The 84835-nt window shown below is 71.1% G+C and carries 62 protein-coding genes and 1 riboswitch (1 of these 63 only partly in view); of the genes, 30 read left to right on the top strand and 32 right to left on the bottom strand.

The features are described from left to right. Positions 1-190: 190 nt before the first annotated feature. Positions 191-1036, bottom strand: coding sequence for a helix-turn-helix domain-containing protein (locus QFW81_RS00550; protein ID WP_280576597.1), 846 nt, complete (start codon positions 1034-1036; stop codon positions 191-193). A gap of 91 nt (positions 1037-1127) precedes the next feature. On the opposite strand from QFW81_RS00550, the gene QFW81_RS00545 reads away from it, so the two are divergent. The 4 genes from QFW81_RS00545 to QFW81_RS00530 all read left to right on the top strand — a co-directional run bounded on the left by QFW81_RS00545 (position 1128) and on the right by QFW81_RS00530 (position 4048). Beyond that, positions 1128-1958: an NAD-dependent epimerase/dehydratase family protein gene (locus QFW81_RS00545; protein WP_280576596.1), complete on the top strand. Its 831-nt coding sequence runs from the start codon at positions 1128-1130 to the stop codon at positions 1956-1958. Positions 1959-2522: 564 nt separating this feature from the next. Beyond that, positions 2523-2702 (top strand): hypothetical protein, encoded by a 180-nt coding sequence (locus QFW81_RS00540; protein ID WP_280576595.1) that lies wholly within the window; start codon positions 2523-2525, stop codon positions 2700-2702. 338 nt (positions 2703-3040) lie between these two features. Next, positions 3041-3346: a hypothetical protein gene (locus QFW81_RS00535; protein ID WP_280576594.1), complete on the top strand. Its 306-nt coding sequence runs from the start codon at positions 3041-3043 to the stop codon at positions 3344-3346. Between the two features lie 132 nt (positions 3347-3478). After that, positions 3479-4048 carry a hypothetical protein gene (locus QFW81_RS00530; RefSeq protein WP_280576593.1) on the top strand — a complete coding sequence of 190 codons (570 nt, stop codon included), beginning with the start codon at positions 3479-3481 and terminating at the stop codon, positions 4046-4048. A 180-nt stretch (positions 4049-4228) separates the two neighbouring features. Here the strand turns inward: QFW81_RS00530 and QFW81_RS00525 are convergent, their stop codons facing one another. The 3 genes from QFW81_RS00525 to QFW81_RS00515 all read right to left on the bottom strand — a co-directional run bounded on the left by QFW81_RS00525 (position 4229) and on the right by QFW81_RS00515 (position 6940). Continuing rightward, positions 4229-5125, bottom strand: coding sequence for a bifunctional helix-turn-helix transcriptional regulator/GNAT family N-acetyltransferase (locus QFW81_RS00525; protein WP_280576592.1), 897 nt, complete (start codon positions 5123-5125; stop codon positions 4229-4231). Between the two features lie 340 nt (positions 5126-5465). Further along, positions 5466-5861 carry an EF-hand domain-containing protein gene (locus tag QFW81_RS00520; RefSeq protein WP_280576591.1) on the bottom strand — a complete coding sequence of 132 codons (396 nt, stop codon included), beginning with the start codon at positions 5859-5861 and terminating at the stop codon, positions 5466-5468. Between the two features lie 290 nt (positions 5862-6151). Beyond that, entirely contained in the window at positions 6152-6940 is a 789-nt protein-coding gene (locus tag QFW81_RS00515) for a glutaredoxin family protein (RefSeq protein WP_280576590.1), read from the bottom strand. Positions 6941-7014: 74 nt separating this feature from the next. Between QFW81_RS00515 and QFW81_RS00510 the strand changes: the two genes are divergently transcribed. Further along, positions 7015-7398, top strand: a complete 384-nt coding sequence (locus QFW81_RS00510; RefSeq protein ID WP_280576589.1) for a MerR family DNA-binding protein — start codon at positions 7015-7017, stop codon at positions 7396-7398. Positions 7399-7458: 60 nt separating this feature from the next. On the opposite strand, the gene QFW81_RS00505 is transcribed toward QFW81_RS00510, so the two are convergent. The 7 genes from QFW81_RS00505 to QFW81_RS00475 all read right to left on the bottom strand — a co-directional run bounded on the left by QFW81_RS00505 (position 7459) and on the right by QFW81_RS00475 (position 14927). After that, positions 7459-7830, bottom strand: a complete 372-nt coding sequence (locus QFW81_RS00505; RefSeq protein ID WP_280576588.1) for a YciI family protein — start codon at positions 7828-7830, stop codon at positions 7459-7461. Further along, complete coding sequence (locus QFW81_RS00500; protein WP_280576587.1) at positions 7763-8086, bottom strand: hypothetical protein; 324 nt, start codon at positions 8084-8086, stop codon at positions 7763-7765. The genes QFW81_RS00505 and QFW81_RS00500 overlap by 68 nt, the downstream gene beginning before the upstream one ends. A gap of 8 nt (positions 8087-8094) precedes the next feature. Beyond that, positions 8095-11241 (bottom strand): efflux RND transporter permease subunit, encoded by a 3147-nt coding sequence (locus QFW81_RS00495; protein ID WP_280576586.1) that lies wholly within the window; start codon positions 11239-11241, stop codon positions 8095-8097. A 10-nt stretch (positions 11242-11251) separates the two neighbouring features. Next, positions 11252-12802 (bottom strand): efflux RND transporter periplasmic adaptor subunit, encoded by a 1551-nt coding sequence (locus QFW81_RS00490; RefSeq protein WP_280576585.1) that lies wholly within the window; start codon positions 12800-12802, stop codon positions 11252-11254. 81 nt (positions 12803-12883) lie between these two features. Next, positions 12884-13195 carry a hypothetical protein gene (locus QFW81_RS00485; RefSeq protein ID WP_280576584.1) on the bottom strand — a complete coding sequence of 104 codons (312 nt, stop codon included), beginning with the start codon at positions 13193-13195 and terminating at the stop codon, positions 12884-12886. Next, a complete protein-coding gene (locus QFW81_RS00480; protein WP_280576583.1) occupies positions 13192-14454 on the bottom strand; it encodes a TolC family protein in 1263 nt (420 codons plus the stop codon). Before QFW81_RS00480 ends, QFW81_RS00485 begins: the two co-directional genes overlap by 4 nt. A gap of 71 nt (positions 14455-14525) precedes the next feature. Continuing rightward, on the bottom strand, positions 14526-14927 hold the full coding sequence (locus QFW81_RS00475) for a hypothetical protein (RefSeq protein ID WP_280576582.1): 402 nt from the start codon (positions 14925-14927) through the stop codon (positions 14526-14528). A 274-nt stretch (positions 14928-15201) separates the two neighbouring features. Between QFW81_RS00475 and QFW81_RS00470 the strand changes: the two genes are divergently transcribed. After that, positions 15202-16335: a 3'-5' exonuclease gene (locus QFW81_RS00470; RefSeq protein WP_280576581.1), complete on the top strand. Its 1134-nt coding sequence runs from the start codon at positions 15202-15204 to the stop codon at positions 16333-16335. 44 nt (positions 16336-16379) lie between these two features. Here QFW81_RS00470 and QFW81_RS00465 read toward each other — a convergent pair whose 3' ends face one another. From QFW81_RS00465 to recC, 9 genes are all read right to left on the bottom strand, one after another. Beyond that, complete coding sequence (locus tag QFW81_RS00465; RefSeq protein WP_280576579.1) at positions 16380-17285, bottom strand: RHS repeat-associated core domain-containing protein; 906 nt, start codon at positions 17283-17285, stop codon at positions 16380-16382. Positions 17286-17356: 71 nt separating this feature from the next. Beyond that, positions 17357-23116, bottom strand: coding sequence for an RHS repeat protein (locus QFW81_RS00460; RefSeq protein ID WP_425603941.1), 5760 nt, complete (start codon positions 23114-23116; stop codon positions 17357-17359). A gap of 849 nt (positions 23117-23965) precedes the next feature. After that, entirely contained in the window at positions 23966-25204 is a 1239-nt protein-coding gene (locus QFW81_RS00455; protein WP_280576578.1) for a sensor histidine kinase, read from the bottom strand. Continuing rightward, entirely contained in the window at positions 25204-25881 is a 678-nt protein-coding gene (locus QFW81_RS00450; protein ID WP_280576601.1) for a response regulator transcription factor, read from the bottom strand. Before QFW81_RS00450 ends, QFW81_RS00455 begins: the two co-directional genes overlap by 1 nt. Before the next feature lie 41 nt (positions 25882-25922). Then, a complete protein-coding gene (locus QFW81_RS00445) occupies positions 25923-28307 on the bottom strand; it encodes a TonB-dependent receptor (RefSeq protein WP_280576577.1) in 2385 nt (794 codons plus the stop codon). Positions 28308-28584: 277 nt separating this feature from the next. Continuing rightward, positions 28585-30000 (bottom strand): MFS transporter, encoded by a 1416-nt coding sequence (locus tag QFW81_RS00440; protein ID WP_280576576.1) that lies wholly within the window; start codon positions 29998-30000, stop codon positions 28585-28587. Beyond that, positions 29997-32159: an exodeoxyribonuclease V subunit alpha gene (gene recD / locus QFW81_RS00435; RefSeq protein ID WP_280576575.1), complete on the bottom strand. Its 2163-nt coding sequence runs from the start codon at positions 32157-32159 to the stop codon at positions 29997-29999. Before recD ends, QFW81_RS00440 begins: the two co-directional genes overlap by 4 nt. Next, positions 32156-36079, bottom strand: coding sequence for a UvrD-helicase domain-containing protein (locus QFW81_RS00430; protein ID WP_425603940.1), 3924 nt, complete (start codon positions 36077-36079; stop codon positions 32156-32158). Before QFW81_RS00430 ends, recD begins: the two co-directional genes overlap by 4 nt. Next, a complete protein-coding gene (gene recC / locus QFW81_RS00425; RefSeq protein WP_280576574.1) occupies positions 36076-39606 on the bottom strand; it encodes an exodeoxyribonuclease V subunit gamma in 3531 nt (1176 codons plus the stop codon). Before recC ends, QFW81_RS00430 begins: the two co-directional genes overlap by 4 nt. Before the next feature lie 163 nt (positions 39607-39769). On the opposite strand from recC, the gene QFW81_RS00420 reads away from it, so the two are divergent. Next, entirely contained in the window at positions 39770-40285 is a 516-nt protein-coding gene (locus QFW81_RS00420) for a c-type cytochrome (protein ID WP_280576573.1), read from the top strand. Between the two features lie 105 nt (positions 40286-40390). Beyond that, positions 40391-42136, top strand: coding sequence for an ExeM/NucH family extracellular endonuclease (locus QFW81_RS00415; protein ID WP_425603942.1), 1746 nt, complete (start codon positions 40391-40393; stop codon positions 42134-42136). A gap of 164 nt (positions 42137-42300) precedes the next feature. Here QFW81_RS00415 and QFW81_RS00410 read toward each other — a convergent pair whose 3' ends face one another. After that, positions 42301-42690 carry a MerC domain-containing protein gene (locus tag QFW81_RS00410; RefSeq protein WP_280576571.1) on the bottom strand — a complete coding sequence of 130 codons (390 nt, stop codon included), beginning with the start codon at positions 42688-42690 and terminating at the stop codon, positions 42301-42303. Positions 42691-43032: 342 nt separating this feature from the next. Between QFW81_RS00410 and QFW81_RS00405 the strand changes: the two genes are divergently transcribed. After that, positions 43033-43707 (top strand): alpha/beta hydrolase, encoded by a 675-nt coding sequence (locus tag QFW81_RS00405; RefSeq protein WP_280576570.1) that lies wholly within the window; start codon positions 43033-43035, stop codon positions 43705-43707. Next, a complete protein-coding gene (gene zapE, locus QFW81_RS00400) occupies positions 43700-44860 on the top strand; it encodes a cell division protein ZapE (protein WP_280576569.1) in 1161 nt (386 codons plus the stop codon). The genes QFW81_RS00405 and zapE overlap by 8 nt, the downstream gene beginning before the upstream one ends. 289 nt (positions 44861-45149) lie before the next feature. Here the strand turns inward: zapE and QFW81_RS00395 are convergent, their stop codons facing one another. The 3 genes from QFW81_RS00395 to QFW81_RS00385 form a co-directional block, all read right to left on the bottom strand. Continuing rightward, entirely contained in the window at positions 45150-46682 is a 1533-nt protein-coding gene (locus QFW81_RS00395) for a hypothetical protein (RefSeq protein ID WP_280576568.1), read from the bottom strand. A gap of 134 nt (positions 46683-46816) precedes the next feature. Next, a complete protein-coding gene (locus QFW81_RS00390; RefSeq protein WP_280576567.1) occupies positions 46817-49351 on the bottom strand; it encodes a winged helix-turn-helix domain-containing protein in 2535 nt (844 codons plus the stop codon). 320 nt (positions 49352-49671) lie between these two features. After that, complete coding sequence (locus QFW81_RS00385; protein ID WP_280576566.1) at positions 49672-50430, bottom strand: AraC family transcriptional regulator; 759 nt, start codon at positions 50428-50430, stop codon at positions 49672-49674. Positions 50431-50603: 173 nt separating this feature from the next. On the opposite strand from QFW81_RS00385, the gene QFW81_RS00380 reads away from it, so the two are divergent. Continuing rightward, entirely contained in the window at positions 50604-51566 is a 963-nt protein-coding gene (locus tag QFW81_RS00380) for an alpha/beta hydrolase fold domain-containing protein (RefSeq protein ID WP_280576565.1), read from the top strand. Then, positions 51563-52162: an FMN-binding negative transcriptional regulator gene (locus tag QFW81_RS00375; protein WP_280576564.1), complete on the top strand. Its 600-nt coding sequence runs from the start codon at positions 51563-51565 to the stop codon at positions 52160-52162. The genes QFW81_RS00380 and QFW81_RS00375 overlap by 4 nt, the downstream gene beginning before the upstream one ends. 51 nt (positions 52163-52213) lie before the next feature. On the opposite strand, the gene QFW81_RS00370 is transcribed toward QFW81_RS00375, so the two are convergent. From QFW81_RS00370 to QFW81_RS00360, 3 genes are read right to left on the bottom strand one after another with little or no spacing between them, the layout of a single operon-like run. Continuing rightward, the gene (locus QFW81_RS00370) at positions 52214-54421 is read right to left on the bottom strand and encodes a prolyl oligopeptidase family serine peptidase (protein ID WP_280576563.1); all 2208 of its coding nucleotides are present in this window, start codon (positions 54419-54421) and stop codon (positions 52214-52216) included. A gap of 16 nt (positions 54422-54437) precedes the next feature. Then, a complete protein-coding gene (locus QFW81_RS00365; RefSeq protein WP_280576562.1) occupies positions 54438-55871 on the bottom strand; it encodes an amidase family protein in 1434 nt (477 codons plus the stop codon). A 45-nt stretch (positions 55872-55916) separates the two neighbouring features. Beyond that, positions 55917-58196, bottom strand: coding sequence for a TonB-dependent receptor (locus QFW81_RS00360; RefSeq protein WP_280576561.1), 2280 nt, complete (start codon positions 58194-58196; stop codon positions 55917-55919). 429 nt (positions 58197-58625) lie between these two features. Then, positions 58626-58859, top strand: a riboswitch (cobalamin riboswitch). A gap of 177 nt (positions 58860-59036) precedes the next feature. Here QFW81_RS00360 and QFW81_RS00355 point away from each other — a divergent pair. The 6 genes from QFW81_RS00355 to purU all read left to right on the top strand — a co-directional run bounded on the left by QFW81_RS00355 (position 59037) and on the right by purU (position 65410). Then, positions 59037-61544 (top strand): ribonucleoside-diphosphate reductase subunit alpha, encoded by a 2508-nt coding sequence (locus QFW81_RS00355; protein ID WP_280576560.1) that lies wholly within the window; start codon positions 59037-59039, stop codon positions 61542-61544. Positions 61545-61706: 162 nt separating this feature from the next. Next, positions 61707-62768, top strand: a complete 1062-nt coding sequence (locus QFW81_RS00350) for a ribonucleotide-diphosphate reductase subunit beta (RefSeq protein ID WP_280576559.1) — start codon at positions 61707-61709, stop codon at positions 62766-62768. A 463-nt stretch (positions 62769-63231) separates the two neighbouring features. After that, positions 63232-63726: a flavodoxin gene (locus tag QFW81_RS00345; protein WP_280576558.1), complete on the top strand. Its 495-nt coding sequence runs from the start codon at positions 63232-63234 to the stop codon at positions 63724-63726. Further along, entirely contained in the window at positions 63698-64045 is a 348-nt protein-coding gene (locus QFW81_RS00340) for a thioredoxin family protein (protein ID WP_280576557.1), read from the top strand. The genes QFW81_RS00345 and QFW81_RS00340 overlap by 29 nt, the downstream gene beginning before the upstream one ends. Next, positions 64042-64446, top strand: a complete 405-nt coding sequence (locus QFW81_RS00335) for an acyl-CoA thioesterase (RefSeq protein WP_280576556.1) — start codon at positions 64042-64044, stop codon at positions 64444-64446. Before QFW81_RS00340 ends, QFW81_RS00335 begins: the two co-directional genes overlap by 4 nt. A 112-nt stretch (positions 64447-64558) precedes the next feature. Then, a complete protein-coding gene (purU, locus tag QFW81_RS00330; protein WP_280576555.1) occupies positions 64559-65410 on the top strand; it encodes a formyltetrahydrofolate deformylase in 852 nt (283 codons plus the stop codon). 58 nt (positions 65411-65468) lie between these two features. Here purU and pncA read toward each other — a convergent pair whose 3' ends face one another. Beyond that, entirely contained in the window at positions 65469-66098 is a 630-nt protein-coding gene (gene pncA, locus QFW81_RS00325; protein ID WP_280576554.1) for a bifunctional nicotinamidase/pyrazinamidase, read from the bottom strand. A 122-nt stretch (positions 66099-66220) separates the two neighbouring features. Beyond that, positions 66221-67114 carry a fructose bisphosphate aldolase gene (locus tag QFW81_RS00320; RefSeq protein WP_280576553.1) on the bottom strand — a complete coding sequence of 298 codons (894 nt, stop codon included), beginning with the start codon at positions 67112-67114 and terminating at the stop codon, positions 66221-66223. Positions 67115-67339: 225 nt separating this feature from the next. Between QFW81_RS00320 and QFW81_RS00315 the strand changes: the two genes are divergently transcribed. The 7 genes from QFW81_RS00315 (at position 67340) to QFW81_RS00285 (ending at position 73508) form a co-directional block, all read left to right on the top strand. After that, positions 67340-67990 carry a mechanosensitive ion channel domain-containing protein gene (locus tag QFW81_RS00315; RefSeq protein WP_280576552.1) on the top strand — a complete coding sequence of 217 codons (651 nt, stop codon included), beginning with the start codon at positions 67340-67342 and terminating at the stop codon, positions 67988-67990. 130 nt (positions 67991-68120) lie between these two features. Next, complete coding sequence (locus tag QFW81_RS00310) at positions 68121-69458, top strand: amidohydrolase (RefSeq protein WP_280576550.1); 1338 nt, start codon at positions 68121-68123, stop codon at positions 69456-69458. A 168-nt stretch (positions 69459-69626) separates the two neighbouring features. After that, entirely contained in the window at positions 69627-70958 is a 1332-nt protein-coding gene (locus tag QFW81_RS00305) for an amidohydrolase (RefSeq protein ID WP_280576549.1), read from the top strand. 58 nt (positions 70959-71016) lie between these two features. Then, a complete protein-coding gene (locus QFW81_RS00300; protein WP_280576548.1) occupies positions 71017-71580 on the top strand; it encodes a DinB family protein in 564 nt (187 codons plus the stop codon). A gap of 117 nt (positions 71581-71697) precedes the next feature. Continuing rightward, positions 71698-72516, top strand: a complete 819-nt coding sequence (queF, locus tag QFW81_RS00295) for an NADPH-dependent 7-cyano-7-deazaguanine reductase QueF (RefSeq protein WP_280576547.1) — start codon at positions 71698-71700, stop codon at positions 72514-72516. A gap of 86 nt (positions 72517-72602) precedes the next feature. Then, positions 72603-72980 carry a LysM peptidoglycan-binding domain-containing protein gene (locus QFW81_RS00290; RefSeq protein ID WP_280576546.1) on the top strand — a complete coding sequence of 126 codons (378 nt, stop codon included), beginning with the start codon at positions 72603-72605 and terminating at the stop codon, positions 72978-72980. Between the two features lie 42 nt (positions 72981-73022). Then, positions 73023-73508, top strand: coding sequence for a hypothetical protein (locus QFW81_RS00285; protein ID WP_280576545.1), 486 nt, complete (start codon positions 73023-73025; stop codon positions 73506-73508). Between the two features lie 180 nt (positions 73509-73688). Here QFW81_RS00285 and QFW81_RS00280 read toward each other — a convergent pair whose 3' ends face one another. Together QFW81_RS00280 and QFW81_RS00275 are read right to left on the bottom strand one after the other, a co-directional pair. Continuing rightward, complete coding sequence (locus QFW81_RS00280; protein ID WP_280576544.1) at positions 73689-75863, bottom strand: metallophosphoesterase; 2175 nt, start codon at positions 75861-75863, stop codon at positions 73689-73691. A gap of 28 nt (positions 75864-75891) precedes the next feature. Continuing rightward, positions 75892-78690, bottom strand: a complete 2799-nt coding sequence (locus tag QFW81_RS00275) for a TonB-dependent receptor (protein ID WP_280576543.1) — start codon at positions 78688-78690, stop codon at positions 75892-75894. Positions 78691-78987: 297 nt separating this feature from the next. Here QFW81_RS00275 and QFW81_RS00270 point away from each other — a divergent pair, with 297 nt between their 5' ends. Next, the gene (locus QFW81_RS00270) at positions 78988-81222 is read left to right on the top strand and encodes an NADP-dependent isocitrate dehydrogenase (protein ID WP_280576542.1); all 2235 of its coding nucleotides are present in this window, start codon (positions 78988-78990) and stop codon (positions 81220-81222) included. 119 nt (positions 81223-81341) lie between these two features. Here the strand turns inward: QFW81_RS00270 and QFW81_RS00265 are convergent, their stop codons facing one another. Beyond that, positions 81342-81566 carry a hypothetical protein gene (locus QFW81_RS00265; protein ID WP_280576541.1) on the bottom strand — a complete coding sequence of 75 codons (225 nt, stop codon included), beginning with the start codon at positions 81564-81566 and terminating at the stop codon, positions 81342-81344. Between the two features lie 100 nt (positions 81567-81666). On the opposite strand from QFW81_RS00265, the gene QFW81_RS00260 reads away from it, so the two are divergent. The 4 genes from QFW81_RS00260 to QFW81_RS00245 form a co-directional block, all read left to right on the top strand. Beyond that, positions 81667-82566 carry a LysR substrate-binding domain-containing protein gene (locus tag QFW81_RS00260; protein ID WP_280576540.1) on the top strand — a complete coding sequence of 300 codons (900 nt, stop codon included), beginning with the start codon at positions 81667-81669 and terminating at the stop codon, positions 82564-82566. 58 nt (positions 82567-82624) lie between these two features. After that, positions 82625-83506 (top strand): class I SAM-dependent methyltransferase, encoded by an 882-nt coding sequence (locus tag QFW81_RS00255; RefSeq protein WP_280576539.1) that lies wholly within the window; start codon positions 82625-82627, stop codon positions 83504-83506. A 354-nt stretch (positions 83507-83860) separates the two neighbouring features. Further along, positions 83861-84451: a pseudouridine synthase gene (locus QFW81_RS00250; protein ID WP_280576538.1), complete on the top strand. Its 591-nt coding sequence runs from the start codon at positions 83861-83863 to the stop codon at positions 84449-84451. A gap of 71 nt (positions 84452-84522) precedes the next feature. After that, positions 84523-84835: the start of a hybrid sensor histidine kinase/response regulator gene (locus QFW81_RS00245; protein ID WP_280576537.1), read on the top strand. Its footprint extends 830 nt past the window's final position; the window shows 313 of its 1143 coding nt (coding positions 1-313); it begins with the start codon at positions 84523-84525; the stop codon falls past the right edge of the window.

Here is an 84835-nt window from a genome sequence, read left to right as displayed (position 1 = left end):
GCCGCGACACACAGCGCCGTAGCCCGGGTAAGGCAACGCCGCACCCGGGGCGTTGGCCGGGCGGCCTGCCATCCGACCCTGCGCGTCCCTGACGCGGGAGACGACGCGGGGTCTGGGATGCGGGGATCCCCGGATGCGCCCTACGGGCTTATCCGGGCTACGTGGCTACGTGACTACGTGCCGCCGCGGATCAACGTTGCGGTGTTCTGCGCGCTGGTGATTTCGGCGTGGCTGTCGCGGCCGGGGGCGATGGCGGGCTGAGCCGGCTCCAGCCGACCGGCGTCGCGACGCGCAGCTCCGCGAGCAGCGCGCGCGGCGCCACGCCGGCGATGGCGTTGAACTCGGCGATCAGATGGGCCTGGTCGTAGTAACCCGCATCGGCCGCGATCGCGGCCCATGAGGGCAACGCGGCCGACTGCGCGGCACGCAACGCGCGCGCGAACCGCTCCAGCCGCGCGACCGCCTTCGGCGACAGGCCGAGCGTGTCGTGGAATTCCCGCCGCAGCTGGCGTTCGCTGATGCCCGTGGCGCGCGCGGCGTCGGCGACGCCTTCCATCTGCATGCGCTCGATGGCGAACGCGAGCCGGGGCGACGCGACGCGCGCGTCCCGTGAGGTCCGCGCGCGTTCGACGACTGCCGCCTGGAGCAGGGCGGCCGCCTCGTCGGCATCGGCCGCGTCCGCGAGACGCTCACGCAACCGCGTGCCGGCTTCCGCGCCCCACAGATCCTCGATCGCGACCACCCGTCCGGTCAGTGCCGCCGGCGCCGCGCCTGCGACCGCACGCTGCATGCCCGGCTCAAGCCGCAGCAGGATCGCGCGATGCCCCGCGCCCACGCGCTTGCGCCGCACCGTCTGCTGCGCCCCGAGCAGGTGCACGTCGACGCCCCCGGGCACCGTGGGACCGAAGCGCGCGACCAGCTGCGTGCAGTGCGACGGCGTGGCGATGCGCGCCAGCGCCTGCGGGCTGTCGTCCACCAGCAGCGCGGAGACCAGGTGCGCCGCGTCGTCGCGGACCGGCATGTGGACACTGTGCATGGCGTGGATCTGGGGCCGGCCTGCCTGGTGGACAAGCGCGATGGCCGTTTTCTCCAATGCACGCGCCTTCGCATCCGCCACGATGGCGCCCATGGACATCCTCATCACCGGCGCAACGGGAAAGGTGGGCAGCCGGCTCGCCATTCGACTCAAAGACCGCGGACAGACCGTCCGTGCCCTGGTGCGCGACCCCGCGCGCGCCGCCACCCTCGAAGCCGCGGGGGTCACGCTCGCGCGTGGCGACCTGCTGGTGCCCGACACGCTCGCGGCCGCCGTCCGCGGCGTCGATGCGGTCGTGCACTGCGCGGCGTTCTTCCGCGGCGCGACGCCCGAACAGGCGCATGCGGTCAACGACGTCGGTACCCGCCGGCTCGCGGAGGCCGCGCACGATGCGGGCGTCGCGCGTTTCGTGTTCACCAGTACCGGGCTCTGCTACGGCCCCACCGGCGGCCGGCCGGCAACGGAGGACGACGCTTCCGCACCGGTCGATGCCTATCCGCTGAGCAAGCTCGCCGCGGAGCGCATGCTGCTGGCCACCGACGGACTGGACGTGCGCATCCTGCGCCTGCCCTTCGTCTACGGCGACGGCGATCCGCACATCGCCGACGTGGTGCCCATGCTGCGCGCCTTTCCGCCCGGCATGCGCATGTCGATCGGCCATCATGCCGACGTCGCCCAGGCGGTGATGCGCGTGCTGGAAGCGCCTTCGCCGGCGCATCGCCTCTACAACGTCGCCGACGACGAGGCGCCGGACCTGGCCACGCTGTTCGCATCGGTCGGCGCGCCGCCACCCGACGGCTCGGACGCCGCGCGCGCGGCCGCGTTCGAGGTGGTGATGGACACACGCCGGATTCGCGAGGACCTCGGCTTCGCGCCGCAGTATCCGCGGCTGGCGGATGCGGTGGCGGTGGGGGCGATGTAGCCGCCTGCTCCCTCGATGCCGCTTGCAGCACCCGTAGCCCGGGTCAGGCAACGCCGCACCCGGGGCCTTGACCGGCGCAGGGCGTCCGATGCGGGCGCGGGCAACGCCTTCCCGGATGCGCCCTGCGGGCTTATCCGGGCTACGCAGGCTGTTGTAGGGTAGGCATCTCATCGGGAGGGACCCTGGATGCGTTCACTAGGGATGGTGGGTCTGCTGGCGGTGGCGGCGTGCGCGGCGGCGGGTGGCGGCCGCGAGGACGCGGGTACCGCGCACGGAGACGCGGATTCGCGCCAGTCGGCGCCTTGGATGACGCAAGCGCCGACGACATCGGCGCCCCAAGGGGCCTTTTCCGGTGCCTGGCAGGCATGTGCAGGTGCGTCGTCGCCGGAGGAGTGCAGTCGCTACCTGCTGGTGCAGCGGGGTGACCGCATCTGTGGAACCTGGTCCTACGTCGCGTCCGGCCAGGCCTATGAGGGCAGGGTCGTGGCTCGCGCCATGTCCGCGACGCGAGCGCGACGCACGCATGTGTGCGGCCGCCCGGGGTCCGAGACCGATACAGAGTGCGTGGATAGCTGGCAGCGCATCGACAGGCCGCTGTTGCTGTGCGACGGCAAGCTCGGCGAAATCGTCGGCGTGGACGGCGCGTGTATCGCCGACTATCGCCCGACGCCCGCCTTGCAGGACGCGCTCGCTGCGTTGCAGGCAGCGCCGTGGATGGGCGGGTGCCTGTCGAACAGCCCGTAGCGGGCGACTCGCGGGGCTGCAATCGATCGAAACCGAGAGATGCGTCGCGAGTTGTCAGCGCCATGGCGACAGCAGTACGCTGGTTGCACGGCCGGAACTCGGCCGGAAGCCAGGGAGGGCACATGGGCAGTCGCGTCTTGCCGGATTGGTCGAGGAACGGACTTCGGGTTTCCGGAACCACTGTTGGCTCGTTGCGCGCGGAGCGCGATGCGTGTGGCTGCCTGGGCCCGAAGCGCCCGCGAGCAGGTGGTGAATCCGCCAAGTACAGAAGCGGCACCCTGCGCGCAGTCGTGTGCATCGCGCTCGCACTCTCGTCCGCCGCGTGCACAGGAGGCAGCATGGAAGGAAGCTATCCGCAGGCTGCGGTGCAGCCGGTGACCGTGGAACGGGACGGGGGCGAAGCCGTGATCACGTTCACCGTGCCACTCGAGAGCGCCTACTACGTGGCCGGGGTGAGCTATCGCCGGGAAGGGACGGATCTGCGGGTCGCGATCGACCGCTGCGCGATCCGCACCGAATGCGCCACCATGGCGAAGGCCAGCCGCCCGCTCGGCGATGGCCGTCGCACGCAGGTGCGCGTGCCGTTCGAAAGCGGCCGGATCCTGCTGGTGCACGCTGACGGCGAGCAGCAGATCCATCCCTGACCCGAATGGCATGGCGGCGTTCAGGAGGGACAATGCGATGAACGACACGGTGGTGCTGGGGATCCACAGCCATGTGTATCCCGGCACGCGAGGCTCGGTCGACCGTTCCTCGACGGCCATGCGTGGATCAGCGTGACCAGAGATGGCCGCACGGAGACCTACGGGCTCTGGCCCGACGCTCATCCCGATGTGGCCGACAATGGCGCCGGCTCCGACATCCGCAGGAACCTGGAGGCGGGGCAACGGGCAATGGCGAACCGGTATTTCGAGCTGGATGACGCGCAGGCAAAGCGGCTCGAAGCGGCGCTGCGGGAGAACGTCGAATGGCGCTATACGAACACGTGCGCGTCGTGGGCGAGGGACACGGTGCATGCCGTGACCGGCCGGCATCTGGATGCAGACGATGTGCTCGGGTTCCAGACGCCTCGCGAGCTGGTCGACAGCATCCTCGAGCTGGAGCACCGGCAGCCCACCGCGCCCCACGCGCCTCTGCCCGTGCAGGACGAACCACGTTCAATCGACTCACTGTCGACCGCTTCGCTCCCGCGGGAGGCGCGGCAGATGCTCGCCGGCCTGCTCGATGACCCGCAGCGGCGTCAGGCATGGCACGAGCGCGTCGACAGCCACCGGCAGGCACTCGACGCGGCAAATCGGAACGAGGTCGATGCGGCCAGGCTCGGATCGATCGCCGCGGAACGATGAATCCGGCGGGAGGGCGCTGTAAATCCGCGCAGTCCGCGCCGCACTCACGACATCGCCGGCATCGTCCTCGTTCCATCGGGCTGCACCGATATGGCGCGGCCAGCATCACCGCCGGCGCACTGCGCTTCCGGAGCGCCAGTCGATGCCCCATCAGACACCCGTCGACCGGTACGCCGCCCCTCAGTTTCCTCCCGCAACGCCATCCTTCTGGAACCAGTGGTCGGCATACGGGTTGTCGTTGTAGGGCGCGACCTCGCGGTAGCCGTTGCGCAGGTAGAGGGCGCGGGCTTCGGACAGGCTGCGGTTGGTGTCCAGGCGCAGGGTGTCCAGGCCCATCGCGGCGGCGTGCGCTTCCAGGGTGGCCAGCAGCCGCTGCGCCAGACCCAGGCCGCGCGCATCGGGCGCGATCCACATGCGCTTGATCTCGCCCTCGCCGGGCGCCGTCACCTTCAGGCCGCCGCAACCGATGGCGCGGCCGTCCAGGCGCGCGAGCACGAACACCCCGGCGGGCGGCACCAGTTCGCCGGGCTCGGCCGAGACGCTGCGCGCCGGGTCGAACCCGTGCGCGAAACGCGCCTGCAGTTCCTGCACGTAGGCGGCGATGCACGCTTGGGCCTCGGGGCTGGCGGGATCCGCCACCTCCGTCGTCACGTCGGACGCGCGTAGCAGCCGCTCGACTTCGGTCATCGCCTTGACCAGCCGCTCGCGCTGCGACGTGCCCAGCGGATCGAGCAGCCGCGTGGCCAGTGCGCGCGAGCCGCGATCGAGCGCGGCGAATTCTGTGCGGCCCTTGCGGGTCAGCCGCGCCCGCCGCACACGGGCGTCGTCCGAGCCGCGCCGCACCTCGACCAGGCCCTGCGCTTCCAGCGCGCGCAGCAGGCGGCTCAGGTAGCCCGAATCCAGCGCCAGGCGCGCCCGCAGGCTGCGCACGTCGGCGCCATCGGACCCGATCTCGAACAGCAGCCGCGATTCGGCGAGCGAGCGGCCGCGCCGCAGGTAGTCGTCGCTCAGCGCGCCGATGCGCCGGGTGACCTCCCGGTTGAAGCGGCGGACGCGTTCGATCGTGTCCTCGTTCATTGCCTGACTTTAGTCAGGTAAATGTCCGAAATCAAGCGCTGGTGTGGTGACGTGGGGGTTTGACGGCCGGCTCTCCGTCCATCCGCGCATCCGCACTGCCCACCGACCCACCGCAACCCCGATAGACGCGCAGTGGATCTCCCGCATCTCCCACCCTGTCAGACCGCACCGTAGAGTCGCGGATGCGCCACGAAGCGGACCCGCGTTCGCTGGGCCGCGCCTCGCTCCTTCACGCCCGGTGCCCCAGGCTGGACGCGCGCGGACGTCGACCCCCCGGAAGACGTGAGCGCCCTTTTCGGGGCGCTCCATGGGTGCGGTTGTCCGGGACCTTGGGACGCGGTCAGGGTTGCGGCTGCTCGCCGTCGCGGGCCTTGTCCTGCTTCCGCGCGTTCCAGGCGTCGTACTCACTGCGGGACAACGTGCCGTCGCCTCCGGCGTCGATGTCCGCGAACTTCTCCTGCAACTCCGGATGCGCCGCCAGATCGTCGCGTGTCACCCGTCCGTCGCCCCGGGTGTCGAGTTCGGCGTAACTCGTCTGTACCTTCATCCGGTGCTCGGAACCATCCGTCGCTCCGGTGGCGTCGTGCCGGGTCGGCGGCATCGCCGCCTCTTCGTTGGGCGGCGGCTGGGTCACGGGGGTCTGGCTGGTGGGTGGCGTGGTGTCCTGCGCGAGCGCGGTGCCGAACGCCATGGCCGTGGCCAACGCGGTCAGGGCAAGCGTGCCTGTCGTCTTCATGGGTGCTCCTCCCAGGCTGTAAAACGAGTGGAAAATGGGCGACGGCCAAGCAGCCCGGCGCCGGCCCAGCACACCACGGGCGGTCTTTGCCGGGCGTGGTGACGCCAAACGTTCGCCATCACGCCCGCGTTACGAATCCACTGTCGTGCGCTTGTGCCGGCAGCTTCGCGGCAAGGGGCGACGCAGCCACGGGAATGATCGCGTTTCGCAGTCGCGGCCGCCGCCTTGTGATCGCCCGTGTCCACCCGCGGACCCAGCGCCCGCACTCGTGGATGACGCGGGACGCGCACCTACATCCCGTGCGCCCAGGCCGGCAGCACGCCGAAGGCGCCGAGCGCCATCCACACCGCCATTGCGATCATCATCAGGTTCTCGGTCAGCGACACGAAGCCGAGCGGCACGTTGCTCGACCCGCCCACGCAGGCGCACTTCAGTTCGCGGCGGTCGACATACACCGCCTTGAACACCGACACCGCGCCCACGGTGCCGATGAACAGCGCGACCGGGACCGACAGCCAGGTCAGCACGCCGGCGATCATCAGGATGCCCGCCAGCCCCTCGGCGAACGGATAGACGTAGGCATACGGCACCCAGCGCTTGGCGAGCAGGTCGTAGTTGAGGAACATCGTCGAGAAGGACTCGACGTCCTGCAGCTTGAGCAGCGCCAGCACGGCCATGCTGAAGGCGATGAACCATTCGCCGGCGCGGACGGTGAACGGCGTGCCGTAGACCGCAATGCTGGCGGCGAGCGCCATGAGCAGGGTCATGCCGAACAGCGCGGCCACGGGTCGGTAGCTGGTCGCTTTGGGATCCGCCACTGGCTTGCCGAGATGGCGGCGCAGGTCGTCGTAACCGCCGATCCGTTCGCCATCGATGAAGACCTGCGGAGTGGTCTCCACGTCGTGCTCGGCCTTGAAGGCATCCGTTTCCGCGCGCGTGGTCAGCCAGTGGTCTTCGACGGCGAACCCCTGGCTGCGCAGCAGGTGCCGGGCCTTCAGGCCGTAGGGGCAGACATGCTGGTCCATCACCATGCGATACAGGGTTGCGCGCGTGCGCTGTGTCTGGAGCTGGGCGTTCATGCGGTCCTCCCGTGAGGCGCTTGTTCCAGGTCGGCGAGCATCCTAAGCTCCGTACCATGGTACGGAGTCAAGCCATGGGTCTGTCGGTCAAGCAGTACGCGGAAGCAGGTGGTGTCGGCGTCGAGACGATCCGTTTCTACCAGCGCAAGGGGCTGCTCGAGACGCCGGGAAAAGCGGAGGGCATCCGCCGCTACGGCGAGGCGGATATTCGCCGTCTACGGTTCATCCGCATGGCACAGCGGGCGGGGTTCACGCTCGAAGAAATCAGGGAACTGCTGGCGCTCGACTCCGGGCAGGACCGGCAGCGGGCGCGCGAACTGGCCGAAGCGAGGATCGCCAGGCTGGACGCGCAGATCGCGGAAATGGAGCGTGCGCGGGACTACCTGCGGACGCTCGCCCGCCAATGCAGCGCGAAGGCATCCGGGCCCTGCCCGATCCTGGCGTCGTTCGACGGGTAGGCCGCGCCTTCGGACCGCCTGCTCCACGCGGCGCGTACCAGTTGCCGCACCTGGTGCGTCTCAGCTGCCCAGATAGAAGTCGATCGGGATCAGCTCGACCGCCCAGCCCCCTTCCTCGCCCAGCGTGGCGGCCGGATGCATGGAGGCCAGGCGCACCGCCTCGTCGTGGTTCTCGGCCTCGATGACGAACAGGCCGCCCACCAGTTCCTTGGACTCGGTGTAGGGGCCATCGCTGACCTGCACCTTGCCCGCGCGCGGCCGCAGCGTCGTCCATGCGTCCGGCTCGCCGAGCGACGCGGACACCAGCACCTTGCCGGTGGCGCGCATCTTCTCGTCCAGCGCGGGGCACTGGCTGACCAGGGCATCAACGGCGTCCGGCGCCATCGCGGCGAATTTTTCGGGGCTGTAGTAGGCGAGGCCCAGGTACTTCATGAGAGATCTCCAGCATGGTGTCGTGCGGACGACGAAGTGGGTTGATGGATATCGACACGGCCCTGACGCTTGCACTTGCACCTTCGCCGTACCCGCGGCCATGGACCAGCACCGTCGCGTACTGCGTCATGACGGGACGGCGAGCTTGGATCAGCGACAGCGATCGCGCCACCACGGGCAGGCGCGTGCCCGGCAGCGCCACCAGCTGCGCGGCCAACCGGCGCCGGAAATCGCGATGGCGCAGCACCGCGAACATCGTGGCCCTCAGGCGCTACCTGCATTCGCCAGTGGCGCTGACGCCTCGTGGCCGGCCGCGCGCGGCGCACGCTGCCCGAACTGGCCATAGCGCAGGTAAAGCGCCGGCAGCACCAGCATGTTGAGCACGGTCGAGCTGAGCAGGCCGGCCAGGATCACGATCGCCATCGGCGCCTGGATCTCGCTGCCCGGCTCGCCCGCCGACAGCGCCAGCGGCACCAGCGCCAGCGCGGTGGCCAGCGCGGTCATCGCGATCGGCACCAGCCGCTCCTCGGCGCCGCGGCGCACGCGCTCCAGCGGATTGGCCACGCCTTCCGCCTGCGCCAGGTGGTGGATGTGCGAGATCAGCATCACCCCGTTGCGGGTGGCGATGCCGAACAGGGTGATGAAGCCGATGATCGAGGCCACGGTGAGGATGCCGCCCGACAGCCACACGCCGGCCACGCCGCCGAGCAGCGCCAGCGGCAGGTTGAGCATCACAAGCAGCGCGTCGCGAGTGCTGGAGAACGCGAGGTACAGCAGCAGGAAGATGCCCACCACCACACCGGCCCCGAGCAGCAGCAGGGTGCGCGAGGCGGCCGCGGCGCTTTCGAACTGGCCGCCATATTCGACGTGGTAGCCGGCGGGCAGTTCGACGTTGCGCTCGATCCGCTCGCGCGCATCCCCGACCACGCCGGCGAGGTCGCGCCCGGCCACGTTCGCCATCACGATGATGCGTCGCTGCACGTTCTCGCGGCCGATCTGGTTGGGGCCGCGGCTGCGCTCGACACGCGCGATCGCCGACAACGGCACGCTGGCGCCATCGGGCGTCGCCACCTGCAGCGCCTGCATGGTCTCCACACTGGCACGCGCGGCGTCGGGCAGGCGCACCACCACGTCCACGCTGGCATCGCCCTCGAGCACGCGCGAGACGGTGCTGCCGAAGAACGCGGTCTCGATCACGTGGCTGGCCTGGCGCACGCCCATGCCGTGGCGGGCCAGCGCGGCGCGGTCGAAGGCGACGGTGACGAACGGCAGCTCGGCCTGCTGCTCGAGGTTCACGTCGACCGCGCCGGGTACCGCCGCCACCTGGTCCTCGATCTGCTGGCCGAGGCGGCGCAGTTCGTACAGGTCCTCGCCGAACAGCTTGATCGCGATGTTGGCGCGGGTGCCGGAGAGCATGTGGTCGATGCGGTGGGAGATCGGCTGGCCGATCACCACCTGGGCGCCGGCGATGCCGGAAAACTCGCCGCGCAGGTGCGACAGCAGCGCGGCCTTGCTGCGCTCGGCCATCGCCAGGGTCACCTCGATCTCGGAGGCATAGATCTCCTGCGCGTGCGGATCGAGCTCGGCGCGCCCGGTGCGGCGGCCGGTGGCCACCACCTCGGGCTGCGCCAGCAGGATCGCCTCGACCCGCCCGGCCAGCGCATCGGACTGCGCCAGCGCGGTGCCCGGCAGCGTGGTCACGTTGACCGTCAGGCTGCCCTCGTTGAAATCGGGCAGGAACGCGCGGCCGGCGGCGAACAGCGCCAGCAGGGTGAGCGCGGTGCCTGCCAGCGAGGCGATGCCGATGAGGCGCCAGCGGCCCACGGTGGCGTCGAACACCGGCCGGTAGCGCGCCTTGCACCAGCGCGCCAGCCGCGACTCGCGCGCCTCGCGCACGATCCGCGCGCGCGGCAGCAGCAGGCTGCACAGCACCGGCGTCACCGTCACCGCCACCGCCAGCGAGGCCAGCAGCGAGACCACATAGGCGAAGCCCAGCGGCTGCATCAGCCGACCTTCCACGCCCGACAGGAAGAAGATCGGCACGAACACCAGCACGATCACCAGGGTGGCGAACACCACCGAGCCCTGGATCTCGCGGGTGGCGGCGAACACCAGGTCGATGGTGCCGCGGCGCTCGGACTCGGGCAGCAGCGCGTTCTCGCGCAGGCGGCGCACGGTGTTCTCGACCACGATGATGGCATCGTCCACCAGCGCGCCCAGCGCGATCGCCATGCCGCCCAGGGTCATGGTGTTGATGCCGATGCCGGCGGCCTTCATCGCCAGCACCGCCACCACCAGCGACAGCGGGATCGCCAGCAGGGTGATGCCGGTGGCGCGCGCGCTGAGCAGGAACGCGAACACGATCGCGACCACGAGCAGCATGCCTTCCATGATGGCGCGGCCGAGGTTGCCGATGCCGACCTCGATGAAGTCCGATTGCCGGAACAGGTTGGCGCTGATGGTCATGCCCTCGGGCAGCGTGGACTGCACGTCGGCCAGCACCCGGTCGAGTTCGCGCGTCAGCGCCAGGGTGTTGGCGCCCGGCTGCTTCTGGATGCCCAGCACCACCGCAGGCTCGCCATTGAAGGCAGCGGTGCCGCGCGTGGGCGCCGCGCCGACCACCACCTCGGCCACGTCGCGCACCAGCACCGGGCGGTCGCCGCGGCGCACGACGAAGACCTCACCGATGTCGGCCGGCTCGCGCACGCGGCCGCGGCCGTGGATCAGGAATTCCTGCGCGTTCTCGACGTAGAAGCCGGCCGAGCTGTTCTCGTTGCCGCCCGCCACCGCCTCCATCAGCTGGTCGAGGGTGACGCCGAACGAGGCCATGCGCACGGGGTCGGCGATCACCTGGAACTGGCGGGTGTCGCCGCCGTTGGGGATCACCTGGGCCACGCCCGGCACCGCGAGCAGGCGCCGGCGCAGCACCCAGTCGGCGCTGGTCTTGAGTTCCATCGGCGTGTGCCGTTCGGAGTGCAGGGCGATGAACATGATCTCGCCCATGATCGAGGCGATCGGCGCGAGCGTGGGCTCGGGCAGTTCCGGCGGCAGCTGGCCGCGCACGGTGGCGATGCGTTCGGCAACCACCTGGCGCGCCTGGTAGACGTCGGTGCCCCAGTCGAACTCCACCGTCACCACGGCGATGCCGATGCTGCTGTTGGAGCGCACCCGGCGCACGCCCGGCGCGCCGTTGAGCGCGGTCTCGAGCGGGAACACGATCAGCGTCTCCACCTCCTCCGGCGCCATGCCGTGGGCCTCGGCGACCACCGTCACCGAGGGCGCCGTGAGGTCGGGGAACACGTCCACCGGCATGCGCCGCGCCTCGATCGCACCCCATGCGAGCAGCAGCAGGGCCGCGAACAGCACGAACACGCGGTTGCGCAGCGACCATCCGATGAGTTTTTCGATCATCCCGATGTCCTCAGTGCGCGTGGCCGTGGCCCATGGCCTCCGGCGTGGCCGCGGCAAGCCGCACCTGCATCGCGCCGCGGCCGACCACGCGGTCGCCGGCCGCGAGGCCTTCGAGCACCTCGTAGCGGTCGCCGTCGCGCAGCCCCAGCCGCACCGGCACCCGCGAGAACGACTCGCCGCTGCGCATCACGTACACCACCCGCTGGCCGCCGTCGTCGATCACCGCCTCGGCCGGCACGCTCAGGCCGGTGCGGGTGCGGCCGGTGAATACCTGCGCCTGCACGTCCTGGCCCAGGGCGATGCGCGCGGGCGGATCGTCCAGCGCGAACACCACCGGCAGGCTGCGGCTGTCGGGATCGATCATCGAACCCACGCCCACCAGGCGGCCGTTGTCGCCGGCGCGGATCTCCACCGGCGCGTCGAGGCCCGGCAGTTCGAACGCGGCGCCGGTAGGCGCGTCGAGCTTCGCCGCGTCGGCCTCGGCGACGTGGACATGCAGCCACAGCGTGCTGCGGTCGACGATGTGGAACAGCACGTCGCCGGCTTCCACGGCGGCGCCGTTGGCCACCGGGACGCGCGCGAGCGTGCCGCCCACCGGCGCCCTGAGCGCGATGCCGCCGCCACCGCCGCCCAGCTGCGAGGCGCGATCCTGCGCGGCCTGCAGCTGGGCGCCGGCCACCTGCCGCGCGGCCTGGGCTTCCTGCAGGCGCCGCTGCGACACCGCCTGCTGCGCGTGCAGGCGCTGCATGCGCGCGGCATCGGCCTCGGCCAGCGCGGCCTGGCTGCGCGCGGCGGCAAGCTCGGCCTGCAGCGAAGCCGCGTCGGTGTCGCCGCCCAGGCGCGGCACCAGCATGGCCAGCGTCTGGCCGCGCACGACGGCCTCGCCCAGCACGGGGAACCGGCCGGCTGCGCGCACCGTGCCGGCGCTGGTGGCGACGACCTCGGCCGCGCCGTCGGCGGAGGGGCGGATCGTGGCCGGGGCGCGCACCGATTCGCGCAGCGCGCGCGGCTGCACCGCCTCGATCGCGAAGTCGCTGTTCCACTGCTGTTCCTTGAGCAGGCCGATCTCGCCTTCGACCTGGCCCGCTGCGGGGCCGGCGTCGCGCGCGGCGGCGGCATCGGCATGCACCATCACCTGCCCCAGGTCGTGGCGCGCCTCCAGGCCGGGCGTGGTGAGAACGAGGCTGAGTTCGCGCATGCCCGTGGCGCGCGGCAGCACGGTGGGCGCGAAGATGCCGGGCGCACGCGGCGCGCGCACGCGGAAGCGTTCGCTGGGCGCGTCGCTGCCGGAGAGAATCACGTCGACGGTGCCGGACGCGACCGGCTTGTAGTCGGCCAGCCGGGTGAAGTGGACGGCGAAGGTCGACTTTTCGCCTGCGACCAGCGGATCGAACTCGACGAACAGTTCGGTCCGGTCGGTGGCATGGGTGTGCACCTGCGCCTGCGGCGCAGCCGGTGCGGCGTCGCCGTGGCGGTCGCAGCCGGCCAGCGCGAGCGCGAGCAGCGCGGCGGGCAGCAGGCAGGTGCGGAGCGAAACGAACGGGGCCGGGGGCATGCGCATGGGGAATCCGTCGACGATCGGCTGCGATCGGTAGCGATGAGAAAAGGCGTCCCGCCCGGTGGGCGGGCGGGACGGGATGGATCAATGGGTGTGGTCGCCGTCTTCACCGTGGGCGTGGTCGGCGTCTTCTTCGGCGTGGTCGTCGGCGTGCTCCACGCCGGGCGGATGGCTGCCGTCGGCGTTGTGCGCGTGGTCGTCCGCGGCAGCGGGCTCGGCCTCGATGGCCACGGGGGCCTCGTCGCCGTAGACGGCTTCGGTCTGCGAGGCGGCATCGGCATCGGCGGGGGTCGCGGCTTCCGTCGGCGTGACGGCAGGGGCGGCGGGCTCGTCGTTGCAGGCCGACAGCAGCAGGCAGGCGGCGAGCGACGCGGTGAGGGCGATGGCGTTGTTCATGGGGTTTCCTCCAGTGGGTGGGTTGGATCGTGGGGGTTGGACGGATCGAGCAGTTGCAGTTCCAGCACGGCCTCGAGCGCGCGCGCCTGCTGGTCGAGTGCCTGTTCGACCATGGCGGTCTCGGCCTCGTGCGCGTCGAGCAGGCCGACCAGGTCGAGTTCGCCCTCGGCGAAGCTTGCGCGAGCGATTTCGGTCAGGGCCGCGGCCTCGGGTACCGCGGATTCGAACAGGGTGCGGGCGGAGGCCGACAGCTGCGTGGCTTCGGCCAGCGCCGCGGCGCGGCGGCTGCGGGTCTGCAGCAGTGCGCGCTGGTACTCCGCGTCGGCGCGCGCGGCCTCGGCCTCGGCGCGCGCGCGCCCGGCCTGGTTGCGGTCGAACAGCGGCAGCGGCACGCCGAGCTCGACCACCATCAGGGTGTCGCGGATGCCGGCGTCCTCGACGCGCTTCGTGCCGACGCCGACGTCGACCGGCACGGCCAGGCGGCGTTCGGCCTTCGCCTGCGCCTGCGCGTGCTCTCGCCGGGCCTGCAGCAGGTCGAGCTCGGCCGAGCGCAGGTCGTCGGTCGTCGCGGGGACGGAGGGCAGCGGGGGCGTGTCGTCGAGCCGCGCGTCCAGCGCCACGTCCCCGATCCAGCCGGCCAGGCGTGCGCGTGCGGAACGGGCCGAGGCCTCGGCCTGCGCGGCATTCGCCTGCGCCCGGGCACTGGCCTGCGCGATCCGGCGGCTTTCGTAGCCGGACAGGTCGCCGGCCCGGGTGCGCCGGTCCGCGACGTCGGCCAATGCCTGCAGCCCGGCCGATGCCCGCGCATGCGCGGCGCCGACGCGCTCGGCCGCGACCACCTGCGAATACGCACGCAGCACCTCGCCGCGCAGCCGCGCGCGCTCGTATTGCGCGGACAGCTGCGCCGCGCGCACGCCCAGTTCCGCAGCATCGACCCGCAGCCCGCGGCGACCGCCCAGCTCGATCTCCTGCGACAGGAGCGCGCTGCGCTCGCTGGCGCCGCCGGCGGCGGTGCCGTCACCGCGTTCGCGGGACAGCTCGAGCCGCGGATTGGCCCAGGTGCGCGCGGCGAGCACGTCGCTGCGGGCGCTGTCCACGCCGGCGGCGAGTTCCTGCCGCACATGCGGCTGCGACAGCGCCAGCGACACCGCTTCTTCCGCGGACACGCGCTGCTGCGCATGGCTGGAGGCCGCGCAGCACGCGAGCGCGAACGCGGACGCCAGCAGGCGTCGCGCCTTGCAACGATGGAAACACAACACGGGTGACCCTCCGTCCGGATCGGGCTGTCAGACACGCGGGTGCGGCCGCCCAGGGCGGCCAGCTGCAGCGGTCAGGCGATCGGCGGACGGAACGGCAGGCTGGGACAATCGCCGGGCAGGGCACGCCGCCGGAATTCGGGCAGCAGTGGACCGCACGGCGACGCATCCGACACCACCACGTCGGCTTCGGGCAACCCGAACGACACGGTGCCGCCCTGGTGCATCAGCCCGTGCGCGCCGGTGGCGTGGTCAGGATCCGGCTGGCCGCCGGGATGCCCGTGATGATGATCGTGGGTGTCCGTGGAATGGGCGTGGCCACCCCGGTCGTGATCCCACGCCGCCGCGGCATGGTCGATCGCGTGCACCTCGCCCACCGCAGCGAGCGTCGGATTGACCACCATTCCCAGCACCAGCAGCGCCAGAAAGGCGCTGCGCAGCAGCCGACGGCAGTCGCGGAGGGGGAGGGCGGACATCGTGCCGGTAGCCTACCCGTCCTCGCAGCCTCCCGGCAAATCATGCCGTCCCGCATTGCTGCGGAGGCCAGCCGCAGCAGCACACGGGGAAAGCCGGCCCACCGGCCACACTGGGCGCATGGCGCTGGGGGAGACGCCACCCAGCGCAATCCATCACTCCCATGCGCCGGTGTCCGGCCCTACGCGAACAGGATGCCGTGGCCGCGCGCAATCAGGACGTCGATGACGACCACCTGCCGGCCGTTGCGCCCGAGAGCGCCGGCCGCCGCGGCCGATGCCCGAGCTGTGGCGGGCGCGGAACATCTGGGCTGAGGTCGACATCATCGCGGCCCGCATCCGGGACGTGATCAACAACGGTGCCGATCCCAACGACTTCGCCGTGCTGTGCCATTCCAAGAGGCTGGCCGGACGGATTGCCGCACAGTTGCAGAAGCGTGGCCTGCCCGTGCTGCTGGCATCTGAAGACCAGCGGCGCCCCATGTTCAACGGCCCGGCTTCGGTCGAGGTGATGGCCATGCACTCAAGCAAAGGGCTGGAGTTCGACACGGTGTTCATTCCTGGGATCTGTGAGCTGGCCAACCTTGATGAAGATGCGGACCACAAGCAGCAGGTGCGCGTGCTCTATGTCGCAATGACTCGGGCGCTGCGCCGGCTGGAGATGTCGCAGCCAGCGGTCGTCGACCGCGAAGCCCTGGCTGCGCAGCAGGTGCCGGGCCTTCAGGCCGTAGGGGCAGACATGCTGGTCCATCACCATGCGGTACAGGGTGGCGCGCGTGCCGTGCGCGCGGTCTGGCGTGTGCATGATCGCCTCCACAGGATTCCGTTCTCGACTGACGGCCATGCTAGAGGCCGTCCCGCTAGAGCAGGTCAAACCGGTGTGCAGCGCGATCCCACAGATGCGCCGGGTGCGCGCCCCGTCCCATGCGGCATTCCCCGCGCCTCAGTCGCCGAGGTAGAAGCCGATCGGGATGAGTTCGACCGCCCAGCCCCCTTCCTCGCCCAGCGTGGCGGCCGGATGCATGGAGGCGAGGCGCACCGCCTCGTCGTGGCTCTCCGCCTCGATGACGAACAGGCCGCCCACCAGTTCCTTTTATCAATCTCCCGCTCGATACAAAAAGCGGCTCAATCTCCTGAGAATATGTGCCCTAGGCTCATTGTCCGAATAACTCCGGGTCGCTCCAACCCGATCCCGTTTTGTCCTACGTCCCGCTTAGCTCGCTTTGGCTCTCAGATCACGAATCTCTTTCTTGACCTCGTCGATCAACTCAAGGAATTCTTCAAGTGGGATTACAACCTGTTCCAAAGGTTCACGATAGTCAAAGAAAAACTCTACCTCAATCAAATTATCCGACCGCTCACTCTTCAATCGGCAAATCAGTTGTCCATCGAAGGAAATCTCAGCTGCTAAGTTCTCAAACCCAGCAGGACAGACAAAATCCACCGTAAATCTGTTCATTCCATTCGCTTCCTGGGATCCAAGAACGTATTGAAAGAGCCATCTCTATCAAACCTCACGCCGGCACCATCACGCCCCATTCGAACCTCAAATCCGCCCCTTCCGAGACTTGTTCTCACTGCGTTTGGAGCAGTCACAACATCTCGAACCTGAGATAAGGCTTGAATATTCTTCTGAGCCACACTTCCCACCGGCTCTCTAAAATACCCAGAGCGTTGTGCATGCTGAGTAAGCTTCCGAGCAGCGACATTCAAGCCATCCTTATGCTCGAGAGAAGCAGCGGAAATCATGCTTCTTACCGACCTTTCGGAAGCTCTGGCGGCGACGTTAAATCCAGCCCTCAATCCGAGTGCTGAGTCGAAAGGGCTGCCTACGGACGTTACCTCACCGCTACCTGGAGGAGCGACGTAGCCTGGGTCGCAACCACCACAGAGCAGCATCCCAGCAATAGTATTTGGCAAATTCCTGAAAAACGCTGTAACAGTTTCTGCCTGAGCATTTGAGTATTGATTGCCATACTCCAAATCCAGCATCAATTCACCTGCTGTCGCTCCTTGCCGTCCATCCGGATCAAGGAACTTGTAAGGGTTGCTATTTGCATACCGATATCGATGAAACTGGCTAGTCGGGCTGCCGTACGCCGTCACCGGATCCACGGATAGGAACACTCCCAGCATAGGATCGTAATAGCGCTGCTGCATGTAAGTCAGGCCCGTCGCCGCATCTTGGACATGGCCGGTGTAGCCCGGCCCGTCCTTCAGGGCAGGCGTGAGCTGCTGTCCGTAGGCCTCGTACTCCCGGCGCCCCTCGACCACGGCGCCGGATGCATCCGTCATCGCCACTACGCTTCCCAGCGCGTCGGTATGGACGTACTTGACTGTGGTCTGGGCCCGGGCCGTCATGGGAACAAGCAGGCCCGCACTCAGCAGCAGACCGCACAGGTGTCGCAGTCCGGCTCGGAGTGTATGCAGTTTCATTCGCCGCCCTCTGGATCAGGCTCCGGGTCCGGCTCGCGCTCGCGCTCGGGCTCAGGTGCGGTTAGACAGGTGGTGCATCCAGCTTCGATCTGCAACACGTGCACCGTGGAGTATGCGCTGCAGCCAGCGCCGTTGCATGCACGCACACGGTATCGATAAGTGCCCCCCAAACTGCGCTGGAGGGTCGTGTTGGTGCCGCCGCCGGTATAGATCGTGCCAAAGCCGCCGCCGCGGGGGTCTTCCTGCAGCTCGTAATTCGTCGCGCCAGTGGATGCGCTCCAGTTCAGCGAGTACGTCAGGTTCCGATATGCAAGTGCAGGACCCGTCAGCGTCGGCGTGCCTGGGGGACCGCTTACGGCCGTGGTGACTACGGCCGACCAGCCTCCGCAGACCGTGCCCTTGCACGCGCGTGCACGATAGGCGTACGAGCCGGGCACCTGCCCCGACAGCGCCCTGCTCGTGGCCGCGGCATCGTGGATCTTGCTCCACGCGCCGGCGTCCTTGCGCTGCTCCAGCTCGTACCGTGAGGCGGTTGCCACGCTTGTCCAGCTGACGGTATAGCTACCCGTGGTGTTGGTGGCAGGGGCCGTGATGGTCGGCACTCCCGTGAGCACCACCGTCGCCTTGATGGCCGAGTAGCCGGCGCAGACCGTGGCTGCGCACGCCCGCACGCGGTACTCGTAGGTGCCGTTCGCGAGGCCAGAGAGCGCCTTGCTGATCGCCGCCGCGTCGTGGACCTTGCTCCAGGATCCACCGTCCTTGCGCTGCTCCAGCTCGTAGCGGGCCGCCGCCGTCACCGCTGTCCAGCTGACGGTGTAACTGCCCGACGTGCTGCTGGCAGGGGCCGTGAGCGTCGGAACACCCGTGACAACCACGATGGTCGCGATGGCGCTATATGCCGAACAGCCGGCGTCATTACACGCCCGCACCTGGTAGCTCCACTGGCCGGCAGCCTGACCGCTGAGCGCCTTGGAGATTGCTGCCGTCTCCTGGATCGTTGTCCAGGCGGCGGTCCCCAGTCGTTCCTGCAGCTGGTAGCGGTTCGCCGTGGCCACGCCCGGCCAGCTCGCCGTATAGCTACCGGTACTGCTCGCGGCCGGCACCGTGAGCGTCGGCGGTCCGGCCGGCGGATACAGCACATTCACGCTCTTGATCGCCGACCAGCCCCCGCACCCGGCATCGTTGCAGGCTCGCACCTGGTAGCTCCAGCTGCCCGCGGCCTTGCCGGTGATCGCCCGGCTCAGCGCCGAACTGTTCGCATAACTCACCCAGCTGCCGCTGCCCTGCCGCTCCTGCAGCTGGTACGCACTCGCTGCGGCCACCGCCGTCCAGCTGACCGTGAACCCGCCGTTGAGTCCGGTCGTCGGGACGGTCAGCGTCGGCGCGCCCGTGGGTGGCAGTTGCACCGCCACCGCCTTCTCCGCGCTCCAGCTGCCGCAGGTCGCCGCGCTGCACGCCCGCACCCGGTAGCCCCACGTGCCGGCCGCCTTGCCGCTGATCGCCTTGCTGTTGCCGGCGGCGTCGTGGATGGTCGCCCAGCTGCCGCTGCCCAGGCGCTCCTGCACCTGGTACTTGGTCGCCAGCGCCGAGGTGCCCCAGCTGATGGGGTAGCTGCCGGTCATGCTCGAGGCCGGCACGGTCAGAGTCGGGGTCGACAGCGGGATCGCGTTCTCCACCTGCGCCACCAGGCTGCCGCCCAGGTGCACGTAGTCGATCGTCTTGCCCGTGTGCTCGTCGCGCTGGAACCGCAGCGTGCCGTCCTGGCCGTAGAGGGAGTAGATGTTGCGACCGTCGCGCGTCGACAGCACCCGCCGGCCGTGCCCGTCGTAACGGTACTGCTCGCCTGCGCCCTGGCGCAGGCGGTTGCCCTGGTCGAACGCGTAGGTCACGCCGTTCTTGTTCTGGACGTTGCCCTGGACGTCGTAGCCCAGGCCGATCACGGTGGCGCCGCCGGTGGTGTTGGTGACGTTGGTCAGTTGGTTTTTGGCGTCGTACACGTAGGTGTGGTTACGCGCCTTCGACCCGCCGCTTACCTTCACCGTGTCCAGGTTGTCGAGCACGGTGTAGCCGTAGTCGGCCGTGCCGAACATCGGCGAGACGGCCCGCTTCAGCCGGTCGAGCGCGTCGTAGATCATGTCGCGGTCGCCGCGGTTGCCCGTGCGGCCGTCGCTGATCGCGGCCACGTTGCCATGCTGGTCGTAGTCGTAGCTGTCGTGCAGCACCGCGCTGGCCGTGCAGCTGGTGCCGGCGTAGTCGCAACTGTTCACCGGCAGGCCGCGGGCGTTCTGGGACAGCGTGTGCTTGATCCCGTTGCCGTAGGTGAACTGCTTGATCCCGCCGTTGGGGTAGTAGCTCACCGCCGTGGCGTAGGTGCCGGCCTTGCTCGGCTGGCCCAGGGCGTTGGGGGCCAGGTCCACCGCCACGCCCGGGGAGGTGTGGCCGGTCAGGTGGCCGTGGCGCTCATAGGTGTAGTCCAGCGCCCACAGCTGGCCGTTCACGGCGAAGGTCTCGTCTTCGACCAGGCGGCGCCTGTTGTAGGCGTAGGTGTTGGTGACGACGTCGCCGGTGCCGCTGTTCTGGGTGTTGATGGTGGCCGGCAGCCCGTCGCGGGTGTAGGTCCAGCTCTGGTTGCCGCGCCCGTCCGGGAAGCTCAGCGTCCGCAGCCAGTTGCGGCCGTCGTAGGTGCGGATGGTGCGCTGGGCGGTCGGGATGTCGGCGGTGTTGCAGGTGCCCGTGGCGGTCTGGGTGGCGCCGGACTTGCTCCAGCCCAGGTTGCCGGCGTTGTCGTAGGACATGATCGTCGCGCCGGTCTCCGGCTCGACCGACTTGCACAGCTGCTGGCGTCCGTCGTAGACGTAGCTGCGCGTCAGCGCCACCGAACCGGTGCTGTTGCGGCGCTTGATCGAGGTCGGCTTGCCGTACGGGTCGCGGGAGATGTCAGTGAAGGCGCCTTCCGGATGGGCGATGGCCACCGGCAACTCGGTCGTGGGCTGGTCCCAGGCCAGGTAGCTGGTCGTGGTCTGGTACGCGGTGTTCGCCGGCTGCCCGCGCGGGGGGGTGACCCGCGTCTTGAACCCGGCCAGGTACTCCGTCTTGGTCGTCAGCGCGCCCAGCTCCGAGTCCTGCGTGACCTGGGTGGGCCGGCCGAGCGCGTCGTACCAGGTCCAGGTGCCGGTGGTCAGCCCGTTGACCGCGCCAGGGTAGGAAGCGAAGGTCACCCGCCCCTCGTGGTCGTAGGTGAACCGGGAGAAGCGCTGGGTGCCCGTCGCGTTGGCGGTGTCGTACTCGCGCACCACCAGCGGGCGCCACAGCGCGTCGAAGTAGCTGATCCTGCGGGCGTTGCCGGTGCTGACGGTCTGGCGCCAGTGGCCCGCCGCGATGCCGTACTCGCTGGTAGACACCGGCTCGAAGGTCAGCGTGGTGTCGTACCAGTTGATGCTGTCGCCATCGGGATGGTCGATCAGCTTGAGCCGGCCCATCGGGTCGTAGTCGTAGGCGGTGGTGAAGCCCGCCTCGTCCACGGTCGACATGATCCAGCCGCTGTCGTTGACCACCGCCGTCTGCGTCGCGCCGGCCGTGGCCTCGGGCGTGGCCGGGTACCGGATCGACTGCGGGATGCCGCGCTTCCAGCTGCCCGGCGTGGTGAGCTTGCTGTTGCCGTCGGTCACCGAGGTCACCGTGCCGCGCTGGCCGCTGGCGAGCGTTGCGGTGGTATTCCAACCCAACGTCTGTACGGTGCGGCCGAACGACTTGCTGGTAACCGGCACCGACCAGGTCGGATCAAACGTGGTCTGCGACATCACCGAGGTGCTGCCGCCGTTGCAGTACGTGCTCGCCGGCGTCGAAGCGCTACACGTCACCTGCGCGACCTGGCCCAGGATCCACTTGGCCGTGTTGTCGTGGTAGGCCGTGGCCTCGGTGCGGGATGGGGCGCCGGGGAGCGTGCTACTGCGAACAACGCGGGTCGGGTTCGCAAACCCATCCATCTCGGAGATTGTCTGGGTCAGCGTCGTACCCTGCTGCAAGATTCGACGTGACAGCATTGGCCGGTGGTATTCCGAAAGGAATCCCTCTCCATTCATGCGCGGGCTGATACCCCATCGAGCCGGATAGGCTTGATCCACCCGACTGAGATCGTGCGTGTAGCTTGTATTGCGAAGCGTAGAGTCGGTCTCTCCTTCCTCAACCCCGAGCAACTTCCCCTCGTTGTAGCGAAAGCTGTTGCCATGGCGGTATCGCAGCCAGCGGCCATCGGGCTTTGTGATGGTCGTCGTGGAGTGTCCAGCGCACTCGCTCGACGTGCAGCGCGGGATACTGCAATCCATTCCGACAGGGCAGATCGGTCGCGTGCTGTCACCGCTCGGGTAGTAGAAGGTCGGCGGTGAGTTGTATGTGTAAGACCAGGCTGCAGTCGTCAGGCCCGGTCCCCACACACGCTTCTGCGACAGTGCGAGACCGTGATACGAGATTGGCCAGAACGGCAGATCGTCGTTCACATGGTTGTTGGGGGCAGTAAAATTGACGCAGTTGACGGGAACGTTGGATCTGCCGTGCAACTGCACTGCAACCGTGAACTCTGCACTCGCCCCCGCCGGATGAGTCACCGACCCCGTAAAGCTGCTCGGCCCGGCCAGATCCGCATGGTGGATGCAGGAGCGCCAGGGTTCACTGGGAATGCCTTTCACGTATTGGACCCGGGCAGCTGACAGGCCCGCGAAGTTGATCGTCCACTTCGACTGATCGGGTTGAATGACAGCTACAAGCGTGTCGTCCGCGCTATTGATGGCTGTGTACTGGTACGTCCACGAGCGTCCACCCGTCGACACCACGGATACACGACCGGCCGTGTCGTGTTCAACGTCGATCTGCCTGCCGTCGCTCGCTTGAATTCGCGTGAGTTTGAGTGGATCCGTACGTGCGTTCGTGTAGGTGTACGTCACCCAGTTTCCGAATCGATCCTCGACTCTCGTTGGGTAGAGGACGTTTCGGCGGCGAGGATGCTGGTACTCGATCGTCTGTTGGACGAACTCTCCAACTGTCGTACTCGATTCGATGACCGGCTCCAGATACTGGGCCATCCAGTCGAACCAGTACTTGGTTCCGTCGGGTGCAACGGCGAGGAATCCCTCGCCTCCACCGGACCAGTTCTGGATCGACGACAAGCAGGAAATCCGGGTCTGGTCCGGTGCCGTCCAGTAGAAGGGGCCGCCAGCGCCGGGCCGCGGCGCGCCCGCTGGCAGGAGGAGAAGCTCGCCACCCCCACCGCCCGGAAGACTGAGTTGATGACCGCTCCAGAATTCGTACGGTTCGAATTTGTTGTTCGCACCAACCCATACGGCCGGCGGCCTCGCGGCACCGACAGTGGTCACGGAGCAGCGCTTGTACGGCGTCGCGGCTGCTCCACTTATCCAGTCGGGAGCGAAAACGCCGCTGATGTTCGGCAGGTCGATCTCCCAGTCGGCCAGTGGGAAGTCGTTGTAGATGTAGTGAGCATTGCGGCTACGCACACTGAACGAACGCCTGAACTCGACAGGCAGTCCGCTGTTGCCCGGAATGCTTATATCCGTGACCGCGAACATGAGCTCGCCGTTTGCCGGGTTGGTTCGATCGCCGAATACGTCGTCCCGAAGCGCCGCAGCCGTCGAGCTATCGTTGATGCGCTTGCCGTACTCCTCCCAGACCTGATTTGCATGTGCCGACGCGCTGGCCGTCAGAAGTACGACAACGTGGCCGATTCCTTTCAGCATCTTTTTCACCCTGGAGTGTCCTGCGAAGAGCGGCTCTCGGAAGAGCTCAAGCGGGGCGGGGCGGGTCGTATTGATGAACCGCGACCTCGTCGTGGGGCCGAGACAGCCAGGCAGTTCCGGAAGGGATGGTGCGGACGATCGTCGCGTTGGTCGCTTTCTGGCGCTCGCGTTTCCGGTGTCGTCCCTTTGTCCGGCACCTGCTCTACATGACGCGCACACCGTGCCCGCCACCGTCGCCCCACGGCCGAAAAGCATGAGCGGCCAAGCGGAGGGCATGGCAAGACGCAAATGCGCCACACTGGCGCGGTGGCGAGAACTGCCGAGTCATATCCACCAGCGCGACGACGGGCGTTGGTCGAAGATGGCCGACCATAGAGGACAGTTTCCTGTTGCCACAGGTGCGCGCATGTCCGCGACCCAAGATCGGGCCGCTCGCTGGAACAGCGACCGGGAGCCCCCAACATGTTTCCCTACCCCCAGAAATCCCTTCCGCCCCCAGCGCCATCTCCGCATCCCGAAGCCCTGGCGCCGTCCATGCAAGGCGGATCTTGCTCCTTCCGTTTCGAGCTTACAAGCGTTCCGGAGCCTCGGGTGGCAGACGCAGGCGTCCGTTGAACGCGGCCTCCGTCGCGGCCCCCGCCGCGACGGACTGTGCCGACAAGCCACGTGGCACCGGCTGAGCTTGGTTCATGCCAGCCCGCTGGACACCGCCGCCTCCGGCGCCACGTTGCGGAACCCCCGGCGGGTAGTCGCTACATGCGAGGGATGGACCGCAATCCTGCATCGCATCGCCAGCGACAGCCTGTGGTCGCCCCGGCTGCGAGGCTCTGCCAGGTGTGGAGCCACGACCGTCGTGCGTTACCAGGACAGCCGCGCCGTCACCCGCGCCTCGTCCACGTCCAGCGAGAACTCCCACCCGTTGCGCTCGCACAGGCGCTGCACGATGCCGAGGCCCAGGCCGTAACCGTTGGATGGCGGTGCGCCATCCGGGGCGGGCCGGCCTGCGTCGTCGCCGCTGCGCCGGTTGGTGACCAGCAGGTCGCGCTCCCGGATGCGCACCGTGATCGGCCCCTGGCCGGCGGGCGTGTGCTCGAACGCGTTGCGGACCAGGTTGGTGACCGCGATCAGGAAGGCCTGCGGATGCCCCTGGACGACGGGCGCCGCGAGGCCCTCGACAGCGACGTCGACCTCGACGCCCTTGCCGTTGAGCAGGTAGCGCTGCTGCTCGACCGCCCGGTCCACCAGCGGCGCCACCAGGAAGCGTTCGCCGTACTGGCCGTCGTCGGCTTCCCGCGCGATGCACAGGAACATCTCGATCGTGGACTTCATCTCGGCCGTCGCGCGCCGGATGCGGTCCAGCGCCTTGACATCTTCGGCCGACAGGTCGCCCTGCTCCAGCAGCTCGATCGCGCCGGTGATCACGGTGATCGGCGTGCGCAGTTCGTGGCTGGCGGAGCCGGTGAAGTCGCGCTCGCGCACCACGAATGCGCTGATGCGCTCGAGCGTCTTCTCGATGGTGCCGGCGAGCAGGCCCACCTCGTCGCGTCCGAAGCGGCTGGCTTCGATGAGCTCGTGGTCCCGCGCCGACAGATGTTCCAGGTCGATGCCGGCGACGACGTCGGCCAGCTGCACCACCGGCGCGATCGCCCGGCGCATCACCAGCACCCCGAGCCCGAACCCCAGGGCGCCGAGCACCACCACGACGCCGGTGATGACGAGCAGCCACCACCAGTCCTCGGACGAGGCCGCCTCGATCCCGGCGACATCGAAGACCACGAAGGCGCGGCCCTGTGCGTTGTCGGCAGGCACGACCGCCACGTGCAGCTCCTCGGCGACGAACTCGTAGGTGCCCTCTTCAGGACCGGCAGCCGCCCATTCCCGCAATGGTTCCGGCAGGCTGCGGGCGTCGTCGTATCCGCGCAGGCTCAGCGACAGGTCGGGGTAGCGCTCGGCGGCGTGCTGCAGCTGGTTGGCCAGCACGCGGTCCTCGCTGAAGCGGATGGCACCGTAGAACGCGAATCCCCAGGCCACGCTGAGTCCGACCACACACAGCGCGAACGCATACTCGACACGTTTGCGCAGGCTGTGCCGCGACACTACCGGGCGTCCTCCGCGAGCCGGTAGCCGATGCGATGCACGGTGTGGATCAGCGGCTGGTCGAACGGCCGGTCGATGGCCTGCCGCAGCTTGTACATGTGCGAGCGCAGCGCATCGCCATCGGGCCGCTCGTCAGCCCACAGCAGCGTTTCCAGCTCGTCGCGATCCACGACGGACGGAGACTCTTCCATCAACCGCCGCAGCAGCTTCATGCCGGCGGGGTTGAGTTCGACACGCCTTCCTGCCCGGTGCACCTGCAGGGTGGACCGGTTCAAGGTCAGGTCGGCCACGCTCAGCAGGTTGTCGGTATTGCGGTGGCTGCGCTTGTACAGGGCGCGGATGCGCGCGTGCAGCTCCTGCAGCGCGAACGGCTTGACCAGATAGTCGTCGGCGCCGGCATCGAATCCCTTGAGCCTGTCGTCGAGCGTGTCGCGCGCCGTCAGCATGAGCACGGGCGTTTCGATCCCGGCTTCGTCCCGCAGCCTGCGGCAGAAGGTGAGGCCGTCGATCCTCGGGATCATCAGGTCCAGCACGATGACGTCGAACGGATGGGTCAGCGCCAGGTTCATGGCGGTGACGCCGTCGTGGGCGAAATCCAGCACGTAGCCGAGCTTTTCGAGGTACGTGGCGATGTTCCCGCAGATGTCGCGGTTGTCCTCGACGATCAGCGCCCTGATGGGCGTCGCATCAGGAACGCGTGCCATCTGCCGCCTCCCGTCTACCAGGCGTAGTCTAGCCGAAGTCCGATCAGCGGCTCGGCCTCGCTGTCGTCCGCGACGTTGACGCCCCGGCGGTAGTCGAACTCGGTGTCGTCGGTCGAGGACGCCGAGGTGAGGTTGATGACGTCGAGGAAGGCGGTGACGTCGATGGGGCCGAACGCGCGCCGGTAGTCGACGCGGGCGTTGAGCACGCCGTAGCCGTCCCTGCGGCCGACGCCGCGCTCGACCGTCTCGCGCGAGTAGCGCAGGGGTTGCCCGGGTCCCAGCACGTCCTCGTAGATGAGGTAGGCGTCCTCCGGCCTGCCGGACAGATACTTGTAACGCGCGGCCACCTTCCAGCGGTCGGTGATTTCCCAGGTCACGCCGAGGGTCGCGACATGCTCGCGGCTGAACTCGTCGGCCACGGTGCCGCGGCCGTCCTTGCGGTCGATCTCGGCTTTGTTGTAGCTGTAGGTCGCAGTGGCGTAGAGGCCCTCGCGGATCGTGCCCTTGACCACGACGTCGACGCCCCGGGACGTGCCGTCGCCGATGTTGGCGAACGTGCCGCTCACGCGATCCTGGTCGACCACCAGGTTGTCGAGGTCCTGGTGATAGGCCTCCGTCAGCACCGACCAGCGGGTGTTGAAGAAGTACTCGGCACCGACGCTCGTGTGCGTGATTTCCTCGTTCTCCAGCGTGTTCGCCGCGTTGGCCGCCAGGTCCAGGAAGCGTGGCGACTGGTGGAACAGGCCGGCGGTCGCGAAGTACCTGACGCGCTTGTCCGGCTGCCAGTTGGCCCGGATCCTGGGGGAGACGAGGCTCTCGTCCGTGAGGCCGTCGCGCTCCAGGCGCACGCCGGTGAGGATGTCCCAGGCGCCGAACTTGAAGGCCTGGTCCACGTATCCTGCGTAGTTCGTCGCCGTCCGGTTCAGTGTGGAGTCGGTGTTCTCCGGCGTCAGCACGATGTAGCGCTGGTCGGGGTCGGGCCTGAAGTCGTCGCTGTCGTAGACGTAGCGGATCCAGTCGCCGTCCAGCACGGTGCTGTAGTCCAGTTCGATCCGCGTCGCCTGGACGCCCGCACTGAACGTGCCCCAGCGGTTCACCGTGTCGAAGTCGCTGCGCCAGCCGAGCTCGGTCTCGTCTTCGGTCACCGTGATGATGTCTTCGCGCACCGGAAAGTCCGAGGCGGGCGAGCCGGGGGGCACGAGATCGGGAAATGCTTCGCCTTCCGAGCTGACCTTGTTGCTGGCGCGGCGGTAGACCCGGTTGGTCCAGGTGGCGTTCTCGCCGATCAACGAGCGCAGGGTCAGGCCGTAGAGGTCGCTGTCCTGCCGGAAGTCGAGCAGCGCCGCGTCCTCGAAGTTGGGCGACTCGAAGACGTGGGTCACGTCGCGCGTGTAGGTCTCGTTCGTGTCGATCAGCAGCAATTCGAGGGTGTTGGACGGGTTCAGCGGCACCACCGACTTGACGATGACGTCCCGCAGCACCGGGTCGCCGATGTCCAGTTCCTCGATCGTCTCGAACAGGGAACCGAAATCCAGCCGGCGCGCGGACACCAGCAGGGTGGCGTCTTCGGTGATGCCGGCGGGCCCGTCGTAGCCGACTTCGAAGCCGGCGAGGTCGTAGCGCAGGCTGGCCGACGGGCTTGGATTGCCGCCGGCGACTTCGAGCTTGAGCAGCGAAGCGGCCCGGCCGCCGTACGCGGGGCCCCAGCCGCCCGGCGAGAACTCGGCACCGCTGATGACGTCCGGCGCGAAGATCGAGAAGCGGCCGCCGCCGCCGACGTCTTCGTCCTCGCCCAGGGTCGCGTCGAAGTGCACGGCCTTGTCGAAGGGAAACTCGTCGACGAAGATCAGGTTGTCCCGAGGGCCGCGGCCGCGCACGCTGAAGCTCGCGAACTCGCTGGCGGACGCCAGGCCGGGCAGGCCGTCGAGCGAGAGCAGCGGATCCGCGCCGCCGCCCACCGCGTCGCGCAACGCGTCCCGGTCGTGCCAGGTGCTGGACGGCGACGACAGTGCATCGAGCGGCCGCGCCTGCACCACCACCTCCTGCAGCAGCGGGATTCCCAGCTCGAAATCGATCCTGGAGTTCTTGCGCGTCACCACGCGTACGCTCGGCTCGTAGACCGACGCGAACCCGGCCTTAGCGATGTCGACCGTGTACAGACCCGGATCGAGCTGGTCGACCACGATGCGGCCCTGCGCGTCGGTGTCCAGCGTGCGCGCGGAGGCGGTGTCCCGTTCGGTGATCGTGACCCGCGCGTTCGGGAGCGGGCGGGCGGTGGTCTGGTCCCTGACCACGATGGTCAGCGCGCCGGGTGCCTCCTGCGCGTGCGCCAACAGTGGAAAGCCGATCAACTGCGCCGAAAGTGCCAGCGACAACGCCCGTCGCGCGAACCTGCTCATATCGTCCTGCCTCCTGGATTGGCCGTGTCACGTCATGACGCGGTGCGAGGTTAAGGACGCGAATGTCGCCAAAAGGTCGCCGGCGCGCGGCGCTCATCGCGTCGGTGCCGGCATGCGATGGTCCGGTACGCGGCTGTGCTTCCGTCATGCCTGCGACCATGGACGCAGGCGTGGCGGACGCGGACCCGGGTGCGGTCCTGCCATCGAGTTCGCGGAGCCTTGGGGGCGATGTCCTGCAACGCCTTGCGCGAGCGGCGCACGCCCGTTTTTGGGCCGCTCAGTCGCCCGTCTGGCCGATGGCCGGACGCGTCAGTCGCCACGCCGCCCACGCACCGACGCAGGCGAACGGCACGCCCGTGGCCATCACCCAGACCGCCGCCATCTGCGCGGTGGCGACGCCCGGTGCGGCGCCGAAGCCGACCGCGTTGGCGGCCGCGCCCGCGACCGCCGCGCCCACGGCGCCGCCGGTCTGGCGCATGGCGATGAAGGCCGATGCGCCGATGGCGCGGTCGTCGTCGTGCAGCAGCCCCAGCACGCGGCGGTTGCTGAGGCTGGACGACAGGCCGAAGCCCACCCCCATCACGACGGCGGCCGCCACCACCCATGCCAACGGCGCATCGCGCATGGTGAATACCAGCAACGCCACCCCGGCCGCCACCAGCGCGCCGCCCGTGCGGATGCAGCGGCGCTCGCCGGTGGCGCTCGACACACCGGAGATGGCGAACGCGGCGAGCGTCCACGACATCGCCTGCGCCGCCACCACGTACCCGGCCGACAGCGGCGACATGCCGCGCAGCGTCTGCAGCAGCACCGGGGCGTACACGGTGAGCCCCATCGAGCCGGCCATCAGCGCGAACATGGCGAGGTAGCCGGCGCCGACCGGCGTGCCCGGTTTGCCCGCGTCGTGCGGCAGCAGGCGCACCGACGCGCGCGCGTCCAGGCGCAACGCGCCCACCAGCACGAGCATGCCGGCCAGCAGCGTCGCCGCGGTGGACAGCGGCGTCGGGGTGAGGTTGGCCAGCGCGACCAGGCCCACGCCCAGGGTGAGCACCAGCAACTGCCGCATGGGCACGCGCGCGCCCGATCTCGCCGGCGCGGTGCCCGCCAGCAGCCACGGCACCGCGATACAGAACAGCACGCCCTGGGCCGCGAAGAACCAGAACACGCCGCGCCACTGCCCGGCCTGGGCGAACAGGCCGCCGATCAGCGGCCCCAGCAGCGTGGCCACGCCCCACACGCCCGCGACCGCGGCGAACACGCGCGCCAGGTGCCGCTCCGGAAACAGCATCGCGATGGCGACCATCGCGAAGCCCGACAGCCATCCGCTGCCCACGCCCTGCAGCAGGCGTCCGCCAAGGAAGGCATGCATGTCGGGCGCGAGCGCCGCGAGCAGGCAGCCGCCGACGAAGGCCGCGCCTCCCAGCAGCGTGGCACGACGCAGGCCGAGCAGTTCGGACAGCCGGCCCGCGCTGGCACCGGCGATGATCGCGCCGAACAGGAACGCGGCCGTCGCCCAGCCGAAGTAGGCGTGTCCGCCAAGGTCGGCGCCCACGCTGGGCATGATGGTCGAAGCCACCAGTGCATCGGCGGCGTTGAGCCACACGCCCAGGCAGATCAGCACGAAGCGCGGCAACCGGCCTTCGGCGAACAGGTCGGCCCAGCCGGTGACCGGGCGCGGAGCGGGTGGCGTCAAACCTTCAGCCTCCACCCCAGCCCCGACCAGCGGCCGGCATGCCGCGACAGCGCGGCGCGGAACACGGCCTCGCCGGCGACCACGTGCAGCTGGCCGCGCGCACGGGTCATGCCGGTGTAGACCAGTTCGCGCGTCAGCACGCGGTTGTCGCGCTCCGGCAATACCAGCCACACTTGGTCGAACTCGCTGCCCTGGGCCTTGTGCACGGTCATCGCGAAGGCGCTGTCGTGCGCGGGCAGTGCGGCGGGGTGGAAGGGGCGCGGGTGCTGCGGGTCGTCGCCGGGGAACCAGGCCATCAGCGTCCCGCTGTCGTCGCGCCCCGCGGGACTCGCTTCGCTGCCCGGAACGGGACCTGCTTCGCTGCGCAGGCAGATGCCGATGTCGCCGTTGAACAGGCGGTGGCGATAGCTGTTCTCGGTGATGAGCAGCAGGCGGCCGTGGAAATGCCGGCCGGCGGCGGAGGCGGGGCCGGTGCCGCGGCGGGTGCCGGCGAGCAGGTCTTCGATGCGGGCGTTGAGGCTGCGGGCGCCCTGCGGGCCTTCGCGCACGGCGGTGAGGATGCGCAGTGCACCGGCGCGGGCGAGGGCTTCGGCCGGGTCGGTGGATTCGGCGAGCGCGGTCCAGTGGGCGAGGAGGTGGTCGCGATGCGATGCCAGCGGGTCGGTGTTGCCTGGATGGAAATGGACGCCTGATAGCTGGCCGCCGCGGAGCAGGCCGAGGGCGGTGGCGGTGTCTCCTTCGCGCACGGCGGCGGCGAGGGGCGCGAGGTCGAGGGCGGCGCTCTGGCGGTAGTTGCGGGTGAGGTGGATGTGGCGGGCGGGGAAGGTGGGGGTGGAGGCGGCTGGACGGAGTGCATCCTCACCCGCGCCTTCGGCGCGACCTCCGCCGGTGGGAGAGGTGACGGCGTCGGCGGCGGGAGCGTCGACGGCCACGGCGGCAGACGCCATGACGCGGCCGACATTGGCGCGGTCGGCGGCGCAGAGGATGCCGGCCAGCACGTCGCCGGCTTCCACCGAGGGCAGCTGGTCGGGGTCGCCGAGCAGGACCAGGCGTGCGCCGTCGGGCACGGCTTCGACCAGCTTGGCCATCAGCGGCAGGTCGATCATCGAGGCTTCGTCCACCACCACCACGTCGAACGGCAGCGGGTTGTCGGCGTGGTGGCGGAAGGCGGGCGAGTCGGGGATGGTGCCCAGCAGGCGGTGCAGGGTGGTGCCGGCGGTGGGCAGGTGTTCGATCAGGGCGGCATCGACGTCATCGGCCACAAGTGCGTGCACGGCGCGGCGCACGCTTTCGGCCATGCGTTCGGCGGCGCGGCCGGTGGGCGCGGCCAGGGCGATGCGCGGCGGCGGAGCGTCGGCGGCGCTGGCCTGGGCGACGAGCGCCAGCAGGAGACGGGTGATGGTGGTGGTCTTGCCGGTACCGGGGCCGCCGGTGATGAGCAGGAGGGGATGGTGCCGGGCGGCGGTGATGGCCTGGGACTGGAGGTCTTCGGTGGGGTGCGCGGGGGTGCCCCCTTCCGCCCTTCGGGCATCTTCCCCCGCAAGCAGGGGAAGAGAAAAAGCCTGGGCCTCTTCCGGGAGCGCTGAGGTGTGGGGGACGGACGGTGACTCGGGGGTACCCCCTTCTGCCCTTCGGGCATCTTCCCCCGTGAACGGGGGAAGAGAACCACCACCGATGCGGTGGAGGCCGGCGGCGAGGCGGCGTTCGTATTCGCGGTAGCGGCGGAGGTAGACGAGGCCGTGCTCGTAGACGAGCGGGGCGTCGGGGGTGGATTCGGTGTCGCCGGTTTCCGGGAGCGCAACCCAACGGGAATTCCGCAGGGCTTCGCGCCAGGCGTCCGGAGTGGGCCAGTCGATGGGCGTATCGACCAGGCGCTGGGGATCGGCGGGGTCGAAGCCGGCGTGGCCGGAAGCGACGGCGAGCGAGGCGAGCGCGGCGGCGGCGAGGACGATGTCGGGCGTGTCGGGATCGAGGCGGCGCAGGCTCTGGGCCAGGGCGTGGTCGAGGGTGCGCAAGGTGCCGGCTTTGGCGAGTTGCTGCAGGAGGCTGGTGGGGCGCGATGGCGGGGATGGCGACGCCTCGCGCGTGTCAGCGGCAGCGGCCGCGTCAGCCGGGCCGATGGGCTGGCCTTCGGGGAAGAGCGGGAGCGTGGTGTTCATGCCGGCCTCCGTTCCTGGCGCGGCTCCGGCGTACCCTTGCCCCAACCCCTCTCCCTCGGGGAGAGAGGCTCGACGCCGCCGGCGAACAGCGCGTCGAGTGCGTCGACCAGCTCGGGCTCGAAGCGCCAGGCATGGACGCCCTGCCCGTCGTCGCTGCGGGCATTCACGCCGCGGCAGAACACGTAGCGCGCACCACCGAAGTCGCGGGCGTAGTCGTAGCCGTCGCCGAGGCGGAAGCGCAGCCAGCGGTGCAGGGCCAGGGTGTAGATCAGCGCCTGCAGGTCGTACTCGCTGTGCGCCATGGCATCCATCAGCTGCGCGGGTCCGTAGCCCGGCAGGCGATTGGACTTGTAATCGAGCACGTACCAGCGGCCGCCGTGCACGTAGGTGAGGTCGATCAGGCCGGTCATCAGGCCCTCCAGCCGGCGGCGCGCGCCGAAGCCCTGGCGCGCGGTGAGCACGTCGTGGCGGTGCAGCAGCGCGAGCAGCGCGTCGATGCGCGTGGGCGCGAGCGAGAACTGGAATTCGATCTCGGGGCGGCGCCGGTCGGCGGGCACGTCGGCCAGGCGCACGCCTTCGGGCAGGGGCACGGTGAGGGTGTGGCCGATGAGCGGGACGAGCATGTCGATGCCGTCGTCGATGTCTTCCGCGGGGTAGCCGCCGGCGCGCAGGCGTTCGGCGATCAGCGCGGCGTCCTCGTCGGTGGGCGCGGGCGTGCCCGGCGCCCATGCCGACCAGCGCGCGAAGTCGGTGCGTTCCAGCACGTCGTGCAGCACCACGCCGAAGCGGGTGCCGGCGAAGCGGGGGTCGAAGGCGGCGGCGGCGGCTTGCACCGGAGCCGGAATGTCGCGTCGTTCGGCGCCACCGGCTGCATCGACGTCGGCCTCCCTGCCCTCGCCTGCCCCGGCGCCCGACACCGCATCCAGGGTGGCGCCGGGGGCCGGATTGACCTCGGCGTCGACGCGCTCGCCCATCTCCAAGGACGCAGGCAGCGCCACGTCCATGCCGCTGTCGGCGTCGCCCCCGGGCTCGTCGTAGCCGCCCGCCGCCGGCTGCGTCGCGCTGGCCGCCGTGTCCTCCTGGCCGTCCGCGTTGGCGAGCTGGGTGAAGCTATAGACCCACCAGTCGCTGGCCAGCGCGCGCTGCGCGATGCGCGCCGGTGGCACGGCGTCGGTCGTGGCAGGCGGCAGCCACGGCAGCGTGTCCGGCGGAATGCTGTCGTCGATCGCGACGGCATCGCCGAGCGCGGCCTGCAGCGCATCGGGCGTCGCCACCATGTGCTGCAGCGGCGACTTGTCGAAGTTGCAGAACAGGCCGCTGGCCAGCCACAGCGCGTGGCGCGCGCGGGTGAGGCCGACATAGAGCAGGCGTGCATCTTCCGCGCGCTGGGCGAGCGTCCACGTCGCCTTCGCCGCGTCCCAGCCGGAGGCTTTGGGCAGCAGTTTCCAGTGCAGCACGCGGCCGCCTTCCTCGTTGATCACGGCGCGCTGGCCGGGGCTGCGCGCATGCGGGCCGATGGCGGCGAAGGGCAGGAACACCAGCGGGTATTCCAGGCCCTTGCTCTTGTGCAGGGTCACCACCTGCACGCGGCGGGCGTCGGACTCCAGCCGCAGCAGCTGGCTCTCATCGTTGGCGTTGGCATCGGCGATCGCGTTCGCCAGCCAGTCGACCAGGCCGTGCAGGCCCAGCGCGCGCGCCTGCGCATCCTGCAGCCCTTCGGCCAGCTGCAGGTAGTTGGTGAGGCGGCGCTCGCCGTCGAGCAGGCCGAGCAGGCGGCCGGCGTGCTGCGCGCACAGCGCGTTGACCAGCGCCAGCGGGCCGCCGCGCTGCAGGCGCTCGCGCCAGGCCAGCGCTTCGAGCTGCCAGTGGCGCAGCGCTTCGCCATCGATGTCGAGCGCGGCGATGGCGGTGGCGTCCAGGCCCACCAGCACGGTGGACAGCGCCATGCGCAGGCGGCCGTCGTCGGCGCCATGCAGCAGGGCGAGCAGCAGCGCGTGCAGGTCGCGCGCCTCGGGCGTGGCGAACAGGCTTTGTCGGCCCGCGGCGACGGCGGGGATGCCGGCCATCGCCAGCGCGTGGCGGATGCGCGTGGCCTCGGCATGCGAGCGCACCAGTACGGCGATGTCGCCCGGCTGCACGGGGCGGCCTTCGATGCTGGCGTTGCCGTCGCGCGCATCGCACAGCACGCGGTGGATGGCGGCGACGCAGGCTTTGGTTGCGAGTTCGCGCGAGTGCCCGGCTTTCCACGGCTTCAACCTGCCCTTGCTGTCGACTTCGTCCGGCAGCGGCGCGCGCCACACGGTGAGCGCGGGCGCTGGTGCGCGGTGTCGCAGGAAGTCGTCGTCGCGGCGCGTGCCGCCAGGTTGCACGTCGCGAAAGCCGATACGCGGGTCGATGAAGGGCGGCGGGATCTTCCTGTCGGGATCGGTGGAAGTATCGGCGTCCGCTGCCGCCTGGGCCTGCGCATAGAGCGTCGAGACGGCGCGCAGCACGGACGGACGCGAGCGGAAGTTGCTCGACAGCGGTGGCGCTTCCACCGCCGTATCGCGCGCGGCGAGATAGGTCTCCACGTCGCCGCCACGGAAGCCGTAGATCGCCTGCTTCGGGTCGCCGATCACGAACAACGCCGGCGGCTGGCCGTGCAATGCGGCGCTGGCGGCGCCGAACACGTGGTCGAAGATGCGCCACTGGCGGGCGTCGGTGTCCTGGAACTCGTCGACAAGGGCCACGGTGTACTGCGCGCGCAGGCGCTGGACGAGGTCGGCGGCGTGCGGGCCGTCGATGGCGTCGGCGACGCGATCGATCAGGTCGTCGTAGGTCTGCACGCGCTGCTGCCGCTTGGCGCGGGTCACGCGCTGGCGCGCATCATCGCGCAGCCGGTGCAGCAGTTCGACCCGGCGCGCGTCCTCCCATTCGGCCGTCGCAGCGAGCGCGTCGAGATAGGCGGGGACGGTGTTGCAGATCGGGGAATCGGGCGTGCGGCCGGCGCCGGCCTTGCTGGTGCGCAGCTGCAGGGTCTCGCGCGTGAGCTGCGGCAGCTTGGGGTGCTCGAATGGCAGCGCACGTTCGCTGGCGTGGCACCACCGGTGCAGCGCATCGCACAGCGGGTGGATCCAGTCGAGCTTGTAGCTGCCGGCGTGCAGCACCTTGCTGTCGACCGCGGCCACCAGCGCGGCGCGGAAGTCGTCGCCATGCGCGCGGAAGGCTGCGGCCATCGCTTCGCCGCTGGCGTGCAGGCGCGGCGCGGGATCGTCGGGCAGCTCGTTCAGCGCGGGGCGCAGTGCGGGTTCGCGTACCAGCAGCGGCAGGTCCCCAGCCAGCGACGGCGGACCACCGGGCCACAGCGCGAGCAGGTCGTCGGCGGCTTCCGCATCGCCGCCGTGTGCGCGCCACAGGTCGGCCGCGAGGGTCTGGTACAGCTGCACATCGCTGGTCAGCAGTTCCGGCGCGTCGAAGGCCTGCCCCGCTTCCAGCGCATGCTCGCGCAGCACGCGGGCGCAGAAGCCGTGGATGGTGAAGATGGCGGCGAGGTCGATGTCGTTCGCGGCGGCGTGCAGGCGGCGACGCAGCGCCTCGGCGGTTTCCGCGCCGCGCGCGAGGTGGGCGTCGAGCACGGCGCGGGTGAGCGCGGCTTCGGCCGCATCGTCGGCGGCGGGCGCGGTGCCGACGAGGACGCAGGCCAGCAGCAGGCGTTCGCGGATGCGCTTGCGCAGCTCCTGGGTGGCCGCTTCGGTGAAGGTCACGGCCAGCACCTGGCCCACGCGCAGGCCGCGCTCGACCACCAGGCGCACCACCAGGGTGGCGAGGGTGTAGGTCTTGCCGGTGCCGGCGGAGGCCTCGATGGCGTGCACGCCGTCGAGCGCGAGTTCCAGATACGCATCGCGCACCGGGCCGGCCATGGCGCTGGCGTCGGCGCTCATTCGGCCTCCTCCAGGTCGAGTGCATCGGCGATCGCGTGCAATGCCGTCGGGTCGGTGCCGGCGTAGAGCTTGCCCTCCATCACCGCCAGGTAGATGCCCATCGTGAGGTCGATGAAGGCAACCTGCGTGACTTCGTCGTTGAAAGGGTCGCGGCCGCGCAGCGCCAGGCGCAGGGCTTCGCTGCTGCTCTCGCCCCAGTTGAAGTCGCTGCCGCGCCACTTCCTCGCGGCGGCCTCGAGGCCCTTGCGCATGTCGTCGGCGCGGAAGAATTCCCAGCCGCTGTAGGGGGCGAACGGGAGCGGCTGGCGCAGACCGCGTTCGCGCAGGGCGACGAGCATGCCCAGCACCGCGCGTGCCTGCTCGGGGTCGAGCGGGTCGCGCTCATGCGGACCGGCACCGCGTTCTCGATCCTCGTGGAATTCCACCAGCGGCCTGGCCAGGCCGGCGGCGCTCGCCAGCAGCCAGTCCAGGCCGTTGCGGATCGCCGACCTTCCGGCGGGCGGATCGAAGCGCACGCGCACGATGCCCTTGTCGTAAATGTCGGTGATGCGGCCCTGCAGGGTCGTGCCTTCGAGCGGAACTTCCAGGCGATGGGATTCCGGGGTCGCGTCTCCGCGCCAGCCGCCGAAGGCCAGCGCGTACGGGTCGACCTGCGCGCGCATCTGCTGCAGCGTGCGCCGGCCCAGCGGTCCGGACGGCAGCAGGCCGCGCGCGCGCAACCGGGCGTGGGTGGTGGCGTCGTCGTCGCCGCGCAGCACCGCGTCGAACACCGCCTGTTGCAGCACCTGGCGCGCGATGCCGCGGCCCGGGGCCAGCAGCGGTTCGACGTCCTCGTCGATCTGTTCGACTTCGGCCAGCCGCAGGCCGAGGCGCTGGCGCAGGAAGACGTCGGCCGGCGCCTGCAGGAAGCGGCGCAGTTCGTCGAGTGTGAGCGTGACCGGATAGGTCGCTGCGCCGGCGGACGCACTTGCGCCTTTGATTCCGGAACCGTCGGCACCGACAGCACCCGCGGCCTCGCCATCTTCCAGCGCAGGCAGCACCTCGCCATCGAACCACGCCGGCAGCGGCACGCGCCTCGCCGTCGGCTGCGCGGCTGCGGGCCACCACTGCGCGCTGTAGGAGAAGCGCCGCGGCTCATCAAAGCCGCCGAACGCGGCCGGTGCGAACGGCTGCAGCGGATGCCGCACCACCAGCGCCTCGCCCGCCTTCGCGTCCGCTGCGTGCTGCGCATCGGCGGCGGCCAGCAGGTCGGCGACCAGCACCGACGGTTCGCGCACGCTGCCGTCGCGCGGGTCCGCGCCCTGGTAGCTGACGTAGAACACGTCCTGCGCGGCGGCGAACAGCTGCAGGAACAGGAAGCGGTCGTCGTCGCGGGTGGAGCGGTCGCCGCGCATGCGCCGGCCGGCGGCGACGTCGGTGGCGAGGCGGTCGAGGCCGCCGGCCGGATCGCGACGCGGGAAGGCGCCGTCGTCCATGCCCAGCAGGCAGATCGCGCGGAACGGCAGCAGCCGCATCGGCACCATGCGCGCGATGCTGACGCCGCCGGTGAGCAGCGGGGCGCGCGTGTCGGCTTCAGACAGCGCGGCGGCGAAATGCGCGCGCACGATCTCGGCCGGCACCGGCGTGTCGACGCCGGCGCGGCGGGCGTCGCTTGCGAAGGTGTCGATCAGGCTGCGCAGGCGGTCGAGCGCGCGGCGCGTGCTGGGCGATGCCGGCGGACGCGTCAGCAGCGCGTCGAGCAGGCCGAGCAGGCGTTCGCGCCAGCCCTCGGGCGTCAGCGCTTCGTCCAGCACGCTGGCGTGGCGCGCGAGCACGCGCAGCAGGCGCACCAGGGTGTCGAGCGCATCGAGCGCGCTGCCTTCGAGCTCCGGCATCGGCGCGACCAGCTGGCCGCTGGCGGTGGCGATGGGCGCATCGCTGCCGGTGGCGTGGCCGAGCAGCAGGCGGTCGAGCGCGAAGGCCCAGGTGTAGGCGTCGTCGGCAGGGGCCTCCAGGCGCGCGCGGTGCGCGGCATCGAGTCCCCAGCGCGCGCCGGCGGCGTGCAGCCAGGCATGCAGGCGGTCGAAGGCGGCGGCATCGAGCTGCGCCGCCTCGGCAAGCGGCGGGCTGGCGAGCAGGTCGAGCGTCTCAATCAGGCCGAAGCGCGCCACGGGCAGCGCCAGCAGGCGCAGGAACACGTCGGCCAGCGGCTCGCCGGCCAGCGGGCTGGCGTCGGCGACCGCGTAGGGAATCGCCTGGTTGAAGCCGGCGTCGCTGCGGCCGCGGCCGCCGAACACGGCGTCGAGGTAGGGAAGATACGGATCGATGTCCGGCGCCAGCACCGCGACCTCGCGCGGCTGCAGCGGCGGGTCGAAGCGCGGGTCCTCGAACAGCGCGCGCAGCTGGTCATGCAGCACCTGCAGTTCGCGCAGCCGGGTGTGGCAGGCGTGGACCTGCAGGCTGGGATCGCCCGTGTCGACGGCCTCGCGCAGCGGGAAGCCCGGCGCGGCGCGTCGGTGGAACAGGTCCGACTGCAGGCGGCGCAACAGGCCGGGATCGAACCCTGTGACAGGATCGACTTTCCCCGCGGGATCGTCGCGATCGGCGGGAGTCTGCGCGACACGCGACTCCGGACCCGGTGGTTCGCCCGGATCGGCATCGCCGCGGATCTCGAGGTCCGGATGCACCACCTCGTAGCCGCCCAGCACCGCCATGAAATCGCGCCCGGCCGCACCCCAGGCCTGCAGCAGGGGGTTGTCGCGGGCGAGTGCGGGGTCGTCGACAGCGTGCGGGTCGCGCAGCGCCTGCAGATCGCCCCAGTAGTCGCGGCTGGGCGAGGGCACGTACAGGTGCAGGGTGCCCACGCGCGCCTGGGTGGCGATCACGCGCAGCACGTCGGGCGAAACGTTGAGGATGGCGAAGGCGAACAGCCGCTTCGGCAGGCCCGACGGCAGCGGCGCATCGGGTGCGGCGAAACCGCGCAGGTAGGTATCGATGCGGCGGGCGCGATGCTGCGTGCCGCCGGCCACGCGCCGCCACAGCGCGGCCTGCGGGTCGCGCGGCGCATCGCCCGCCTCCCAGGCCAGCAGCCACTCGCGGCGCCACGCCTTGTACTTCTCGAACGCCTGCGCGAGCTCGCCCGACAGCGACCAGGCCTTGAGCGGATCGGGCGCGCCGTCGAGGTAGGCGCGCAGCGGCTGCAGCGCGCGCTCGCGCAGCAGCGCCGGATCGGCCAGTGCGGCGTGGATGCGCCAGCGCAGCGCGGCGGCGTCGAGATCCTCGCCCCTGCCGGGCACATTGGCGTCCAGCGCGCGCTGCACGAATTCGCCCGGGGTGAGGAACTCGAGGTTGGCCGACACGCCATGCGCCTGCGCCAGCGTGGCCTGCAGCCAGCGGCGCAACGCGACCTGCGGGATCAGCACCACGTCCGGTTCCAGCAGACCCTGCCCCGGGACCGGCCGACGCAGCTCGTCGGCCAGCAGCGCCGCCAGCACATCCAGCGCATTGGAGTGGTAGAGGCGGAAGTCGGTCGGGGCGTCGGGGCGCATGCCGCAGGCATTGTGCAGGAACCGGTCGCAGGCCCCGATACGCCGCCCGCGCTCCCGTGCCGGCCGGCCCGCATGGCCGCCCCCAGGGTGGGTGCGGCGGAGTTTGGTGTTTATACTTCCGCGCTAGCTGCGGCTCCGTCGGCCGCGTGCCAAGGGTGTTTTCGTGCGCAATTACGACCTCGAGTTCCTCAAGCGCTTCTCGCTGGTGATCGGCTTCCTGGTGCTGGTGACGCTGGGCCTGATCGTGGGCGCCGCGCTCCTGCATGGCACCCTGCCGCCCGAGGTGGACCCGTCCGCCGCCAAGCGCACCGAGAACCGGATCGCGCCGGTCGGCGCGGTGTATGCCGGCAGCACCGGCGCCGCCGCGCAGGCCGCGGCGACCGCCGCCGCCGCGGCCGCCGCCGCATCGCAGGTCGCCTACGGCGGCACCCTGGATGGCTCGGTCATCTACCAGAACCTGTGCTCGGGCTGCCACACCTCCGGCGCCGGCGGCGCTCCGACGCTGACTGCGGCGGCCTGGAGCGCGCGCATCGCCCAGGGCACCGAAACGCTGTACCGGCATTCGATCGAAGGCTTTACCGGCAGCGCCGGCGTGATGCCGGCCAAGGGCGGCAATCCCGCGCTGACCGACGAGCAGGTGCAGGCGACGGTCGACTGGATGGTCGACAACCTGCAGTAAGCTGGCCGCCCGCTGCGTTCCATGCGACGCCGCCTCCGGGCGGCGTTGTCGTCTCCGCGCCCCGGACGGATCCCCTGCATGACCCCCTCCCGCCTTCGCACACGGCTGCCCGTGCGCCCGATCACGCTGCTGCTGGCCGCGGCGTTCCTGGGTGGATGCGAAACACCGGGCGTCGATCCCGCCGCCGCGCACGTGCCCGAGGGTGTGGTCGCGATCGGGACCGTACAGGGCGACGGCGACATCAGCCCGTTGCTCGACCGCGAGGTCACGATCGAGGGCGTGGTCACCGGCAATTTCGGCCGCCACCTCGGCGGCTGGTTCGTCCAGGATGCCGGCGACGGCGATCCGGCGACCTCCGACGGGCTGTTCGTGGTCTCCGATGCAAAACCCGAACTGCGCGCCGGCGACCGGGTCCGCGCCCGCGGGCGGGTGATCGAACACGGCCAGCGCACGCGCGGCAGCCTGACCACGCTCGAGGCCGCAGCGATCGAGGTGGTCGGTCGTGGCGAGGTCGCGCCGGTGGTGCTGGACGCGCCGCCCGCGGACTGGGAACGGCTCGAAGGGATGTCGGTGCGCATCGATGCGCCGCTGACCCTCGACGGCCAGCACGAGCTGGCCCGGCGCGGCGTGCTGCACGCCAGCTTCGGCGATCGCCCGTTCACCCCGACCGAGGTCGCGCCGCCCGGGCCCGCCGCCGGACGCGTGGCGGCCGACAACGCCCGCCGCCAACTGCTGCTCGACGACGCGATGGCGATGGAGGACCCGCGCACGGTCTGGTACCTGGATGGCCGACCGGCGCCGCGTTCGGGCAGCGTGGTCACCGGCGCGCAAGGCATCGTCGACCAGCGCTGGGGCCAGGTGCGGCTGCAGCTGACCGCCGTCCCGGCGATTGCGCCGGCACCGCGTCCGGACGCGCCCACGGTGCCGGGCAATGTGCGCCTGGCGGCGTTCAACCTGCGCAACCTGTTCAACGGCGACGGCCGCGGCGGCGGCTTCCCGACCGAACGTGGCGCGCGCACGCCGGCCCAGCTGCAGGCCCAGCTGGGGCGGCTGGTGGCCACGATCCAGGCACTGGACCCGCACGTGGCGGCACTGATGGAGCTGGAGAACGACGGCTACGGACCGGATTCGAGCCTGGCGCAGCTGGTCGATGCGCTCAACGCCGGCGGCGGCGACTGGGCCTTCGTCGATGCGGGACAGGGGCCGGGGAGCGATGCGATCCGGGTCGGCCTGGTCTATCGCACCGGGCGGCTGCGGCCGCTGGGCGCACCGGCTACGTTGGCCGAGGGTCCGTTCGACGGCCGCAGCCGGGCCCCGCTGGCGCAGGCCTTCGTGCCGATGGCGGGCGGGCGCGACGCCGGGCCGGCGTTCGTGGTCGTGGCCAACCACTTCAAGTCCAAGGGCTGCCGCGAGGCCAGCGGCGCCGAGCGCGACCAGGGCGATGGCCAGGCGTGCTGGAATCCGCTGCGGCTGGAGTCCGCGCGCCGGCTGGCGGACTGGCTGGAGACGGATCCGACCGGATCGGGCAGCGATCTGGTGGCCATCGTCGGCGACCTGAACGCCTACGCGCAGGAAGACCCGGTGCGCCACCTGCGCGATCGCGGCTGGCGCGACGCCATGGCCGAGGCCGGCGTCGAGGCGCCCTACAGCTTCGTCTACGACGGCCTCGCCGGGCGGCTCGACCACGCCCTGCTCAGCCCGGCGCTGGCACGAGGGCTGGCGGGCGCGGCCGAGTGGCACAGCAACGCCGACGAGCCCGCGAACGTCGGCGAACGCGACGGCAACGGACGCGACCCCGGGCCGTGGCGCAGTTCCGACCACGATCCGCTGCTGCTCGGATTCGGATTCTAGGGACGGCACGGTCCGTCATCGGCCTCGCTCGCCGCCGCGCCCGTCGGCCCGGCTCCGCCGGACGGATGTCGCTTCCGGCGCCCAGGGGCATCCGTGGAGCGTGGTACCGGCCGCGGACAGCCACCGGCATCGTTATCGCAAGACGCCTGCCCCGTGGCGATCCGCTACCCGGCGCAGCGCGCGTGCGGGCGCCGGCGCCAGTTCCACAGGTGCGCGCTGGCCAGCGCCAGACTGCCGCCCACCGTGAGCGGCGTCTCGAGCGCATGCGTCGGCCAGCCCAGCGCGCCCGCCCCCAGGCCAGACAGGCCGGCCGCGGCCAGCCCGAACAGCGCCGGCGGCAGCGGCCGGCGCCGGTGCGCGCGCACCAGGGCCAGTCCCGCCAGCGGCAGCGCGACGGCGACGAAGGCGAGGTGCAGCCATTCCGCCTCGCCCACGAACGCCAGCGCAGGCAGCAGGGCCGCCGCCACCGGCAACAGCAGGCAGTGGACCAGGCACAGGCCCGACAGGCCGATGGCGGAGGCGTCGAGGGTCGCGTCGAGGGAATTCGAAGGCATGGGGCTCACCGGAGAGTGTTACTTGATAACACTACGCGAGCTGTCAAGCCGTGCCGGCCGCGCCCGCGCGCCCTTGGGACGCGACTGCTGTGTCCCCGCATTTCGAGCCGGATCTCAAGGCGGGCGCGGTCCCGCTCCATCACCCGCCGCCATGCGCAGCTCAAGGCGACCCCGTGATCGCTGCGGCCTCGGCTCGCGGCCGGGCCCGTAGGCATGGAGTTCGTGGTGCTCCCGGGCGTGGAGGACACCTGATGGCCGTCTAGTGGCGTGGCGCGCGGCCGTGCACGGCGGGCGCGGCGTGTCGCCACGGGTCCGTCGCGGGGCCACCGCTATCATGTCCGCATGCCTGCCGCCCTGCCCGACTTCCCCACCGACGCCGCGAGCCTGCGCCTGCCCGGGCCGGCGGGCGCGCTCGAAGTGATGGTCGACCTGCCCGATGCCGACGTGGCGGCGCTGCCGCTGGTGGCGATCGTGTGCCACCCGCTGCCGACCGAGGGCGGGACCATGCACAACAAGGTGGTGACGATGGCCGCGCGCAGCCTGCGCGAGCTGGGCGCGACCACGGTGCGCTTCAACTTCCGCGGCACCGGGAAGTCCGAGGGCGCCTTCGACGAGGGCGCGGGCGAGGTCGAGGACCTGCGCGCGGTGGCCGACTGGGTCCGCGCGCAGCGGCCGGACGCCGCGCTGTGGCTGGCCGGCTTCAGCTTCGGCGCCTACGTGTCGCTGCGGGCGGCCGCATCGCTGCAGCCGGCGCTGCTGCTGTCGATCGCGCCGCCGGCCGGGCGCTGGGAGTTCGACGACATCGAGCTGCCGACCATGCCCTGGCTGGTGATCCAGGGCGAGGCCGACGAGATCGTCGACCCGCAGGCCGTGTATGACTGGCTCGAGCGCAGCGGCGCCCAGGCCGAACTGGTGCGCATGCCCGACACCAGCCACTTCTTCCACCGCAAGCTGATCGACCTGCGCGGTGCGATCAAGCACGGGGTGCGCGCCTACCTGCCTGCCGCGGATGGCTGAGGCCGACGGGACGGCGACGCCGTCGCAACGCTACCGCGCGGGGATCGAACGCGGCGAGTGGCAGGACGATCCCGCCCAGCATGGCGCGCTGGCCGCGCTGGACCGCCTGCACGACGCGCTGGCCCGGCCCGCACCGCGAGCGGGCCTGTTCGGCCGGCTGCTCGGCAACGAGCCGCCGGCCGCGCCGGAGGGCCTGTACGTGTGGGGCGGCGTCGGCCGCGGCAAGACCTTCCTGGTCGACCTGTTCCATGCCGGCCTGCCGCTGCCCGACGTGCGCGGCGAGGCGCTCGCCACCGGTGCCGGCGCCACGGACGTGCCTGGCAAGCGCCGCACCCACTTCCACCGCTTCATGCGCCGGGTGCACGCGCAGCTGCGCGAACACGCCGGCGAGCGCGATCCGCTGGCGGCGATCGTGCAGCGCTGGCGCACGCAGATCCGGGTGCTGGTGCTGGACGAGTTCTTCGTCAGCGACATCGGCGATGCGATGCTGCTGGCGCGCCTGCTCGAGCGCATGTTCGCCGAGGGCATCGTGCTGGTGACCACCTCCAACGTCGATCCGGTGGACCTGTATGCCGGCGGCCTGCAGCGCGCGCGCTTCCTGCCGGCGATCGAGCTGATCCAGCGCCACTGCGAGGTGGTGCACCTGGACAGCGGCACCGACTACCGGCTGCGCGCGCTGACCCGTTCGCCGGTGTACCGCACGCCGCTGGACGCGGAGTCCGACGCCTGGCTGGACGCGCGCTGGCGCGAGCTGGGCGGCGACGATGCGCACCGCGAGGCCGGGATCGAGATCGACGGCCGCCGCATCGCCGTGCGCGCACGCTGCCAGGACATGGCCTGGTTCGACTTCGACGCGCTGTGCGAGGGCCCGCGCGGCACCAGCGACTACATCGAGATCGCGCGCGAGTTCCATACCGTGCTGCTGGGCGGCATTCCGGTGCTCGACGACACCCGCAACGACGCCGCGCGCCGGTTCGTGAACCTGGTCGACGAACTCTACGACCGCCACGTCAACCTGGTCTGCACCGCCGACGCGGCTCCGCCGGCGCTGTATGCCGGCGAGCGCATCGCGGCCGCGTTCGAGCGCACCGCCTCGCGCCTGATCGAGATGCAGGGCGAGGACTACCTGGCCAGCGGGCACCTGGGCGCGTAGCGCCAGCGCGACGCGCGTCGTCCGACCCGTGCGGGTCGACCCGGGTGCGGCTTCGCCTTGCCCGGGCTACGCAGGCTCCGCCCTGTCATGCGGGGGCGGCCTCACGGCGACCCGCGCCGGTCCACGCACGCCGGGGAGCGACGCTCGGACGCGGCGCGCACCCGGGCCTGCCCCTCGCGCGGCGACCCGGGTGCGGCTTCGCCTTACCCGGGCTACGCTGGCTCCGCCCTGTCATGCGGGGACGGCCGCACGGCGACCCGCGCGGGTTGCCGCACGCGGGGAGCGACGTTCAGTCGGGCTTGCGCGGCAGGCGCAGGCCGGCGCCCGCCGTGCCGAGGCGCGCGTGCAGGCCGGTGACCATGCCGTCGCGGTCGCGGGTGAAGCCGATCAGCATGCCGCTGCTGCGGTCGAGGTAGCGCCCGCCGCCGAGCGGCAGCAGTTCCTGCAGCCGGTCGCGACGCGCGCCGCCGAGCAGGCGCGCGCCATGCGGCTCGACGAAGTAGCGCTGGCCGCGGCCGGTGCCGAACTCGCCCGAGGGCTGGTCCACGAAGCGCGCCTGGTCGCGCGCCGGCGCATCCGTGGCCGCGAGCGCCTGCGTGCGCGGCGGCTTGGTCCGCGGCGGGCACGAGGTGTAGTCCGCGCGGGGTCCGGTCGCCCGCGGCGTCGCGCCGAAGTCGATGCGCCAGCCGCGCACGGTCTCGCTGGCGTCGATCCCCCAGCCGACCAGGTAGCGGCCATCGGGGGACATGCCGGTAGCCTCCACCTCGGGCCAGTCGTCGAGCGCGCGCTGGCCCTGGCCGCGCAGGTAGGTCTGCAGGTCGTGCATCGTGCCGCCGGTCTCGGTGCCGATCCACAGGAACCCCTTGGCCACGTTGCGGGCCCAGCCGCCGCCGGGCGGCACGTCGTCGTAGTAGTAGCTGCCCGCGATGACGTTGCCCGACGCGCTGGTGGCGTAGGCCTGGTAGCGCAACGCGGTGCGGTTCACACCCTGGTGCGGATTGAAGTGGCACACCCGGTCGCCGCGTTCGCTGCGCAGGTAGCGCCAGGCCAGCACCGGCTGCACGCCGCTGTAGCCGCCGCCGCCACCGGCGATGACGGAGCAGTCGGCATTGCAGCGCAGCATGCCGGCGTCCAAGGCCGTGCCGCTGCCGTCGACGAGCTGGCGCACGTCGCCCTGCTCCCAGATGATCGCGTGGTAGGCGCTGCTGAAGCCGGTGGTGGAGATGCCGACCTGGACCAGGCCGTCGTCCGAGGTGTCGGTGGCCTCGGAATAGGTGCCCTTGCGCAGCATCGGCAGTTCCGCCCAGCCGAAGTCGACCCAGCGGTCGACGGCATCGTCGGGGTTGTAGCTGAAGCTGCGGTACTGGTAGTAGTCGACCGGGCTCGGCACGGTGTAGCCCGCCAGCCGCGCGCCGTTGGCCGAGATCGCATTGACGTGGGTCTCCCAGCCCGGCAGCGGCGGGATCATGTTCTGCTCGGCGAGCGTCTTCCAGCCGCCGGCCTCGGTCCAGAAGGCCGCGATCGGGCGGTCGGCCTGGACCGTGGCGCCGATGGTGCCGCCGTCGGCCGAGACATCCGGGCGCCCGCTGGCGAGGCCGCCGATGAGCCGGGTGCCACCGGCCTCGGTCCAGCGGGTGACGCCGTTCCCGGCGGGATCCACGTCGAAGCGCACCTGCACCCCCACGACCACGGCGCCGTCGGCGGACACGGACTGGACGTAATTGTCGGCACCCAGGTCGGTCACGACCGGGATCGCGGCCAGGGACGGGCCGGCGGCGAGCGCGGCGGCGCAGGCCAGGCCAAGCAGTGAGGGTCGGGGCATCGGCAGGATCTCCTCGGTTGGGAGTGACAGGGGCTCGGCCGGTACCGCGGGGGCAGCGCCGGCGCGACGCGCGGAACCGCTGGATGGTGCTTCCGGCGCCGGCCGCCGCGCATTCGCGATCGATGACAGGTGCATTACTGGCCGCTGACGGCCGGCGGCAGCGCGGCGTCGACGGGCGGCAGGCTGCGCTCGCCGGCGAGACGTTCGGCCGCGCGACGCGCCTCCGCGGCCAGCGCGTCGTCGCCGAGCGCCCGGGCGAGCTGCAGCTGCAGCACGGCGCAGTCGTGGCAGCGGTCGAGCCACGGCGCGACCCGTCCGACCAGGGCGGCGGCGTCGGACACCCGGCCGCGACGCAGCAGCCAGGGCGCATGCACGGCCACCACCTCGACGATCTCCGCCGGCGCGCCGCGGGCCTCGGCGGCGGCGAGCGCGGCGCGCAGGCCGGCTTCGGCGTCGGCGGCCTCGCCGCGCTCGACCGCGAACGCCAGCAGCAGGGCCGGGGTGGGACGTTCCTGCGTGTCGACCGACGACGCGGACACCGGCGGAACATCGGCCGCGCGCGCGGCCTGGGCGCGGCGCAGGCGGATGTGGTCGTACAGGGCGTCGCCGGGCGTGCGGGTCCAGTCGGCGAGGATGGCGTCGGCGATCGCCACGGCGGCGGCAGGCTCGCCGCTGCGCCAGGCGAGCTCGATCCGGGTCTGCGCGCGGCGGTGTTCGTACGGGGGCGTGCTGCGGGCGGCGATGTCCGGCGATCCGAGCACCTGTCGCGCCTCGGTCAGGCGGCCGAGCGCGATCAGGGCGTTGGCGCGGTCGAGCGCGGCCGCCAGCCGCAGGGCCGGATCCGGGGTCCGCGGCAGCAGCGCCTGCACCTGGTCGCTGACCGCCAGCGCGGCGGCGGCATCCAGCCGCGACAGGTGCGCGGCTGACATCGCCGAGCGCGTGACCTGCAGCTCGTTCATCGCGGTCGAGCCTTCGAACACCGCGAGCGCGCTGCCCAGGTACTCCAGCGCCTGCGCCGGGCGGCCGCGCCCGAGTTCCAGCGCGCCCAGGTTGGCATCGACCCGCGCCACGGCGAGGCGGTCGCCGGCGCGCTGCAGCCGGGTCCGGGCGGCGCCGAAATCGGCGATCGCCGCGTCCTCGCGCCCGAGCGCGGCGCGCGCCACCCCGCGTCCCATCAGCACGCTGCCGTGCTCGAGATCGCCCTCGCGGCCGGCCAGGGCGGCGGTCGCCTGGTCGAAGTCGCGCTCGGCCTCGTGCAGGGCGTTGCGGCGGATCCTGGCGCCGCCGCGGTAGGCGAGCAGGCGCGCGCGGAACAGCGGATCGCGCGCGGCCTCCGGGTCGGCCAGCAGCGTGTCGATGGCGCGCTCGGCCGCGTCGAGCCTGCCGGCACGGTAGTCGACCTGGGCCAGCCGGAAACGCAGCTGCGGCTGCGACAGCTGCGAGGGCGGGGCGTCTTCGAGGATGCGGCGCGCGGTGTCCAGTTCGTTGGCCAGGAATGCCGCGCGCACGCGCTGCAGCCGCTCCTCCAGCGCCAGCCCGATGCCGTCACCGCCGGCCGGCGCGGCATGCCCCAGCGCCGCCAGCAGGCGGTCGCTCGCCAGGGCCGCCGCGGACAGCAGGTCGACGGCCTCGGCCCCGGCCTCGAACCGCACGCCATCGGCGCCTTCGGCTTCGAGCCGCAGGCGCCAGCCGTCGCCGGCGCGCGCGACGCGCCCGGTCACCAGGGTCGCCGCGGGGACTTTGCCACGCAGGGCGCGAGCGTCCGGTGCGGCCTCCCCCTGGCCCAGCAGCGACAGCGTGCTTTCGCTGGGCGGCACCGACAGCCCGGCGGTGCGCATGCGATCGGCGATGTAGTCCATCAGGCCCAGCCTTGCCCAGGCGATGTCGTCGCCGTCCCCGATCTCCAGCGGCAGGACCAGCGTGACGGCGCCATCGACCGGGGTCGCGGCAACCTCCGCCCCGGTCGCGGTCGGCCGCAGACGCCACGCCACCACCGACGCCACCAACAGGCCCAGCGCCACCGCGGCCACGATGGCGGCGATCGGTCGTGGGCGACGTGCCCACTGCATCTGGCGCGCCTTCGCCGCTGGCGCGGTGCCGGGATCCAGTGCGCCGCGTGCGTCGTCCGGCCCGGGATCGATCCGGGTGTCTGCTTGCGAGACGGCGCTGTCGTCCGGCCCGCTCCGCGGCAGGCCCGTCGACGCCGGCGCGGCGTGCGGCGTTCGTGCGCCGTCGGCCTGGTCCGGCCGAGGGTCGCGCTGGATTGCGCCCCGTGGCACGGGCGCGTCTTCCCGTGCGTACTGCGACCGGCCCATCGCGTCCGGCCCGCCGTCGAGCACGCGGGTCGCGGCCATCCAGCGGAAGCCGAAGCGCGGCACGGTGCCGATCGTGTGCTGGGTGTGTCCGTCGTCGTCGACGCAGCGCCGCGCACGCAGCACCACCTGCGCCAGCTGGCCGTCGCTGACGTCGGTGCGGTGGAACACCGCCTGCAGCAGCTCGTCCCGGCCGACGGCGCGGTCCCTGTGCAGGACCAGGCATTCCAGGCATTCGAACACCCGCACCGGCATGTCCACCGGCGCGCCATCGCGGCGCAGTTCACGCCGCGCGAGGTCGAGTTCGAACGCGCCGAAGCGGACGCCGGACGGAGGCAGGTCGGGGGTGGAAGGCAAGAAGGACAGCGCGCATCACGGGAGGTACGACCCAAGGATGACAGACCCGGCCGTGCCACGGCCACGCGGTGAAGGACAGGCGCCGCCCGTCGCGCTCCACCCCGGGTGCGGCTTCGCCTTACCCGGGCTACGCAGGGATCCCGCCGCATCGCCCGGACGCGTGACCGGATCAGCCCGCAGGGCGCATCCGGGATCCGCGTCCGACCGCGCGTCCGGATCCGCGAAGCCTGCACGCCGGCCGACCCGATCCCGAAGCACTGCCTGCGATGGCACGCCGGCCTGACGGGCACCGGCGCTGACCGGTTCTGGCGGGAGCGAAGTCAGCGCGCGAGGTACGCGCTGGGCGGTTCGCCGAAGGCGCGATGGAACATCGCGGTGAAGGCGCTCGGGCTTTCGTAGCCGACATCGAAGGCGACCGAGGTGATCGACCGGCCCGCCGCCAGCAGCGACACCGCCTGCATCAGCCGCGCCTGCTGCCGCCACAGCGCGAAGCCCATGCCCAGCTCCTGGCGGAACGCGCGCGTGAACGTGCGCCGGCTCATGCCGATCTGCGAGGACCAGGCATCGATGTCGCGCGCATCGGCGGGATTGGCGATCACCGCCTGGCAGACGCGGGCCAGGCGCGGGTCGGCCGGCATCGGCACGTGGTAGGGCGCGCCGGGCATGCGTCCGATCTCGTCGAGCAGCAGCCAGGCGATGCGTCCCTCGCGCCCGTCGAGGTCGTACTCGGCGGGGAACTTCACCACCTCCAGCACCAGCGCCTTGAGGAAGTCCGACACTTCCAGCACCCGGCAGCTGCCCGGGTCGGTGTCGCGCACCGGATCCACGTACAGGGTGCGCAGCGACACCGCGCCGCGGCACGACACCTCGTGCATCATCCCGGCCGGCAGCCACAGCGCGCGCTGCGGCGGGATCACGAAGCTCGCGCGCGGCGTCACCACCGACATCACGCCGGAGGACGCGTACAGGAACTGCGCCCGCGCATGGCAATGGGTCGGGTCGACGAACCCGGCCGGGTACTCGTCCTCCAGGCCCATCACCGGGCGGGCCGCGAGCGGAATGTCGTCGCTGTGCTTCATGCGGCCAGTGATGGATGCGAATGGCTCCCATCGATCACAGCGCAATCGCCCCCCGCGCGCAACCGCATCCGCGCCCCTGCCGGCCAGCATGGCCCGACCACGAGAGTCTGCGACCTGCGCCCGGGGCCCGCCCCGGGATCGCGGCGCTAAGGTAGCGCCGCCAGGGAGGAACCATGACGACGCCGCCAGCAGGACGCCCGCACGATCGCGACGATGTCGAACCCGGCATCCGCCGCTTCATGCAGCGCATGGCCGAGGGCTACGCGGCGTTCCCGCCGCTGGCCTCGCTGCCGCTGGACGAGGTACGTCGCATCACCGCGCGCGTGCGCGAGCAGTGGGGAAGTGGCGGCCCCGCCATGGCCGCGCGCGAGGACCTGCAGGCGGACGGCGTGCGCCTGCGCATCCTGCGTCCGGCGGATACGGTTCCGCTGCCGGTCCTGGTGTACGTGCACGGCGGCGGCTGGACCCTGTTCGGTCTGGAGACCCACGACCGGCTGATGCGCGAATACGCCGCGCGCGCCGGCGTGGCGGTGCTGGCGGTCGACTACAGCCTGTCGCCGGAGGCGAAGTACCCGCGTGCGCTCGACGAAACCGTGGCCGCGATCGACTGGCTGCGCACGCATGGCGCGGCGCACGGGCTGGATCCGGAGCGCGCGGCGATCGGCGGCGATTCGGCCGGCGCCAACCTCGCGGTGGCCAGCCAGCTGCGGCTGCGCGGCGCCGGCCAGCGCCCGCTGTCGGCGATGCTGCTGAACTACGGCGTGTACAGCGACGCGGCCAGTGCGTCGTGGACCCGATACGATGGTCCGCGCTACATGCTCGAGGCGGCGGAGATGCAGGGCTTCTGGCACAACTACCTGGACCACGACGCGCAGCGGCGCGACCCGCTGGTGATGCCGTTGCTCGCCGACCTGCATGGGCTGCCGCCGGCCTTCGTCGCGATTCCCGAATGCGACATCCTCGCCGACGGCAACCGCGCCATGGCCGCCGCGTTGCGCCGCCACGGCGTGCAGGTGGAGATGCGCGAGTACCGCGGCGCGACCCACAGCTTCCTCGAGGCTGTGCCGGTCTCGCCGCTCGCCGACCGCGCGCTGGACGAGGCCGCCGCCTGGCTGCGCGGGATCATGGCGCGATGAGTGACGATCCGTTCCAGCCGCGCGACCCGTCCGACGTGCTGGCCCTGGTGCGCGCCTGCCCCCTGGCCTGGGTAATCGCCCGCGGCGGCGACCCGGCGCCGACGCCGCTGCCGCTGCTGGCCGAGTGCGACGGCGACGGGCGCATCAGCGCCCTGTTCGGCCACATGGCCCGGCGCAATCCGCTGCACGCCGCGCTGGACGCGGCGCCGCAGGCGCTGGTGCTGTTCCAGGGGCCGCAGGCCTACGTGCCGCCGCGACTGGTGTCGAAACCCGACTGGGGCCCGACCTGGAACTACGCCGTGGCGCGGTTCACGACCCGGGTGGAGTTCGTGCCCGACGAGACCGATGCCGCGCTGCGGCAGCTGGCGGCCCATCTCGAAGCCGGGCAGCCCGATCCCTGGACGGTCGACCGCATGGGCCCGCGGTACGCGCAGCTGAAGACCCACATCATCGCCTTCCGCGCCCACGTCGAACACGTGCACGCCACTTTCAAGCTGGGTCAGGACGAAAGCCCCGACAGCCTCGCGGAGATCCTCGCCGGACACCCGGACGTAATCCTGACCGAGTGGATGCGTCGACAGCGTCCGCAGGACTGAGTACCGCCGCGCACGGTTGGATGCGCGCCCGTCGGCGCACCCGGTCCCCGCCTAGGCGTCATCCGCCGCCGCGTCGTCCGGTCGCTGCGGCACCGCGCCCCAGCGGCGCCCCGCGGCCCACATCGCGAACGCGTACAGCCTCGCCTCCTGCGCCCGCGCCGCGCTGGCGCCGCTGTCGCCGGAATGGCCCGCCGCCATCGCGATGCGCACCATCAGCGGCTGGTCGCCAGTGGTCAGGGCGCGCGCTTTGGCCACGAACTTGAGCGGCTCGTAGAACGCCACGCGCTCGTCGGCGACCGCTCCGGTGGCGAGCAGCGCCGGATACGCCGCCGACCCCAGTTGTTCGTACGGCGACCAGGCCTGTATCGCGGCATGGTCTTCGGGCACGCGCGGATCGCCCCAGATCGGCAGCGCGCCGGTCCCGAGCGGATGGGTGTCGAAGTGCTCCATGGTGTTGAGCGGGTCGACGAACGGCACCTCGGCGATCACCCCGCCCCACAGCTCCGGGCGCATCGCGAACACCGCGCCGGCCAGCAGCCCGCCGGCCGACATGCCGCGCACCACGATCCGGCCCGGCGCCGAACAGCCTTCGGCGACCAGATGCTGCGCGCAGGCGATGAAGTCGGTGAAGCTGGTCCGCTTGTGGCGCGTGAGCACCGACCGCCACCACGCCGTGCCCTTCTCGGCGCCACCGCGCACGTGCGCGATCGCGTGGATCCAGCCCTGGTCGACCAGCGCGGTGTTCGAGGGCTGGAAGCGCGCCTCGACCGACGCGCCATACGAGCCGTAGGCGTAGAGCAGCAGCGGACTGCTGCCGTCGAGCACCTGGCCGCGTCGCATCAGCACCGTCACCGGCACCTGCGCGCCGTCGGCCGCGGGCGCCGACAGCCTGCGCACCTCGTAGCGTGAAGGATCGTAGCCGGGCACCGACGGCGGGTCGGCGACCACGAGCCGGTCGTCGTCGAGCACCAGCCGGCAGGCCGATTCGGGCAGCCGCGGCGACTGGTAGCCGAACACCAGCGCATCGGCGTTCCAGTCCTGCGCCGCGGGCACGCGCAGGGCGTAGGCCGGTTCGTCGAAGGCGATGGTGTGCTCGCTGCCGTCGCGCGCCATCCGCACCAGGCGATGCTGCGCCTCGTGCCATTCCTCGCGCACCAGCGCATCGCGGAACGGATGCACCGCGGTGATCAGCCTGCCCGGGCGGTGCGGCACCAGCTCGCGCCAGTGCGCCTGGCCGGGCGCGTCGATGTCGGCCTGCATCAGGTGGAAATCCGGCGCATCGCCGGCGTCGGTGAGGATCAGCAGGCGCCCGTTCCAGTCGTCGACGTCGTAGTTGAGCCCGGGCGCGCGCGGTTCGACCAGCACCGGCGCCGATTCCGGCGCGTCCATCGGCACCAGCCGCACCTCCGACCGGGCGCCGTTGTAGCTGCGCATCACCACGTAGCGGCCCGACGCCGTGGTGCGCATGAGCAGGAAGAAGCCGGCATCGGGCTCCTCGTACAGCAGGGTGTCGCGGCCGCTGTGCAGGTCGCGGCGGTGGATGCTGGCCGCGCGGCCGACCGCATCGCGCCCCACCCAGTACAGCCAGCGGCCATCGGGCGACAGCGCGAAGGTGCCGTAGGCGTCGGGCACCTCGGCGACCAGGCGGCCGCTGTCGATCTCGCGCACGCGGACAGTGTACTGGCCGGAGCCGACACGGTCCTCGGCCCAGGCGAACAGGCGGCCGTCGCCGCTGCGCACGGGATCGCTCCAGTGCAGGGCGTAGTACCCGCCGCCGTCGGCCTCGCGCGCCGGGTCCAGCAGCATCTGCTCCTTGCCGCCGTCCACCGGCCGCCGCAGCCAGGTGGCGTACTCGATCCCGGGCGCGCGCCGCGTGTAGTAGAGGTGGCCGCCGGACGGAACCTCGAGCGTCGCGGCCTCCAGCGGCTCGAGCGCGGCGATGCGCGCGGCCAGCGCCGCCTGCAGCGACGCGGTCGGCGCGAGCATCGCGTCGGCGTAGGCATTCTCCGCCTCCACCGCGGCGCGGATCGGCGCATCCAGCGCAGTCGGATCGCGCAGCACCGCCAGCCAGTCCTTCGGGCGGAACCATGCGAACCCGTCGATGCGGCGATGGCCGAAGCGGCCGACCTCGGTGGCGATGCGCGCGTGCTGCGGCGGTATCGGCCAGCGCGCGGCGGCCGCCAGCGCACGCCGCGCCGGCAGCGCCAGCGTGGCGAGGCCGGCGCCGGCGGCGGCCAGGAAGCTGCGGCGGGTCGTCATGGCGTGGCGTGTTCCCTCATCGCGCGAAGTCTGCACCCGATGCGACCGACAGCGGTGGCCAGTCCGCGCGCCAGTCCGCAGCGGCTTCGAGTTCGTAGGCCAGGCCCAGCAGCGTGTCCTCGTCGCCGCGCGCGGCGGCGAACTGCATGCCGACCGGCAGGCCGTGTGCGTTGCGCGCCAGTGGCAGCGCGATCGCCGGCGTGCCGGCGAGGTTCTGCACCGGCGTGTACGACATCCAGTCGAACAGGGCATCGAACAGCACGTCGAACGGGCGATCCGGCGCCAGGTGCCCCAGTGGCGGCGGCGGCGTGCGCACCACCGGCGACAGCAGCACGTCGACGTCTTCGTGCATGCGTGCGAAAAGTCCGGGGAGCCGCGCCAGATCCGACCAGGCGCGCTCGAGCGCGGCGACGTCGCAGCGTGCCTCGTGCCAGCGTGCCAGGCCGAGCGTCCACGGTTCGAGATCGCGTTCAGCGCGGTCCGCGCCGAGCGAAGCGGTCGCCAGGTCCACGGCGTCGAGCGCCAGCCGCGACCACAGCGTCTTGAGCATGGCGTCGACCGCTGCACCGTCGAACGGCCAGCGCGCGCGTTCGACCCGGTGGCCGAGCCCGGCGCACAGGTCGGCCGCGCCCTGCAGCGCGGCAGCCACGTCGGGATGCGGGGGATCGCCACGCAGGTTCTCCTCGACCACGCCGATGCGCAGGCGTCGCGCGCCGGCGCCGCGCACGATCGGGCGCGCGGCATCGGCGTGGGTGGCGGCGAACGCCCACGCGCTGTCGCGCACGCTGCGCGAGAGCAGCACGTCCGACACCAGCAGGTCCTCGATCGCGTGCCGCCCGCGTACCGGCACGGTCGCGCCGCGCCCGGGCTTGAGTCCGACGATGCCGCAACAGGCCGCGGGCATGCGGATCGAACCCGCGCCGTCGCTGCCGTGGGCCAGCGGCACGATGCCCGCGGCCACGGCCGCCGCCGCACCGCCGCTGGACCCGCCCGGGCTGTGCAGCGGCGACCAGGGGTTGCGGGTGACCGGGCCCAGCAGCGGTTCGGTCGAGGGCATCAACCCGAACTCGGGCATCGCACTCTTGCCGATCGCCACCAGCCCCCGGGCGTCGAGCCGCTGCACGAACGGTCGCGCGCGGGTGGCGGGCGCATCGCCGCGGCTGCGCGAACCGCCGCGCGAGGGCATGCCGGGATGGTCCAGCGAATCCTTCGCCAGCCACGGCACGCCGGCGAACGCCGGACCTGGCGAGGCCGCATCCAGCGCCGCGGCGCGCGTGCGGGCGCCTTCGAAGTCGCGATGGCTCAGCGCCCCGAGCGCCGGATCCAGGCGCTGCGCGCGCAGCACCGCCGCGTCCACCAGGTCGCGCGCACCCAGTTCGCCGGTGGCGACCCGCTGCGCCTGTGCGTGCGCGTCCAGGCGGCCGAGCGCGAACGCGGCGTCCTCGCGCATCGCGTTCGCGGCATCGCCCTGGACGCGACCGGCGCCGTGCACCGGTCAGTAGCGCCAGTGCACGGTCACGCCGAAGGTGCGCGGCCGCAGGATGCCCTGGCCCAGCCCGTACGCCTCGGGCACGGTGCGGGTCACGCCACGCTCGTCGGCCAGGTTGGTGCCGAACACGGTCACGTCGGTAGTGCCGAAGCTCATCCGGAATCGCGCGTCGAACTGGTGGTAGTCGCCCTGCTCGTTCGGCGCCACCCCGGGCACCGCCGAGTTGAGGTCGCTGATGCCCTCGGACAGGTAGGTGTGCGACACCATCAGCGTCGGCGCAGACGCGCCGTCGAAACGCCAGACGAGCTGGTTGGCGATCGACCAGTCCGCCGAACCGGGCAGGCGCGAGCCCCGCGGCGCGGTGCCGTACCAGAGGATGAACACGTCCTCGTCCAGACGCGCGCGCTGCCAGGTCACGCTGCTGGTCCAGTCGAACGCCGGGCCCGGGCGCCACTGCGCAGACAGTTCCACGCCCTTGCTCGAGGCCTTGCCGCCATTGCCGGCGTAGTTGACCACGGGCTCGGGAGTCTGCAGGCGCAGCTGGATGTCGCTCCAGTCGATGTGGAACGCGGTCGCGTCCAGCAGCAGGCGGCCGCCGGCGAGGTCGAAGCGGGCGCCGAGTTCGTAGTTCACCAGCGAGTCGCTGCGCGACCCGTCCGGAATCTCGTGCACGGTCACCGACGAGTTGTTCGGCACGCCGAACCGGAAGCCCTCGGACCGCAGCGCGTACAGCATCAGCCGGTCGTTGGGGCGCCAGCGCAGCGAGACCTTCGGGTTGAAACCGCTTTCCTCGGTCTCGGTCGCCGCGGTTTCCAGCGACGGCTGCGGATACACGTCCACGCCCACCGTGGTGTCGACCACGCGCACGCGGGTCTTGAACGCGCGCCCGCCGAGGCCCAGCGTCCACTGCGGGTTGAAGTGGAACGAGGCTTCGCCGAACAGGGCCTGCTCGGTGCCGGTGACCTTCGAGTAGAACGCGTTGAACACGTCGCCGTCGGGCGAGACCACCGCGCCGGTGCCGGGACCGAACCGTGGATCGGTCGAGGCGTCGAGCTGCGCCGCGAAGCCGGGCGCCCCGAGCTGCTCGTACAGGTCTTTGTCGGTGTCGAACACCATCGCGCCCACCAGCCATTCGAAGCGGTCGCTGTCGGCCGAGGCCAGGCGCAGCTCGACGCTGTCGCCGGTGCTCTCGCCGCCGCTGTTGACGAACAGCGGGCCCGCGGAGGCGGTGCCGAGGCTCTCGTTGTAGAAGTCCAGGTAGGGCGTGAGGTCGAAGCGCCAGTCCTGCGACTTCTCCTGGCGCGAGGCCAGCGCGGTCAGGCTACCCCAGCCCAGGTCCTGGTCCCAGCGCAGGCTGTGCACGGTGATGTCGGTGTCGGTGAACTCCGGGGTCGAGGTGAAGCGCACCAGGTCGCCGAGTTCGGGGATGCGGTAGGCGTTGTCGTCCGAGTCGATCTGCTGGAACAGGCTCAGCCAGGTCAGGGTGGCGGACTCGTTCGGCGTCAGCACCATCGACAGGCGGCCGCCGGACACGGACAGGTCGTTGGCGCCGTCCTCGCCGGTGCCCAGGTTGTCGATGTAGCCGGGGGCGTCGCGGTGCTGGGCGACGGCGCGGATCGCGAACACGTCCTGCTTCACCGGCACGTTGACCATGCCCTTGAGCGTGTGGCCGACATCGGCATTGCGGGTGGACGACAGCCCCGCCTCCACGGCGGCGTCGAAGCCGCTGGCGTCGGCGACGTTGGCGATGTAGTTGATCGCGCCACCCATCGAGGCCGAGCCGAACAGCGAACCCTGCGGGCCGCGCAGCACTTCCACCCGGTCGAGGTCGAAGGTGTCGATGTCGGGGATCGCGATCGTCCAGCCCGGCTCGACCAGCGGCACGTCGTTGAGGAAGTAGCCGGTGGTGGGCTGTCCCTGCGGGTTGCCGGCGCTGGTGGTGATCCCGCGCACGACCACGTGCGAGACGCCGGGCTGGTAGCTGTTGAACACCACGCCCGGGGTCTTCTGCACGTAGTCGGCCAGCGACTGCGCGCCCTGGTCCTGCAGTTGCTGCTGGGTGACCGCGGACACCGATCCGGGCACCTCGCGCACCGACTGCTCGCGCTTGGCGGCGGTGACGATGACGCGGTCCAGTTCGATCGCATCCACCGCCGGCGCCGGTTCGCCGGCCTCCTGCCCTGCGGCGTGGACGACACCCGCGCCGATGGCCAGGGCCAGCGCGCCTGCCAGGCGCAGGCGGCGACAGCGGTGCAGGGCGGTGCCACGACCATGACGGTGCTGCATGTGCATCTCCTCGAACTCGGCGGCCAGAGCGCGCGTCGCGCCGGAACCGGCGGCGACGTCCCGGTTTCGACTATGCGCGTGGCCCCGGTGCGCGATTGCTGTGCTGGGGTCGGATGCCGTCGCATTCAGGCCAAGGCCGGGCACGGCGACAGCCGGTCGCGCGCGCAGCCCCGGCACGGACTGCGCACGCACGCATCGCACGTGCGGCCCCGGCACGATGGACACTGCTCGGTTCCGCGAGGCAGAGGTCGCGCTGCCTTCCGGTTGCGATCTCGGGTCCGCGAGGTTGCCCCCGTCCGCCAGGCGGTCGATGGCGCGCTCGAGCAGCGGGAACAGGCGCGCCTCCCGGCAGGGCGGGCCGCCCCGCCTCGTGGAACGCACCAAGCGGTATGTTCCACAACATTTCGTGTTGACGGTTCGATGACACCCCACTATGTTGTGTTCGTCGGTTCGCCGAGGCCCAGGCTTCGGAGATGAAAAGGGAAGCCGGTGACGCCCCTGCCCCTCCGGGTCGGCGGCCAGTCCGGCACTGCCCCGCAGCGGTAATCGGGAACGAACCCGCCACCAGCACTGGAGCCCCACGCTCCGGGAAGCGGCGGGGGAGGTGGACGCGCCGCGTCCGTGCCCGTGAGTCCGAAGACCTGCCGACAGCCGCGCGCCTGCACGCCGCGCGGTGCCGGCCGCGCATCTCCGGGGGGAGAGGGCTGGTGAAGCAGGCTCCGGGACGCGCCCGCGCGCAGTCCCCGTTCCTGCGACGCCGCTCGTCCACCGTCGCATGTCACGGCCACCGCCACCCGCGCGGGACGGGCCGGACGTGTGCGAGCCGCGTGGAGGATCACCATGAGCATCGAAACCAACGCCCCGGCCGCCGGGCCGATCATTGCCGCGACCCCGCCGGTCGCGGGTGGCGCCGCCCCTGCGCGCGCCGCGCCCTCGCCTGCGACCGGCGCCGAAGGGACGCGGGTCGCCGACGACGACACCGTCCCGCCGCCCCGGGCCGGCGATCCGCACGCGCCGCACGTCGCGGGCGAGGCGGTGTCCACCTGGATCACCAAGGAGGCAGGCAACCGCCGGATGCCGTTCGACCGCGCGCGCCTGGAGCGCAGCATCGACCGCGTCCATGCCGAGTTCCCGCAGCTCGACATCGCCGACTACACGCGCAGCGTGCTGGGCTTCGTCGAACGCAAGGACGCGGTCAACGCCGACGACCTGGTCGACCACCTGATCCGCGAGGCCGAGGCCCGCGTGGACGTGACCGCGCCGGAGTGGGAACTGTTCGCCGCCCGCCTGTACCTGCATCGCCTGTACAAGCGCGCCAGCCGCAACCGCTTCTACGACGCCGGGGAGAAGTACGGCTCGTACGTCGGCCTGCAGGAATCGCTGGCCGACCGCAACATCTATTCCAACGACATCCTGCGCGCGTACTCGAAGGAGGAACTGCTCGAGGCCGGGCGCATGATCGACCCGGAACGCGACCGCCTGTTCGCCTACAACGGCCTGTACCTGCTGGCCACGCGCTACCTGGCCACCGACCACGCGCGCAACGTGTACGAGCTGCCGCAGGAACGCTGGCTCACCATCGCGCTGTACCTGATGCAGCACGAAGTCGCGCCCGGACCCGGCGGGCGCGAGCGGCGCATGCAGCTGGTGGGCGAGGCCTACTGGGCGCTGTCGAACCTTTACATGACCGTGGCCACCCCGACGCTGCAGAACGCCGGCAAGGTCGGCGGCCAGCTGTCGTCGTGCTTCATCGACACCGTCGACGATTCGCTGCAGGGCATCTTCGATTCCAACACCGACATCGCCCGCGTGTCCAAGGGCGGCGGCGGCGTCGGCGCCTACCTGGGCTACGTGCGCTCCTCGGGTTCGGCGATCCGCGGCGTGCCCAACTCGTCCGGCGGCGTGGTGCCGTGGATCAAGCAGCTCAACAACACCGCGGTGTCGGTCGACCAGCTCGGCCAGCGCAAGGGTGCGGTCGCGGTGTACCTGGACATCTGGCACCGCGACATCGAGGCCTTCCTCGACCTGCGCCTGAACAACGGCGACCAGCGCCTGCGCGCGCACGACGTGTTCACCTCGGTGTGCATCCCCGACCTGTTCATGGAGGCGGTGGAGCGTCGCGGCGACTGGTACCTGTTCGATCCGCACGAGGTGAAGCGGATCAAGGGCTGGTACCTGCAGGACTTTTACGACGAAACCCGCGGGCAGGGCACGTTCCGGGCGAAGTACGAGGAGGTCGTGGCCGACGAGCGCATCGCGCGCAGGACGGTCAGGGCGATCGACATCTTCAAGCGGATCATGGTGTCGCAGCTGGAGACCGGCAACCCGTTCATGTTCTACCGCGACGAGGTCAACCGGAAGAACCCGAACAAGCATGCCGGGATGGTGTACTCGTCCAACCTGTGCACCGAGATCCTGCAGAACATGAGCCCGACGCGGCTGATGCAGGAGATCATTTCCGGCAACCAGATCGTCACCACGAAGCAGGCGGGCGATTTCGTGGTCTGCAACCTGTCGAGCGTGAACCTGGGTCGCGCCGTGCTGCCGCCCGCGGGCCAGGGCGACCTGATCACCGACGTGCTCGAACGCCTGATCCCGATCCAGGTGCGCATGCTCGACAACGTGATCGACCTCAACGCGCTGCCGGTGCCGCAGGCCACGATCACCAACCGCAAGTACCGCGCGATCGGCCTGGGCACGTTCGGCTGGCACCACCTGCTGGCGCTCAAGGGCATCGACTGGAACTCGCGCGAGGCCGAGGACTACAGCGACGCGCTGTACGAGCGGATCAACTTCCTCACCGTCCAGGCCTCGATGGAACTGGCGAAGGAGAAGGGCACCTACAGCGCCTTCGCCGGCAGCGACTGGCACACCGGCGAATACTTCCGCGCCCGCGACTACAACAGCCCGCAATGGCTGGAGCTGTCGGCGCAGGTCGCGGTCAACGGCGTGCGCAACGGCTGGCTGATGGCGGTCGCCCCGAACATGTCGACCGCGCAGATCGCGGGCAGCACCGCCTCGATCGACCCGATCTACTCCGCGTTCTACTACGAGGAGAAGAAGGACTACCGGCGGCCGGTCGCCGCGCCGGGGCTGTCGCTCGAGACATGGCCGTACTACGAGAAGGGCGCCTACAAGCTCGACCAGTTCGCCTCGGTGCGCCAGAACGCGCGCCGCCAGCGCCACGTCGACCAGTCGATCAGCTTCAACTTCTACGTGCCCAGCACCATCCGCGCCAGCACCCTGCTCGACCTGCACCTGACCGCGTGGCGCGAAGGCCTCAAGACCACCTACTACGTGCGCTCCAACGACATCGACATCGCGGAATGCGAGTGGTGTGGGAGCTGACAGCGCGCGTTCGCGCTTGTCAGCTCCCACGGTTCGCGTTGCGAACCGCGGGCCCCGCTCATCAGCCTCCACACCCCCGCGCCTTCGGCGCGCCCCCCTGACTCAGGGGGGCTTTCCTCCAGACAGATCCGATCGTCCGCGACCGGAGAAGAGCAAGCCACCATGTCCGCCACAGCACCGCTCACTTCGACACCGCTCGAGCGCATCCGGATCCTCGAGCCGCGCCATCCGAACCGCTCCACCGGGATCATCAACGGCAAGACGTCCGGCATCCTCAACTGGAACGACATCCCTTATCCGTCGTTCTACCGCGCCTACAAGGAGCTCTCGACCAACTTCTGGATCCCGGACGAGGTCGACATGAAGGGCGACGCGCGCCAGTACGGCGAGCTGTCGGCGCGCGAGAAGAACGCGTTCGATTCGATCATCGGGCTGCTGGCCACGCTCGACTCGCCGCAGACGCGCTTCATCTACAACGTGGCCGAGTACATCACCGACCCGGCCGCGCACGCGAACGCGGCGATCATCGGCCAGCAGGAAGTGATCCACAACGAGAGCTACAGCTACGTGCTGGCCTCGATCACGGATTTGGCCAACCAGAACCGGGTGTTCGAGATCGCGCGCACCCACCCCACGATCGTCGCGCGCAACGCGCCGATCATGGCGTCCTACGACGGCTTCATGCGCGAGAAGACCGCCGAGACCCTGCTGCGGGCACTGATCCAGTCTTCGATCCTCGAAGGCATCAACTTCTATTCCGGCTTCGCCTACTTCTACAACCTGGTGCGCCAGAACCGGATGGCAGGCACCGGCAAGATCATCAGCTTCATCAACCGCGACGAACTGGCGCACACCAAGTTCATCAGCGAGGTGATCCGCGCCATCGTCGGCGAGAACCCGGAACTGCAGACCCACGAGCTGACCGACTACGTGCACCAGGCGTTCGAGCACGCCATCGCGCTGGAGATGCGCTGGACGGGCGAGGTGCTCGACGGCATCGACGGCATCGACGTGGACGAGATGGTGCGCTACGTGAAATACCGGGCTAACAAGATGGCGGGGATGCTCGGGATCGAGTCGCTGTACGCGGATACGACGGACAACGTGATGCCGTGGATCCGGGCGTATGCGGACAACTTCACCGAGACGAAGACGGATTTCTTCGAGATGCGGAATGCGTCTTACAAGAAGACGAATTCGGATAATGGGTTCGATGATCTTTAGCGCGCCCGTCCCGCGCATGCGGGCATCTGTCGGGCGCAAAGACACGTTATGTTTCTTGGCCTTCCGGTGATTTCTTCTGCCTCGGGTGCGAGAGCAGAGCTTTCGCGCTACGCGCGAGTTCCTTTTGTCTTGGCAAAAGGAACCAAAACCGTCTTCGCCGGACGCGAGCCGTCGAGGCTGCGCCTCGTCGGTCCCCTGCGCTTCTCGGTCGACGGGGCACGCGGCCCAAACTCGCTGCGCTCAGACATGGGCCGCTCTCCGGCCCCGCCGTCCTGCGATGCTCGGCTCGCTTTATGGCTCGAAAGATCAAATGCAATGGCACAAGCTGCAACAGCAACGACAGCAACGACAACGGCAACCGCAACCACGAACAGCAGCGGCAGTGGCGGTGGCAACTGCTTCGGCAGGGGCGGTATCTGGCCGACGCGGACTGTCGAGGTGACTGGTTGAGATCGAGTCTTCCATGCGCATCCTGATCGCCTTCACTTCGCTCAGCGGCAATACGCGCGATGTCGCGCGTGCGATCCGGGCGCGGTGCGAGGAGATGGGCCATGCGGTGACCTGGATCGACGCCGACCTCCAGACGCTCGCGCAGGCTTGCTCCGATGGCGCGGAGCACGATCTCTACGTGCTCGGCAGCTGGAGCAACAACGGCGGGCGCACGCCGCCGGAGATGAAGCGCTTCATCGGGGACCTCGTCGCCGCGGTCGGCAAGCCGGAACGCGTCGCGGTGTTCGGTACCGGGGAGACGCAGTGGGGCGAGGAGCACTACTGTGGCGCGGCGCGGCGGATCGCGGCGTTCTTCGGCACGGCGTACCCGCGCCTCGAGATCGAACAGATGCCGCACGGCGAGCGCGATGCCACCACGATCCAGCGCTGGACCGACGCCGTCCTGGCCCTGGCCCACACACCGATTGAGACCACACCCCATGCAGATCCTGCACGCCTCCACGCCTGACGACTACGCCGCCACGCTCGCTGCGCATCCGCGCCTGCTGGTCGACTACTACAAGGACGACTGCCCGGGCTGCCGGATGCTCGACATGTCGCTGGCCAAGTTCGCCACGAGCGACGATGCCGCGGGCCTGGTATTGCTCAAGGTGAGGCTGGAGGTGCTGGGCGAGGACTTCTTCCGCGACCTCGGCCTGCGGCAGACGCCGACGCTCGCGCTGTACCGGGACGGCACCGAAGCCGCGCGCCTCGCCGGTTTCCAGGCGCCGGGCCAGATCGCGCGGGCGGTCGGCCTGTACCTGGCGACCGCGACGGCGGACGCATGAGCGCGGTGCCGCCCGCGGGCGCGCCGACCACCGAGGCGCGCCTGCTCGAGATCGTGTTCCCGGACCACACCAACCACATCGGCACCCTGTTCGGAGGCACCGCGCTGGCGTGGATGGACAAGGCCGCGTTCATCGCCGCCTCGCGCTATGCGCGCCGCAGCGTGGTGACGGCACGTTCCGAGCAGGTCGACTTCAAGCTGCCGATCCGGCAGGGACAGCTGGTGGAGACGGTCGCGCGCGTGGTCGCGGTCGGCCGCACCTCGATGCAGGTCGACGTGGAACTGATCGCCGAGGATCTGCTCAGCGGCGATCGCGCGCCGTGCACCCGCGGACGGTTCGTGATGATCGCGCTCGACGGCGACGGCACTCCGTCGCCGGTGCCTCCGCTTCCGGACGCGTGAGGCCCGCCCGCCACGCTCACGCCCCGCGCGACGGTTGCAGCGGCAACCGAGCCGGCGACGCGGGCGTCGGCTGTGACATAGTCGCGCGTTCGTTCCCCTGACGCCGCCCGCGATGGCCCGCGACCACGTCCTCACGCTGTCCTGTCCCGACCGCACCGGCATCGTGCACCACGTGTCCGGCCTGCTGTTCGCGCACGACTGCAACATCCTCGATGCACAGCAGTTCGGCGATCCGGAAACCGGGCGCTTCTTCCTGCGCGTGCATTTCGATACACCCGCCGCGGGGCGCATCGACACCGTGCGCGAGGCATTCGCGCCGCTGGCCGAAGCGCACGCGATGGACTGGCGGCTGCACGATGCGCGACGGCGCGCACGTCTGCTGGTGCTGGTGAGCCGGCAGGGGCACTGCCTCAACGACCTGCTGTTCCGTACCCACAGCCGGCAGCTGCGCGCCGACATCGCCGCGGTGGCCTCCAACCATGCCGACTACGCGCAGCTGGCCGGGTCGTACGGGGTGCCCTACCACCACCTCCCGGTCGGCAGCGACAACCGCGAGGCGCAGGAGCAGGCGATCCTCGAGCTGGTGGAGCGCGAAGGCATCGACCTGGTGGTGCTGGCGCGCTACATGCAGATCCTCTCGCCCGCGCTGTGCGACGCGCTGGCCGGGCGCGCGATCAACATCCACCACAGCTTCCTGCCCAGCTTCAAGGGTGCGCAGCCCTATCACCAGGCGCACGCGCGCGGGGTCAAGATCATCGGCGCGACCGCGCACTACGTGACCCGCGAGCTCGACGAGGGCCCGATCATCGAGCAGGACGTGGCCCATGTGGACCATGCGATGACGCCCGCGGCGCTGATCCGCATCGGCAGCGACGTCGAATCGCGGGTCCTGGCGCGTGCGGTGCGCCTGCACGTGGAGCATCGCATCCTGCGCAACGGCCACCGCACGGTGGTGTTCCGCTGACGTCGGCTTCCGGTGCGGCGCGGCCCCGCGTCGCCCGTGCCCGCTGCCGTCGCGGGGTTCAGGCCGCCAGCGCGACGCCGGCCGCATCGAGCGCGGCGCGCGTGGGCGCGTCGCCCTCCGGCGTCACCGGCCGGGTCAGCTCCCACAGGAAGCGCACGCGGAAACCGGCGTCGACGGCATCCTGCGCCGACCACAGCACGCAGTAGTCGCGCGCCAGACCGCACAGGTGGACCTCGTCGATGCCGCGCTCGCGCAGCCAGCCGGCCAGGCCGGTGGGCGGTCGCGTGCCGCCGGGACCGTGGTTCTCGCGGAACGCGCTGTAGGAATCGACGTCCGGGCGCGTGCCCTTGCGCAGCACCAGGTCGGCGGCGGTCCAGTCCACGCGCGGGTCGAGCGCGGCGCCGGGCGTGCGCTGCACGCAGTGGTCGGGCCACAGCACCTGCGGCCGGCCGTGCAGGTCGATGGTCTCGAACGGCGCGTGCCCCGCATGGGTGGAGGCGAACGAGGCGTGGCCCGGTGGATGCCAGTCCTGGGTCGCGACCACGGTGCGGTAGGCGCGCGACGCGAGCAGCGCGGCGATGCCGGGCACGATCGCATCGCCCTCGTGGCAGGGCAGTGCGCCGCCGGGCATGAAGTCCGGCTGCAGGTCGACCACGAGCAGGGCGGTGGTGTCGGGAAAGGCTGCCATGCGGCGGGACGGGTGGAGGACGGATCCACAAAGAGTACTGCGTCCGCGGCGCGTGGTCCGCGGTGCGGCCGCAACGAAAAAGCCGGCGCGGGGCGCCGGCTTTCCGTGGCGCCGTCCGCCGGTCAGGCGGTCGACGCGCGGTGGATCGATGCGATCGAGGCGTCCAGCGCCTGGTTGAAGGCGTCGTCGTCCTGCTGCGCGCTCAGGCCCTCGCTCAGCGCGCGGCTGAAGCTGGCGATCACGCCCGGGTTGCGCGCGAGCTTCGCGTTGGCCTCGTCGCGGCTGTAGCCGCCCGACAGCGCCACCACCTTGAGCACCGACGGGTGCTCCACCAGTTCCCTGAAGAAGCCGTCCACGTCCGGCAGCGTGAGCTTGAGCATCACCGGCGTCGACGGATCGATCGTGTCGAGGCGCTCGAGCAGGCCTTTTTTGAGCGCAACCTCGATCTCGGCCTTGTCGGCCGCGTTGATGTCGACCTCCGGCTCGATGATCGGCACCAGGCCGGCGGCCAGCACCTGGCGGCCGAGTTCGAACTGCTGGTCGAGCACGTCGGCGATGCCTGCCGGGTTGTTGCGCTTGATCACCGAGCGCTCCTTGGTGCCGAACACGCCCTTGGCCTTGGCCCGCGCCAGCAGCGCGTCCAGCCCCGGGATCGGCTTCATCCGCTGCACGCCGTCGGCCTCGTCCTCCAGCCCCTTGTCGATCTTCAGGAACGGCACCACGCCCTTGTCTTCCCACAGGTAGGCGACCGCGTTCCTGCCGCCGAAGTCGTCGTCCATCGTGCGCTCGAACAGGATCGCGCCGAGCACGCGCTCGCCGGTGAACGCCGGGCTGGTGACGATGCGGCTGCGCATCGCGTGCACCTGGGCGAACATTTCCTGGTCGTTCGAATAGGCCGTCTCGTCGACGCCGTAGAGCTTGAGCGCCTTGGGCGTGCTGCCGCCGCTCTGGTCGAGCGCGGCGATGAACCCCTGGCCGGAGGCGATGCGGGCGCGCTGTTCGGGATGGATGGACACGGTCGATGGCTTCCTGTGCTGGCGGGCGGATGCGCATTGCGCGGGGCCCCCGATGATACCGATCCATGCGCGGCGCTTTGCTGTCGTGCAACATGCCCTCACGCACCGCGCATGCGTGCTGCGCCACTCGCCGCTTGCCTGCCGATGCGCGGCGGCCGGCCAGCGAACGGGGCACGGCCTAGAATGCGCACTCCGCGCACGCCGCACGCCCGTCCCCACCGACCGATGAAAGCCCACCTGCCGCCGTGGCTGCACGCCTGGCTTGCCGAGATCACCCTCGGGCTGCACGTGCTGGGGATCGTGCTGGCCGCACTGCTGCTGCGCTGGCTGGCGCGGCGGCTGGTCAACCGCGTGCATCGCCGCTACGACCTGCCGATCCAGGTGGTGGTGACCGCGCGCCGGCTATCGAGTTTCGTCATCGGCTTCGCCGCGCTGCTGCTGGTGCTGGAACGCTTCGGCGTGTCGGGCAGCGTGCTGTGGACGGCGTTCACCGGTTTCGCCGCGGTGGCGGCGGTGGCGTTCTTCGCCGCCTGGAGCGTGCTGACCAACGTGTTCTGCTCGCTGCTGCTGCTGCTCACGCGGCCGTTCCGGCTGCTCGACCACATCGAGGTGCTGGAGAACGGCGAGCGCGCGGGCTTCGCCGGGCGCGTCGTCGACATGAACCTGATCTTCGTGACCCTGGAAGAGACCCATCCGGCCGGCGGCGAGAGCCTGCTGCGCGTCCCCAACAGCCTGTTCTTCCAGCGCGCGACGCGACGCTGGCGCGGGGAGCCGGTGCCGCAGCCGCCGAACGGGCGCAGCGGCGACGACGGTGGCTCATCCGCGTCCGGCGCCGGTGGTGGTGGCGGCGGTGCGGCGGCGGCGAGCTTCCCGTAGCGCGGCCCGACGCGGCATCGCGGCGTCGCGAACCGCAGGCTTCGGGTTCCGGCGCGATGCGCACGATGCGATCCGGTCGCACGCGGCGCATGGGCTTAGGATGGCCGTCCACGCCTGCCACCGGTGCCGCATGATCCGCGTCCGACCCGCCCTGCTCGTCCTCGCCCTCGCGCCGGCCCTCGCCTGCGCGCAGACCACGGCCCCGGCCGCCGACACCGGCGCCACGGATCCGCGCATCGACACCGCGGCCACGGCCGTGCGGCAGAAGGTGGTCGCCTGGCGCCGGGACCTGCACCGGCATCCCGAACTCGGCAACCGGGAAACCCGCACCGCCGGCGTGGTGGCCGACCACCTGCGCGCGCTGGGGCTGGAACCGCGCATCGGGATCGGCCCGACCGGCGTGGTCGCGGTGCTGAAGGGTGCGCGCCCCGGCCCGCGGATCGCGCTGCGCGCCGACATGGACGCACTGCCGGTCACCGAAGCCACGGGCCTGCCGTTCGCCTCCACCGTGAAAAGCGAGTACCGCGGCCAGCCGGTGGGCGTGATGCACGCCTGCGGCCACGACCTGCACGTGGCGATCCTGATGGGCGTGGCCGAGGCGCTGGCGGGCATGCGCGACCAGCTCGCCGGCGAAGTGATGTTCGTGTTCCAGCCGGCCGAGGAAGGTCCGCCGGTGGCGGGCGAGGTGGCGGGCGCCAGGCGCATGCTCGACGAGGGGATCTGGGACGACTTCAAGCCCGATGCGGTCCTGGGCCTGCACGTGTGGTCGCGCCTGCACGCCGGGCAGATCGGCGTGCGCGCCGGCCCGTTCATGGCCAGCGCCGACGAGTGGACGCTGACGGTCACCGGCAGGCAGACCCATGGCTCGCAGCCGTGGGCGGGCGTGGACCCGATCACCGTCGCCGCGCAGGTGCTGCTGGGCGCGCAGTCGATCGTCGCCCGCCAGGTCGACATCACCGCGCACCCGGTGGTGCTGACCGCGGGCCAGATCCAGTCGGGCACGCGCTTCAACATCATCCCCGACACCGCGACGATGGTCGGCACCCTGCGCACCTTCGATGCCGACGTGCGCCAGGACGTGATCGACCGGTTCCGCAACACCGCCGAGCATTTCGCCGCGGCCAGCGGCGCCACCGCCGAACTGGAAGTGGCCGGCAACGCGCCCGCCACCGCCAACGACCCGGCCCTGCTGCAGCGGCTGCGTCCGTCGCTGGAGCGCGCGGCCGGCGCGGACAACGTGGTCGAAGTGCCGCGCTACACCATCGCGGAGGATTTCTCCGTGTTCGCCAACACCGTGCCGGGACTGTACTTCTTCGTCGGCACCACTCCGCAGGGCCAGGAGCTGGCGAGCGCGCCGATGAACCATTCGCCGCTGTACGCGCCGGATGAAAGCGCGCTCGACCTGGGCGTACGCGCGATGCTGCAGGCCACCGTCGACTTCCTCGATGGCGGGGCGATCGCGGAGTGACCGCGCCGGCGCACCGGCCCCGCGACGGAGACTGCGACGACACCGCCTTCGTCCTCGATCCCGACGGCCACGACATCGAGGCGGTGTGGCGGCATGCCGGCGGCGCTGGCGGCGACGTCCCCGGCCCGGCTGCGCGCACGCGCGCCGAGGTCCGCGTTTAAGATCCCCATGACTGCCGCCAGGAGACCGTCCGTGTCCCGTACCCTGCTCGCCTGCTGCCTGCTCGCCGCGATCGCGCCTTTCCACGCCGGGGCCGCACAGCGCGCCGAGGTCGCCGACGCCGCGCAGCGCGTGCAGGCAAAGGTGGTCGAGTGGCGCCGCGACATCCACCAGCACCCGGAACTGGGCAACCGCGAGACGCGCACCGCCGCGCTGGTCGCCGAGCATCTGCGCTCGCTCGGCCTGGAGCCGACGACCGGCATCGCCACCACCGGCGTCACCGCCGTGCTCAAGGGCGGCAGGCCCGGACCGCGGATCGCGCTGCGCGCCGACATGGATGCGCTGCCGGTGACCGAACGGGTCGACGTGCCGTTCGCCTCGAAGGTCACCACCACCTTCCGCGGCGAGACCGTGGGCGTGATGCATGCCTGCGGACACGATGCGCACGTCGCGATCCTGATGGGCCTGGCCGAGGCGCTGGTGGCGATGAAGGATGAGCTCCCGGGCGAGGTGATGTTCCTGTTCCAGCCGGCCGAGGAAGGCGTGCCCGAGGGCGAGGTGGGCGGCGCGAAGGAGATGCTGGCCCAGGGCGTGTTCGACGGCTTCGCGCCCGACGCGGTGTTCGGCCTGCACGTCGGCTCGACGCTCAACGTCGGCCAGGTGTCGGTGCGTCCGGGTCCGATGATGGCGGCATCGGACAGTTTCGAGATCACGGTCAAGGGCCGGCAGACGCATGGCTCGCGGCCGTGGAACGGGGTCGATCCGATCGTCGCCGCCGCGGATCTCGTGTCCACCGCGCAGACCATCGTCAGCCGCCGCACCGACATCACCCGGCTGCCGGCCGTGGTGACCTTCGGCGCGGTCAAGGGCGGCATCCGCCACAACATCATTCCCGACTCGGTGGAACTGATCGGCACCATCCGCACCTTCGACGACGGCATGCGCGAGGCGATCTTCGCCGACCTGCGCAACGTGTCCGAGCACGTGGCCGCCGCGCACGGCGCGACGATCGAGGCGACCATCCCGATCGACCACAACTATCCGGTGACCGCCAACGATCCCGCGCTCACCGCGCGGCTGATGCCGAGCCTGGAAGCCGCGGTCGGCGCCGGCAACGTGATCGATCCCGGTCTGATCACCGGCGCCGAGGACTTCTCGTTCTTCGCCCGCGAGGTGCCGGGGCTGTACTTCTTCGTCGGCGCCACGCCGAAGGGCACCGACCCGCGCACCGCGGCCAGCAACCACTCGCCGGAGTTCTACCTCGACGAAGGCGCGCTCGACGTCGGCTTCCGGGCGATGCTGCAGGTGGCGCTGGACTACCTCGAAGGCGCCGACGGCTGAGTCCGCGGCGGGTGGCGGCACCGGAACGGATGGACGACGACGCGGAGGCGACAGCCGCATGGGCCTGATCGAGCAGCAGCTGCGCGGGTTCGCGCACTACAACACCGCGTTCAACGGGGCGCTGTTCGAGCGCCTGGCGGCCATGCCCGACGCCGACCGGCGCCGCGACCTGGGCGCATTCTTCGGTTCGATCCACGACACCCTCAACCACATCCTGCTCGCCGACCGGATCTGGCTCGGCCGCTTCGCGAGCGCGTTCCCGACCCTGGCGTCGCTGGCCGATGCCGACGTGGTGCGCCGGTTCGATTCGCTGCGCCAGGTGCTGTATGCGGATTTCGCCGCGCTGCGCGGGGGCCGCGTGGCCACCGACGCGGTGATCTCGCGCTGGGCGGAGGAACTCGACGAAGGCCTGCTCTCCGCACCGATGCGCTACCGCAGCTCGAACGGCCAGGCGCGTGAGCATGCGGCCTGGATCGCGGCCACGCACCTGTTCAACCACCAGGCCCACCATCGCGGCCAGGTCACCGCGCTGATGCACCAGCTGGGCGTCGACCCGGGCGTCACCGATTTCCTGGTGTACGTGCAGCAGGAGGCTGCGCCGAAGTCCGCGGCACAGGGGTAGCGGACGCAGGCCGCAGGTCGCGGCGCGCATGGCGGCCGCCAGGAGGGCCTGACGCGCGTCGGGCGGCGATCGGGCCGCTCCGGGTACGCACGCAGGCGTGCCCACTAGAATGCACGCATGGCACGTCCCGAAGAGTCCCTGCTCGGCCGCGAGGTCGCCTATCCGGCGCACTACGACCCGGGCCTGCTGTTCCCGATCCCGCGGGCGCCGGCACGCGCCGCGCTGGGCGTGGGCGACGAGCTGCCGTTCAACGGCTTTGATCGCTGGCACGCCTACGAGCTGTCGTGGCTGGACGGCCGCGGCAAGCCGGTGGTCGCCACCGCGACCCTGTCCGTGCCGGCGATCTCGCCGTCGCTGGTGGAATCGAAGTCGCTCAAGCTCTATCTCAACTCGCTCAACGCCACCCGCTTCGACACGCCCGAGGCGGTGCGCGAACGGATCGCGGCCGACCTCTCGCAGGCCGCCGGCGCGCCGGTGTCGGTCGCATTCGGCCTGCCGCCGCTGGCCGCTGCGGACGCCACGGCGACGTGCATCGACGCGCTGGAGATCGACATCGACCGCTACGGCCCGCCCACGCCGGACCTGCTGATGGCCGCGGCGAACGGCGACGATGCCGACGAGACCCTGTGCAGCCACCTGCTCAAGTCCAACTGCCCGGTCACCGGCCAGCCCGACTGGGCCAGCGTGCACATCGCCTACCGCGGCCCGCGGATCGATCGCGCCGGACTGCTGCGCTACCTGGTGTCCTACCGCGACCATGCCGGCTTCCACGAGCAGTGCGTGGAGCAGATCTTCGTCGACCTGCTGGCGCGCTGCCGCCCGCGCGGCTTGTCGGTGGAGGCGCGCTACACCCGCCGCGGCGGGCTCGACATCAACCCCTGGCGCGGCAGCCCGGACGAGGCGGCACCTCCCGCGCTGCGCGATCCCCGCCAGTAACCGGAATCGCCACGTCGCCGCGATGCGTCCTTAACACCGCGCGTGCCACTTTCGCGCTGCACCGTCCCTGGTGAGGAGCGCCCGGCATGAGCAACGACAAGAAGCCCGATTTTTCCAACGTCCAGAGCGGCGCCAACACCCGTCCGGCCGGAGGCGGCGCCGGCACCGGCACCGGCGGTCCCCTGGCGGGCGCGAAGCCCGATTTCTCCAACGTGGTCAGCGGCGCGGACACCGTGCCAGGCACCGCCGCCGGCAGCGCACGCAGCTACACCATCGAGCAGGGCGACACGCTCTCGGCGATCGCGCAGCGCGTGTACGGCAAGGCCAAGTACTGGCGCCAGATCCACGAGGCCAATCGCGCCGAGATCGAGAACCCCGACCGGATCCATCCCGGCCAGGTGATCACCCTGCCCGCCATCGACACCGATGGCGACGGCACGCCCGACGACCCGGCCGCGGCCTGAGCCGCGCCGTTTCCTTCTCCCGATTCCAGCGAGGACACGTCCATGATCCGTACCCGCCTCTCCCAGGCCCTGCTCGTCGCCGCCCTCGGCACGGTCGCCCTGGCCGGCTGCCGCAAGGAAGAGCCCGCCGCGGTGCCGCCAGCCACCACGCCGGCCGACACCACGCCTGCGCCGGCACCTGCCCCGGCGCCACCCGCCGCCGCGCCCGCCAGCGTCGGATCGGTGACGCTGGGCAATGCGATCGACGCCAACAACCGCGTCGGCACGCCGATGAGCACGTTCTCCACCGGCGACACGATCCACGCCTCGGTCGCGACCGACGGCGCCGGCCCGGGCCGCCTGACCGCGAAGTGGACCCACCTCGACAGCAGCCAGACGGTGGCCGAGGAGACCAAGGACATCGCGGCCGGGCCGCAGATGACCGACTTCCACATCAGCAAGCCCGACGGCTGGCCGACCGGCAAGTACCGGCTGGAAGTCTCGCTCGATGGCGCGGTCGTCAACACCAGCGAGTTCGACGTGCAGTAGCCGTTTTGCGGCGCGACGCAGCGGTCGCCGCGACCTCCCACGCGACGGCCGCTGCCGCGCCCGGTGTGTCGGGCAGTACGCGGCAAGACTTTTCACGATCCCCGCTCCGGCGGGGATCCTCGTGTCAGGCGGCACAGGGCGCCGGTGTTCTGATCGCGCCGCGGAGCGCTGCGCGGAGTGTCAGTCAGCGGCGCCGTCGTCCAGCAACGCGCGTCGCGACGCGGGGCGCTCCACCTGGTCGACGAGTTCGCCGCGGACCAGGTCCAACCGCACATGCCGCGACGGCGCACCCGCGGCCAGCGTGCGCAGGATCGCCATCAGCGGACCAAGCCGCGCCCGCACCAGATCGCCCGGCGTGTTGTCGGCACGCACGCGGCCGGCGGCCATCGCCAGGCCGGTGTCCGCGCCGTCCCGGCGCAGGGCCTGCGCGAGTACCGCGTACTGCGACGCGCGCTCGACCGGAATGTCGGCGAAGGCCAGGTCGCCGGCGTTGGCCACGCGCAGCACGTCGGTCGCCAGGTCCAGCGCCTGCCACTGCGCGAACGCCTCCAGGCGTTGGCCGCTTTCGGCGGCCAGCGCGCGGGCGCTGGCTTCTGCGCGGCGCCAGTCCGCATCGAAGTCGACCGGCCCCGCCGATGCGGGGCCATCGGCCAGGCAGTCGAAGAAGGCGGGCGCGAGCCCGCCCTGCCCGGGCAGGGCCGTCAGTCCGGCGAGCGTCGTCCGCGTGCGCAGCTGCGACAGCACCAGCAGGTCGGCCCCCGACAGCGGGCTGCGGACCAGTTCCCGCAGTTCGCAGGACCAGTCGTCGAGCAGCCGCCGCCGCACCAGCTGGTCGAACACGCGACGGGTGAACTCGCCGTAGTCGCGCGCGTCCAGGAGCGTGCGGTCCCACGGCGGTGCAGGCGCCTGGTCGTACTCCGCGCGGTACAGATCGAACAGTTCGTCGAACCGGGGCACCTGCATGAGCGGCACGACCTCGAGCTCGACCTGCCCGCTGCCGTGCAGCGTCATCAGCGTGTACCCCGGCACGTACGCGGCCAGCGACGGCGCCTGGACGTTGAACAGCACGCCGCCGTCGCCGGCGGGATGGCGCGCCAGGTCGTTGACGTGCATGTGCCCGCCCACGTGCAGGCGCAGGCCGGTACCGGCCAGCGCGCGGGTGGTCTCCGGCGACGGTCGCCGCTGCAGCTGCATCGCCTCCGGACCCAGCAGGCGCGCGATGTCGTCCGACGCGCCGTTGTAGTACTCGCCCATCGGGAAGTGGCTGAAGGCCACTACCTGCTTGCCCAGACGCGCACCGCGGGCCACCACGTCGCGCAGCCACGCGATCACGTGCGGACGGTGCACCCGCATCGCATCGAAGCCCTGGCCGCCCGAACCGGTGAAGCTGTCCGGCCCGGCGGGCACGTACACGTTCGCGTCGAGCGCCACCAGCCACACGCCGTCGACCGGCTCGACCAGATAGGTGGCATCTGGAACCTCGCGGCACCACCTGCGGCCACCTGGCGCTGCGCCACCTGCGGCTTCGCCGCAGATCCGGTGCCGGCGGCGCGACCAGTCGGCCTCGCGCAGCGCGGTCCCGAAGCGGTATCCGGCGACGTCGCTGGAACCGTAGGGCGTCTCGAAGTAGCGGTCGGTGGGCCTGGGCATGAAGCCGTGCCCGGCGAGCAGGCCGGTGATGCCGGCGTGGCCCAGGGTGCGGACTTCCTCGGTGCAGTGGCTCCCGCCGATGCGCGCGTGGCCGCCCGCATACGGCACGCTGCAGTCGGCGTTGCCGCCGCGGCTGTACACCGAACGCGGACCGACCGCGCCGGTGTCCGGGTCGCGGCCGAGCCAGTCGCGCTTGCCGCCGGGACGGTCGAACGGGCGCACGGGGTCGTGGTTGCCGGGTGCGGCCAGGAACACCAGTCCGTGCTCGGCCGCGTAGCGGTCGAGGATCGCGACCAGTCCGCGCAGGTGCACCGGCTGCCCGTCGTCCGAGAAATCCCCGGGCAGGGCGACGTGGGTGACGCCGCGCGCCACCGCATCGTCCAGCGCGGCAAGGAAGGCGAACTGGTTCTCGTTGAACAGCCGGGTCGAGGTCAGCTGCGCCTGCAGGGTGCGGATGGTCGCGCGCCGGCCGTTGCGCGGATTGGTCAGGCCCGGGAACGCGTCCTGCGGGAAGTCGCCGTAGACGTCGTGGAAATGCACGTCGGGCATGAACGCGATCCGCAGCGGCGCGTGCCGCGGTGCCGGGGTCACCGAGGCAGGTGCGTCCGCGCGCACGGCTGCGCCCTGGGCGAAGGCGCAGCCGGAGAGTGCGATCGACAGCGCAGTCGCGCCGGCCGCCGCCACGCGGCGCAGGCGCGGGATCATGCGGCCGTGTCGGCGCCAGGCGACCGGATCAGAACCCGACCCGGACACCGAGGCTGATCCGCCGGCCCGACAGTTCGTACATGGTCGGGAACGACGGGTCCATGGTGTAGCCGGTGGTCGCCTCGTCGGTGATGTTGATGCCCTTGAGCGTGAGCTTGATGTTTTCCGCCACGCGGTAGCCGATCGAGATGTCGGTCTGGCCGTAGGCCTCGCGCCAGATCGGGTACATGTTGTAGCCCAGGCTCTCGACGTAGTCGCCCTTGTGGTTGTGCGAGACGCGGGCGTCGAAGCGGTCGTTGTCGTAGTACAGGGTCAGGTTCCAGGTCTCCTCGGCCAGGCCCGGCATCGGGGTCTGGATGCCGAGCGAGGATTCGCCGGCCAGCGAACTGCTGAGCGAGGTGTAGTTGGCGTTGACGCCGAAGCCCTCGAGCGAGCGGTGCAGCGATTCCAGCGGCAGGTGCGCGATCAGCTCGAAGCCGTCGACGTCGTAGGAGCCGCTGGCGTTGACCGGCTGGTACACGTCGAAGTCGAAGTAGCCGTTGAGCGTGCCGTTGGCGTTGTACACCGCCACGTCCGGCACCACGCCGGTGAGCGCGTTGATCACCACGCCCTCGATCGTCTTCTGGAAGTACGAGGCCGCCAGCAGGCCGCCGTTGTCGAAGTATTGCTCCAGGCCCAGTTCCCACTGCTCGGCCTGCGTGGGCTTCAGGCCCGGATTGCCGTCGGTGAAGCGGAACGAGCTCCAGCTGGCGGTGCGCTTGTAGGCCAGGTCGGTGAGCGCCGGGCGCATCAGGGTCTCGGAGGCCGCGGCCCGCAGGAGCAGGCCATCGGCGAGCTCGGCGGTCATGTTGAGCGAGGGCAGCACGTTGGAATAGCCGCCCGATTGCGACACCGGGTCCTCGGTGAAGCCGGGCGTGCCGTCGGGGTTCTGGATCGGGTGGTAGCCGAACGAGACCACCGAGGTGTCCACGTAGCGCAGGCCGGCGTTGAGCGAGACCGGCACCGGGCCGAGGTCGAACGCGAAATCGGCCATCGCGTACACGCTGGTGGCCTCCTCGTCCACGCGGTAGTACTCGCCTTCCTGGAACGGCGTGGCGAAGCCTGGGTAGCGGAAGGTGGCCCGCGCGTAGTCGTTGGAGGCCTGGGCCCAGTCAAGCTCGCGCGCGCGGTAATGACCGCCGGGCACCAGCGATCCGATCGCACGCAGCTCGCTGTCGGCCAGGGTGCGCACGCCGGCCCAGGACGTGTCGCCCGGCCCCGGGCCGTGGATGTTCAGTACCCCGCGTTCGCGCTCCTTGGACTTGTCGGTGTACCGCGCGCCGAACTGGATCGCGTGCAGCGCCGGCAGGAACGCCAGGTCCATCGAGCGGCGCGCGTTCACCTGCGCGGCGTACTTGTCGTCGCTGATGTGTTCGAGCGTGGTCTCGTAGGCCTCGAACAGGTAGCGTTCCGGCGCGTCGTACATGTCGATGGTGTCGGGATCGGCGCTGGGGATGGTCTCGCCGCCGGTGTCCGTCCAGCGCGTGCGCGACGGCGCGTAGGCAACGTGCTTGAGGTTGGCGTAGTCGAGCCGCTTCTCGGCGCCGGAGTAGCCGGCCAGGGCGTCGATCTCCCACGCGTCGCCACGCCAGTCCGCGGCCACGCTGTACTGGCGGTAGTCGTTCTCGGCGATGTGCTCCTTGCTCAGGAACTCATGCTGGGTCGCGGTGTAGGACACGTCGCGCAGCACCACGATCCCGTGGTCGGACAGGGTGGTGGCGTCGTAGGCGTGGATGGTGTCGAAGGTACTGCGGCTGGAGGCGGAGTAGGCGGCGGCGTCGTACTCGTCCTCCGTGGTGTCGTAGGCGCCGACCATGGCGTCGAAGGTCAGGCTGAAGTGGCTGCCGGGCCGGTACTGGAGCGAGGCGGTCGCGCCCCACTTGTCCTGGTCGCTGAGGTAGACGCGGTCTCCCACCTTATCCTGGAACACGATGCGGTCGGTCACGTCGCTGTCGGTGCGGTCGGCGACCACCACGCCCGCGTCGCGCTCCAGCACCGCCTGCGCCTGCTCGCCGCGCTCGCCCGAGGCGGAGAGGAAGCGGGTGGCGGGGCGGAAGTTGATGCCTGAGTTCGCGTCGGTGCGATTGGTGCGACGCGCGGTCGAGAGCGAGACCAGCGCGCCCCAGTCGCCCCAGGTGTCGCTGGCCAGGAACGAGAGCTTGGGATCGGTCTCGCCGGAGATCGAGTTGTGCGCACCCTCGGCGGAGAGCACGAGGTTGCGTTCGCTGTAGTCGAAGGGGCGCGCGGTCGAGATCTGCACCGAGCCGGCGATGCCGCCCTCTTCCAACGCGGCGGTGGGCGACTTCTGCACCGTCACCTGCTGGATGATCTCGGAGGCGAAGATGTCGAACTCCACGTCGCGTCCGCCGCTGCCCGAGGCCGTGGCCAGGTCGTTGATCGACACGTGGGTGTACTCGGACGGCAGTCCGCGCACGTTGACCGCGGTGCCCAGCCCCTTGTTGCGCTCGATGGTCACGCCCGGCATGCGCTGCAGCGCCTCGGCCAGGTTCTGCTCGGGGAAATCGACCACGTCGGTGGCGACGATCGAATCGGAGAAGCCGATGTTGTCGCGCTTGAGGTCGACCGCCTGGTCGAGGCTGCGGCTGTAGCTGCCGCTCACGCGCACCGCGTCGAGCTCGGTCGCGTCAGCGGCGGAGGGCGCGGCGTCCTGCGCCGCGGCCTGCAGCGGGATCCACGCCACGCCTGCGGCCAGCAGGGCGAGGATCGCGCGGTTCAGGGGCGTGGGTCGGGGCGCGTGGGCGCGTGCACGCCGGGGAGTCGGGCTCATGCGGGTCTCGTCGGGAAGGAAATGAATGGCGCAGCGGCAACCGGCCCGTGCTGTACAGGCCCGGCGGTGCCACGTCGCAGGCGTGCAAGCCTAGGAGGTGAATGTGACGTCGCAGTTGCGTGACCGCGCGGCGACGCACGTGGACGCACGCGCCGATGGCGTGTATGCGCGGATGCATGCGGATGCGCCCGCGCGCGGCGCGTTTTGCCGGCCATCGCCGAACACGCGACAATGGCCCGCTGCCCCGCCGCCCCCGCGGCCACGGCCCCACCTCCGCTGCGCAGGAACCCGATGCCCATGTCCGACACGCCGAAGATCCTCTACACCCTGACCGACGAAGCGCCGTTCCTGGCCACCGCCTCGCTGTTGCCGATCGTGCAGGCGTTCGCCGGCGCGGCCGGGATCGCGGTGGAGACGCGCGACATCTCGCTGGCGGGCCGGATCCTGGCGCAGTTCCCCGACCTGCTGGCCGACGACCAGCGCGTGGCCGACGACCTGGCCGAGCTCGGCGCGCTGGCGAAGACGCCGGAGGCCAACATCATCAAGCTGCCCAACATCAGCGCCTCGGTGCCGCAGCTGAAAGCCGCGATCCGGGAGCTGCAGTCGCAGGGCCATGCGCTGCCCGACTACCCCGACGAGCCGAAGGACGAGGCCGCGCGCGACGTGCGCGCCCGCTACGGCAAGGCGATGGGCAGCGCGGTCAACCCGGTGCTGCGCGAGGGCAACTCCGACCGCCGCGCTCCGAAGTCGGTCAAGGCCTACGCGCGTAAGCATCCGCACCGCATGGGCGCGTGGTCGCCGGACTCGAAGTCGCACGTGGCGCACATGGACGACGGCGATTTCTACGGCAGCGAGCAGTCGGCCACGATGGCGCAGGCCGGCAGCCTCAAGATCGAATTCACCGGCAACGACGGCGCCACGCAAGTGCTCAAGGACGCGGTGAAGGTGCCGGCCGGCGAGATCGTCGACGCCGCGCGCATGTCGCGCCAGGCGCTGGCGGCGTTCGTCGCGCGCGAGATCGCCGATGCGAAGGCGCAAGGCGTGCTGTTCTCGCTGCACCTGAAGGCGACGATGATGAAGGTCTCCGACCCGATCATGTTCGGCGTGGTGGTGGGCGAGTTCTACAAGGCGGCGCTCGCGAAGCACGCCGATGCGCTGGCGCAGGCCGGGTTCGATCCCGCCAACGGCATCGGCGACCTGTACGCGCGGCTCGACGCGCTGCCCGACGATGTGCAGGACGCGATCCGCGCCGACCTCGACGCGGTGTACGCCGATGCGCCGGGCCTGGCGATGGTGAATTCCGACAAGGGCATCACCAACCTGCACGTGCCCAGCGATGTGATCGTCGATGCGTCGATGCCGGCGATGATCCGCGACGGCGGCGGCATGTGGAATGCGCAGGGCAAGCTGCAGGACGCCAAGGCGTTGATCCCCGACCGCTGCTACGCCGGCATCTACCAGGCCGTGATCGAGGACTGCAAGGCACACGGCGCGTTCGATCCGGCGACCATGGGCAGCGTGCCCAACGTCGGCCTGATGGCGCAGAAGGCCGAGGAATACGGCAGCCACGACAAGACCTTCCAGGCGCCGGGCGACGGCACCATCCGCGTCATCGACGAGGCGGGCACGGTCGTGTTCGAGCACGCGGTGGAGGCCGGCGACATCTGGCGCATGTGCCAGACCAAGGACGCGCCGATCCGCGACTGGGTCAAGCTCGCCGTCGACCGCGCGCACCTCAGCGCGACGCCGGCGGTGTTCTGGCTGGACAGGGCGCGCGCGCACGATGCGCAGGTGATCGCCAAGGTCGAGCAGTACCTCAAGGAGCACACCACCACCGCGCTGGACATCCGCATCCTGCCGCCGATGGAGGCGATGGCCTTCTCGCTCGGACGCATCCGCAAGGGCGAGGACACCATCAGCGTCACCGGCAACGTGCTGCGCGACTACCTGACCGACCTGTTCCCGATCATGGAGCTGGGCACCAGCGCCAAGATGCTCTCGATCGTGCCGCTGATGGCCGGCGGCGGGCTGTTCGAGACCGGCGCCGGCGGCAGCGCGCCCAAGCACGTGCAGCAGTTCCTGGAAGAGAACTACCTGCGCTGGGATTCGCTGGGCGAGTTCCTGGCGCTGGCCGCGTCGCTGGAGCACATCAGCCAGCGCTGGCTCAACTCGCAGGCCCCGGTGCTGGCGAAGGCGCTGGACGAGGCCAACGGCCGCTTCCTGGACAACGACAAGTCGCCTGGACGCAAGCTCGGCACCATCGACAACCGCGGCAGCCACTTCTACCTGGCGCTGTACTGGGCACAGGCCCTGGCCGCGCAGGACGAGGATGCCGCGCTCAAGGCGCGATTCGCGCCGCTGGCGGCGACGCTGGCGGAACACGAGGCGGCGATCGTCGCCGAGCTCACCGGCGTGCAGGGCCGGGCGGTCGACATCGCCGGCTACTACCGCCCGGACATGGCGCGGGTGACGGCGGCGATGCGTCCCAGCGCGACGTTCAATGACGCGCTGGCGTCGCTGGCCGCGGGCTGAGGCTGCGCGCCATCATCCGGGCGGGGTCGAGCGGCGCATTCTCGCGAATCCCCGCATTGGCCCCGTCCCGGGCCCCCTGCAGGGCCGCGGATCGCCGTCCCGGTAGTTCCGCGGGCTCCTCAACGCGCCTGGCCTGGCAGGAGCATCGCCAGTGTGGCGCGCAGGCGTCCGTGTCGCCTGCCGCCAGGGGCCGGGGCTGTCGCTGTGCCCGCATCGCCACCGGGCACCGCGGACGTCGCGGCAGGATCGCCCTCGGCGTCCTCCGCCGCTCCGCCGAACGAGCGCGCCAGCGCGGGGTCGGCGACATAGCCCTGGTTGAACAGCAATCCGGCATAGAAGTTCATGCGGCACCTCGCCTTGTGTTGAGTGCCTTGAAACATAGGCGCATGATTCGCGTCGAAAAAGCGAATCTTCCGCAACCCAGGCTTGAATGGATCTCAAGGCATGTCCCGCCCCCCGCTGCATGCGCTGCAGGGCTTCGTGGCCGCCGTCCGCCACGGCAACCTGACCCGCGCCGCCGAATCGATGCACCTGACCGTGAGCGCGCTGAGCCACCAGATGCGGGCCCTGGAGCAGCGCCTGGGCTATCCGCTGCTGGTGCGCGGCGCGCGCGGCGTGACCGCGACCCCCGACGGCGAGCGCCTGCTGGAACGCATCGCGCCGCACCTGGACGCGATCGCCGAGGCCCTGCATCCGTTCGCCGCGCCGCGCGGCAACGTGCTGTCGGTCAGCGCGCTGCCGTCGATGGCCTCGGCCTGGCTGGTGCCGCGCCTGTCCGGCTTCCTGGCCGCGCACCCGACGATCGAGATCAACCTGCAGTCGACCGAGGCGGTGGCCGACTTCGTGCGCCAGCCCGAGATCGACGCTGCGCTGCGCGTCGGGCGCGGCGAATGGCCCGGCACGATCGCCGAGCACCTGTTCGACGAGTGGCTGGTGCCGATGGCCAACCCGGCCCTGGTCGCGCGGATGGGCGGGGTGGACGCGGTACCGCTGTCGCAGTGGCCGCTGGTCGGCGATCCCGACGGGCAGTGGAAGCGCTGGTTCGAACTGGTGGACCAGCCGCCGCCGACGCGCTACGTGGCCATGCTCGACGACACCGAGGCGCATCACCGCGCAGCGCTCGCGGGCGTCGGCGTCGCCCTGGGCCGGCTCACCCGCGCGCGCCTGCTGCTCGAATCGGGGCAGTTGGTGGCGCTGTCGCGGCGGCGGCTGCGGACCGCGGCCGGGCACTGGCTGGTGTATCCCGAGCGCTCGCGCTCGCACGGCAGCTTCCAGGTCTTCCGCGACTGGCTGCACGCGCAGGCCCGCGAACACGCGCGGCACGTGGGCGCCGACGACCCGTGACGCCGCGCGTCGCGGCGATGTGGCAGGCTTGGCGTCCCGTTCCAGCCCGGAGTTCCCGATGCGCCGCACCCCGACCGCACCCCGCCTGTTGACCGCCTCCCTGCTGGCGCTGGCCCTGGCCGCGACCGGACTGGCGGTCTCCGCTGCCGAGACGCCCGCCGCGCCGGCGGCCGACACCGCCCAGACCGATGCCGCGCTGGCCGCGGCGATCGCCGGCGACTGGCGCAGCGCCGAACACCGCGCGCGCGACGCCCACCGCCATCCAGCCGAAACCCTGACCTTCTTCGGCCTCGAGCCCGGCCAGACGGTGGTCGAGATCACCCCTGGCGGCGGCTGGTACACCGAGATCCTGGCGCCCTACCTGCGCGGCAACGGCACGTATGTCGCCGCGATCGTCGATCCGGCCGCGCTGCCCGAAGGCCGCGGCCGCGACTACCAGCAGCGCGGCAAGGACGCGCTGGCGAAGAAGTTCGCCGACACCCCGGCGCAGTTCGACGCCGCCACCACCGTGGCCTACGACCCGGCGGCGCCGCAGTTCGGCGCGCCCGGCTCGGCCGACCTGGTGGTGACGTTCCGCAACGTGCACAACTGGCGCGGCAGCGGCCAGGCCCAAGGCATGTTCAAGGGCTTCTTCGAGGTGCTTAAGCCGGGCGGCGTGCTCGGCGTGGTCGAGCATCGCGCCGGGTCGGACGTGCCGGCCGACGACAAGTCGGGTTACGTGGGCGAGGCGCAGGTGATCGCGATGGCCGAAGCCGCCGGCTTCCGGCTCGACGAGAAGAGCGAGATCAACGCCAACCCGAAGGACACGAAGGACCACCCCAACGGCGTGTGGACGCTGCCGCCGGGCAACAACCACGACCCCGAGGATGCGGCGAAATTCCGGGCCATCGGCGAAAGCGACCGCATGACGCTGCGGTTCGTGAAGCCCGCCCGCGAGTGAACCGACGGGCGGCGGACCCACACCGCGCGCGCGGGCGATACGCGGTCCGTCGCCCGCTTTCGCTTCCGTCACCCCACCGCGGGCGATGTCCCGTCCGTTGCCTGCGTCCGACCGGGTGACCGCCCGCGCACACGCGCGCGATGCACGATTCGTGTCCGGCGCTCTTCGTGACCGCGCACTGCGCGCCTGTTCGGTGGCGGCAGATCGCCGCCAACACATGCACGTGCATGTCGTGCGGGCCGTGCGCAACGTGACCGCAGCGGCCCGCGCTGTCATCTTTCGTTCCACGCGCGTCGGCACCCGCGCCGCCGGCCTGTGGTCCGCACACCCGCAATCGCTCGCCGTCCTACCCGCATGCTGATCGCCTTCAACAAGCCCTACGGCGTGCTGTGCCAGTTCACCGACCGCAGCGTGCCGCCGCGGCCCACGCTGGCGGCGTTCGGACTGCCCCCGGAGGTCTATCCCGCCGGACGGCTCGACCACGACAGCGAAGGCCTGTTGCTGCTGACCGACGACGGCGCGCTCGCGCACCGGATCACCGATCCGCGGCACAAGCTGCCCAAGACCTACCTGGTGCAGGTCGAAGGCGCGCCGACGCCGGCGCAGCTGGCGGCGCTGCGGGAGGGCGTGGCACTGCGCGATGGCACCACCCGCCCGGCCGGGGTCGAGGCGATCGATCCGCCGGACCTGTGGTCGCGTGATCCGCCCGTGCGCGTGCGCAAGACCGTTCCCGATGCCTGGCTGCGGCTGTGCATCCGCGAGGGCCGCAACCGCCAGGTCCGGCGCATGACCGCCGCCGTCGGGTTGCCGACCTTGCGCCTGGTGCGGGTGGCGATCGGCACGCATGCCCTCGACGCGCTCGCGCCGGGCGCGTGGCGCCTGATCGATGATGCGCCGGACATCACCCCGCGCGCGACGCGTTCGCGGCGGATTCCCGGGGCCTGAGCGGTCTGGTAACGTTTCCCGCCGAGGTTGCCACCGCCGGCAACGGGGACCACGCAGGACAGCCGGGGCGCATGCAGAACTCCAAACCCAACGCCGGGCGCGTGCTGGTCGTCGACGACCAGCCGTCCAACCTGCGCATCATCAGCGCGCTGCTGTCCAGGCAGGGCTATTCCGTCTACACCGCCGAAAGCGGCGAGGACGCCCTGCAGCGACTGGAAAGCCAGCCCGCCGACCTGATGCTGCTCGACATGATGATGCCGGGCATGGACGGGTTCGACCTGCTGCAGGAGGTGCGCGAGAACCCGGCCTGGCGCGGGCTGCCGGTGGTGTTCCTGACCGCGGCGCACGATCGCGACCTGCTGCTGCGCGCGTTCGACTCCGGCG

The organism is Luteimonas kalidii (genome assembly GCF_029887935.1).
Taxonomy (GTDB): domain Bacteria; phylum Pseudomonadota; class Gammaproteobacteria; order Xanthomonadales; family Xanthomonadaceae; genus Luteimonas; species Luteimonas kalidii.
Note: the sequence above shows the minus strand (reverse complement) of the source record. Positions and strands in the feature narration are given on the sequence as shown.

What these genes read in the sequence shown, in the direction of transcription:
- QFW81_RS00345 (WP_280576558.1), top strand. Translation starts at nt 63,232, where the DNA reads ATGCGCATCCTGATCGCCTTCACTTCGCTCAGCGGCAATACGCGCGAT.
- QFW81_RS00340 (WP_280576557.1), top strand. Translation starts at nt 63,698, where the DNA reads ATGCAGATCCTGCACGCCTCCACGCCTGACGACTACGCCGCCACGCTC.
- QFW81_RS00500 (WP_280576587.1), bottom strand. Translation starts at nt 8,086, where the DNA reads ATGTTCGCGGTGCTGCGCCATCGCGATTTCCGGCGCCGGTTGGCCGCG.
- QFW81_RS00545 (WP_280576596.1), top strand. Translation starts at nt 1,128, where the DNA reads ATGGACATCCTCATCACCGGCGCAACGGGAAAGGTGGGCAGCCGGCTC.
- QFW81_RS00510 (WP_280576589.1), top strand. Translation starts at nt 7,015, where the DNA reads ATGGGTCTGTCGGTCAAGCAGTACGCGGAAGCAGGTGGTGTCGGCGTC.
- QFW81_RS00405 (WP_280576570.1), top strand. Translation starts at nt 43,033, where the DNA reads ATGCCTGCCGCCCTGCCCGACTTCCCCACCGACGCCGCGAGCCTGCGC.
- QFW81_RS00365 (WP_280576562.1), bottom strand. Translation starts at nt 55,871, where the DNA reads ATGCGCGAGGACGCCGCGTTCGCGCTCGGCCGCCTGGACGCGCACGCA.
- QFW81_RS00285 (WP_280576545.1), top strand. Translation starts at nt 73,023, where the DNA reads ATGATCCGTACCCGCCTCTCCCAGGCCCTGCTCGTCGCCGCCCTCGGC.
- QFW81_RS00505 (WP_280576588.1), bottom strand. Translation starts at nt 7,830, where the DNA reads ATGAAGTACCTGGGCCTCGCCTACTACAGCCCCGAAAAATTCGCCGCG.
- QFW81_RS00385 (WP_280576566.1), bottom strand. Translation starts at nt 50,430, where the DNA reads ATGAAGCACAGCGACGACATTCCGCTCGCGGCCCGCCCGGTGATGGGC.
- QFW81_RS00380 (WP_280576565.1), top strand. Translation starts at nt 50,604, where the DNA reads ATGACGACGCCGCCAGCAGGACGCCCGCACGATCGCGACGATGTCGAA.
- QFW81_RS00310 (WP_280576550.1), top strand. Translation starts at nt 68,121, where the DNA reads ATGATCCGCGTCCGACCCGCCCTGCTCGTCCTCGCCCTCGCGCCGGCC.
- pncA (WP_280576554.1), bottom strand. Translation starts at nt 66,098, where the DNA reads ATGGCAGCCTTTCCCGACACCACCGCCCTGCTCGTGGTCGACCTGCAG.
- QFW81_RS00515 (WP_280576590.1), bottom strand. Translation starts at nt 6,940, where the DNA reads ATGAACGCCCAGCTCCAGACACAGCGCACGCGCGCAACCCTGTATCGC.
- queF (WP_280576547.1), top strand. Translation starts at nt 71,698, where the DNA reads ATGGCACGTCCCGAAGAGTCCCTGCTCGGCCGCGAGGTCGCCTATCCG.
- QFW81_RS00275 (WP_280576543.1), bottom strand. Translation starts at nt 78,690, where the DNA reads ATGAGCCCGACTCCCCGGCGTGCACGCGCCCACGCGCCCCGACCCACG.
- recC (WP_280576574.1), bottom strand. Translation starts at nt 39,606, where the DNA reads ATGCGCCCCGACGCCCCGACCGACTTCCGCCTCTACCACTCCAATGCG.
- QFW81_RS00410 (WP_280576571.1), bottom strand. Translation starts at nt 42,690, where the DNA reads ATGCCTTCGAATTCCCTCGACGCGACCCTCGACGCCTCCGCCATCGGC.
- QFW81_RS00260 (WP_280576540.1), top strand. Translation starts at nt 81,667, where the DNA reads ATGTCCCGCCCCCCGCTGCATGCGCTGCAGGGCTTCGTGGCCGCCGTC.
- QFW81_RS00305 (WP_280576549.1), top strand. Translation starts at nt 69,627, where the DNA reads ATGACTGCCGCCAGGAGACCGTCCGTGTCCCGTACCCTGCTCGCCTGC.
- QFW81_RS00395 (WP_280576568.1), bottom strand. Translation starts at nt 46,682, where the DNA reads ATGCCCCGACCCTCACTGCTTGGCCTGGCCTGCGCCGCCGCGCTCGCC.
- QFW81_RS00355 (WP_280576560.1), top strand. Translation starts at nt 59,037, where the DNA reads ATGAGCATCGAAACCAACGCCCCGGCCGCCGGGCCGATCATTGCCGCG.
- QFW81_RS00535 (WP_280576594.1), top strand. Translation starts at nt 3,041, where the DNA reads ATGGAAGGAAGCTATCCGCAGGCTGCGGTGCAGCCGGTGACCGTGGAA.
- QFW81_RS00520 (WP_280576591.1), bottom strand. Translation starts at nt 5,861, where the DNA reads ATGAAGACGACAGGCACGCTTGCCCTGACCGCGTTGGCCACGGCCATG.
- QFW81_RS00315 (WP_280576552.1), top strand. Translation starts at nt 67,340, where the DNA reads ATGAAAGCCCACCTGCCGCCGTGGCTGCACGCCTGGCTTGCCGAGATC.
- QFW81_RS00465 (WP_280576579.1), bottom strand. Translation starts at nt 17,285, where the DNA reads ATGACGGCCCGGGCCCAGACCACAGTCAAGTACGTCCATACCGACGCG.
- QFW81_RS00475 (WP_280576582.1), bottom strand. Translation starts at nt 14,927, where the DNA reads ATGTCCGCCCTCCCCCTCCGCGACTGCCGTCGGCTGCTGCGCAGCGCC.
- QFW81_RS00370 (WP_280576563.1), bottom strand. Translation starts at nt 54,421, where the DNA reads ATGACGACCCGCCGCAGCTTCCTGGCCGCCGCCGGCGCCGGCCTCGCC.
- QFW81_RS00495 (WP_280576586.1), bottom strand. Translation starts at nt 11,241, where the DNA reads ATGATCGAAAAACTCATCGGATGGTCGCTGCGCAACCGCGTGTTCGTG.
- QFW81_RS00265 (WP_280576541.1), bottom strand. Translation starts at nt 81,566, where the DNA reads ATGAACTTCTATGCCGGATTGCTGTTCAACCAGGGCTATGTCGCCGAC.
- QFW81_RS00280 (WP_280576544.1), bottom strand. Translation starts at nt 75,863, where the DNA reads ATGATCCCGCGCCTGCGCCGCGTGGCGGCGGCCGGCGCGACTGCGCTG.
- QFW81_RS00290 (WP_280576546.1), top strand. Translation starts at nt 72,603, where the DNA reads ATGAGCAACGACAAGAAGCCCGATTTTTCCAACGTCCAGAGCGGCGCC.
- QFW81_RS00250 (WP_280576538.1), top strand. Translation starts at nt 83,861, where the DNA reads ATGCTGATCGCCTTCAACAAGCCCTACGGCGTGCTGTGCCAGTTCACC.
- QFW81_RS00550 (WP_280576597.1), bottom strand. Translation starts at nt 1,036, where the DNA reads ATGCACAGTGTCCACATGCCGGTCCGCGACGACGCGGCGCACCTGGTC.
- QFW81_RS00255 (WP_280576539.1), top strand. Translation starts at nt 82,625, where the DNA reads ATGCGCCGCACCCCGACCGCACCCCGCCTGTTGACCGCCTCCCTGCTG.
- QFW81_RS00300 (WP_280576548.1), top strand. Translation starts at nt 71,017, where the DNA reads ATGGGCCTGATCGAGCAGCAGCTGCGCGGGTTCGCGCACTACAACACC.
- QFW81_RS00360 (WP_280576561.1), bottom strand. Translation starts at nt 58,196, where the DNA reads ATGCAGCACCGTCATGGTCGTGGCACCGCCCTGCACCGCTGTCGCCGC.
- QFW81_RS00375 (WP_280576564.1), top strand. Translation starts at nt 51,563, where the DNA reads ATGAGTGACGATCCGTTCCAGCCGCGCGACCCGTCCGACGTGCTGGCC.
- QFW81_RS00335 (WP_280576556.1), top strand. Translation starts at nt 64,042, where the DNA reads ATGAGCGCGGTGCCGCCCGCGGGCGCGCCGACCACCGAGGCGCGCCTG.
- QFW81_RS00470 (WP_280576581.1), top strand. Translation starts at nt 15,202, where the DNA reads ATGCCCGAGCTGTGGCGGGCGCGGAACATCTGGGCTGAGGTCGACATC.
- zapE (WP_280576569.1), top strand. Translation starts at nt 43,700, where the DNA reads ATGGCTGAGGCCGACGGGACGGCGACGCCGTCGCAACGCTACCGCGCG.
- QFW81_RS00490 (WP_280576585.1), bottom strand. Translation starts at nt 12,802, where the DNA reads ATGCGCATGCCCCCGGCCCCGTTCGTTTCGCTCCGCACCTGCCTGCTG.
- recD (WP_280576575.1), bottom strand. Translation starts at nt 32,159, where the DNA reads ATGAACACCACGCTCCCGCTCTTCCCCGAAGGCCAGCCCATCGGCCCG.
- QFW81_RS00525 (WP_280576592.1), bottom strand. Translation starts at nt 5,125, where the DNA reads ATGAACGAGGACACGATCGAACGCGTCCGCCGCTTCAACCGGGAGGTC.
- QFW81_RS00270 (WP_280576542.1), top strand. Translation starts at nt 78,988, where the DNA reads ATGTCCGACACGCCGAAGATCCTCTACACCCTGACCGACGAAGCGCCG.
- QFW81_RS00430 (WP_425603940.1), bottom strand. Translation starts at nt 36,079, where the DNA reads ATGAGCGCCGACGCCAGCGCCATGGCCGGCCCGGTGCGCGATGCGTAT.
- purU (WP_280576555.1), top strand. Translation starts at nt 64,559, where the DNA reads ATGGCCCGCGACCACGTCCTCACGCTGTCCTGTCCCGACCGCACCGGC.
- QFW81_RS00485 (WP_280576584.1), bottom strand. Translation starts at nt 13,195, where the DNA reads ATGAACAACGCCATCGCCCTCACCGCGTCGCTCGCCGCCTGCCTGCTG.
- QFW81_RS00445 (WP_280576577.1), bottom strand. Translation starts at nt 28,307, where the DNA reads ATGAGCAGGTTCGCGCGACGGGCGTTGTCGCTGGCACTTTCGGCGCAG.
- QFW81_RS00350 (WP_280576559.1), top strand. Translation starts at nt 61,707, where the DNA reads ATGTCCGCCACAGCACCGCTCACTTCGACACCGCTCGAGCGCATCCGG.